The following is a 115,343-nucleotide window of genomic DNA, read 5'->3' as shown; positions in this document are numbered from 1 at the left end:
AAACAGGACTATCCAAGAACAGCACCACCCGAAACTTTCTAAGGGACTCAGAATCCGATAAGGTAGTATACCATAGTTGTGGTACTATATTATAGGTATTGAAAATTTCATATACCTTTTCAATGCTGATGTCCCCATTATCAAAATCCAAAGCGAATATGGACTGACTGACCCAATTTTCATTTTTGACCCTTCCATTAAACAGACTTCCCGTCCAAGAGTAGGTGTAGGGTTTTGCTACAAAGGTTGAGAGTTCGTTTATGGTAAGTCCCGTTACCAAGTTCATTCGATTAGTGATTCCCCCAAATTCTTTGTTTGAAGGTTTTGATCGTTGTGTTTTCGGGTCAATGGTTAGTGTGTATTTTGTTGTTGTACTCATAATAGTAAATAATAAAGAAAATAAGTGAGAAAGAGAAATCGACCCTAATAAAAAACACTATTTTTTTTGAGAAAGGTGTCAATTGACCCGTTTCTTGAAATCAACAATAAAATTTAAACCACTAAAAATCATTAATTTAAATAAAAATAAAAAATAATTTATAAAAAAATATCAAAATATTTGTAACAATGATATTTTTATTCTTACCTTTGTCCCACAAAACAGAACAATTATGAAAAATAATATTTCAAAAGGAGTTTTTACAGAATTAGTAGAGGAGTTCGGGAAAAAGAGTTCTTTTGATATGTTTATGGAATTAGATGATATTTTGAAAATTACCACCGATGGTCAAAAAATAATCAGATCAACGGGGAGTTCCGTTGAAGCCAATCATATAAATTCTTCAATTAGAAATAAAGTAAACAATAGGTTCGTAGACATTAAACAGGAATACGGTAGAATTATAAGAAGTCAGGAGTTTAGGCAGATATTAGATAAACTGGTAGCTTTGGAAACAGAAATGATTCAATCAAGATGTTTTCTAAACATTGATGTTAAGTTAGGGATTACTAAAAGAGTAATTAAGAGCGGTGAGAAGGTTGAGTATGTTATTGCAAGGGCACCATTTTATAGGCCAGGTTATGTTCGTTCAGAATTGACTGTTTATATGGGAGGAATTCAAGAATTAGGAAATGATTTGGATAAATTAAGGAATGATAAAAAATTTATGTCTAATGCGTATGAAGAGTTGAGAGACGCAATGATTAAGGAGATGAGACTTTAAGTTTATCTCGTATTAAAAATAAAATGGGGGTATAGTACCCCATTTTTTAAAAATTTAAAAAATATCAAAAAATCTGTAACAATGAAACAAAAAATAAAATGAGTATTAATTTTAAAATTTATATACAATGGAAGAAATTAAAAAACTTGTCGGAAACCTGACAAAAAAGCCAATGATTATCTCGGTAGATGATCTGGAAGAACATCCTTATCACAGGGAAATGTATGACCCAATTCAAGAAGGGTATTTTAAGGAATCAATTAAACGAACTAACGGTGAACCAATTCACGCACCTGTTGTGGTATCAGCTGAGAACCAAGGAGGTTGTTATCGACTTGTTGGAGGAGCGGGAAGATTAGATGAAATGATTCGCAATGGAGCCAAAGAGATTGAGGTAATTTACATTGAGATGGAGGATGAGAATCAGATTAGGAATTTGATCGTTGACCTTAATAAACAAAGAGTCAAAACAGGTCGAGAGTTACGAAATGAGTTTATCCATCACTGTTTGAATTATCCTCCCAAGAAAGGGATTAAAAATTACAACCGTTTGGAGTTGATTTCAGGGGAAACAGCTCACCCAGAGGAACGAGTTAAGAAATTAATTCGGTTGGAGTCAGAACTAGGAGGAACACAGTACGATTGGGTTATAACTAAAGTATTTGGGGACGAACTCTCGCTTCACCAAGGATTGAAGTTCTGTTCTGTTTTAAAGAATGAAACCACACAGTCAATAGTTCCTGAAGTAGTTAATAAACTGATTGATAACGGATGTGATTTTGATAGGGTAATTGACATAGGGAATCAAATGGACTTGACTAACAACTCTGAATTTGAGATTGCATTACCATTTCTTAAAAACGAATCGAGTGTTGAGGAAATTTCCAACACAATCAAACAACTCGATAAAACCAAAGGGGTGATTCGATTGTATGAGGATGGAAAATCACCAGTAAAGCTACTCAACAGGGAGTACATTTCTGAGAATTCGATCATTATCAATGGAGATTCAGCAACGGTTGACTTACGACTGTTAGTTCAAAAGATGTTTAGAATGATGGTTGGTTCTTGTGAGTATGGTTATGGAACCAAGAGAAAACCACGACCCGACCAAGACAACCACGATGAGTTATCCAAAATGTCAGCTCAAGAGTTTGCCCAGTATACGGCAAAGATTTATCATAGGTACTTACCTTATTTGACTAAGGATGGTTCGATTTATCTTATTGTATATGATTACAAGTCGGATGAATATTCGGGTTATTCCTGCTTTACAGAACATTTGGTACTTGAGATGAAAAAATTAGGGATGTATCTAGTTGGTAGAAAGTTGTGGGTGAAAACCAACCCACTGAGAAGACAATATTCCTATAAGGATGCGGTTGAAGGGTATGAGTTTATTTATAGATTCTCAGCCAACCCAGAGGATCTATATACCAACCCTTATATGTTGATGAGGGAAGAAGCAGAAACAGTTTTTAAACTTACCCAAGGGTGTACCAACCATTCCAATAATCCTGAGTCAAATAGAGGAGGGAAATATTTTCAGTCTAACATCAAAAAGGTGCTCAACACCTTGGATGAGAACTATTGTGAAGAGATTATTCGAGGGAATGTAGGGAATCCGGGAGATTATTTCAGAGTGGCAGAAAAGGTAAAGCACAGTTCTACCTCACCGATATATTTGACTTCAACCCTTATTTTGGAAGGTTCTGCACCTGGGGATTCTGTTTTGGATATCTGGAATGGGGTTGGAAATTCGATGATTAGTTCCCTATTACTAGGGCGCCAATACGCAGGAATCGAAATTGAGGAAAACTACTATAACCAAACCATTAAAAAGGTAATTGAGACAGAAAAAGTGGTTAAGGAGTACAGCATAATGGAACAACTATACCAACTTCAAGAGTCTAGAGAAGTAGCTTAGAAAATTATAACAAACAATTAAATAATTTCACAATGAAAACCAATTATTTTTTGGACAAAAGTGTCCAAGACCTTAGAGAAATGTTTCCGAATTTGAATTTTTTGGAAACCAAATTTGATAATTCTGTAATGGGAATCGATACAGAGAATAATCAAGTGATATACCACGAGTGGGATATGATTCACACTTTGATGAAACAAATCGATGAAGAAATCTATGAGATGGATACAGACACGGTTGAGTGGTTTGATTTCTATGACCAGTGTTCAGAAGAAGTTTATTCGATGGAAGAGTTTATAATCTTAGATAACAATGAGTCATTACCACCAGAAGTATGTAGAGACCCGGACGAACTTTGTCAGTATCCGTTTACTCGTCCAACCTAGAATTTCGATTGACATTCATTAGAAACCCAGTGGTAGGTTGACTAATAATGGCTCCCATAGTTATTCTTAATCCAAGAATAATTTAATACCCCCTTTCATTTCGTGAATTGAATTTACGCATCATTAATTTGATGGGTCAGGGATTCTTTATTTCATTTTTTAACTTAAACCTCGTGGGTGGTATTAAGGTGAACCCACACCAATATTATGGCAAAAAAATTAAGTAAATTTTCAGACCAAGAATTAATCAAAGAATTAATTTCAAGAGGGAATCATTTCCCAACGCTTCATTCTGACTGTACAATTAACTCACCATCTGTTTTTCTTGACCTCCCAATTCAAGAGATAGTAGAGTATACTTCTGGAGATTTAAGAGTCAATGATGAATTTTTTACAGAAAATTATCTGTCTGTTTTTAATTCATTAGATTGGGACTATGCACGAGATTTGGCTTTCTTTTCAGTAATTGATTACATCAACTTCACTCTGAGAAGGAAATGTGTAAATGAGAATTCACACTAATAATAAAGTTTAGTAATCAGAATGGATTTTTTATAGTAAAATCAAGATAGAGCTTGACTGTTAATTTAAACCAGTTTACATTAGCTATGACATTTTGATTTTACTATAAAATAGTTTCTCATTTCAAGAAGTTTAACAATAGGATAAGAGGAGTATGGAGGAATTTGAAAAAAGTCAAAATACATTAACCTTGGCAGAGGTTGCACATAGATTAAATTACAAGAATGAACACGTTACCAAAAGATGGTTAAAGAAGAATGGAATCCAAATCCATCGTCTTGCCAAGAATAATTTTGTTTACCAAATCGAATTGGATTTAGTATTAGAAAGACCTTATGTGATTAGTCTAAGAAATAAATACCCACAGAAGTGGAAGGATATGTACCGCGTTGTTTGCAAGGATATATCCTTATATGAATTAATGGTTATGGAAATGGGAGAATCAACCCCGTTTATCCCAATGACCAAAGTGAGTTTGAGAAGTAAATCAGATGATAAACTTTATAAATCACTATTGATATGAGTATTCTAAAACTACCAAAGAATCCATATAAAGGATTAAAACTATTCTGTAAAAAGTGTAGGGTCGACAATCCAAAATGCAACCATCACGATAGAATAATATACAGGGTTAGAGTTCACGTTCCCGGTACAATCAAAGACATTAAATCCAAAATGTTAACCGCTACCAACTATGAGGACGCAGTTGCAGAATCTATTGAATTTGAAAAAGAACTTAAATCCAATAGTTACCAAACGGTTAAACCCAAAGTAGACGAAGGTAATGACTATTCTGTATTGGGAGCCATTGTTAAATACAACCAGTACCTAAATGGAGAATCTCAGTACGCTCACTTACGAAAAGACGTTACAAAGGGACATATAGATGAAATGATACGTTTCTGTAGATTCTTTGCCAAGATATTGAAACAGAGATATGATATTGAGAGGATGAGAATCACGGATGTTTCCCAACACGATGTAGCGGATTTTTATCTTTGGGCAGAAGACCATTACGCACCTAAGTCATTCAATAAATGTTTGGCGGGGTTAAAAGGTTTCTTTGATTTTCTAATTGATGTGGAAGAAGTAGAAATGAAAAATCCTTTTAGAAAATACGTTAGAAAGTATGTTCCGCAGTCGGAAATTGATACTATAAATAAGGATGAGTTCGATTCCATTCTTAATGCGGTTGATAATTACACACCAATTAGTGTATTAGGTGGTAAAGGAGAGAGAAAGAATATGTATAGACCTTATTTGAAAGATGGGTTTAAACTATTCTTACTATCAGGAGGTAGGAGAGAGGAAGTGGTAGATTTAAGATGGAACAATATTTTTGAATCTGAAAATAAGATTAAGTTTTTTAGAATCAAGAATCTTAAGGTTACTCGTATTATGAAAAGGGAGACCGTTTACAAGTACATCCCTATAACAGATGACTTATCTGATTTCTTAAAGGAATTGGGTTACGATGAAAAACGTAATACAGACGAGTACATATTATTTCCTCAGAGGTACGAGAAATCCAAAACGATGATGGATGTACTTAGTAAATCATTTACACATTATAGAATTGGGGCAGGTGTTGAAAAAGAAATAACTCTTTCAAACCTTCGTAAAACGTATATTAGTTGGGTAAATTTTGAAATGGGGATTGATACTCCATATGTATCATCTCATTCTACAAATGGGGTGTTGGAGAAATTCTATCTTGACCCTAAGATTTTGACGGCAATTGAAACCACAGCGTTGAAGGTTCGAGTTTTTGGAAATAAAACACCTTAAGTAAGAATAATAAAACACACAAAATAGGATGACCTCAGGTGAAAACTTGAGGTTTTTTTATGGTAGTTCAAAAAAATCCTTCCTCACGCAGTTTCCTCACGCAGAGAGTATGAGGTAGAGTAATTAAGTCACAAAAATCTATTAAAAAACCCCTAACTAATTGATAGTTAAGGGTTTGTTTTGGTAGCGAAGACGGGAGTTGAACCCGTGACCTCAGGGTTATGAATCCTGCGCTCTAACCAACTGAGCTACCTCGCCATTTTTATTGGTTTTGCATCTCTCAATGCGGGTGCAAATATAGAAATAATAATAAAGTTTACAAGTAAAAATAGATAAAAAAATATTTTTGAAAACACTTTTTTTTTGAGTTTATATTCTTATATTTCACAAAAAAATAAATATATTCATGGAATCAAAAGTACGCTACGAGATAGAGTTTCCTATTAATTCTTCCCCACAATTATTGTATCAATATATCTCTACTCCATCTGGTTTATCAGAATGGTTTGCCGATAATGTAAATTCACGTGGTGAGTTCTTTACATTTATTTGGAATGATTCGCAAGAGAAAGCAAGATTAGCGTCTAAAAAATCGGGAGAAAAAGTGAAATTTAAATGGGTGGATGATAACGGTAAGGACACGGAATACTTTTTTGAACTGCATATATTAGAGGATGAAATTACAAAGGATGTTTCTTTATTAGTAATTGATTTTGCTCCCAAAGACGAATTAGATGAAGCCAAACAATTGTGGGAAAATCAAATTTCTGATTTGAAACATCTTATTGGATCAGTATAATAAATTATATTTTATAACTTATATTTGCCCTGAACAACATTCGGGGCTTTTTTTATGATCAATTTTAACGGAGATAGTAACGCACAAGAGAATATGTTAACACAAAATCGCGCCTTTTTGTATGGTGACGCTGTTTTTGAAACTCTTAAAATTGTACAAGGTAAAGTACTATTTTTAGAAGATCATTATTTTAGATTAATGGCTTCAATGCGTATTCTTCGAATGGAAATACCTATGAATTTCACTATGGAATACTTTGAAGAGCAACTACTATCTGTGGTGAAAAACAATGGTTTTTCTGATGCAGCTCGTGCACGAATTACGGTTTATCGTAATGACGGGGGCTATTATTTACCCACTACTAACGAAATTTCTTTTTTAATCCATACCAGTCCATTAGAAAATCAATTGTATGCTTTTGAGAAAAAGAAGTGCGAGGTAGATTTGTATAAAGATTTTTATATTGGTAAACAGTTGTTGTCCACTTTAAAAACCACGAATAAAATAATTCATGTTACCGCTAGTATTTATGCTAAAGAAAACGCATTGGATACCTGTATCCTATTAAATGATGCGAAGAATGTGGTAGAAGTGTTGCACGGTAATGTGTTTATGCTTTTGGGAAATACATTAGTTACTCCACCTATATCAGAAGGTTGTATTAACGGGATTATGAGAAAACAAGTTTTGTCTATAGCACGAAAGATAGAAGGACTAGAGGTAGTTGAAGAAGTGATTTCGCCTTTTGATCTTCAAAAGGCAGATGAGTTGTTTTTTACCAATGTGATTAGAGGAATTCAGCCCATTACTAAATACAGAAAGAAAGAGTTTACAACCTCAATAGCGAATCGAATATTAGAAGCTTTAAATGAATTGGTAAAAACTAATTAAGAAATGGATTTTCAGGAGCATTAGACCAAATAAGATATTCGCCTCCTAATTCAATTATTTTTTCTTTCCAAAAATGGGTTGTTGATTTTCCGATAATCTTATTTTTATAACTATTGGTGGTTACAATCCAAGAGTTGTTTTCCATTTCTGATTCTAATTGATCTTCTTCCCATCCAGTATAGCCTAGAAAAAAGCGAATATTAGTTTTGTTGATTTTTCCTTGATTAATTAATTCTTTTACCGATAGGAAGTCGCCACCCCAAAAAATTCCGTTAGATATTTCTACACTATTAGGGATTAATTCAGGAATATTGTGAATGAAATAGAGATTGTCTTGTTCTACTGGACCTCCATTGTAAACTTTAAAAGAGGCTTTGATATCAGGAACTAAATCGTTAATGGAGTATTTGAGAGGTTTATTGATAATAAATCCCACAGAGCCTTCATGGTCGTGATCTGTTAAAAGAATCACGGACCTGTTAAATGAAACATCACCAATTATATAAGGATCGGCAATAAGAAGTTGTCCTTTTTCTAATTTTGCTGAAATCATGGATTCAATTTTTATTAAAATTAACAATAAAAATCGTATTTAACTCAAATAACTCGATAAAAGGTAAAAAAAAACCTTCCAATAGGAAGGTTTTAAATTATATCAGGAAAACTTAATTAGTTTACAGCTCCTTCTAATTCAGCACCAGCTTTGAATTTTACTACATTTTTAGCAGCAATTTTGATAGTTTTTCCAGTTTGAGGGTTTCTTCCATCTCTAGCAGCTCTTTTAGAAACTGACCAAGATCCGAAACCAACTAAAGATACTCTTCCACCTTTTTTCAAAGTACCACCTACATTACCTAAAAATGATTCTAAAGCTAATTTTGCAGCTGCTTTAGTAATTCCTGCGTCAGCAGCGATAGCGTCGATTAATTCTGATTTGTTCATAATAATAAGTTATTAATTGTTGGTTAAAAAAAAATTGTTAAACAAATTTAGCAGGAAATCCTTTCTGTGCAAGGAAAAATTACAAATTACCGTTATTTTGTTAATAACTTGGTTTTTTTGTTCATAAAGACAGGCTTTTTTAACCCGAAAACGTAATAAATACTAGCTGTTAGCTATTAATAAGCTTTAGCTTCTTCGGTAAATTGAATACCATTTAATAATTCAGAAGACGTCATTTTTTTCTTGCCAGGAAATTGTAAACTTTTAATTTGAATAAATCCATTTTGTACAGCAATTTTTAGTTCTTTCTTAGTGCAAATCAATTGGCCTATATTTAAAGAATGGGATTCTTCTAGTATAGTAGCCTCATAAATCTTGACATTCCACTCTTCTCCTTTATCGCTCATGAAGCACCAAGCGGCTGGATAGGGACTTAAACCTCTAATTAGATTATGGATGGTTGAGGCAGATTTAGTCCAATCAATTTTACAATTCTCTTTATTGAGTTTGTAAGCGGTTTTAATATCGACCGTGTCTTGTTGAATCGTGGTGGTCACATTCCCTTTTTCAATTAATTTTAAAGTTTGAATTACGGTTTCGCTTCCTAGTAACATTAATCGGTCGTGTAATTCTCCTGCTGTTTCCGTTTTACTAATTGGAGTTTCAGCATTCAATATCATGGCACCAGTGTCAATTTTGTCATCAATAAAGAACGTCGTTACACCCGTTTTGTTCTCTCCATTGATGATTGCCCAGTTGATGGGCGCGGCACCTCTATAGTTAGGGAGTAGTGAAGCGTGAAGATTGAATGTGCCAAGCGACGGCATTTCCCAGACTACTTTAGGTAGCATTCTAAAAGCTACTACTATTTGTAAATTAGCGTTCAATGCCTTCAATTCAGACAAAAAACTTTCGTCTTTCAAATTGGTAGGCTGTAATAATGGGAGTTGGTGCGCTAAAGCATATTCTTTTACCGCAGAATATTTTATTTTTTGTCCGCGTCCAGCAGGTTTGTCTGCTGCTGTGATTACTCCAACTACTTCATATTGGTGTCGTAAAATAGTATCTAAAATGCCTACTGCAAATTCGGGAGTCCCCATGAATATGATACGTAATTTTTCCATTAGTGATGAATTGTATATTTGTTGTTCGCTTTAATAGCGATTTGTTCTTGTTCTAATAAATATTGAAGTACTTCAATAACGGCATTGGTATCGGTTTGGGTTTTTTCTTGAATTTCTCTTGACGTTAATTCTTCAGTTTGTAATAATGTAAGGATTGAATCAGAAAGAGATTTTGTATTAGTTGTTACTTTCTTTTTGCTAATGCAATATGAGCAAACTCCACAATCAGCATCCGATTTTTCGCCAAAATAAGCTAAAATTAATCGATTTTTACAAGTTTGGTTCTCTTTTATATAATGTATAATAGATTGAAGTTGCTCTTTTTTCAGCTGGTTTTGTTTTTCTAAATATTTTGAGATTTTATTAATGGTTCGCTCGTCTTCGCGAATTTCGTTAAAAAGTATCGAAGTATCATTGTTTTTTGAATGGAACTCAATTACATCTTTTTCTTTTAATTTGTTTAAAACTGCTTGTACTTCGGCAGGTTTATGATTCGATTTTTTAGCAATAAAGTCTAGGTTAAATGCAGTTTGCATTTCGTAAATGCCTGGATACGTTCTCAAAATAGTAAGAATAATTTCCTCGTCATTTGGATTCAAACTGATGTAGCGAATGACTTCTTTGGAAGGAATCAAAAATTGCAAACTTATTTTTTCTGAAAACTCTTGCGATAAACTAATGATACCTTGTCGATCTAAAAACTGAATGGCATTATAGGTTTTTAAAGGAGGAAAATTGTATTTCAAACAAAAGTGATTCATGTTAAAAGCAAATTGTTCATTGAAACCTTCCCCATAAGCAATTTGAAAATAGTTACACAATTTGATGTATACCGAATTCAAGAAAGACTTGTCGGGTAAATTGGACAAAAACTGATTCTCGGCTTGAAGGATGTCTGAAGGACTTGTGATTATAACAGCAAAAGCTTTCTCGCCATTGCGACCAGCACGACCTGATTCTTGGTAATAATTTTCAATATTATCAGGAAGTTGTATGTGAATTACAGTTTTTACATTGGCTTTGTCAATCCCCATTCCAAAAGCATTTGTAGCTACAATTACCTGTGCCTCTTCTTGCATCCACAACGCCATGTTTTTATCTTTTTCTTTTGGCGAAAGCCCACCATGATAATAAGTGGCTTTGAAACCTAAAGTGTTTAATTGACCCGACATGTCAATACACGAACGTCGGTTGCGAACATATACAATAGATGGTTGTGGATTTTTCTTGAGAATTTGCCCTATTGTATAGAGTTTATCTTCGGCTTCAATCGCTATATAAGCAATATTCTCTCTAGCAAATGATTTTTGAAAAACAGATGGATTTTGCAATCCTGTTTCGGTGATGATATCTTCTTTGACTCTTGGTGTTGCGGTGGCGGTTAAGGCTAAAAACGGAACTTTTTGAAAATGTTTTTTTAAGTCGGAAATTTTTAAATAAGCGGGTCTAAAATCGTGTCCCCATTGCGAAACACAATGCGCTTCGTCAATAGCAATAAGATTGATAGGAAGATTTTTAATTCGGTCCAAAATCCAATTCGATTGCAAACGTTCTGGCGATAAATAAAGAAATTTGTAATTGCCAAATTGGCAATTGTCTAACAAATCAATCATTTCTTCAGAACGGATTCCGCCAGTTAAAGCAATAGCTTTGATATTGCGTGCTTGTAAATTAGCTACTTGGTCTTTCATTAAGGCTACTAAAGGAGAAATGACTAAGCAAATACCTTCAGTCATCATTGCAGGTACTTGAAAACAGACAGATTTTCCACCACCTGTTGGTAGAATTGCCAATGTATCCTTGCCGCTTATAACAGAATCAATGATTTCGTTTTGTAGCGGTCTGAACTGATCGTATTTCCAGTATTTTTGAAGAATCGCTAGTGCTGTTTGCATAGATTTCAGTGCGCTGCGTTGGGTTTTCAATACAAAAGTGAATCACTTTTACATTATAGTTTAGTTTGAAATTTTATCTAAGATAAAAAGAATTCTTTTATCTACGGTATCTTTTGGAACTTCAATCAGTTCGTATCCGTATTTTTGATAGGTTTCTACTAAATGATTGTGGATTAATTGAGCTTGTTCAAAGTTTTCATAGCGTTCTTGATCACTCACATAAATGTCCTCCCAAGGAGGTAAAATGAAAATTTTAGAGTAAATATGTTCTTTACAAGCCGCATCAAAAAAAGCAGGATAGCTATCGCCAATATAATGCATATAGGCTAAAACATCTGGAATACCTCGATCTAAAAATATAATATTGTGTGGTTCTTGGTGGGCATCAAGAAACTGTTTTTTTCTTCCTTCTAACAAAAGTTCACTAAAAAGTAAAGGTTGTTCTAAAAACAATTGCTCAATTCCTTGTTTTTGTGCTTCGGCGGTTACTTGCCTAGAAATCTCGGGATAACAACAATATCCATTTTGGACTAATCTGTCTATGATAGTCGTTTTTCCTGTTCCAGGTCCGCCAATAATAACAACGATTTCTTTTTGCACTTTTTGTAAATAAGCCACAAATTTACCTAAAGTAATTGGGATTTTAAAAATTAATCTATTGGATAATTATCATTCGTTTCAAAAAATAACACGAAATTCAAATTTCTAAAATCAATACCTTATATTTGCGCTTATTTTAAGCGTAATAATGGATCAGGAAAAAGAAAAAAAGACAGCTGAATTTTATGAAAGATTGAAGGTTGAATTAGAAATGAGTACTACATGGCCTTCTATATATTTGTTTAAATTTATTGTCCCTTCGGTTGCTGATAATGTAGAGCAAGTAGAAAAAGCTTTTGATTGTATGGGAGCAGTAATTAAGACTACACAATCTAAAACAGGTAAATTTACAAGTATATCTGTTGATGTTCAAATGAAAAACGCTCAAGAAGTAATAGATAAATACATCGAAGTTTCAGTAATTGAAGGTATTGTTTCCTTATAAAATATGAATCCAAAATACACTAAAGAGAACGCAAATGATGTGGTACATCATTTAGAATACAATGCAGAAAGACCGCATTTAATTATTCCGGAGTACGGGCGTCATTTACAAAAATTAATAGATCAGGCTACTGTAATTGAAGATGTAGATGAGCGTAATAAGGCTGCAAAATACATCATCCAAGTAATGGGTACCTTGAATCCACATTTGCGTGATGTACCTGATTTTCAGCATAAATTATGGGATCAATTGTTTATCATGTCCGATTTTAAGCTAGACGTGGAGTCCCCGTATCCAATTCCTTCTCGTGAAGTATTACAATTAAAACCTGATGTTTTAAAATACCCACAAAATTTCCCCAAATACCGATATTATGGGAATAATATCAAATATATGATTGATGTAGCTAACAAATGGGAAGAGGGAGAAATGAAAAATGCGTTGGTGAAAGTAATTGCCAATCATATGAAAAAATCATACCTTAGTTGGAATAAAGATACTGTAAAAGATGATGTTATTTTTGAGCATCTGTATGAATTATCAGGAGGTAAGCTAAATTTATTACAAAGCACTGAGGAGTTATTAAATACAACCGATTTATTGCGAACTAATAAACGTGTTTCAAATAAGATTTCATCTCAAGGGCAATCGGTAAAACAAGCAAACAAGAATAATAAACAAGGAAAATCAAAATCGTTTCAAAAAAATAAACAAAAATAAATGGGAGTTTTCAAAATCGAAGGTGGCATTCGTCTGAAAGGAGAAATTACACCACAAGGAGCTAAAAATGAAGCATTACAAATATTATGTGCAATTCTATTAACTTCAGAAAAGGTAACAATCAATAATGTACCTGATATTATTGATATTAACAAGCTAATTACGTTGTTAGGTAATTTAGGAGTTAAAATTCAAAAAAACGGACCCAATTCATATACTTTTCAAGCGGATGAGGTAAATGTAAGTTACCTTGAGACTGAAGCTTTCAAAAAAGAGGGAGGAGCACTTCGAGGTTCTATTATGATAGTAGGACCGCTATTGGCTCGTTTTGGTAAAGGATATATCCCTAAACCGGGTGGTGACAAGATAGGTAGAAGAAGGTTAGATACTCATTTCGAAGGATTTATCAATTTAGGAGCTAAATTCAGATACAATAAAGAAGATCACTTTTATGGTGTAGAAACTCCAGAAGAAGGCTTAAAAGGGACCCATATGCTTTTAGATGAGGCTTCGGTAACGGGGACGGCAAATATTGTTATGGCTGCTGTTTTGGCAAAAGGAATTACTACTATTTATAATGCTGCTTGCGAACCGTATTTGCAACAGTTGTGTAAAATGTTGAACTCTATGGGAGCTAAAATCACGGGAGTGGGTTCCAACTTACTTACTATCGAAGGTGTAGAAAGCTTGGGTGGTTGTGAACACAGAATTCTTCCAGATATGATTGAGATAGGAAGCTGGATAGGTTTAGCAGCTATGACTCAATCAGAAATTACAATTAAAGATGTAAGCTGGGATAATCTAGGTGTTATTCCAAATGTGTTTAGAAAGTTAGGAATCACTTTGGAAAAACGAGGAGATGATATTTATATTCCATCTCACGTTGATGGATATGAAGTTAAGACGGATATTGATGGTTCTATATTAACTATTGCTGATGCTCCTTGGCCAGGATTTACTCCTGATTTATTAAGTATTGTTTTGGTTGTAGCTACTCAGGCTAAAGGTGATGTTTTAATTCACCAAAAAATGTTTGAAAGTCGTTTGTTCTTCGTAGATAAATTGATTGATATGGGAGCTAAAATTATGTTGTGTGATCCGCACCGAGCAGTAGTTATTGGGCATGATTTTAAATCACAGTTAAAAGCGACAACAATGTCTTCGCCAGATATCCGTGCAGGAATTTCATTGTTAATTGCAGCACTTTCTGCTAAAGGAACGAGTACAATTCAAAATATTGAACAAATCGACAGAGGTTATGAACGTATCGATGAGCGATTGAGAGCTATCGGTGCCAAAATTGTTAGAGCATAAATTAATATCAATCAAATAGTAAGTATCGTTTAGAGTTGTTTTGTTATATATAAATCCTCTAAACGATATTTTTATAAATATATCATGCCAAAAGTAGAAGCGGCTATTAAAGCAACTTATTTTAGTGTAATAGGTAATACTATCTTAGCTCTTATTAAGGGTTTAGCTGGTTTTTTTGGTAACTCGTATGCATTGATTGCCGATGCCATAGAATCAACTACTGATATCTTTGCTTCTTTTTTGGTTTTGTTTGGGATTAAATATTCGAATAAGCCTGCAGATGATAATCATCCCTATGGTCATGGGAGGGCAGAGCCATTAATAACGTTTATAGTAGTCGGTTTTTTGATTACTTCAGCAACTGTTATTGCGTATGAAAGTATTCTCAATATTAATACTCCACACGATTTGCCTAAATCGTGGACTTTATACGTTTTAGGAGCAATTATTCTTTGGAAAGAATATTCCTTCCAGGTGGTAATGAGAAGAAGCAAAGAAACACATAGTTCTGCTTTAAAAGCTGACGCTTGGCATCATCGAAGTGATGCTATTACTTCGGTTGCTGCTTTTATCGGGATATCGATAGCATTGTTTTTAGGAAAAGGATATGAATCAGCAGATGATTGGGCTGCGTTATTTGCTTCAGGATTCATTTTGTATAATAGTTATCTTATTTTTAGACCTGCTTTGGGCGAAATCATGGATGAACATTTGTATGATGATTTGATTGAAAACATTAGAATAGTTTCAAAAAGTGTAGACGGGATTATTGATACCGAAAAGTGTTTTATTCGTAAATCGGGTATGAAATACCATGTCGATTTACACGCTACTGTAAAAGCAACTATTTCAGTAAAGGAAGGACATGATTTGGCACACCAATTAAAAGATACTTTACGAGCCGAAATCCCAGAATTAGGACATGTGTTAATTCATGTTGAACCAGATGATTCGATATAAAAGAAAGGCGTTGCAATTTGCAACGCCTTTCTTTTAAATAATAAATTATTGTTGGTTACAAAAACGATTGTACCGCTAAATCATAACTTTTTAGGCCAAAACCTAAAATAACTCCTTTAGCATTTCCTGAAATATACGATTGATGTCGGAATTCTTCTCTACCAAAAGTATTGGATATGTGTACTTCAATAACTGGTGTGGTAATTGCTTTGATAGCATCTCCAATACCAATAGAAGTGTGAGTATATGCCCCGGCATTTAAAATAATACCATCATACAAAAAACCAACTTCTTGAATTTTTCCAATTAACTCTCCTTCAATATTGCTTTGAAAATAGTGAAATTCAATAGTAGGGAATTTTGCTTTTAAAATCTCAAAATAATCTTCAAAAGTTTGGCTTCCATATACTTCTGGTTCGCGTTTTCCTAAAAGGTTCAAGTTGGGTCCGTTGATGATACAAATTTTCATAAAATGATATTTTGGTAAAAATAAAAAAACCGTTCCAATAAAAGAACGGTTGTTATAAAATAGTTTGTTTTTCCTTTAAAAGAAGAATCCAGCAGATACTTGTAAAACAGAGTTTTTAACTTTAGCTTCAGGTGAAATTTCGTTTAAGCCAACAATATATCTACCTTGTAAAAATAATCCTTTAGTGATATGAATACTCAGACCTCCACCAGCCCCAAAATCTAGATTTTTCTGATCATTTATCGAGACATCATTTTTTTTGCTCATTAGAAACGATGCTTGTGGTCCAAAGTCCAAACTAAATGTGTTATTTAAATTAATTTTGGCCATTAATGGGATGCTTACATAGCCAACATCATTGGTAAAATCGTTTATAACTCCTACAGCATCATATTTAGCCCCTTGAGTGGAGTACAAAAGTTCAGGTTGTATTGAAAAGCGTTCTCCTAATTTCACTTCCGCTAATAGTCCGATGTGGAAATTGGTAATGGCATCCGTTTTGTAATTAGTGCTATTTACAGTAATTGTTGTGCCATTTTGGTTGGCATAATTAATTCCAGCTTTTAGTCCGATTCTGAAAATTTGAGCTGAAGATGTAAATGTTGCAAATAGAAGTATAGTAAGTAATAATAAATTTCGTTTCATAATAGGATAACTTGTAAGTGGGTTTAAATATAAAAACGCTTTTTAAGTGTATTTATTGTATTAAAATAATTTTATAGTAAGATCAAAATTACTATTTATTGCGGAATGTTGGTAGTATTTAATTAGTTTTTCTGTCTTTTATCGTGAATACTTTTCAATAGCCGATTTTTTATCCACGGATTCATTCGAATTTCTAATTTGGAGTCATAATTTTAAATGATATAATTATGAAAACAACTAGTGTAACACTACTAACTATTTTGATTTTTAGTTTTACTAACGCTCAAGATTCAAAACAAGTTAAAAATAATGGACAGACTTCTGAAGCGAAATGGTTAATTGAAGTGAATACTGCTTTTGGTACTCCTGTTGGTGCTGCTACAGGAATTAATTATGCTTCGCAAAATGGGGACTCGGTTTATAATTTTGGCGCTGAAGCAGGTTATTTTTTTATTGATAATTTGGCTTTAAAAGTAGGATTAGGTTATGGTGGGGTGAAATCAGATTTTATCGATACCACTATTTTTTCCTATAAAATAGGGGCTAAATACTATATTGTTCATCAATTTCCAATCCAACTAGATTTTTCAGGAGCTTCAATAAAAGATGCCGATGAGAATCCTTCTTATTTAGGAATGCAGGCAGGATATGCTTGGTTTTTGGGAGATAATGTTAGTGTTGAGCCAGGAGTTCGATATAATTTAAGTTTAAATCAAAACTATGCTAAAGCGGATACCTTTCAGTTGAACATAGGTTTTGCGTTACATTTTTAGAACGCGCCCCCAGTGTAATGAAAAACCACGTTGTTGAACGTGGTTTTTTTATGTCTAAAAATTACGTTTCTTTGTTTGGTGAATTGGACAACTTATATTAAAAACTATCAGTCGTATTTGAGAATCGAAAGAGGATTGTCAAAAAACACCATCGAGAATTATTCTTTTGATGTGGAGCGATTGTGTCTTTTTTTGGACCAAAATCAAATTCAAGTTTCTCCTGTTGCGATTACTGAAGAAACAATCCAGCAGTTTATTTACAGTGTTTCAAAACAGGTGAATGCTCGTTCGCAAGCCCGAATTATTTCAGGGTTAAAAAGCTTTTTTAATTATTTAGTTTTTGAAGATTATCGCACGGACAATCCGTTAGAATTAATCGAAACACCAAAGACAGGCAGGAAATTACCCGATACGCTATCGGTAGATGAAATAGATGCTTTAATCAATGCTATCGATTTGTCTTCTAATGAAGGAGAAAGAAATCGAGCGATGTTGGAAACCTTATATGGGTGTGGTCTTCGTGTTTCGGAATTGGTCAATTTGAAAATATCGGATTTATTCTTTGAAGAAGGATTTGTAAAAATTACCGGAAAAGGAAATAAACAGCGTTTTGTGCCTATTGGTAATCTGACTCAAAAATACATTCAATTGTATAAAGAGTCGATCCGAAATCACCTACCAATAAAAAAAGGATTTGAAGATACCTTGTTTTTGAATAGAAGAGGGAGTCAGCTTACTAGGGCTATGCTATTTACTATTATCAAAGATTTAGCAGCCAAAATCAATTTAAACAAAACAATTAGCCCACATACCTTACGTCACTCCTTTGCGACACACTTATTGGAAAATGGAGCCGATTTACGTTCAATTCAATTGATGTTAGGGCATGAATCAATCACTACTACTGAAATTTATGTGCATTTGGATAGAAAATACTTGACAGAGGTTATGAATACCTTTCATCCGAGAAAAGAATAAATGAAAATCCCCAATCTCATTTGAAATTGGGGATTTTTGTATTTGAAAATAGAAAGAATTACTTCGCAATATTAACCGCTCTAGTCTCTCTAATTACAGTTACTTTTACTTGACCTGGATAGGTCATTTCAGTTTGGATTTTTTGTGAAATTTCGAATGATAAGTTCGATGCTTTGTCATCTGAAACTTTTTCACTTTCTACAATTACACGTAATTCTCTACCTGCTTGAATCGCATAAGCACTCTTTACTCCGCCAAATCCGTAAGCCACATCTTCTAGGTCCTTCAAACGTTGGATATAAGAATCAAGAACTTGTCTTCTTGCTCCTGGTCTTGCACCTGAAATAGCATCACACACTTGGATGATTGGAGACAATAATGATTTCATTTCAATCTCATCGTGGTGTGCTCCAATCGCATTACAAACTTCTTCTTTTTCACCATATTTCTCAGCCCATTGCATACCTAATAAAGCGTGTGGTAAATCACTTTCTGTATCAGGTACTTTACCAATATCGTGTAATAAACCAGCTCGTTTTGCTAGTTTTACGTTTAATCCGAGTTCAGCAGCCATAATACCACAAAGCTTAGATACTTCACGAGAGTGTTGTAATAAGTTTTGTCCGTAAGACGAACGGTATTTCATTCTACCTACCACTTTAATCAATTCAGGATGTAATCCGTGGATACCCAAATCAATTACGGTACGTTTACCAACTTCAATGATTTCGTCGTCAATTTGTTTAGTAGTTTTAGCTACTACCTCTTCGATACGAGCTGGGTGAATACGTCCGTCTGTTACTAATTTATGTAAGGATAGACGAGCAATTTCTCTGCGCACAGGATCAAAACAAGAAAGAATGATTGCTTCAGGAGTGTCGTCAACAATAATTTCAACTCCAGTAGCCGCCTCCAATGCACGGATGTTACGTCCTTCACGCCCAATGATTCTACCTTTTACATCATCTGATTCTATATTGAATACAGAAACGCAATTTTCTACCGCTTCTTCCGTACCTACTCGTTGAATAGTGTTGATGATGATTTTCTTCGCTTCTTGTTGCGCAGTCAATTTAGCTTCTTCAATTGTATCTTGAATTTGAGCCATGGCCTGAGTTTTTGCTTCCGCTTTTAGACCTTCAATTAATTGTTCTTTAGCTTCATCAGCTGAAAGTCCTGAAATAACTTCAAGTTGTTGTAGTTGACTTTTATGGAGTTTTTCTACCTCAGCCTGTTTCTTTTCCAAAATTTCAATTTTTGAAGCATATTCGGCTGCTTTAGCTTCAAATTCGTCATTTACTCTTTTGGCTTTAGCCAATTCATTAGAAACTTGAGATTCTTTGTCACGTACTCTTTTTTCTACTTCGGCTACTTTTTTGTCACGAGCTAGAATTACTTGTTCGTGTTCTGATTTTAATTCGATAAATTTTTCTTTTGCTTGAAGAATTTTATCTTTTTTGATGTTTTCTGCTTCAAAATTAGCGTCTTTTAAGATAGAAGCAGCTTCTTTTTTTGCGTTTTTGATGAGATTCGAAATGTTGCTTTTTTCAATGATTTTAGCGATTGTAAAACCAGCTGCAACACCTATGATTCCAATAATAATTGTTACTATGTCCATGTTAATTAAAAAATTTATATATAAAAAAAGCCTACATTAGGTGCTTGTATAAACTCGTAAAGACAAGTTTTGAGCTAACTCACTGTTCAAGCTTCCTTACCAAAGTGAGGCGTGCTATAGTAGTGATGATTCGCTCATTCTAAATTGTTAGTGTTGAGTTTACCAAATTGAACTAATGTAGGCAGTATCTTAGTCTATGTAAAAGAACGTTTTATTTTTTGAGATATTCGTCTAATATCGAGTTGATTTTGTTTAATCTTTCGATAGTTTCCTCTCCATCTATCGCTTTGTCGATTTGTTTTTGTTCTACTTGAGAAGCAAATTGTAATGCACACATGGCTAATACATCTTGCTTGTCACGAACAGCATAATTTTCTTCAAATTGCTTAATCATCGTATCAATTTTTTTAGAAGCACTTCGGAGCCCTTCTTCTTGTGACGGATCCACCGTTAATGGATAAACTCGGTCTGCAATTGATATTTTTATTTTAAGCTTTTCGTCCATATTTTTTTAATCTGATAGCTGTGCTATGCAGTAATCAATTTCGCGAATTAATGAATTTATTTTAAGCTTAGTATCTCTTTTATTTTCTTCACTGCCAAGTAATGAGTTAGCAATTTTTAGAGCTTCATACTCTTTTTTCAAAGTATCAATCTCACGAGACTGATTGTGTATGATAGTTGTAGTATTGGTCAATTCTGTCTTTAAATCTTGATTGATTTTCTCTAAACTAGCCATCCTAGTGAAAAGGGTTTCAATCTTATTTTCAAGAGTATCAATTATTTCCGCAATTACACTCATTCTTATTCCAATTCATTACTTAATCTTACAAAGTTAGTATTCCTTTTTATTAATACAATATTTTATTTGCTTTTTTATTTAAAATTTAGTAATTTATTATCAAACAAAGGGTTATGATTTTTCAGTCTAATTCTAATTTTATTTATGAGTTTGTTTTTTTACCTTAGCCAAAATCAAATTTTATGAGATTCCTTCTTTTTTATTTGTTGTATTGTAGTACTCTCATGGCTCAAAATAGTTATCCTAAAGAGTATTTTAGTCCTCCTTTGGATATCCCAATGCAATTGTCAGGTAATTTTGGAGAATTGCGTCCGAATCATTTTCATGCGGGGTTTGATTTTAAAACACAACAAAAAGAGGGTTTAAAAGTCTATGCTGCTGCTGAAGGGTATGTCTCTCGTATTAAGATTTCTACTTTTGGAAACGGGAAAACTATTTACATTACACATCCTAACGGATATACTTCGGTGTATGCTCATTTGCAAAAAGCAGTAGGACCAATTCAAGATTTTATCACTAAAACACATTATAAAGAACAGGCTTTTGAAATTGAAATGTACTTAAAGCCAGGAGAAATTCCAATCAAAAAAGGGGAGTGGATTGCTATTTCAGGTAATACGGGTGCTTCAGAAGGGCCGCATTTGCACTTTGAAATTCGCGATTCTAAAACAGAGTATATCATCAATCCGATGCTTTTTGGATTTGATTCAGGTTTTAAAGACACTAAAAAACCTTCGATTTCAGGTTTGTATGTGTATCCTTTGACTCCAAAATCAACGGTAAATAAATCGCAACGACCTATTTTGTTGAATTATTCGTTACAAAAAGATGGGACTTTTTTGGCCGATAAAGTGGTGGCGAATGGTGAAATTGGCTTCGGAATTATTGCAGATGATTACGATGATGTGTCGTTTAATAAAAATGGAGTGTATAGTGTTCATTCGTTTTTGAATGGCCAACCTCGTTTTGAATATCAGTTTGATACGTATTCGTTTGATGATATGCGTTATGTGAATGCCTTAATTGATTACGCGAAATATAAAAAAACACAACAAAGAGTTCAAAAATTATTTATGAAAAATAAATACGGTTTGGCTTTTATTAAGACAGATGAGTCAAAAGGACAAATAACTCCAATCCCTAATTTGGACGAAGTATATCGTATTGAAGTTGCTGATTTTTTTGGTAACAAAACAGCAATTACAGTGCCTATTCAGTTTGATGCTAGTGCAGCGGTAATTTCAGCAGAACCTAAAGTCTCGAACTATTTCATTAAGGCGAATAAGGATAATATTTTTGAAAAAGACAATGCTTCGGTGTTTTTCCCAGCAGGAACATTTTATGATGATTTCCCTTTAAATTTTGAGGTGAAAAATAAGGTGTTGTATTTACATGACGATACCGTTCCAGCTCATACTAATTTTACTATTACAATGACAGATAGTAAAATGTCAAAAGAACAACAAGAAAAAACATTCATTGCTAGGATAGAGGGCGAAAAAATTAGCTATAACTCTACTTTTCGAAAAGATAGTGTATTTACAACCAAAGTGAAGACTTTAGGAAAGTACAAATTAGTTACAGATACTCTAGCGCCTACTGTTAGTATCACCAAACCTATTGAAGGGAGATGGGTAAGCCAAGATACAATACAATTGCAAATTTCGGATTCGGGTTCTGGAATTAAGACGTATAATGGGTATTTGAACGGCAAATGGGTTTTGTTTGAATACGACAATAAAACCAATACCATCACGCATTATTTTAATGATGATTTGGTTCTAAATGGTGCTAATGAGTTGAAAGTAATTGTAACAGATGCTATGGGAAATTCTGCTACCTTTGAAACTCGATTTTTTCGAAGTCTAAAAAAATAAAAATCACTTGAAAAGTATCCAAAAAGTTATTGTTCAGCTTCTTTTTTTCGGAATAGGATTTTCGTCTTTGGCTCAGAATGCCAAGTTGAGAGGAATTATTTTAGACGAAAACAAGCAAGCAGTGGCTCATGTTTCGGTTGCTTGTGGTTCGGTAGGAACTCAATCCAATTTGAATGGTTTTTACGAACTATCTATTCCTTCTAATAAAAAAGTGACAGTTGTTTTTTCACATGTCGCTTTAAAAACGTCTTCAATTGTGTTGTTTTTGAAATCCAATGAAAATTTTGAATTCAATCCGGTGATGAATACCCGCCAAGAACAAATGGGCGAAGTAGTTGTGACGGCTAAGAATAACAAGCGAATTCAAGGAATTACCTCAATTACACCCGAAGTATTACGTAAAATTCCGGGGGCTAATGCAGGAGTTGAAAATATCTTAAAAACCTTAGCAGGAGTCAATTCCAATAGTGAATTGAGCACACAATACGCTGTTCGCGGTGGAAATTACGATGAGAATTTGGTTTATGTTAACGAAATTGAAGTCTATCGCCCTTTCTTAATTCGATCAGGACAGCAAGAAGGATTGAGTTTTACGAATACTGATTTGGTTCAAAATGTTGATTTTTCTGCTGGTGGATTCCAAGCCAAATACGGAGATAAATTGTCTTCGGTTTTGGATATTACCTACCGAAAACCAACTGATTTTGGAGCCAACTTTGAAGGAAGTTTTCTGGGTGGCAGTATGGCTTTTGATGCTGTTTCTAAAGATAAAAAATGGTCTGCCGTTACAGGGGTGCGTTACCGAAACAATAGTCTTTTGGTGAAAAGTCAAGAAACCCAAACAAATTATACGCCCACCTTTGCCGATATTCAAACCAATATTAATTATCAGGCTTCCGCCAAATGGCAATGGAGTTTTTTAGGTAATATTTCGAAAAACAACTATCAATACCAACCCTTGACCCGCCAAACTAATTTTGGAACGTTAGACCAACCCATGGCACTTTTGGTGTATTATGAAGGACAAGAAAAAGATCAGTATGCTACTTATTTTGGAGCAGTAAAAACCACCTTTAAACCTAACGAAAGCTTTAATTTGAAATTTATTAGCTCACTGTATCATACAACTGAACAAGAGAATTTTGATATTTTGGCGCAATACCGTTTGGGTGAAGTGGATGCCAATGTTGCCTCTGAAACTTACGGAAAAGTATCCTATACCCAAGGTATCGGTTCGCAGTTGAACCACGCCCGAAATAATCTGGATGCTTTAATTGCCAATATCGAATTAAAAGGGTTTCACGATTGGAAGAAAAGCCAATTGGATTGGGGTGTTAAATACACTCGAGAATCTATTCGAGATCGAGTAGTGGAGTGGGAGGTAATCGATTCGGCGGGTTTTTCTATTCCGCCACCTATTGTCTTACCTCAAAAAAACGAGCCGTATTCGGTTTATACTGGCCCACTTGTTCCGTATCAAAATGTGCGTGCGACTAATTTTACTACCATTAATAGATTTTCGGGTTTTGTTCAATGGAATTCAAAAAGTACCATAGGAGCTACTAAGGTGTGGTACAATGCAGGATTGCGTTTTCACAATTGGGAAGTATTAGGAACTGACGAATTAGGTAAATCGCAGTTTGTTTGGAGTCCGCGTGCTCAAATCTCTATCCAACCCAATTGGGAAAAAGATATGGTGTTCCGACTTTCAAGTGGACTGTACTTCCAGCCTCCTTTTTATAGAGAATTGCGTGGTACCGATAGCACAGTACAACCGAATGTAAAAGCACAGCAATCGGTTCATTTGGTTTTGGCAAATGATTACAATTTTAAGATGTGGAATCGTCCCTTTAAATTGCTTTCTGAACTCTATTATAAATCCATGTCGGATGTGAATACGTATACGATTGATAATGTCCGAATTCGGTATGCAGCGAATAATTTGGCGAAAGCCTATGCTCAGGGATTCGATATTCGTTTGAATGGAGAATTTGTGTCTGGGACAGAATCATGGTTTAGTTTTGGCTATTTGAAAACAGAAGAGAACAGCGAAAATAAAGGCTATATCGCTCGGCCAACGGATCAACTATTGAAATTCGGATTGTTATTTCAAGATTATATGCCCACTATTCCCAGCATGAAAGTGTATTTGAATTTAGTCTATAATACGGGATTGCCAGGCGGTTCTCCTTCCTATGCCGACCCGTATTTGTATCAAAATAGATTACGAGATTATCGTCGTGCCGATGTTGGATTTTCTAAAATTTTGATTGACAATAAAAATAATTCAATTAAAAATAATTGGTTGGGAAATTTCAAAGAATTGGCTGTGGGTGTAGAGCTATTTAATCTTTTTAATAATCAAAATGCCATAACCAATACTTGGGTTCGCGATGTGTATTCCAAAAATCAATACGCTATTCCCAATTATATGACTACGCGAGTATTTAATATTAAATTGACGGGAAAATTATAATTTCGTCCCTACGGGACACAGAAATACTTCATTAAATTCTATACACTTGTCTCGTTAGAGACACAATGTTGGTAATTTTATATAGCTATGATTACAAAAGTCCCGTAGGGACGAAATATTGGCAAAATCTATATTAAGATATCGCTCTCTAAATCCGATTTTTCTATTTCAATATCAAAACCTAATTTAGAAACCAATTGGATCACTAAGTTTTTATACCAGTTTTCTGATTTAGGGTGAATGTAGATTTTATCAATCAGTTGGCTAATATCCACATTGATTTTAATGCCATCATTGATGTTGATTTTAGTATCAGAAGTGTCAGAGATGATACGGACTTCACGTTCGTATTGAAAACTTTTTCGTTTGAATAAAAAGGGGAAAAACATATCGTCAAACGGAATGTATTCTTTTTTGTAATCAATATAATTGACTTGCCCGATGTATTGCTTTAAGTTTTTTTCGGGTTCTAATGCTTTTTGCAAACGTCCAATAGTAGATTGGATAGCCAAACCTTCACTGTTTTGAGTAAATATTTGCCACATAGCAAACGATTCGTATTCGTTGATGTGCCAGCTACTAATGGCTACTTTTTCGCGATGTGTTTTGTAATAATTGAGAAAATCAGGATTGTTAATGGCTAATTTTTTAATCTCTTCATACGTAGGTTCACTAAAAGTGCCTTCGTATTGGTCTTCAAATTTATCGGAACGCGACATGAATAATTTTTGCGACAGCAGCAAATCCAAGAATTTAGACAAATCCAAGTACTTCCAAACAATAGTATCTGGATCTTCTGGAAGTTTAATATTTGGATTGTTAATGTACATGTTTATTCTAGAGATTGCATACTAACGAGCTTATTATAAGTTCCGTTTAGGGCAATTAATTCTTCGTGTGTGCCTTGTTCTACAATGCTGCCTTTTTGCATTACTACAATTTTGTTGGCTTTTTGTATGGTAGAAAGACGGTGAGCAATTACAATAGAAGTTCGGTTTTGCATCATGTTTTCTAAGGCTACTTGAACTAATTTTTCACTTTCAGTATCCAATGCCGAAGTGGCTTCGTCCAAAATCATAATCGGTGGGTTTTTCAAAACTGCTCGTGCAATCGAAAGGCGTTGTTTTTGTCCACCAGATAATTTATTTCCGCTATCGCCAATATTGGTGTGAATGCCGTTGGGTAAGTCTTTTACAAATTCGTAAGCATTGGCAATCTTAAGTGCTTCGACAATTTCTTCCTCGGTAGCATCTTCTTTGCCTAAAGTAATGTTTGATTTAATAGTGTCGTTGAACAGAATACTGTCTTGGGTCACTAATCCTATTAATCCTCGAAGTGATTCTAAATTTAATTTTTTGATATCTATTCCATCAATTTGAATGCTACCTTCGTTTACATCGTAAAAACGGGTTAATAAATTAGCAATCGTACTTTTTCCACTACCGGATTGACCTACTAACGCTACGGTTTGTCCTTTAGCTACTTTAAGTGAGAAATCCTTTAGTACATTTTCATCCTCATACTTGAAATTGATATTAGAGATTTCAATTTCAGAATTAAATGTGTCTTTTATGATAGCTTCATTGTGATTTGTAATGGTGTTTTCTATTTCCAATACTTCAAAAACACGTTCAGCAGCAGCTAATCCATTTTTTACCGCATAAGAGGCTTTGGAAATGTTTTTTGCAGGAGTCAAAATATTGTAAGAAAGTAACATATATACTAAAAATAAAGAACCTTCTAATGTTTTGTCAACCAAAACTAAGTTGCCGCCATACCATAATAAGGTGGCGATGGTTACAATTCCCATGAACTCGCTCATAGGTGAAGCTAAGTTGTTTTTGTTACCAATGCTGTTGGAAAGTTTTAGCAACTTAGTAATGGATTCGTCAAAACGTTTTTTGAATTGATTCTCGGCATTGTAGCTTTTAACGACTTTCAGTCCGCCTAAACTTTCTTCGACCAATGAAATAAAATAACCACTTTCTTGTTGCGCGCGAGTGGATTTTGATTTCAAACTTTTTCCGATTTTTGAAATAATGAATCCCGAAACTGGAATAAAAACAAAAACAAATAGCGTTAGATTTACGCTAATATTGAGCATGGCAATTATGGTAAATACGATTGTTAACGGCTCTTTTACAATGAGTTCTAAAATAGAGAAAAAAGAGTTTTGCACCTCATTTACATCCCCAAGCATTCGCGCCATAATATCACCTTTTCTTTTTTCAGAATAATAAGAAATAGGCAAGTCGATGATTTTATAGTACATCTTTTGTCTCAAATCACGTAATACTCCATTTTTTAAGTGGGTAATATGATAGGAAGCAAGATAATTGAAAAGATTTTTAAGTAAAAAGGATACTATAACTAAGACAACAGCCAGTAATAAGGCAAACTGAGGTCCTTGTTTTTGACTTAAATCGGATATGGTAAAAAACAACCAATCTTTACCAAATTGCCCTATGTCTTGAATTCCTGTATAAGTAGGTTCCTTGATGACGGTGGCGCTTTTTTTGAATAATACTTCTAATAACGGAAACATCGTTATCATAGAGAGCGTACTAAATAAAGCATACAAAATGTTATAAATCACATTCCAAATGATATGTGATTTATAGGGTTTAGTATAAGGGATTAATTTATTTATATTTTGATCCATTTAGTTCAAATGCATTGCTGCGATTATATTTTTAATTTTTTGATCTAGTTCAGCTTCTACTGCTTTGAAATTTTCGACTTTATCCAAAGTGGTATTGACACTAAAATAGAATTTAATTTTAGGTTCGGTTCCACTTGGACGCGCACAAATTTTAGAGCCGTCTTCTAAATAGTAGATTAATACATTTGATTTTGGGATGTGTATAGGTTCCACTTCGTTTGTGATTCTGTTCGTAGAAGTTGAATTTTCATAATCATCGATACATACTACACGTTGTCCATCAATTTCATCTACTGGGTTTTCGCGTAAATCAATCATCATTTGGTTGATTTCGGCTAAACCATCAATTCCTTTTTTGGTTAATGAAATCAAATGCTCTTTGTAGCAACCAAAGTCAACATACAAATTCAATAACTCTTGGTATAATGAACTTCCGGAAGCTTTTGCTAATGCAGCAATTTCGCAAACCAAAAGTGAAGCGCCTACTGCATCTTTATCACGAACTGCATCGCCTACCATAAACCCGAAACTTTCTTCTCCGCCACCAATGAATTTTTGGTTAGGGAAATCTTTAATCATTTTGGCAATCCATTTAAAACCAGTCAAACCTACTTTGCACTCAATTCCATAAGCGGATGCTAATTCGAGCATCATAGGAGTAGAAACTATAGTCGAACCCACGAATTCAGTTCCAGTAATTTTGTCGGCACGTTTCCATTGTTCTAATAAAAATGCTGTCATGATAATCATCGTTTGGTTACCATTCAATAATATCATTTTGCCTTCAGTATTTCTAACAGCTACCCCTAAACGGTCTGAATCAGGGTCGGTACCAATTACAATATCAGCTTGAGTAGCTTCTGCTAATTCCATTGCCATTGTCAACGCCTCAGGTTCTTCTGGATTGGGTGATTTAACGGTTGGGAAATCGCCGTTTGGTTCGGCTTGTTCTTTTACAATGTGTACTTGTGTGTATCCGGCTTGTGCTAAAACGGTCGGAATCGATTTGATCGAAGTACCGTGAAGTGATGTGTACACGATTTTTAGATTTTCTTTGGCAACCGCAGGTGTAGTTTTGAAACTAGCATTTTCAATAGTCGATTGATGAAATGCAGCATCAACTTCTTCGCCTATATATTGAATCAAGTTATCGTTAGCTTCAAATTTAATTTCGTCATAATTCAACGCTTCAATTAACTCAATAATTTCGCCGTCTTGTGGTGGTACTAATTGTCCGCCATCTTGCCAATATACTTTGTATCCGTTGTATTCCGGTGGATTGTGAGAAGCAGTTAACACAATTCCTGCGTGACAATTCAAGTGTTTTACTGTGAATGACAACTCGGGAGTTGTACGCAATTCTGAAAATAAGAAAACCTGAATTCCATTGGCAGAAAATACATCAGCAACTACTTTAGCCAAAGTATCGCTGTTGTGACGGCAATCGTAAGCAATCGCCACGCGTAGGGCTTCGCCCGGAAATACTTTTTTCAAATAATTAGACAAACCTTGAGTGTTCTTTCCTAAAGTGTATTTATTAATACGGTTCGTTCCAACTCCCATAACACCACGCATTCCGCCTGTTCCAAATTCTAAATTCTTATAAAAACTTTCTTCCAATTCTTTTGGATTCGAACGCATCATTTCTCGAATTGCAGTTTGAGTTACTGAGTCAAAATTTGGCGAAAGCCATTCGTTTACTTTGTCTAAAATAGTTTGTTTGATTTCCATTTTGTCTATTATTTGGTATAACCAATCTTTTTTCGTTCTTTTTGCATTTGATTTTGTTGCTTGGAATCCATCAAATGATTTAATGCTTTATAAATATCTGGACCCGAGCCTTAAGGCGAACAGGCGTAGCAAATTGTTGTTCAATTTCCGTTACTCTTTTTGTTAATTCTTCATACGTTAGTACGAATTTTCTAAGTGAAACAAAACTTCGCATAATGGCAATGTTAATCTCAATAGCTTTTTCATTATTCAATACGCTTGAAAGCATAGCGACACCTTACTCTGTAAAAACGAAGGGTAAATATTTTGAATGTTGGCCTCTTCCGACTTTTAAGATCACAATTTGTGACCTTAAAGAAATCCATTCTTCTTCGGTCAATTCAAACATAAAATCTTCAGGAAATCTATTGATATTCCTTCGTACCGCTTGTTTTAAAACTTTAGTACTCGTTTCATACAATTCAGCTAAATCAAAATCAAATAGTACTTTGTGACCTCTAATTTCGATAATTTTTTGGGTAATAATTTGGGATTTGGGCATGGTTTACTCTTATAAAAAATTCAGTTCACTTGCGACTTTATAACGTCCTTCATTGCTTTTGGTTCGTAAAATAATTTCGCCTAAAAAGCCAGCAAGGAATAATTGTGTACCAATTATCATGGTAGTCAACGCGATAAAAAACAGTGGATTTTCAGTTACCAACATAGGATGAAAACCAGCATACAAACGGTATAATTTGATACCAATGATTAATCCAGTAGATACAAACCCGATGATAAACATCAATACACCTGCTGCTCCAAAGAAGTGCATGGGGCGTTTTCCGTAACGAGATAAAAACCAAATTGTGATTAAATCCAAAAAACCATTGATGAATCGGTTCATGCCAAATTTAGACTCACCGTATTTTCTAGCTTGGTGTTGTACTACTTTTTCGCCAATTTTATTGAAACCTGCATTTTTAGCTAAAACAGGTATGTAGCGATGCATTTCGCCCGAAACTTCCACGTTTTTCACCACTACGTTTTTGTAGGCTTTTAGACCGCAATTAAAATCATTCAAATACACGCCTGAAGTTTTACGAGCGGCCCAGTTGAATAATTTGGAAGGTAAATTTTTAGCAACAACCGAATCGTAGCGCTTCTTTTTCCAACCTGAAACCAAATCAAAATTGCCATTGGAAATCATATCATACAATCCAGGAATCTCCTCTGGGCTGTCTTGTAAATCAGCATCCATAGTAATAATGACATCGCCTTGTGCTTTGGCAAAACCAGCATGTAACGCTTGCGATTTGCCGAAGTTTTTCATAAAACGAATGCCTTTTACGTGTGGATTTTCGTGAGCAAATTGTTCAATACACTGCCAAGAATTATCAGTACTTCCATCGTCTAGAAAGATAATTTCGTAGGTGTAATGGTGCGTTTGCATCACTTTGATAATCCAAGTGTACAATTCGTTCAGTGATTCCTCTTCGTTCAGAAGTGGGATAAGTATGGATAGATTCATTTAAAATTATTCTTGAGATTTGCTTTTGAAAAATGCGGCCATTATTAAACCAATAATCGAACTAAAAACAAGACTTGAAAGAGAGCCTTTAATTAAACCTATTGTTGAATAAGGGTTGTTTTCTTTCATGTTTGCAATAGCTTCATTGATTGCTGCGGCAGGAGTGTTAAATTTTTGCATTGTTTCTACTGCACTTTTAATTGTTAGTTCTTTTACAGTGTCTTGAGCTGATGGGTCGATTACATTGAACAACAAAATGTTAAATGTAGTTCCAATCAATATTCCAATCAAACTACAGATGAAATAGGTAGTAAATGCTTCTTTAAAGCTAAAATGACCATTTAATTCCTTCTTTGTTTTTGAAAGTAAAACAATAGATATGATTAAATAAAAAGCGATACTCGATAATCCTAACCAGAGCGACGTAAATAGATTTATGTTGACAGCATAAATGGTGGCTGTAAATACTGCTGAAAAAACACCGGTTAGTATTCCATAAGTTACTCCATTTCTTTTAATAATTTCGTTTATCATGATGCGGAAGATTTAAAATTAATCTACAAATATAGCAATTCCCAATTTATTTGCTGCTAAAAATCGCGATTTAGCGATGGATAAAAAAAGTAGAGTAAAGATTTGTTTATTGAAAAATAAGTGTAAATTTGCACACTCAAAATAATAATGTAAAAACAAAAAGTTATAATTGGTTTATACCTTTTCTGTTCGAGGAAAAGCTTCAAAGCGCAATTATAATTGAAACTAATAAAAAAGAATTACGATGAAAAAAGGTGTACACCCAGAAAATTACAGATTAGTTGCTTTTAAAGACATGTCAAATGACGACGTTTTTATTACTAAATCTACTGCAGAAACTAAAGAAACTATCACTGTTGATGGTGTAGAATATCCAGTTGTTAAAATGGAGATTTCTAGAACATCTCACCCTTTTTATACAGGTAAATCTAAATTAATTGATACTGCAGGACGTATCGATAAATTCAAAACTAAATACGCAAAACACATTAAATAATTTTAATTCGTTTCTTAGTATACAAAGCCTCGCAATAAGCGGGGCTTTTTTATTTAAAAACTTTGTAACTTTGAAGCTTTATAACTTTGTAATTTCTCAAAATGAATTATATCCTTTTTGACGGTCCTGCACGAAATGCCCTTTTGCCATTTACTTTCACACGCCCAGTGGCTGATATTTTAATTGGAATTTTGACTATTCGTCAAAAATGGGAAGCCTATTTGGGTTCTACAACAACGACTGTGACAGAAGAATACCTTTCGAAAAAATATCCTATGGTCGAAATGGAGCAAAACGTGATGATTAACGCTTCGTTTTTGCCTAATCCAACTTTGGTTGGAATGATTCAGAATTTAGAATCCAATCAAGCTATTTTTAAAGGAGAAGAAGTGATTGCTTTCTTTACCCATGAGGAACAAGATGAGGTTAATTTTGACACCTATGAAATACTAGAATATATCGATGAGTGTTTAAAGGTTGAACATACTTGGGATATTTTTTCTAAAAATGATGTTGCTCTTCGTGCTGATTTTGAGTTGTTGACTCAAGATAGAAAATCACAACCCATTCCAAAATCAGTGAACGTGATTGCTCCTGAAAATATTTTTATTGAAGAAGGTGCAACATTAGAGTTTGTGACTTTGAATGCTGCTACAGGACCTATTTATATTGGTAAAAATACTGAGATCATGGAAGGTTCTGTGATCCGTGGGCCTTTTGCTTTGTGCGAAGGGGCAGGGGTAAAACTCGCTACTAAAGTCTATGGAGCTACTACTGTTGGTCCGTATTCTAAAATTGGGGGAGAAGTGAATAATTCGGTTTTATTTGGTTATTCTAACAAAGGGCATGACGGATTTTTAGGGAATTCCGTTTTAGGAGAGTGGTGTAATATTGGTGCAGATAGTAACAATTCCAACCTTAAAAATAATTATGAAGAAGTGAGATTGTGGAGTTACGAAACCGAAGGTTTTGCAAAAACCGGCTTGCAATTTTGTGGTTTAATGATGGGTGATCATAGCAAGTGTGGTATTAATACTATGTTCAATACAGGAACAGTAGTAGGGGTGAGTGCCAATATTTTTGGTAGTGGTTTCCCTCGTAATTTTGTACCGAGTTTTTCTTGGGGTGGTGCCGCTGGATTTACAACTTATACAACAAGTAAAGCTTTTGCTACGGCTAGGTTAGTCATGAGTCGTAGGAATGTTGATTTTGACGAAAAAGAACAAGCTATTTTAGAACATGTTTTTGAGGAAACCAAAAAGTGGCGAAAGGAATAACTTCATCTTATACTAAAAAAACTCGCATTAATTGATGCGAGTTTTTTATTTATTTCACCCTAATAAAATTATCTTTTAGTTTGATTTCTTTCATTCGTTTGTCGTTGGGACTTCTTCGATAAACGAGAATATCTTTCTCTGTACTTTCTGTTATAAAAAGTAGTTTAGCCATGAGACTAGCCAAAGCGACTTCTCTTCGTTTTACCACGGTAGTAAAATTATCCATTTGAACTTCATTTTCATACAAATGATTCAATTCATTAAGCGGAATAAAACGTTGTCTGTTTTGAACCAAATAGTCTAGGATGCGCAACTCTGCCTCTTCAAATGTATCTAGTAGTTTCCCTTTGTAATAATAATTGGATTCATCTGTTTTAAAAGTAATACCATTAAAGGGTTTGAAATTAGGTTTTCTTTTACCGAAATAGAATACCAAACTTACTATTCCTAAAATACTCAAGATAGTTGTTAAAATAGTAGTTACCTCCAAGTTTTGATACCAAGGCAATAAGAATACTTGTTGGTCGACCTGTTTGCCTAAAAATTCTTGTAATGGAGTGCGTAATAAACTTTTAACTCCATCACCATCTTTATAAATATAAACTACTTCATTAGTCTTGTAGTCGTAAAAGGATTGTTCAACGCTTTTTGCTTTTCCCTTAAATGTTGTAATTGTATTCTTTTTCAAATCAACTTCATAAACATAAGAATATTCCATTAATGGAATGATATATAATTTTTCATTAATGATGAAACTTGAAGCGATCCCGTCTTTTGTGTTACTATTTATTGTACTGTTGAACTTTCCAATTTTTGACCATGTCATAGAGGGTAAATGTAGTTTCCATACAATTGGCTCAACCCCTTTATTTTGCAAAAAATTGTCTTCGTCTTTTTCGTAACCACCAAAAACATAAAAATCATCTTTTACAATTACACTTAAGGCAAATCTTCTAGGGCTAGGAGGAACTCCAAAAGTTTCTTCTTCTTCCCATTCTTTTGATTGTATATTATATTTGGTTAGGATGTTTTTATAAGTAAACAAGCCGTAACCCCCGAAGAAGTATATCTTATTTTTATAAGTAAAAGTGCTTGCAAAATATTGATTTCGGTGCAAGAAAGAGTTGTCTACTCTAACGATAGAATCATTTCTCCATTCTAATACGGCACCACAACCACGATAAACAAGGTAGGTTTTATTGTATATTGAAAAAGGCAAGTAATCTTTTAAAACGCTTGGATAGGGCGTGTGTGAAAATTGATGTTGTTGTATAGGATTTCCTTTATACAGTAGGGAATCTTTTAGTATTAAAATGGCTTGACCAGATTTTGCTTCTTTAAAAAGGAGATGTTCCGTGCTTCGACCTAGTATAGGTTGGGCTTGGCAGGTTGTTAAAGCAATTAAGAAAATAAATACGAATCGTTTCATAGACGGTATTGTTTCGAAAATTTTCTCTAAATTATTGTTTTTTTATAAATTACAAAATAATTTCACTTCTTGAATGTAATTGATTTCGCACATAGTTAATCACCGTGATGAATTCGTATTTCAATTTTTTAGGAATGCGTTTCTCAATGACGGTATTATTTTTTAAAATAATTTGTAGTCGGTAGGTTTTAAAATCGAGGGTATTCATTACTACAAAGTTAATACAGAAAATTAAAACAGATAAAATTGACAATTCTAAGTTAAGGTATTGCAAACAAAACAGCGTAAAAATAAAGTAACCAATCAAAAAGCTTTTGAATACAAACAGCCGTTGCTGGATATTAATATGAATTTTAGTAATATCAGCAAATGGAATTTGTTCTTTGTTACTTGATTTGGGATTCAAAATGATACCGTTTGATGCAATTGTTATTATTGCATTGGTTTGTTTTGAAATCATAATGTGTGGGGTTAATAAGGTTAATCGATGTTGCCATTGATTTACAAATGTAAATTTCAGAATTACGGTTTGTTTATTTTGAAAAAATACACGAAACAATATTTTCTACTATTTTTAATAATATAAATTATTGGTAATCAGTATTTTTAAAAATATAGGTTTTAGAAGATTTAGTTGGTTTTAATCTGTGTTACTTCTTTTTCAGTAACGCATTAAATGTGTTTTTGATGATTATTAATGCAATTTGATTTGATTTTTCACCACATACCTGCCTGCCACAGGCAAGGAAGTATCGATTAGTTAGGAAAAAGAGTTTAAGTAATCTCTTTAATTTCATCCCTATGGGACTTCTGTTCTAATACAGACTACCTAATTACCAGGCTTTTGTCCCTACGGGACAGTGTGTGAAAAATAAAAAAGATATAAAAACTCTAATTTATCCTAAAAAAATCCCGTTAGGGATTCTATTTTGGTATTGGACGAACTTGTCTAACTTAATGTCCCGTAGGGACAATATCTATTTGTTGTATAAACCCTTGGGTGAAATTACCATAAACGTCTCCCGACGCTTTGGGATTTAGTGAAAGAAAATCTGCAAATCTGCGGCCCGATTGCTTCGTGGTTTTTCTTCGTTATTAAAAATCTTCACACAATACATTCAAACAACGAGGGATTTGAATTATATTTGCGCCTTCAAAAACGGGAGGTTGAATGATCGATTTTCCAATATACAATTCCACTACGCAATGATTACAGTTAACGATATTTCGGTGCAATTTGGCGGAACAACACTCTTTAGTGATGTTTCTTTTGCCATTAATGAAAATGATAAAATTGCCCTTATGGGTAAAAATGGAGCGGGAAAATCGACGCTTTTAAAAATTATTGCTGGTCACAGTAAACCTTCGACAGGTTCTATTTCGGCTCCCAAAGAGGCGGTAGTAGCTTATTTGCCACAGCATTTATTGACTACGGACGGAGCGACTGTAATGGAAGAAACGTCTAAGGCGTTTGGTGAAGTTTTTAAAATGAAAGATGAAATTGACGCTATTAATGAACAATTGACCATTCGTACAGATTATGAAAGTGATGAGTACATGAAGTTGATTGAGCGTGTTTCGGATTTGAGTGAGAAATACTACGCTATTGAGGAAGTGAATTATGAAGCCGAGGTAGAGAAAATCTTGCTAGGTTTAGGGTTTGTTCGCGAAGATTTTACACGTCAAACTTCGGAGTTTTCTGGAGGTTGGAGAATGCGTATCGAATTGGCTAAAATTTTATTGAAAAAACCCGATTTGATTTTGCTCGATGAGCCAACGAACCACATGGATATTGAAAGTATTCAGTGGTTAGAAGATTTCTTGGTCAATCAAGCCAAAGCAGTAGTGGTGATTTCGCACGATAGAGCTTTTGTAGATAACATTACCAATCGTACTATAGAAGTAACTATGGGACGTATTTATGATTATAAAGCCAAGTATTCTCATTATTTAGAATTGCGAAAAGACCGTCGTATGCACCAGCAAAAAGCCTACGATGAGCAACAAAAAATGATTGCCGATAATAGAGCTTTTATTGAACGTTTTAAAGGGACTTTTTCTAAAACAGATGCGGTACAATCGCGTGTGAAGATGCTAGAAAAACTAGAAATCGTTCAGGTGGATGAAGTTGATACATCCGCTTTGAAATTGAAATTCCCACCAGCAGCTCGTTCTGGGCAATATCCAGTGATTGTGAAGGAATTGTCTAAATCGTACGGTGATCATGTGGTGTTTAAAGATGCTAATTTAGTTATTGAACGCGGACAAAAAGTCGCTTTTGTTGGAAAAAATGGAGAAGGTAAATCAACTATGATTAAAGCTATCATGAAGGAAATAGGGATTGATAGTGGTAGTGTGGAAATAGGTCACAATGCCCAAATAGGTTATTTTGCTCAAAATCAAGCGGCATTATTGGATGAAAATCTTACTATTTTTGAAACTATTGATAGTATTGCAGTAGGAGAAATTCGTACGCAAATCAAAAATATTTTAGGCGCTTTTATGTTTCAAGGTGATGATATTACTAAGAAAGTGAAAGTGCTTTCTGGAGGAGAAAAAACGCGTTTGGCGATGATTAAATTGTTGTTAGAACCTGTTAACTTGTTGATTCTCGATGAACCTTCGAATCACTTGGATATGAAAACCAAAGACATTATCAAAGATGCGTTAAAAGATTTTGATGGCACTTTGATTTTAGTATCGCACGACCGTGACTTCTTGGACGGTTTAGCCACCAAAGTTTTTGAATTTACTAACAAAAGGGTGGTAGAACACTTTGAGGATGTAGCTGGTTTCTTGGCGCACAAGAAAATGGAAAACCTGAGAGAAATAGAGAAGTAGGTTTATTGTGACATTTAGCATTTGTTCTTTTCGAGTCAATACCTAACCCGTTGGGTGTAATTATTAAAAACGTCAATTCGAGTGTTTTTTGTGCAATGAAATGGAACAAAAAATGTATCGAGAAACCTTTAGGTTCAACGTAGTTAATCGTTTTTAATAACATTTCACTTGTTTTCGATACGATTTTCTGACGAAAATCACTCGAACTGCCGTGAAATTTTCATCAAAAACTAATTTTACCCAACGGGTTCAACACTTAATAAAAATATCCTTATTTTTACATTGAAGTAATGGTTTTTTGAAAATGAATAACAAAAAGATTTCGGTTTATTTCATGCCTGGATTGGCGGCTAGTTCGTTGATTTTTGAGCGTATTGTTTTGCCGGACTCGCTTTTTGAAGTACATTTTTTAGATTGGGAATTACCTATAGCAAATGAATCTTTAAAGGATTATGCCAAACGAATAGCTGAAAAAATCACAGCGTCAAATCCTGTTTTGATTGGTGTTTCTTTCGGAGGAATTTTGGTGCAAGAAATGGCAGATTTTTTGAATCCACTGAAGGTCATTATTATTTCGAGTGTGAAATCAAATATAGAATTCCCTCGCCGAATGAAAATTGCCAAAACTACGAAAGCGTACAAATTAATTCCAACATCGATTTTTTCGAATATGGAAAAGTTGAGTGCTTTTTCTTTTGGGAAATCCATAGCACATCGATTGAAATTATATGAAAGGTATCTTTCGGTTCGCGATGTACATTATTTGGATTGGGCTATAGAACGCATTGTATTGTGGGATATAACCCAAGTTGATCCGAATGTAATTCACATTCACGGCGATGCCGATGAGGTGTTTCCAATTCAATACATTAAAGATTGTATTGTAGTAAAAGGCGGAACACACATCATGATTTTAAGTAAATACAAATGGTTGAATGAAAATTTACCTGCAATAATTTTAGGTGAGTTTTCTAAATAAAAATAGAATAAATGAAAAAACAAACAACAACGATTCGTAAATCGTTTCTTTTAATTGGAATAGTGCTAATCAGCGGTCTATTTATATTTGCTTCTAAATTAGAATTTCCCGGTAATTGGATAGCTCGTTTTAATCCGAATTATTTTCCAGCCCAAATTGATTTTGCAGGAGAAAGAGTGCCGTTGCAAATTGCAGATGTGCAAGAACGTTTGGATAGAGAATTATTGGTGAACAAGCATTTGAACGCTTCGACTTTATTAATTTTAAAAAGAGCGCACCGTGCTTTTGCAATCATCGAACCTATTTTAAAGAAAAATGGAATTCCAGATGATTTTAAGTATGTTGCCGTGATTGAAAGTGGTTTGGTCAATGTAGTTTCTCCAGCTGGCGCTAAAGGAATTTGGCAGTTTATGCCTGATACGGCTAAAGAAATTGGTTTAGAAGTGAATGAGAATATTGACGAACGCTATCACTTGGAAAAAGCGACGGAAGCGGCTTGTGCTTATTTTTTGAAAGCCAAAGAAAAATTTGGCAATTGGACTTTAGTGGCAGCGTCTTACAATGCGGGTGGAACCGGAATCAAAAAGCAATTGGATATTCAAAAAGTTTCTAATTACTATGATTTATTGCTAAATGACGAAACTTCTCGTTATGTGTTCCGAATTTTAGCCTTGAAACAAATTATGGAACATCCAGAACAATACAGTTTTCCAATTACAGAGGAGGAGCAATACAAAATAGTAGCTACTAAGAAAATTACAATTGATAGTTCGGTAACCGATTTGGCTAGTTTAGCACTTCAACAAGGGATTAATTATAAAATATTGAAGATTCATAATCCGTGGCTGCGCACCACTAAGATGGTGAATCCTACGAATAAAAAATACCAATTGGAAATTCCATTGGAAGGATATTAAAAAAAAAGAGGCGATATACATCGCCTCTTTTTGTATTATATTTTTTTCATTTGTTCTTTCATCATGCTGATTTGTTCTTTCAGCATGTTTTGCTTGTCCAGTTTCTTGGCCTCATTCAACAGCGATGTAGCTTCTAATTTTCTTCTTCTAGACATTGCAATGCCAGCAAGGTTTAATTTGGCTACAGCCAAATCCATATCCATAGACAATCCCAACTCAATTGCTTTTTTGAAAAATTTCTCTGCTTGATTGATATTGGTTTGCGAAAGCATAATACCGTGAAGGTAATTGAAATAGCCTTGTTGTTTTTGAACCAAAGCACCTTCGGGGTTTTTGATTTTGTCTAGCCATTTTTTAGCACCTTCAAAATCTTGTTTTCTTAACTTTAAGAATGCCAATAAAATAAATTCGTTTTTGAAATATAAAAAAACGGGTATGATGGATAGTAGTAAAAGGAATATTCCATTTCCAATGTTACTTTCAGTAAATTGCCAAATACCTGTTGCAATAATCAGCACGGCAAGAATAAGTTTGATATTTTTATGAAACATAATAGGTTTGATTTTGTGATTGCAAAGATAGTAAAAGGAATTAAAAATATTTTTATAAAACTACTTGCTAGAAAAAAAAGTCTTTGTATATTTGCACTCGGTTTTAGAATAACGGTTATTCAAAAACTAGAAGACATATAAATAAAGATTTTAAAGATACAAACCAATGAGCAAAAGAACGTTTCAACCATCGAAAAGAAAAAGAAGAAATAAACACGGATTTATGGACAGAATGGCTTCTGCTAATGGAAGAAAAGTTCTTGCAAGAAGAAGAGCTAAAGGAAGACATAAATTGACTGTTTCTAGCGAACCTAGACACAAAAAATAATGGTTATTCTATAATCAATATTAAGCCGTTACTATTTTTTAGTAACGGCTTTTTTTTGAAAATTTAAGCGAATACGTTTTAGTTCAGTTGTGCTTATCTTAGTTGTAACTTAAATCGAATTACAAAACCTCAAAAACAAACACACAAATTATACTACAATGCCAAAAGACACATCCATTAAATCCGTTTTGATAATAGGTTCAGGTCCTATTGTAATTGGTCAAGCTTGCGAATTTGATTATGCTGGTTCACAATCGGCACGTTCTATTCGAGAGGAGGGAATCGAAGTGATATTAATCAACTCGAATCCAGCGACGATTATGACTGACCCATCTATGGCTGATCATGTTTACTTGAAGCCTTTGACAACCAAGTCAATTATCGAAATTTTAAAAGCGCACCCACAAATTGATGCGGTATTGCCAACAATGGGTGGACAAACAGCATTGAACTTGTGTTTAGAAGCAGAAGAAAAAGGAATTTGGGAAGATTTTGGGGTAAAATTAATTGGGGTTGATGTGAACGCCATCAATATTACCGAAGACAGAGAGCAATTCAAACAATTATTAAATAAAATAGGAGTGCCTTATGCGCCTGCCAAAACAGCTACATCTTTTTTGCAAGGAAAAGAAATAGCGCAGGAGTTTGGTTTTCCGTTAGTTATTCGTCCATCGTTTACTTTAGGGGGTACAGGAGCGGCTTTTGTACATAAAAAGGAAGACTTTGACGAGTTATTAACTAGAGGTTTGGAGGCGTCTCCAATTCACGAAGTATTGATTGACAAAGCGTTGTTGGGTTGGAAAGAATATGAATTGGAATTGTTGAGAGATAAAAATGACAATGTAGTTATCATTTGTTCTATCGAAAATATGGACCCAATGGGAATCCATACTGGAGATTCTATTACCGTAGCACCAGCGATGACATTATCAGATACTACTTTCCAGAAATTACGTGATATGGCCATTTTGATGATGCGTAGCATCGGAAATTTTGCGGGAGGTTGTAATGTACAATTTGCGGTTTCGCCAGACGAAAAAGAAGATATTGTAGCGATTGAAATTAACCCTCGTGTGTCTCGTTCTTCAGCATTGGCATCTAAAGCAACGGGATATCCAATTGCTAAAATCGCTTCAAAATTAGCTTTAGGATACAACTTAGATGAATTGCAAAACCAAATTACAAAATCTACTTCGGCTTTATTTGAGCCAACATTGGATTATGTAATTGTAAAAATACCACGTTGGAACTTTGACAAATTTGAAGGTGCTGATAAAACATTAGGACTTCAAATGAAATCAGTAGGTGAGGTAATGGGAATTGGACGTTCGTTCCAAGAAGCCTTACACAAAGCCACTCAATCACTGGAAATCAAAAGAAATGGTTTAGGTGCTGACGGGAAAGGATATACTAATTACGAACAAATTATCGAAAAACTGATGCATGCAAGTTGGGATCGTGTTTTTGTGATTTATGATGCCATTGCAATGGGAATTCCGTTGAGCCGCATTCATGAAATCACTAAAATAGATATGTGGTTCTTGAAACAATACGAGCAATTATTTACTTTAGAAAAAGAAATCGCTACCTATAAAGTTGAATCTCTACCTAAAGAATTGTTGCTTGAAGCTAAACAAAAAGGATTCTCAGACAGACAAATTGCACACATGATGGGCTGTTTGGAAAGTCAGGTACATACCTTGCGTATGGATATGAATATTAATCGTGTATTCAAATTAGTAGATACCTGTGCGGCTGAGTTTAAAGCGCAAACCCCATACTATTATTCTACTTTCGAGGCTGAAATTGAAAAGCCAAACGGAGAACGTTATGTTCACAATGAAAGTATTGTTACGGATAAAAAGAAAATCATCGTTTTAGGGTCAGGCCCAAATAGAATTGGACAAGGAATTGAGTTTGATTACTCTTGTGTTCACGGGGTACTTGCTGCCAAAGAATGTGGGTATGAAACGATTATGATTAACTGTAATCCTGAAACGGTTTCAACCGATTTTGATACGGCTGATAAATTGTATTTTGAACCTGTTTTCTGGGAGCATATTTATGACATTATCCAACATGAAAAACCAGAAGGTGTTATTGTGCAGTTAGGTGGTCAAACCGCTTTGAAATTAGCAGAAAAATTATCTAAATATGGAGTAAAAATCTTAGGAACTAGTTTCGATGCTTTGGATTTAGCCGAAGACAGAGGGCGTTTCTCTGATTTATTGACCGACTTGAATATTCCTTTCCCTAAATTCGGAATTGCAGAAACTGCTGATGAAGCGTCTGCTTTAGCAGATAAATTGGATTTCCCACTATTGATACGTCCTTCGTATGTATTGGGAGGTCAAGGAATGAAAATTGTCATCAACAAACAAGAATTAGAAGAACATGTAATTAGTTTGTTGAAGTCGATTCCAGGGAATAAACTGTTGTTAGATCACTATTTAGATGGTGCTATTGAAGCCGAAGCCGATGCTATTTGTGATGCTGATGGAAACGTATACATCATTGGAATTATGGAGCATATCGAACCTTGTGGAGTACACTCGGGAGATAGTAATGCGACTTTACCACCGTTCAATTTGGGCGAATTTGTTATGCAACAAATTAAAGACCATACGCATAAAATAGCTGTTGCTTTGAAAACAGTTGGATTGATCAATATCCAATTTGCTATCAAAAATGATATTGTTTACATTATTGAGGCCAATCCAAGAGCCTCTAGAACGGTTCCTTTTATTGCTAAAGCTTATGGCGAACCCTACGTGAATTATGCCACTAAAGTAATGCTAGGAGCGAATAAAGTAACTGACTTTACATACAATCCACAGTTGAAAGGATTTGCTATCAAGCAACCTGTTTTTTCGTTCAGTAAATTTCATAATGTAAATAAAGCTTTAGGTCCCGAGATGAAATCTACGGGAGAAAGTATTTTGTTTATTGATGACTTAAAAGACGATCAATTCTATGAATTGTATTCTCGTAGAAAAATGTATTTGAGTAAATAAAACTTAAATATAGATTTATAATAAGCCTCTGAAAAGAGGCTTTTTTTATGACATATTGCTTAATTAGGAGATTAGATCATAAAAATAGCGTATAGTTTGGTTTTTAAATTAGCTTCGTATTGTTTTTTAGTTTACATTTGTTTAACAAAAATTAAAAAACAATGAACAACGTCAAGAACGTATTCAGTATCAAGGATCTCGAAAATTTATCTGGGATAAAAGCACATACGATTCGTATTTGGGAAAAAAGATATAATATCTTACAGCCAATGCGAACGGATACGAATATTCGTTTGTATGATTTAGCAAGTTTACAAAAGTTACTTAATATTACTTTGTTGCACAATTATGGGTATAAAATCTCTAAAATAGCTACATATAAGCCTGAAGATATTCCTAATCTTGTTCGTGAAATTGTAACCAACAAAACAGCCAAAAGTCATGCATTAAGTGAGTTTAAAATGGCAATGATGCATTTTGACCAAGAATTATTTTTCAAAACATACAATTGGTTGATGGCTGAAAAATCGTTTAGGGAAATTTTTTATGAAGTTTTGGTTCCATTGATGCAAGAATTAGGGGTGTTGTGGCAAACAGATACTATTTCGCCTGCTCATGAACATTTTATTACTTTTTTAATTAAACAAAAGTTATTAATTCAAACAGAACAGTTGCAGGTATTGAAACCTACTAAAACGGATAAAATTTTTGTTTTGTCTTTGCCTATGAATGAAATACATGAATTAGGATTAATGTATTTGAATTACGAGATTCTTGCTAAGGGATATAAAACTATTTATTTAGGAGAAAGTATGCCTATTTCGAATTTAAAAGACTTAAAAAGACATTTTGATTCGATTGTATTTGTTTCTTATTTGACGGTTCAACCTGATCGAGAAACAGTTAATGACTATGTTCTAGAAATGAAAAAGGAATTAGAAGATGAAACTACACAAATTTGGTATATCGGAAGAATGGCGGCGTATATCGATACTAGAAATTTATCAGAAAACATGTCTGTATTTAGTTCCATAGAATCGTTGGTAAAGTCTGTCTAAATTTGTTTAAATAGGAAAAATAATGATTGTATCTAAAACAATAGCAATTATAGGGTCAGGGTTTTCATCTTTGGCAGCCGCATGTTATTTAGCACAAAGTGGTCATAAAGTAACGGTTTATGAAAAAAATACATCGATAGGTGGTCGTGCTCGTCAGTTAAAAAGAGATGGATTTACTTTTGATATGGGACCAAGCTGGTATTGGATGCCCGATGTTTTTGATCGTTTTTTTGCTGATTTTGGGAAGAAAACAACTGATTATTATGAGTTGATTAAATTGTCTCCAGCGTATCGAGTATATTTTGGAATCAATCAATTCATTTCTATTGCAGATAATTTACCTGAAATTGTAGCTACTTTTGAATCTATTGAAAAGGGAAGCGGAGCTGTTTTGGAACAATTTATGGCTGAAGCTCGTTCCAACTATGAGATTGCCATTAAAGACTTAGTGTACCGTCCAGGAGTTTCTCCTTTAGAACTCATTACTTTAGAAACGGCTAAAAAAGTAGGTCAATTTTTTAGTAATATTAGCCGAGATGTTCGCAAGAAATTCAAGAATGAAAAATTGATTCAAATTTTAGAATTTCCCGTTTTATTCTTAGGAGCAAAGCCTTCAGATACGCCTTCTTTTTATAGTTTTATGAACTATGCCGACTTTGGTTTGGGAACTTGGCATCCGAAAACCGGTATGTTTGATGTAGTTCGAGGTATGGAAAGTTTAGCTACCGAATTGGGGGTTCAATTTGTAACGAATGCAGCCATTGAAAAAATTAGTGTTGAAAATAAAATTGCCAAAGGAATTGTAGTCAATGGTAAAACTATCTATTCAGATGTGGTTTTAAGTGGTGCCGATTACCATCATACAGAAACCTTATTGGAAAAGCAATACCGTGTTTACTCAGAAAAATATTGGGATAGCCGTGTATTTGCACCGTCTTCTTTGTTGTTTTATGTTGGGTTCAATAAAAAAATAGAAAACATTTCGCACCACGCATTATTTTTTGATACCGATTTTAACCAACACGCCAAAGATATTTACGATACATCAAAATGGCCTGTAGAGCCTTTGTTTTATGCTAATTTTCCTTCAGTGACTGATCCTACTGCTGCACCTGAAGGTATGGAATCTGCATTCTTCTTAATTCCACTTGCACCTGGTATAGAAGATACAGAAGCCTTACGTGAGGAATATTTCCATAAAATTATGGATCGTTTTGAGTTGTTGACACAACAAGAGGTTCGAAAAAACATTATCTTTAAACAATCGTTTTGTAAAAATGATTTTGTACAAGATTATAATTCGTATAAAGGGAATGCCTATGGTATGGCTAATACCTTATTACAAACCGCATTTTTAAGACCTAAGTTAAAGAGTAAAAAGGTAAATAATCTCTTTTTTACAGGACAATTGACTGTGCCTGGTCCCGGAGTTCCACCCGCTTTAATTTCGGGGAAATTAGTTTCAGAATTAATTAATAAACAATTTTCAAAAGCCTAACTATGAAACAGTTATTTGACACCGTATCCTTTAAATGCAGTAAACTGGTAACTAAAAATTACAGTACTTCATTTTCTTTGGCCGTTTATATGCTTTCGCCAAGTATAAGAGAGGCAATTTATAGCATATATGGTTTTGTTCGTTTTGCAGATGAAATTGTAGATTCTTTTCATGGATATGAAAAAGAAACTTTGATTACTGATTTTGAAACAGAATATTACAAAGCATATCATTCCGGAATTAGTTTAAATCCTATTTTGAATTCGTTTCAGCTTACAGTAAAGAAGTATTCTATTTCGGATGATTTAATTCAGGCTTTCCTAAGAAGTATGAAGCTGGATTTAGTCAAAACCGAATACCACAGCAAAGAAGAATACGAGGAATACATATATGGATCTGCCGATGTGGTAGGTTTAATGTGTTTACAAGTTTTTGTGAATGGAGATGCTGTAAAATATAATGCATTGAAAGAGGAAGCGATGCGACTAGGTTCGGCATTCCAAAAGGTAAATTTCTTACGGGATTTAAAAGACGATAACTTGGTACTGAACCGAACGTATTTCCCAGGAGTCGATTTGAATTCTTTTGATGAAAAAGCAAAAAAGGCTATTATTAGTGAGATTCAGGAAGATTTTAGAGTAGCTTTTCAAGGGATTACTAAATTGCCTATGGAAGCTAAATTTGGTGTTTATACCGCTTATGTGTATTATAAAAAGTTGTTAAATAAATTAGAAAAAACACCAAGCCATAAAATTGGAACAGCTCGAATCCGAGTTTCTAATTATACCAAAGCAGGTTTACTGGCCCAGTCTTTTGTGACTTATAAATTAAAATTAGTTTAAAATTTAATTCTAAATACAATGAATGAAATACAGTTTTTTCTGATTTTCTTGATTACTTTTTTATTGATGGAATGTGTTACTTGGTGTACTCATAAATATGTGATGCATGGCTTTATGTGGTATTTTCACGAGGACCATCATCAGCCTAAATATGCTGCTATTTTTGAACGCAATGATGTTTTCTTTGTCATTTTTGCTATCCCAAGTATTTTGCTTTTCTATTTTGGCCTAGAGGACGGATTGAATTATAAATTCTTCATTGGCCTCGGAATTATGTTCTATGGTCTTTGTTATTTTTTGATTCACGATGTTTTGATTCATCAACGCTTTAAGTGGTTTAAAAATACAAATAACAAGTATTTGATTGGTTTGCGAAAAGCGCACAAAGTACATCATAAACATTTGGGAAAAGAAGATGGGGAGTGTTTTGGGATGCTATTTGTTCCTTTTAAATATTACAAAATTTAAGATGAAAGTATACACTAAAAAAACAGAGCAATTCGTAAATGCCAGTTTAGAAGAATGTTGGTCTTTCTTTTCTAGCCCGCGCAATTTACAAAAAATCACACCAGAATCAATGGGATTTCAGATTACTGATTTTGATGAGAAAAATATGTATGCGGGCCAAATTATTCAGTATAAAGTGTCGCCTCTTTTCGGAATTAAACTGAGATGGGTAACTGAAATTACTTTTGTGAAAGACAATAGTTATTTTATAGACGAACAACGCTTTGGGCCTTATACTTTATGGCATCACAAACACTTTTTTGAGCCTACTGAGAATGGTGTTTTAATGACCGATTTAGTACATTATGCGTTGCCTTTAGGGTTTATTGGCAGGATTATGAATGCTTTGGTAGTTAAAAATAAATTGAAAGCTATTTTTGATTATCGAAAAGTGAAGGTAGACGAAATATTCAATACAAAATAATGGCTAAACAAGAAGTTTCTTTTTTTTGGTTTCGGCGCGATTTACGATTGGATGATAATGTTGGTTTATTCCAAGCCTTACAATCTAAATACCCTGTTATTCCTGTATTTATTTTTGATGAAACTATTTTGGAGCGTTTGCCTAATAATGACGCTAGAGTTGGTTTTATTCATGAATCCTTGGCTAATATCAATCAAAAGTTAAGTGAATTCGGTAGTTCACTTTTGGTAAAAAAGGGAAAACCATTAGAAGTTTGGACTCACTTAATTAATGAATATTCCATTCAAGGAGTATTTTGGAATAAAGATTATGAACCGAGTGCTATTCAACGCGATTTGTCTGTTGACAAATTATTGACTTCCAATGGAATACAATCGTCGGCATTTAAAGACCAAGTTATTTTTGAAGAAGCCGAGATTGTGAAAGTAGATGGTTTGCCTTATACCGTATATACTCCGTTTAAAAACAAATGGTTAGAAAAATATAAATCCATCGCACCAGTGCCAGAATTTGATGCGGTACCGTATTTTTCTAATTTTTTCAAAAGCGATTTTGACTTTCCTAGTTTGGAGCAAATAGGTTTTACAACTAGTCCGATTAAGGTAAAACCTCATAACTTAAAATGGGTAGCTAACTATAACGAAACACGTGATTTCCCAGCCTTAGATAGTACCTCGTATTTGTCTCCTCATTTGCGTTTTGGCACTGTTAGCATTCGAAAACTTGTGAATTGGGCTGCAAAAAAAAATGCTGTTTTCCTAAGTGAGTTGATTTGGAGAGAGTTTTTCATGCAAATTCTCTATCATTTTCCTAAAGTGCAAAATAAAAATTTTAAGTCGGCTTATGATGGTATTGAATGGCGCAATGACGTAGATGAATTCAAACGTTGGTGCGAAGGAAAAACGGGTTACCCAATGGTCGATGCTGGAATGCGTCAACTGAATGAAACCGGCTATATGCACAACCGAGTGCGTATGGTGGTTGCAAGTTTTCTTTGCAAGCATTTGCTAATTGAATGGCAGTGGGGCGAAGCCTATTTTGCCGAAAAATTATTGGATTACGAAATGGCTGCTAATGTAGGAAATTGGCAATGGGCAGCTGGAACAGGTTGTGATGCGGCTCCTTATTTTAGAGTGTTTAATCCTGATATTCAACAGAAAAAATTTGACGAAAAAGGAGTTTACATTCGGCAATGGATTAAAGAATTTGATTTGGGGTATGGCCAACCTATCGTAGATCACGTTATGGCAAGAGATCGTGCTATTGCTACTTACAAAGCAGGGATTTTGAAATAAAAAACTCCCGATACCTTTAAAAGTAATTCGGGAGTTCCAACCTAACCATAACTAACAATTTTAAATCTTTAGCTTAATTTGTTCGAAATTAAACTGATAAATTCTTTGCGTGTTTTGTCTTTTTCAAAAGCTCCAGTAAACGAGGAAGTAGTTGTTACTGAATTTTGTTTTTGAATGCCACGCATTTGCATGCACATGTGTTGTGCTTCTATAACAACTGCCACTCCAAGAGGTTCTAATGCAGCTTGAATACAATCTTTAATTTGGTCTGTCAATCGTTCTTGAACCTGCATTCTACGTGCAAACGCATCCACAATACGAGGTATTTTACTCAATCCAACTATTTTTCCATTGGGAATATAAGCCACGTGTGCTTTTCCAAAAAACGGCAACATATGGTGTTCACACATCGAATAGACTTCTATGTCTTTGACTACAATCATTTGTTTGTGGTCTTCGGTAAATAAAGCTGATTTTAATATTTCTAAAGGATCTAAACCGTAACCGTGGGTTAAATATTGCATCGCTTTAGCCACTCTTTCAGGTGTTTTTTCAAGCCCTTCACGAGTGACATCTTCGCCTAAATTTTCAATTATAGTTTTGTAATTATCGGATAAAATTTCAGTAACTTGGGTATTGTATTCTTCTTTTTTTTCGTAGTTTTTCATTTAGTATTTTTGAGGTGTTTATTAAATTTTAAAGCTGACAATACCATAATCCATTTCGAATATTTGTCCTGAAATAGATTTTGCTTTTTCAGAAATCAAAAAGTCAGCCATATTGGCTACTTCTTCGGGTTGTAAATAGCCTTTCATAGGATGGCGTTCTACCATGTTTTCTTTCATTCGGTCATTTCTCAAAATTCCCGAAGCCAAAGTCGTATCTGTAATAGTAGGTGCAATGGCATTAATGCGAATACTTGACGCCAATTCAGCACCTAATGATTTTACCAATCCTTCCACGCCCGCTTTTGCGGTAGCGATACTCGCGTGAAAAGGCATGCCTAATTTGGCTGCTACAGTACTAAACAATAGGATAGAAGGGTGGTTGCCTTTTTTTAAAGCAGGCAAGTATTTCTGAATTACTTTTACCGCTCCAATTACATTGATTTCAAAATCATTTCTAAAATCGTCAATGCTCAAACTTCCAATAGGTTTTAACGTAATAGAACCTGGGCTATAAATTAGGCTATCCAAACATTCAATTTCAGGAAGCGTATCTTGTAAAACATCTAACGAAAAATGTTTCAAGTTCGGATGCGTTATTCCTGGGGCGTTTCTACTTATGGTATATACCGTATTGCTTTCTAATTGTTGGAGTAAAATAGCATTGCCTATTCCTTTACTTCCGCCAATGATTAGTATTTTTTTCATTTTGTGATGGTTTAGCGTTTCGCTATTTTATTGTTATTTATTTGTCGTTGACGGCTGCATTTGAAACGTCCTTCTCTAAAATCACGTAATTTTTCGTGTTTGGTTTTTCGACCTTGTACTCTGGCTCGCCACATTCTAAAACTGGACGGTTTCATTTCAGCACGCATGAGGTCAATCACTTCTTGTTCTTTTAACCCAAATTGTAGTTGAATGGCATCAAATGTGGTTCTATCTTCCCAAGCCATTTCAATGACGCGGTCTTTTTCTATATCAGTTAATTCTTTTTTCATCAATTGTATTTTTGATAATTATGCACTATAATTTCAGCTTTCAAATCAAACAATAAATTGTATAAACCAAAGAAAGTTCGGTTCATATAAATGAAATGCTTAGAACCTCGATTGCCATTCATTTTTCTTAGATTAGTATCGTTTGCAAAGCGTTCTCCTAATTGCGCAATATTTTGAAAAAATACCTCGTCTGAAAAATCAAAAGTTTCCGATTGAAAAGGTTGTGTAAACAATGTCAATAAATCATAAAACATTGAAGTAAAATAAGCCACTTCTTCGGGCGTATCATCGGTGCGCAAGATTTCAAGTTCGAATAGTTTTTCGCTGAAAAGCGTTTTATTATCAATGATTTCTTTTTTAACCAATTCAAAATAGGGAATATAAAAATCGTTCGGAATGGCTTTCATACATCCAAAATCCAAAGCTACTAATTCCTGATTTTCGTTAACTAAGAAATTCCCCGGATGCGGGTCAGCATGTACTTTGCGCAACACATGAATTTGGTACATATAAAAATCCCAAAGCGCTTGACCCAGTTGATTGCCAACTTTAGCATTGGTATTTTCTTTGGTAAACTCAGACAGATGTAATCCCGTCATCCAATCCATGGTGATGATTCGTTCCGAAGAATATTCAGGATAGTAATTCGGGAAAACTAAATGGTCTATTTTTGAACAAGCGGCTACTACTTCCTGACTTTGTTTCAGCTCTAACAAATAGTTGGTTTCTTCAATTAACTTATCTTCTACTTCTTTAAAATATTTGTCTGAATCTTTGCCTTGCAAATTGAACATTCGAATGGCAATCGGTTTCACCAAAGCCAAGTCAGACGAAATGCTATTTGCTACACCAGGATACTGAATTTTTACAGCTAATTTTTTATTGTCTTTTACTGCCAAATGTACTTGTCCAATACTCGCTGCGTTCACCGAATTAGGATTGAATTCGTCAAAGATTTCATAAGGTGTTTTGCCTAAGTTCGATTTGAATGTTTTTAATACCAAGGGTGCTGAAAGTGGTGGAACCGAAAATTGTGACAATGAAAATTTTTCTACATAGGCTTGAGGCAAGAAGCTTTTGTCCATACTCAACATTTGCGCTACTTTCAAGGCACTTCCTTTTAGACTTTTTAGTCCGTCATAAATATCTTCGGCATTGTCTTCGTTCAGCTTATCGCGATTTAAAGTTGGGTTGACTACTTTTTCGCCATAGTATTTCAAATAATTGACTCCTACTTTGGCACCAGTTTGTACTAATTTGCTGGCGCGTTCTATTTTAGAAGTAGGAATATAATCGATAGTTTTCATTTAGTTGTGTTGTAATTTTTCTTTGAAGAGGAATTTTCCAAAATCAATTAGGCTTTCTAACGGAGTGGTATTCATTAATTCAAAAGAAGCTTTTACCGATTTTTCGATAAAAAGATCTGTCTTTTCAAAAGAGGCAGAGCTATCGTCTAACCAGAATTTCAAGGTCATCAATAGCTGGAACCAAGCCGATTCTTGTAAGGCTTTTTCTTGAATTTGTTGAAATTTCTCTTGTTTCAATCGGTATTCGTCTGAGATAATTCCACTTACAAAATCTTTAAAACCATTTCTTAAGCCAGATAATTGCATTAATCCTTTTAATGGATTTTTGTTTTCTTTCAAACTTAACACGACATAACTGCGGTTAGCGGTTAGTAATTCAAAAAAAGTAAAATAAAAACTTAGCATTTTACTTTTCATATCATAGTATTCATAGTCTTTGTCTTTTTCTAATAATGTCAAAGTTTTTTCTAAAAAGAGAATAAAAATTTCTTTTTCTATCCCTTCGATGCTACCAAAGAAGTTGTAAAACTCTGCTTCAGTCAATCCATTTGCTTTGGCAAAATGATAAACTGATTTAGGTTTTTCGTTATTTTCAAGGGTGTCTTGCATGAACATTGAAACTATTTTGTCTTTTGTCAAGGTTGATTTTTTAGTAGCCATTTTCAATTTGATTTCAAATTAGAGTATAAAGATATAAAATGTTTAACAAAATAATAAAAAAGTTAAACAAAATATTTATTTATATTTGTAATGAATTCAAAATGAAAAAAGATTCGGTTATGAAAAAAAATGTTGTATTGACTGGAGGGACTGGGTTTATTGGCAAAAAAATGACACAACTCCTTTTAGAAAATGGATTTTCAGTATCGATTTTGAGTCGTTCTGTTAATACGAATTCGGATGGTATTTCGTACTTTCAATGGGATGTTGATGCGGGAACAATTGATGAACAAGCCATTTTGAATGCTGATTATGTAATTCATTTAGCAGGGGAAAATATTGGCGCTAAGCGATGGACAACGGCTCGTAAGAAAGCGATTTTGGACAGCCGAGAAAAATCGACTCAGCTATTATACACTTGTTTGCAAAAAAATAATAAACAACTCGATGCCTTCATTTCGGCCTCTGGTGTTGGAATTTATGGGGTTATCAATGATGAATTAGTTTGTACAGAAACCACTCCAGCAGCTTCTGATTTTTTAGGATCGGTTTGCCAAAAATGGGAATCGGCAACTGCGCCTATTCACAATTTAGGCATTCGAACAGTGCAAATTAGAACAGGGTTGGTTTTAGGCAAAGGAGAAGGCGTTCTGAAGCAATTGGTTCCCTTATTTAAATATAAACTAGGCAGTGTAATAGGTTCTGGAAAACAATACATGCCCTGGATTCATATCGATGATTTGTGTCGAATTTATCTAGCCGCAATCACGAATTCTCAAATACAAGGACCCTACAATGCTGCTGTAAATGATGGAACTACCAATGCTATTTTTTCTGCCACTTTAGCGAAAGTATTTGGATATAGAATATGGTTGCCAAAGGTTCCGGCTTTTGTACTGCAATTGGTTCTAGGCGAAATGTCACAATTGGTTTTACAAGGTAGGAGAGTAGCCACTGACAAAATAGAGGAAACCGGATTTCAATTTCAATTTACTGATTTAGAAAAAGCGTTACGCCATTGTTTATCACACTAATTTTATTGTAGTGTGCAGTTCAAATGGATATGAACCGTTTTTGATATTTTTGGCAAAATCATAGTTGGGATTTTGATTTTAAAATCATCCGTATTCAAATCAAAATCAGAAGTAAGTTGTAGGCTGTTCGCGATTTTCTTAATTACCGTTTTTACAGTAATACTTTGGGTTACTCCATGAATTTTTATTTTACCGTTGATTGGTAAACCAATTCCTTCTGAAGAAATTTTAGTAAGATCTAAATTCAGTATAGTTCCTTTAAAAATAGCTCTTGGATATCGATCACTTTCCATATAAATTTCATTAAAATGGGTTTCCATCAACTCTCGTTTAAAATGAAAATCTTTTATTTTTACTACACAAGTAATGGTTTTGTCTTCTGAGTTTAAGACACATTTCACCGAATTATTTATTGCCTTTACTTCTTCAAAAAGCGGAACAGAAGCTTCAAAATTAATCGTGCCTGATTGTGTTGTCCATTTTTCCTGGGCCAACGAAAAGCAACTAATAAACAATAGTAGTATTGAAGTAATTTTTTTCATAAACCAAAGGAGTTAGTACCTAAAGTTACGAATTTTAATTGTGAACAGGATGAATTTTCTAATTTAATTCAATTGAAACATTGTATTTTTTAAGGCTTTCAATAGTTTCAATAGAACTGTAATCAAAAATTTCTTCGTGTAAGTCTCTTTCTTTTTTCAAGGCAATTTGTTTCAGACAATTGCAAAAACGCCGAACTTCCTTTAGATTCGAAATAATCAATCCAGGAACGGGTACACTATTGCCTTGCTTGTCTTTGGCAACCATGGTAAAATAAGAAGAATTACAATGTTTAACTATTCCGGTTTGTATATTTTCAGCTTCCACTCGTATTCCAATAATCATTGAACTTTTGCCTACATAATTGACACTAGCTTTCATAGTAACTAGTTCGCCTACTTCAATAGGCTTTAGAAAATTGACTGTATCTACCGAGGCGGTAACACAATAATTTCCTGAAAATTTTGAGGCACAAGCAAAAGCAATTTGATCCAATAACGACAAAATATACCCTCCGTGAATTTTTCCGCTAAAATTGGTGTGAGAAGGAAGCATCAGTTCAGAAATGCTGATGTATGAAGAGGCTACGGTTTTAAAGGTATTGTTCATGGTTTATGATTCTAATTGATTTTCGTCTTTGTCGGCTCGATTTAAAATAGTGTCAGGAAGTGCTTTCTTGGCTTTAGCACCCATTTTTTTCAAACGTTCAACACTGCTAATTAAGTTTCCTTTGCCCTCGACTAATTTATTCATTGCTCCTGCATATTCTACTTTACTTTCGTCGATTTTCTTTCCAATTTTAATTAAATCGGCTACGAAACCTTCAAATTTATCATACAAAGCTCCTGCTTGACGCGCAATTTCTAGGGCATTTTCTTGTTGTTTTTGATTGGTCCACATACTATCTATAGTACGCAAAGTAGCTAATAAAGTAGCTGGAGTTACTATGACAATATTTTTTTCAAAAGCCTTGTTGTACAACGAAGTGTCTTCGTTTAATGCCATAGCAAAAGCAGGTTCGATAGGAATAAATAGTAACACAAAATCAGGACTTTCAATTTGGTACAAGTCTTGATAATTTTTATTACCTAATTGTTCTACATGGCGTTTGATGGAAGTAACGTGTTCTTTGAGGTAGTTAGATTTTAGTTCCTCGTCTTCTTCATTGATGTATTTTTCGTAAGCGGTTAACGATACTTTTGAATCGACAATCATTTTTTTGCCATCAGGCAAATTAATGACTACGTCAGGAAACACTCGATTGCCATCGGCTGTTGTAAACGCTTGTTGAACTTCGTATTCTCGCCCTTTTTCTAAACCTGATTTTTCTAAAACGCGCTCCAATACCAATTCGCCCCAATTTCCTTGCATTTTGCTGTCGCCTTTCAGGGCTTTAGTCAAGTTGATGGTTTCTTTACTCATTTGAAGATTCATTTCGCGTAAGCCAAGAATTTGTTGGCGAAGAGCGGCGTGGTAATCAATACTTTCTTTGTGAGTGTCTTCGACTTTCTTTTCGAATAATTGGATTTTATCTTGCAATGGCGTCAAGATATTTTGCATGTTCTCTTTATTCTGCTCCGTAAATTTATTTGATTTTTCGTCTAATATTTTGTTGGCTAAATTTTCGAATTCTTTGGTGAATTTTTCTTGAAGCTGTTCTACTTCTTGTTTTTGTTCTTTGTTGCGTTCCCAAAGATTCTCAAAATCAACTTCTTTTTTGGATAATTGAATCGCCAAACTGTCTTTCTCATTTCGAATGACTTCTTTTTCGTTTCTTTCTTTTTCTAGGATTTCTTTGAAATTTTGAATTTGGGCTTGACCCGCTAAAACCTTTTCTTCTAAACTGATTTTTTCGGCGTGCATTTTGGCAGAGAAAATGAGTTTGCCAATGTAAATACCAATGGCTAATGCGATTATAAAAGCGAATAAAATAAGAAGAGTAGTTAGCATTTTTATTTTTTTATGGTGAGTAAAAGTAAGAAATTCTGAGTTGATTTAGAAAATCAATCCACACATTCCATAAGTAATAAGTCGCCCTCGTTATGTTCAATACTTACAATACCATCTTGGGCAACATAATTGCTACTTCCAGTTCGAAGGCCTAAGGTAAGACTGTCGCCTTGCAAAGGATAGAATAGGTTAGTAGATTGAATACCAGTAACATGACCTATTGGAATTAAAGAAATAGGTGTATTGGCAGGATACCATTTTTCAAATTTTTTAGGTAGTAAAAATATTTTAGAATGATCGTCCAAGATTACAATTTTCAAAGTATCTCGATACCGGATGATGTTAGTAATATTGGTTATGGTATGGTCTGCTCTTTTACCTGTTGCCCAAACTACATTTACAGCAGTAATGTTGCGCGAAATTAAATAATCAAATGCTTTCTCTAGGTCTGTTTTATCTTGATCTGGGGTATGGATAATTTCAATTGGGAATTGTTTGGTTTTGTATAGTTCTGGATTAAAATTTCGATCGAAATCTCCTAAAAGGATATCAACTTTGATATCTAATTCCATCACGCGTTCTATGGCAGAGTCAAGCACAACAACTAATGGAGACCATTCTAATAATTGTCCCAATAATTCAGATTGACATGCAGCTCCATTAGCTATAATTAAAGCTGGTTCTTGGTCATCTCTAACAATGTGATGTGAAGACATTTTGATTTTTTTTAGTAATGTAAAGGTATTAAATTAATTGTGGGTATAAAGTTGGATAAAATGGATGTTTCATTTATTGGACAGTATAATTTACGGTATCATATTCACTTAAAGAAAAATACCCTAACGGAAAATTTTCGGGATGAGTACTATTAATAATATTTCCCCTTACAGTAGCTGGAGGAGATTGGAAAGGGCTACCTCCACTATTACCTGCTATTGAAACAATAATATTCATGTAATTATAGTAGGTTTTTGAAATACCATAATGATTAATTTCTACCTTGTCACCAGGTTTTAAATTATCATTTTGTGAAATACTAAAAAATTCATTTCCACTAAAAAAACTATCGTCATCAGCATAAAAGTTTGAAGTTGCTTGATTAGAATAAGTATAGCGATATAGATAATAATTAGGGGTGTTTACAGGGTCATTATAAAATGCTTTTAATTCAATGTTTTTACCACTAAATCCACCTTGGTTATTTTGTTCTACTTTGGTTATTGGAGCAACTGGGAGTAAAGTTTCAGTGGCTATATAAGTACTCCCATCAGCAATTATTGTTAGGGTGTAATTTTCACCAAGTACAGGAACAAAATTCAAGCATTTGTATTCTCCGGTAGCGGGTACCTCTATAAAGTTGAAAATTGTGTTACTGCTATTTTTTATAAAAACGGTAGCGCCTGAGACCTTATTTGGAATGTTGTTGTAAAAGCTAGTAGTTGTACTCAATTTGATTTTTTGAGTAGCTCCACTACTACCTTTTTTCCAAACGATAGCCGCTTCAATAACTAATTTTGGGGGAGCTGTTTCTAAATGTAAAGGAATTACTTCTTCACAACTAAGAAATAAAAAACTCAAAATCCAAACCCAAATGAAGTATATTCTGTTCATGTTATTAAAATTTAAAGTTATAACTCACAGCGGGAACCATTCCAAAGATCGAAGTTTTAACAGCTTCGTTAGCTCGAGTTTCGCTATTTTGTCTAAAATTAATTGCTGCAGCATTTTTTCTATTGTACAGATTGTAGATACTAAAAACCCATTCGTTTTTCCAATTTCGATTGTTGTTTTTTCTTGGGGTTAAAGTTGCAGAGATGTCTAGATGATGGTATGCAGGGAGTCGATTTTTATTGCGTAGTCCATAGCTTGGGATTGTAATTCCGAGATATTGATATTGGCCATTTGGGTAGGTCACAGGTTGTCCTGTTTGTAGGGAAAAATTAGTTCCAAAAGTCCATTTATCATTGTAAAGGAAGCTACTAGTTATGGCTAAATTATGTGTTTTGTCATAAGCTGAATTGTACCATTGTCCGTTATTGATCCCTGATTCAAGAGCTGTTCTTCCTGGAGTTTGTTGTTGTGATTTAGATAAAGTATAAGAAACCCAGCCATTCAAACGACCTTCGTTTTTCTTTAGCATAACTTCTAATCCGAACGATCGCATTCGACCATTCAAAATAACTTGTTCCAAAGCATTATTGGCAATCAAATCAGCTCCATCGATATAGTCAATTCGGTTTTGTACTTTTTTGTAGAAAGTTTCCACCTCTAAGGAATAATTCTCATTTGCAAAATTGTTGAAATAGCCCAAAGCTACTTGATCGGCAATTTGAGGCTTGATAAAACTATCACTTGGTGTCCAAACATCCAAAGGAGTAGGAGAAGAGGTGTTGGAAATCAATTGAAGGTATTGCACCATTCGATTGTAACTGGCTTTTATCGATTGTTTTTCATTGAATTGGTATGCCAAAGAAAAACGAGGTTCCCAATAGTTGTAGCTTTTTAATACCTCATTTTTTTGAAAAGTTTGTGTACCAATAGGCGTTGCTTTTTCATAAATCTGCATATTGGTATTGAAAGTTACCGGATTGTTATTAGCATATACATTCAAATTGGATTGCCCTAAACGGTAAAACAAACTGTATCGTAATCCATAAGAAACCGAAAATTTTGCAGTTAGTTCTTGGTCGGCATTAATATACAAAGCGGGTTCAAATGCGTATTTTTTATCCAGTTGCGAATAATTAATTCCCGATGTAGTACTTGAAGGTTTTATGGTACCTGGATTAAAATCATAATAGATAGCGTTAAGTCCGTAATTCAATTTGAATCGGTCCGAAATATAGTTTTTGAAATCGTATTTGATGTTGTAATTTTTGATTCCAGAATCCCATTGAAATCCTACAAAATCCAAATCTAAACCATAATAGTAATCCGAATAGATTAACGACAAATTGGAGAATAGTTTGTCAGAAAATAAATGATTCCAACGCAAGTTAAGTGTAGAATTTCCGTAAATATTCGTGAAACTATTGGCTAAACTAAACACATCGCGGCCAAAATAACCAGATAAATATAAGTTGTTGTTTGGGTTAAGTTTGTAGCTTATTTTAGTATTCAAATCATAAAAATAAGCGGCGTTATTTTTTTGGTCTTTTGATAATTTCATGAATAGATGCGCATAGGAACTTCGGCCTCCAATTAGGAAAGAACCTCGGTCTTTTACCAAAGGACCTTCTATTAAAAGGCGACTTGAGATTAAACCGATACCTCCGTTAGCATGAAACTCTTTACTACTTCCGTCTTTTTGATAAATATCTAAAACAGAAGATGCTCTTCCGCCAAAACGGGCTGGTATACCGCCTTTGTACAATTTTAAATCTTTGATAGCATCTGGATTAAAAACAGAGAAAAATCCAAATACGTGAGATGAATTAAATATAGTCGCCTCATCTAGCAGAATTAGGTTTTGGTCGGCTCCACCGCCGCGAACATTGAATCCAGAGGCTCCTTCGCCAGCATTGGTTACACCAGGAAGTAACAAAATGGATTTTAAAACATCAACTTCTCCTAAAACTACGGGCATTCGTTTAATAGCTGAAATCGAAAGTTTATTGACGCTCATTTCTGGTTTCCGAATATCCGTTTTTGTTTTAGTATCGGTTATTATAACTTCTTTCAAAGTATTTTCATTAGTCAACAATTTGAAATTAGTTTTCGTATTTTGACTTAATTGTATCAATTCTTCAAGGGTTTGATACCCCATATAGCTGATTCGGATGTTGTAATTTCCTTTAGGGATAGTTATGGAATAAAAACCATATTCGTTAGTCGTTACTCCCGTTTTTAGTTCAGGGATAAACAGATTGACTCCAATCAAGGTTTCGTTGCTTTTGCTGTCGCTAATAGTGCCACTTAGTGTGAATTTTTCTTGGGCAGTTGCAAATAAACAACTTAACAACAGGCACAATAGACTAATTTTTTTTGAAATCATAATTTGATAATTATATTGAAAAGCAATGCAAATTTCAGTAAAAGTTGTGAGAAATTTTTCAAACAAACGTTAAAATAAAAAAGGCAACTTTACATAGTTGCCTTTTTAAATTATTAGTAATGAGATTGTATTAAGCGATTTTTGCTAAGATAGCGTTGAATGTTTCGCTTGGTCTCATTGCTTTACTAGTTAATTCAGGATTTGGTTGGTAATAACCACCAATAGTTTGTGGTTTCCCTTGTGCGCCAATTAATTCTGAATTGATTGTAGCTTCGTTTTCGATGAAAGCAGCTGCAATAGGAGTAAAAGTAGCTTTCAAAGAAGCGTCTTTATCTTGTGCCGCTAAAGCTTCTGCCCAGTACATAGTAAGGTAGAAATGAGAACCACGGTTATCAATTTGTCCTACTTTACGCGCTGGTGATTTATCATTAGCCAAGAATTTTTCAGTAGCTACGTCCAAAGTTTCAGCTAATACTAATGCTTTTGGATTGTTTAAGGTTTGACTTAAGTGCTCCAAAGAAGCCCCTAAAGCCAAAAATTCACCTAAAGAGTCCCAACGTAAGTAGCCTTCTTCTACGAATTGTTCAACGTGTTTTGGAGCTGATCCACCTGCACCTGTTTCAAACAAACCTCCACCATTCATCAAAGGAACGATAGATAACATTTTAGCTGAAGTTCCCACTTCTAAAATTGGAAATAAATCGGTTAAATAATCACGCAATACGTTTCCTGTAACTGAGATCGTGTCTAACCCTTTTACAATTCGCTCCAAAGTAGCTTTAGTAGCAGCTACAGGAGATAAAATTTGGATATCTAAACCAGTTGTATCGTGGTCTTTTAGGTATTTTTGAACTTTTAAGATTAATTCTCTATCGTGTGCTCTGTTTTCGTCTAACCAAAAAATAGCAGGTGTGTTGGACAAACGCGCTCTGTTTACGGCTAGTTTAACCCAGTCTTGAATTGGAGCGTCTTTAGCTTGACACATTCTGAAAATGTCTTTTGCTTCAACAGCTTGCTCCATTAATACGTTTCCGTTTGTATCTACCACACGCACCACTCCGTCTGCTTGGATTTGGAATGTTTTATCATGAGAACCATATTCTTCTGCTTTTTGAGCCATTAACCCTACGTTAGGAACACTTCCCATTGTAGTTGGGTCAAAAGCACCATTTTGTTTACAAAAATTGATAGTTGCAGTATAAACACCCGCATAACAACGGTCTGGAATAATAGCTACAGTATCTTGTTGTTTACCGTCTTTGTTCCACATTTGTCCTGAAGTACGAATCATAGCTGGCATAGAAGCATCTACAATTACATCAGAAGGAACATGAAGGTTGGTAATTCCTTTTTCAGAGTTTACCATAGCCAAAGCTGGACCATTTTCAATAGCTTGATTGATGGCAGCTTCTACTTCGGCTTGTTGTGCATGTCCTACAATTTTTGCATACACATCGCCTAAACCATTTCGAGTATCAATGTTTAATTCAGCAAATAAAGCAGCATATTTTTCAAAAACATCTTTGAAATATACTTCAACGATAGCACCAAAAATAATTGGGTCAGACACTTTCATCATAGTAGCTTTCAAGTGAACAGAAAGTAAAATCCCTTGTTCTTTAGCGTCTTTGATTGTTTTAGCTACAAAAGATTTTAAAGCGTTCAAGTTCATTACTGAACTGTCAATAATTTCTCCTGCTTTTAATGGCGTACTTGCTTTTAAAACAGTAATACTTCCGTCTTTTCCAACAAATTCTATTTTTACATCTGTAGCATCGGCAACAGTTACAGACTTTTCACTTCCGTAAAAATCGCCTGATTCCATTGAGGCTACATGTGTTTTTGATGTTGACGACCAAGCTCCCATGGAATGTGGATTTGCTTTGGCGTAATTTTTCACTGCTTTTGGAGCTCTACGATCTGAGTTTCCTTCACGTAGCACTGGATTTACAGCAGAACCTAATATTTTAGCATATTTTGCTTTTACATTTTTTTCTTCTTCATTTTGAGGCTCTTCAGGGTAATTAGGTAAAGCATATCCGTGGGATTGTAATTCAGCAATGGCTGCTTTCAATTGAGGAACTGAAGCAGAAACGTTTGGTAATTTAATAATATTCGCTTCAGGGGTTGTAGCCAATTGACCTAATTCAGCTAAAGCATCTCCTGTTTTTTGGTTTTCTGCCAAATACTCTGGAAAATTAGCTAAAATTCGTCCTGCTAAGGAAATGTCTCTTGTTTCAATTTCAATATCAGATGTCGCAGTAAAAGCTTGAACGATAGGTAAAAAAGAATAAGTTGCTAACAAAGGGGCTTCGTCTGTAAGCGTGTAAAAAATTTTGGATTTCTGTGCCATTGTTTTATTTTTAAAATCGAATCTATTTATGGTTTTGCTACTAAAACGTTTTAGTTCGTTTTTTGAGCGGGGCAAATATATGAAAATCAGATGTAAAAACGATTCGTAGGGTTCGATAAAAACGAATAATTTCAGGGATTACACACCTTATTTGTAAATTGTGATTTTTATGGGGGTAAAATTCCTAATTTGAGAATTTTTAGTTCTATAATTAGCAAAAAAAAAGTCCCAACATTGTTGAGACTTTTATAATAAATCGATAAAATACTATCTTCTTTTATCTTTGATTTTTGCTTTTTTACCAGTAAGTTCTCTGAAGTAGAAAATTCTAGCTCTACGTACAGCGCCTTTCTTATTGATTTCAATTTTTTGTAAAGCTGGTAAGTTTACTGGAAAGATACGCTCTACTCCAATAGCTCCAGACATTTTACGAATGGTGAAAGTTTCTGTAGTTCCAGAACCTCTTCTTTGAATAACCACTCCTTTAAAGAACTGAGTTCTTGTTTTTTCACCCTCTTTAATTTCGTAGTAAACTGTGATAGTGTCTCCAGCTCCGAAATCTGGGAAATCTTTTCTTGTTACAAATTCGTCTTTTACGAATTTCATTAAATCTGCCATGATAATATTAATTATGGTTTAAAATAGAGCAACATTCACGGTTCTCGCCAGAGGTTGGTCTAATGCGGGTGCGAAATTAAATATAAATTATGAATTATCAATTATAAATGTATAAAAAAATAAGAATTATTCTTCTAATAAGTCGGGACGGCGATTTTTGGTGTGTTCGTACGCCCTTTCTTCTCGCCATTTGTCAATTTTGGCAAAATTACCGCTGGTTAATACTTCGGGGACTTTCCATCCTTTGTAATCTGCTGGACGAGTGTATATAGGGCCTGATAATAAACCATCTTGAAAACTGTCAGTTAGGGCCGAGGTCTCATCACTCAAAACACCAGGAATTAATCGGATTAAAGCATCAGATAGTACTAAAGCGCCTAATTCGCCACCGCTCAAGACATAATCGCCTATAGAAATTTCTTTGGTGATAAAATGGTCACGCACACGTTGATCAACACCTTTGTAATGCCCACATAAAATGATTATATTTTCGTACATCGACATGGTATTCGCCATTTTTTGATTTAGTGTTTCGCCATCTGGCGACATATAGATAATTTCATCATATTCTCGTTGACTTTTCAAATGCGTTATACAAGCATCAATGGGTTGTATCGTCATGACCATTCCAGCGCCACCGCCAAAAGGGTAATCATCAACACTTTTTTGTTTGTTAGTCGTATAATCCCGTAAATTATGAATGTGAACTTCTACCAGGCCTTTATCGATGGCACGTTTCATAATTGAAGCTTCAAAAGGACTTCTTAATAATTCAGGAAGAACGGTAATAATGTCTATGCGCATTTTAATGAAAACAAAGTTGGAAAGTGGCAAAGGTACAAAGTTTAGTGTGTTTTTTAATTACATCAAACGGCTTGTTTCTTTTATTTTTTTACCACATACCTGCATGCCGCAGACAAGGAAGCATAGGTTTGATAGTTTTATAAAGATGGGGATAGACATTTTACTATTCACATAGTTATGTAAAAAAATACGAATTGTAGTTTGCGTATTTATTATTGATTATGTCATTTTAAAAACGAATTTGCGTGAGGGATGGTAGCGACATCCTTTTTAGGTAGTCGAGGCTCTCGAGACTACCAAAAAAGATAAAGCGTACAGCCCGACCGGAGCTCTTGCGGAGGTCACGCCCATAAAATAAATTCAGTTTTGCCTTTTCTATATTATTATTGTAATTTTGCGCTTCAATAAAAATCAACAAAAATGGAAAACGGAATATACGCTAAATTCAACACCACTAAAGGGTCGGTTTTAGTAAAATTAACACACGATTTAACGCCAGGAACGGTGGGAAACTTTGTGGCTTTGGCTGAAGGTAACTTGGAAAACAAAGTGAAACCACAAGGGACAAAATATTATGACGGATTAACATTTCACCGTGTAATTCCTGATTTTATGATTCAAGGAGGTTGTCCTCAGGGGACTGGAACAGGAGATCCTGGATATAAATTTGATGATGAATTTCACCCGAGTTTGAAACACGATCGTCCGGGAGTTTTAGCTATGGCTAATGCAGGTCCTGGCACTAATGGTTCTCAATTTTACATCACTCATGTTCCAACATCTTGGTTAGACGGTAAGCATACTGTTTTTGGTCATGTAGTAGAAGGACAGGAAGTAGTAGATGCTGTGACACAAGGGGATGTTTTGGAGACTTTGGAAATAATTAGAGTGGGTGCAGAGGCTGAGCAATGGAATGCAGTAGAAGCTTTTAGAACTTTTGAAGGTGCTCGTGCAAAACGTATTGAGGCAGAACGTGCTGCTGTTGAGGCTGAAATGGAAAAATTAGCGGCTGGTTTTGAGAAAACTGAAACCGGATTGCGTTACCAATTTATTCAAAGAGGTTCTGGTAAAAAAGCAGAAAATGGAAAAACAGTTTCTGTTCACTATTCTGGACAATTAGCAGACGGAAAAGTATTTGATAGTTCGTATGCGCGTAAAAAACCAATAGAATTCCCATTAGGTAGAGGTAATGTTATTGAAGGTTGGGATGAAGGAATTGCCTTGTTGCAAGTGGGTGATAAAGCACGTTTTGTAATACCATCTCATTTAGGATATGGTTCTCGTGGAGCTGGAGGTGTAATTCCACCGAATGCTACTTTAATATTCGATGTCGAGTTGATGGATGTAAAATAATTCATCGTTAATATTTAGTATTAAAATCTCAAAGCTTTGCTTTGGGATTTTTTTATACCTGTATTTAACTTGTTTGAATAGAATGATTTATTCCCGTTTTATTTTACATTTGTTTATCTAATCGAAATATATTTAACTGTTTAATACTATTACTATGAAAAAAATGTTGTTGTCTTTTGTGATTACAAGTTCTTTCTTTTGGAGTAATGCACAAAATCAACCTAAAAAAGCGGAAGTTCCTACTACTACTTTACCTGAAAAAGTTGAGAATTTAGTTTCTAATATTAAATTCAATCCAGATGAAAAAGTAGTTACACAGCACATTTCTATTATCAAAGGTAAAAATGTACCGTATCAAGCTACAACGGGAACAATACCCGTTTGGGATGAAGATGGTAAAACGATTGCGGGTTTATTTTATACTTACTATGAGCGTTCAGATGTAAAAGATCGTGCGAGTCGTCCTTTGGTGATTTCTTTTAATGGCGGGCCCGGTTCGGCCTCTGTTTGGATGCAAATTGCCTATACAGGACCTACTTTGCTAAATATTGATGATGAAGGGTATCCAATTCAGCCTTATGGGGTAAAAGAAAATCCGTATTCTATTTTAGATGTAGCTGATATTGTATTTGTAAATCCAGTAAACACAGCCTATTCTAGAATAACGAATAAAGAAACTCCAAAATCTACTTTTTTTGGTGTGAATGCAGATGTCAAGTATCTTGCAGAATGGATTAAAACGTTTGTTAGTCGAAATAATCGTTGGGCTTCGCCAAAATATCTTATAGGTGAAAGTTATGGAACCACAAGAGTTTCTGGATTAGCGTTAGAATTACAAAATAGTCAATGGATGTACTTGAACGGAGTTGTTCTGGTTTCACCAACTACTTTAGGTATAGAAAGAGGAGTAGTCTCAAAAGCAGCTTTACGGTTACCGTATTATGCCGCTACAGCTTGGTATCATAAAAGGCTTGCTTCAAAATTGCAATCTAAAGATTTAACTGAAATGTTGCCTGAAGTAGAAAATTTCACGATTAATGAACTGATACCTGCATTGAGTAAAGGAGGATTTTTAGAAGAATCTAAGCGAAAAGAAATTGCTTCTAAAATGGCTTATTATTCAGGGCTTGATGAAAAAGTAATTTTACAAAATAATTTGGATGTTCCATTGGATTATTTTTGGAAAGAATTATTAAGAGATAAAGGATTTACAGTAGGTAGATTAGACTCACGTTACAAAGGGATTGATCGAAAAGATGCAGGAGATAATCCAGATTATAACTCAGAATTAACTTCTTGGCTACATTCTTTTACTCCTGCTATCAATATTTATATGCGTAATAATTTGGGCTATAAAACGGATTTAAAATATAATATGTTTGGACCAGTACATCCATGGGATAATTCAGGAGATCAAACAGCTGAGAATTTGCGCCAAGCAATGGCTCAAAATCCATATTTACATGTTTTAGTACAATCAGGATATTATGATGGAGCATGTGATTATTTTAATGCAAAATATAATCTTTGGCAAATGGACCCTAGTGGGAAGTTAAAAGACAGAATGTCTTGGAAAGGATATCGTAGTGGTCATATGATGTATCTTAGAAAAGAAGATTTAATTAAAGGAACTGATGATCTAAGAGAATTTATTCAAAAATCGTTACCCAAGCCAGGTGTTTCAGCTAAATATTAGATAAATAAAAGCCCAAAATCAAAAAATTTTGGGCTTTTATTTCATGTTAATCTGATTAAATATCGTCAAAGTCGATGTCTGTGAAATTAGTTACTTTAGGAGTAATTGCATCATCAGTATCTTCTGCAGAAATAGGTTCTTTTTTGAAATCTTTTTGATGTCTTTCTGAAATTACTTCTTCTCCTTTGTTATTTAAAACATACGAAGTCATCTCGCCAAGAATTTCAGTAAAAGCTGCAAAATCTTCTTTGTACAAATAAATTTTATGCTTTTTGAAGTGGAAAGAACCATCCTCTTCTGTGAACTTTTTACTTTCGGTGATTGTGATGTAATAATCATCCGCTTTAGTAGCTCTTACATCAAAGAAATAAGTTCTTCTGCCAGCTCTTAAAACTTTTGAAAATATTTCTTCTTTTTCTAATAGGTCATTTTCTCTCATAATCCGTTCTTCATTTTAGGGTTTATATGGTATTCAAAAATGAAAAAATAATTTGATAAATCAAAAAAATTATAGCAATTCTTTTTCTGAAAGTTGTTTCAAATACAATTCGGCATAATATCCTTCTTGATTTATTAGTTGATTATGAGAACCTTGTTGGATAATTTTACCTTCGTCAATAACAATAATTTGATCAGCATTTTTAGCAGAAGAAACTCTGTGGCTAACTATAATTGTTGTTTTGTTCTTACAAATTTCGTTTAAGTTATTCAAAATAGCTTCTTCGGTTTCGGTGTCAACAGCAGACAAGCAATCGTCAAAAAGTAGAATAGGAGGATTTTTAATAATAGCTCTTGCAATCGATACGCGTTGTTTTTGACCACCAGAAAGTGTTATTCCTCTTTCGCCTAAAATAGTGTCGTATTGGTTGTTGAAACCTATTATGTTAGCATGGACTACCGCACTTTTTGCAGCCGATTCAATTTCTGAATCAGAGGCATCTTCTTTACCAAATTTGATGTTGTTTTTGATACTGTCCGAAAATAGGAATGCATCCTGAGGAACAATCCCGATACTGTTTCTTAAATCGTATAAATTAAGTGCTTGTATTGGACTTCCATCAATAGTAATTTCTCCCTCGGTTACATCATGAAGTCTTGAAATTAATGAAAGAATAGTCGATTTCCCAGCGCCTGTTTTGCCTAAAATAGCTAACGTTTGTCCTTTTTTTACAGAAAACGAAATGTTTTGAATGGCTTTAATATTAGTATCCTCGTAGGTGTAACTTACGTTGTTGAAAGTAATACTTCCTTCGATAGTCGAATGATTTGGGTTAGCGTTTTTGATTTCAGGTTCAATTTTCAGGAACTCGTTCAAACGTTTTTGCGAAGCTTCGGCTTCTTGTACCATAGACGAGACCCATCCTAAAGAGGCTACCGGCCAAGTTAACATATTGACATACAGGATAAATTCGGCAATGGTACCAATACTTTTGATAGTACCTTCCATGTACATCAGTCCTCCAAAATAGATTACCACTAAGTTGCTAATTCCAATCAAAGCCATCATTAATGGACCAAATAGGGATTGTACTCGAGCTAAATCCAAACTTTTGTTTTTACTTTCGTTAGCCAAATCAATCATATTGTTTTGGTGTTGATTTTCTAAAGAATAGGCTTTAATTACTCGAATTCCGGAGAAAATTTCTTGAGTAAAACTAGACACTTTCGATAAATATTGCTGAAAAGTAGTACTCCTTTTATTGATTTCCGAACTGAGTTTGAAAATGGTATATGATAAAATTGGCAAAGGTAAAAGGGTGTATAATGTCAATCGAGGGGATACATTATACATGTACGCAATTACAATGGCAAAGCGAATAAAAGTATTGATGGTGTACATAACAGCAGGTCCAACATACATTCTCACTTTGGAAACATCCTCACTAATTCGGTTCATTAAATCTCCTGTTCTGTTTTGTTTGTAGAACTGTTGCGAGAGATTTTCGTATTGTCTGAAGACTTCGTTTTTAAGATCAAATTCAATATGACGTGACATTACAATTAATGTTTGACGCATTAAAAAAGTCAAAAAACCCGCAATAATAGTGGTGCCAATAATTAATAGAATATTTGTAACTAACTCACTTTTAAAATGAGATAATAGTGTTGCTGAAGCTTTTTTGGAATCTGAAAGTGTATCAAATTCTTCAATAGCTGCAAGAGATTTACTAATAAGTTTAGGAGTGTATAACGAAAAGAATTGTGCAATAATAGTAATTGCAATACCTAGTAAAAAACTAAATTTATATTTGATGAAATACTTATTTAAATAACCTAATTCTTTCATTGTATCGCTGCTCTTTTTGCTCAGCAAATATACAGGAATAAAAAGAATAATCGGATGTTAAAATATGAGTTATCTATTAAATAGGTGATTTACAACGGACTTTTTTTAGGTTTAAAAAAAGAATTTAAATTTTATTTTAAGGGATGAAATGCCTACTTTTGCAGTCTAATTTATTAAAAGTTCTTACAAAGTGGTAAATAGAAGACACATTCGCGTTAAGGTTATGCAATCCATTTATGCGATGCACCAAAACGGTTCGGATAATATAGAAGGTCAAGAAAAATTTCTATTTTACAGCATCGATGCTATTCAAGATTTATACCTGATTATGCTTTCTTCTTTAATTGAAATGGCAAAAAAAGAAAAGGTCTTTTTACACTTATCTAGTCAAAAACATTTGGCTACTCCAGAAGAACGAAATCCCAACAACAAATTCATTAATAATACTATTTTTCAATTATTGGAAGACAATAATTCGTTGAGTATTGCTTTGGAAAACAGAAAAATTACCAATTGGAATATTCATGATGATTATATTAATTTACTTTTAACTTCGTTGAAAGAAAGTAAATTGTATGCGAAATACATGAGTAATACGGTCAATACTTTTGAAGAAGACAAACAATTTGTGATTGATGTTTTCTCTGAAATTATTGTTCCAAACGAAAAGTTATACGAGTATTTAGAGGATGATAAGTTAACTTGGATTGACGATATTCCGGTTGTAAATACGCATATTGTTAAACAATTGAAAGCGATACAATCAGCAGATGACGATAGTTTTAGAGTGCCAAAATTGTTTAAAGACGCTGAAGACAAAGATTTTGCTAAAGACTTGTTTAGGAAAACGGTTTTGAACGAAAAAGAATTAGCTAAAGAATTTGATTCTAAAACACCTAATTGGGATATGGATCGTATTGCTGAAATTGATACAATTATTCTTAAAATGGCGATTTGCGAATTGTTGAAATTTCCATCAATTCCGGTAAAAGTAACCTTGAACGAATATTTAGAACTGGCTAAAGAATATTCTACTCCAAAGAGTAGTATTTTTATCAACGGAATTTTAGATAATTTAGTAAAAGAATTTCAAACGAATAAAAAAATGATCAAAGCTGGAAGAGGCTTGATGTAATACGTGTAACAAAAAATAAAATAAAATAAAATTATGGGACAATTAAGTCAATTTGCGCCGTTCTTATTAATGTTTGTAGTAATCTATTTTTTCATGATTCGACCACAACAAAAAAGAGCAAAAGCGGAGAAAGAATTTGAAAGTAGCTTGAAAATAGGGGATAAAATCATTACTAAAAGTGGTCTTCACGGTAAAATTGCGGAATTAGCAGAAACTACTGTGGTAGTAGAAACGATGTCAGGGAAATTGAAAATGGAGCGATCAGCTATTTCAATGGAAATGAGTGCTGCTTTGAATAAAAAATAGTTTTAGAATTTATACTAAAAAAGAGAGTGTCTTAAATATAGGCACTCTCTTTTTTTGTTGAATTATTGTTGAGCAGTTAGTTCAGCAATTTTAACAATGACATTGATTGCTTTTTGAATGCTTTCAACAGGAACATATTCATACTTTCCATGAAAGTTATGTCCGCCAGCAAAAATATTAGGGCATGGCAATCCTTTGTAGGACAGTTGAGAACCATCAGTTCCGCCACGGATGGGTTTGATAAGGGGTTTAATTCCTAATTCTTTCATTGCTTTCTCAGCAATATCTACAATGTGTTTTACGGGTAACACTTTTTCTTTCATATTGTAGTATTGGTCATTTACTTCAGCAACGGCGATGTCTTCTCCAAATTGTTTGGCAAACTTTTTATTGATTTTGTGTGTGATTTTTGTAATTAAAGCTTTGCGTTTTTCAAACTTCTTTTTATTATGATCACGAATAATTAATTCTACCACGGTTTCTTCAATACTTCCGTTGAGATGATGTACATGGAAAAAACCTTCATAACCTCTGGTTTCTTCGGGAGTTTCACCTTTAGGTAATGCATTGATAAATTCATTAGCAATCAGCATCGAGTTAATCATTTTTCCTTTGGCGTAGCCTGGATGCACACTTTTTCCTTTGAACGTAATTTTGGCTCCAGCCGCATTAAAATTTTCATATTCTAATTCTCCCACTTGACTTCCGTCCATAGTGTAGGCCCAATCAGCGCCAAATTTTTCTACATCAAAATGATGCGCTCCACGTCCAATTTCTTCATCTGGGGTGAAACCAATTCGTATTTTACCGTGTTTGATTTCAGGATGTTGAATAAGGTATTCCATAGCCGTAATAATTTCAGTAATTCCAGCTTTGTCATCGGCACCTAAAAGAGTAGTTCCGTCTGTAGTGATTAAGGTTTGTCCTTTGTATTGTACTAAATCTTTGAAATATTTTGGAGACAAAACAATGTTTTTATCTGCATTTAATACTATATCTCCACCATCATAATTTTTTATGACTTGTGGTTTTACATTGGCACCCGAAAAATCAGGAGAAGTATCAAAATGGGAAATAAATCCAATAGTAGGTACTTCATGTTCTACATTACTAGGAAGTGTTGCCATGATATAGGCTTTGTCATCAATACTTACATCTTGAAGTCCAATTTTTTTTAGTTCTTCGACTAGTTTATTGGCCAAATCCCATTGTTTTTGGGTACTTGGTGTAGTTGTTGAATTAGGGTCAGATTCGGTGTCAATAGTGACATAACTGATGAATCGATCTATGATATGTTGCATGAAATTGTAATTTTAAACAAAGATAAGTTTTTACGCTTTTTCTTTTTCAAAGCGATTGATTACTTCTTGATAATAGTTGAAAGTTGTTTTAGCAATAGATTCCCAGCTGAATTTTTCTAAAACTCTTTTGCGACCTGCTTTTCCCATTTGGATAGCCAAAGTCTCATTTTCAAGTATAATATTAATTTTTGCCGCAAATTGTTTTTGGAATTCTTCAGGTCGAGCCGGATTAAAATCGGTTCTCGAAACACTTTCTAGCGGAATTAAATGACCTGTTTCACCTTCCACGATGATTTCAGGAATACCTCCAACAGCACTCCCAACAACGGGAGTTTCGCAAGACATTGCTTCTAAATTGATGATACCAAAAGGTTCGTATAAAGAAGGGCAGGCAAACACTCGAGCATGACTATAAAGTACTTTTATTTTTTCGCGAGGTAGCATTTCTGAAATTAAGATAACACCTTCTCGTTGCGATTGTAATTCACTGATTAAAGCTTCTGTTTCAGCTGCAATTTCGGGGGTGTCTGGCGCTCCAGCACAAAGTACAACTTGGCAATTTGGAGTGAAATACTTTGCAGCATTGATGAGTTGCGAAATGCCTTTTTGACGGGTGATTCGTCCCACAAATAAAACAAAAGGAATGTTAGGATTGATGCCGTATTCTAACAAAAGGCTCTGGTCAAATGTAGGTTGGTAAAATTCAGGATCAATACCGTTGTGAATCACCGTTACTTTTTCGGGAGCTACATTATAGGCTTCGATAACATCCTGTTTCATTTGTTCGCTTACCGCTATGACACCGTCGGCAGTTTTGTAAGCGGTATCTTCAATCCAACGGGACAGAAAATAACCGTTGCCTAATTGCTCCACTTTCCAAGGACGATGTGTTTCTAAACTGTGTGTAGTTAAAATCAATGGAACTTGTAATAATTCGCGAGTGAAAACGCCTGCCAAATGCGTGTACCAAGTGTGGCAATGAATAATGTCTGCTTGAGGAGTAGCTTGCGACATTTCCACATTTCGACTCAAATTATGAAACATTTTGATATGCGAATTGGAAGGTTCTTCCATTTTGTTCAAACAAGCGCTAATGCCTTGTATATGCATATTCGCATTATTCTCCGATTGCTCTCCAAAACAACGGACTTCTATTTCGCCTAATTTGGCCAATTCTTGACTTAAAAAATCAATGTGTACACCGGCTCCACCATAAATATGAGGTGGAAATTCGTTTGAAAAAAGAGCTATTTTCATGACTGTATTTTGGAGTTAATTGGCACTAATTGGTATAAAAATAGGAATAAATTTGATACTATATTATTCTTTTTTATAAATATGAAGTGATTGTCCTACTAGTTTCCATTGCCCTTTGATTTTTTCTAATAGTCGAATTTCATAAGACCAAGTTCGTTTACCTTCTGCATCGGTGGATAGTTCTTCATGACTTACCCAAGCATTATTTTTGTTGATGCTCATTTTGTAATTGGAGTTTACTGCAAATCCACCATTTCCCATACTTTCTGGTTTTTCATTTTGCATGGCCGTAGGAGGAACGTCTATGGTTTGTCCATTAGGCAATGAGACTAAGATTCTACTATAAGGTTGAATGTGCCAACACTTTTTATGACCTTCAACATCTTTTGCGCGCCATGTAGCGGATTCTTTTTCTAATAATTTTTTGATTGCGGATTCTTCATCTATTTTTTGAGAATAAGCAAAAGAGGTAATGCAAATGATTAAACTCAATGCAGCTTTCCATTTCATAGTTTGGTAGGTTAGTGGTTAATTCATATCTACGAAAGATACGGAATTTTTATAATGTTTTACGAATCATTTAATAGAGCTGAATTTGTAATATAAAAAATCCGACTGTTTTTTAACAATCGGATTTATGTTATATAGAATAGTTAGATTTATTCAAATAATCCTTCAATACTCAAGTAACGCTCTCCCGTGTCATAGCAAAAAGTAAGTACAGTTGCATCTGCTGGAATCGCACTTATTTTTTTGGCTACAGCTGCTAAAGAGGCTCCCGATGAAATACCTAATAAAATTCCTTCTTCTTTAGCGGCTCTTTGGGCATAGTTAAAAGCCTCGTCTTTGCTTACTTGAATGGTTTCGTTCAATACTTCAGTATGTAAATTAGTTGGGATAAATCCAGCGCCAATACCTTGAATAGGGTGGGGAGCTGGTGAGCCGCCACTAATTACAGGTGAGGCTTCAGGTTCTACAGCAAATACTTGTAAGTTAGGAAAATGTGCTTTTAAAATTTCAGCACAACCTGTTATGTGTCCGCCTGTTCCAACGCCTGTAATCAAATAGTCTAGACCGTTAGGAAAAGCCTTGATGATTTCTTGCGCGGTAGTTTTTTTATGTACCTCAATATTAGCAGGATTTTCAAATTGAAGTGGAGACCAAGCGTGAGGAATTTCAGCAGTCAATTCTTGTGCTTTTTCAATTGCGCCTTTCATTCCTTTTTCACGAGGTGTAAGCACAAATTCAGCACCGTAAATACTCATTAAACGTCTTCGTTCTACCGACATTGATTCAGGCATTACCAAAATCAATCGATACCCTTTTACGGCTGCTACCATGGCTAAACCAATTCCAGTATTGCCAGAAGTGGCTTCAATAATGGTGCTGTCTTTTTGCAATAATCCTTTTGCTTCAGCATCTTCAATCATGGCTAATGCGATTCTGTCTTTGATACTTGCACCGGGATTAGCACGTTCGAGTTTAATCCAAATGTTTTTGTTCTCACCAAAAAGGCGATTCACTTTGATATGAGGCGTGTTGCCAATAGTTTCTAAAATGTTGTTGTATTGCATAATGTTATTTTTTATTTGTGTTGAATAAAGGTAATTAAAAAAAATAACCCCGAAGAAATTATTCCAACGGGGTTTATAATAAACAAAAAGTGTTGATTACAAGTGAATCACTTCCCCGTATGCATCTGCTACAGCTTCCATTACCGCTTCACTCATAGTAGGGTGTGGGTGAATTGCTTTTAAGATTTCGTGTCCTGTTGTTTCCAATTTACGAGCTACAACCGCTTCTGCAATCATATCTGTAACTCCAGCACCGATCATATGACATCCTAACCATTCTCCGTATTTGGCATCGAAAATTACTTTTACAAAACCATCTGCCGCTCCTGCCGCTTTTGCTTTTCCTGAAGCTGAGAAAGGGAACTTACCAATTTTTAATTCGTATCCTTTTTCTTTTGCTGCTTTTTCAGTTAAACCAACAGAAGCAATTTCTGGAGTAGCATAGGTACAACCTGGAATGTTTCCGTAATCAATAGGTTCAACATGTAATCCTGCGATTTTTTCCACACAATTAATACCTTCAGCAGAAGCTACGTGAGCTAAAGCTTGCCCAGGAGTAATATCTCCAATGGCATAATAACCAGGAATATTCGTTTGATTGTAAGCGTTAACTAAGATTTTATCTCTATCAGTAGCAATACCTACTTCTTCTAAACCGATGTTTTCAATATTAGTTTTAATACCAACAGCAGAAAGTAAAATATCAGCTTCTAAAACTTCTTCTCCTTTAGCTGTTTTAACAAATGCTTTTACGCCTTTTCCAGAAGTATCAACTTTTTCTACAGAAGAATTGGTCATAATATGTACACCCGCTTTCTTCATAGAACGTTCCATCTGTTTTGAAATGTCTTCGTCTTCAACAGGAACAATGTTGGGCATGAATTCCACAATAGTCACTTCTGTTCCCATTGAGTTGTAAAAATGTGCAAATTCAATTCCAATAGCTCCAGAACCTACGATAATCATAGATTTTGGTTGTTTTGGCAAAGTCATTGCTTGACGGTATCCAATTACTTTTACACCATCTTGAGGTAAGTTTGGTAATTCGCGAGAACGTGCTCCAGTAGCCAAAATGATATGGTCTGCGCTGTATTCTGTTACTTTACCGTCTTTATCAGTTACATCTACTTTTTTGCCTGGTTTGATTTTACCAAAACCATCAATAACGTCGATTTTATTCTTTTTCATCAAGAATTGCACTCCTTTGCTCATTCCTTCAGCCACTCCTCTTGAACGGTTTACTACCGCAGAGAAATCTTTATCAAAAGATGAAACAGTCAATCCGTAATCAGAAGCGTGTTTTAAATAATCAAAAACCTGAGCTGATTTAAGTAACGCTTTCGTTGGGATACATCCCCAGTTCAAGCAAACTCCACCTAGATTTTCTTTTTCGATTACAGCTACTTTAAAGCCTAATTGAGAGGCTCTGATGGCAGTAACATATCCTCCAGGTCCACTTCCTAAAACTATAATATCGTATTTCATGTGTATAAGTTTATCTATATTAATTGATGCTGCGAATTTAAGGATTTATTCTGTTTTGTGAAATTTTCAAACCCAGAAAGTCAAAAACTAACAAAATTTAAAAAAAAGCAACAGAATGTAAACCCTATTTGCTCTTAATTAGCTACTGAAAATTGGGAATCGTACAAATTTTTGTAGTAACCAGTTTCTCTATTAATTAGCTCTTGATGCGTACCTTCTTCCACAATTAACCCTTTATCCATTACCACAATTTTATCGGCATTGACAATGGTGGCTAATCGGTGGGCAATAACAATAGAAGTTCGGCCTTCGGTAATCGTTTCGGTAGCGCGCTGAATCAATTCTTCTGAATAGGTGTCGATAGAAGAGGTGGCTTCGTCCAAAATTAAAATACTTGGATTGCTTACGAAAGCACGTAAAAAAGCAATCAGTTGACGTTGTCCAGAAGACAGCATTACACCTCGCTCTTTCACATCAAAATCATAATTGTCAGGTAAACTCATGATGAAATCGTGTACGCCAATTTTTTTGGCTGCAGCCAAAACTTCTTCGCGAGAAATCGTCGGATTATTGAGCGTAATGTTATTGTATATGGTATCTGCAAACAAGAAAACGTCTTGTAAAACTACTGCAATTTGCTTGCGCAGGGAATCCAAAGTATAATTTTCGATGTTATGGTGGTCTATGCAAATTGTTCCACTGTTGATTTCGTAAAAACGATTCAATAAATTGATAATAGTTGATTTTCCAGCTCCTGTAGAGCCTACAATGGCGATAGTTTGACCTGCTTTGACTTCTAAATCAATTCCCTTAATGACTTCTTCGTTTGGAATGTAGCCAAAATGCACATCTTGAAATTCAATATCCCCTTTGAAAATAGGTGCTTCAATCGTTCCTGTATCTTGAATTTGATCTTGGGTGTCCAAAATGTCAAAAACACGATTGGCAGCAATCATTCCCAATTGCATTTCGTTGAATTTATCTGCAATTTGACGCAACGGATTGAACAACATTCCGATGAACATGGTATACGAAAATAAATCACCAAAAGTGGTAAAAGCATCTCCGTTTAAAATTTTGAAACCGCCATATAAGACAATGAATCCTAAGGTTAAAGACGAAATAATATCGGCAATAGGGAAGAAGATCGAGTTGTACAGAATTGTTTTAATCCACGCTTTTCTGTGTTTATCGTTGATGTTTTTGAACTTGTCAAATTCAATATCTTCTCGGTTGAATAATTGTACAATTTTCATTCCTGTAACACGTTCTTGCACAAAGGAATTCATGTTGGCAATTTCGGTTCGTACTTCCTCAAAAGCCACCTGCATTTTGCGTTGGAATATTCGGGTAAAGAAAACCAAAATAGGCATTGCCACAATTACAATCCAAGTCAATTTCCAGTTCATATAAAACATGAAAACCAATACTACCACCATTTTCATCAAATCAGAAATAATCATGAAAAGGCCTTGACTAAAGATGCGCGCAATCGCTTCGATATCAGATACAGAACGAGTTACTAATTGTCCCACAGGCACATGGTCAAAATACTTCATTCTAAAACTTAAAAGATGCTTGAATAATTTGGTTCGAATATCTTTTACGATATCTTGCCCTAACCAATTGGCCCAATACACAAAATAGTATTGTGAAAAAACCTCTGCCAAAAGTACAATTCCCATCATCGAGATGTATAGTAGTAATCCTTGATGATCGTGGGGTTTTATGTATTCATCTACCGTCTGTTTTAACAAATACGGACGTAAAGCTGCAAAAACAGAGAGAGAAATAGCAAATACAATAACTCCTCTAAACCGCAATTGATAGGGTTTAGTGTATTTTAAAATTCGTTTGAATAATCGAGTATCGAATGCTTTTGCTTTCATATTTGTTTAAGCTATTGACTAATGTAATCGTATTCTATTTTAGTTAAATACAGTCCGTGTGCCGGAACCGAGAATCCTGCTTTTTCCCTGCTTTTACTTTCTATAATTTTTGTAAAATCGTCTAATGTGATTTTGTGTAAACCAACATTGACTAGCGTTCCCACGATAGAACGTACCATGTTTCTCAAGAAACGATTGGCTGAAATCGTAAATACAAGTTGGTTGCTTTCTTGATTGGCTACACCTCGAGTCCAATGTGCTTCAAAAATAGTACAATCAAACGTATTTACATCGGTATTGACTTTAGAAAAACACTCAAAATCAGTATAGTTAAATAATAATTGTGCTGCTTGGTTCATTAAATCAACATCCAAAGGCTGGTGGAAATACCAACTTAATTCCTCTAGAAATGGATTTTTTACTTGATGAATGTGGTATTCGTAGGTTCTTTTGGAGGCATCAAATCGAGTATGTGCTTCATCGTGAACGGGAATAATATCGTAAATCACGATGTCTTTTGGCAAAAAAGAATTGAGTTTATGGACTAAGTTCGGAATATCAAAAGAAGGTTCGAAATCAAAATGAGCATACATTTCTTTGGCATGGACCCCCGTGTCGGTGCGTCCTGCTCCCATTAAATTGATTTCAGACTGTAACAAGACGGAAAATGCTTTGTTCAAGGTTTCTTGAACAGAGGCTGCATTAGGCTGTATTTGCCAGCCATGATAGGGTGTCCCGTTATACGCTAAATGTATAAAATATCTCAAGTTGAATCGTTACAAAGTTGAAGTCCCAAAGGTACAAAGTTTTTAGGTTGGGCAAAGCCTCAAAAGGGAAGTTCTTCAAGGCTTTTTTTATCGCCCTATAAATAGTAACTTTGGCCGAATTAGTTGGGTTACATGAAAAAAATTCTCTTACTTTCTGATACACACAGCCATATTGACGGCACTATTCTAAAATATGTCGCTCAAGCGGATGAGGTTTGGCATGCAGGAGATATTGGTGATTTAGCAGTAACCGATGCTATTAAAAAGATCAAACCGCTACGAGCAGTCTATGGTAATATCGATGATGCTCATGCTCGGTTAGAGTTTCCGTTACACAACCGGTTTTTGTGTGAAGGAGTTTCGGTTTGGATTACTCATATTGGCGGTTATCCAGGAAAATACAACCCGGCTATTCGCTCCGAATTGGTACAAAATCCTCCTAAATTATTGATCTGTGGACACTCCCACATTTTAAAAGTGCAATTTGATAAAAAACACAATTTGTTACACATGAATCCAGGTGCAGCTGGTAAAAGTGGTTTTCATCAGGTACGAACCATGTTACGATTTGTAATTGAAGGAGATGCTATCAAAGATTTAGAAATTATTGAAATAGAAAAAAGAGTATAATTATTCTATGGGGACTTGTATTGTGATGATAGTACCCATACCTAATTTAGAGTCAATGATTAATTTTCCTTTCATAGCATTTACTCTTGCTTTAATTTGGTTAATACCAAATCCTTCAAGAAAATGTTTAGGATCTGTTTTGAATCCCACTCCGTTGTCAATAATTTGGATTTTTAATATAGAATCATCATTTTGTTCCAGAAAAATTTTCCCGATAGTCGCTCCGCTGTGTTTGTTTATATTGTTGATAAGTTCAGTAATAATAAAATAAATTTTGAGTTCAAATTCTTCAGAATATCGAGTTGTTTTGGTAATACAACATTCATATTCAAAAGATATGCTTGAATTAGAATTTTTTTCGCATAAATCTTCTAGAGCATAGAAAAGTCCAAAACGAACTAAAAGGGAAGGAATTAATTCATGAGACAAATCTCGGACCTTATCATGTGCTTCTTTAAGTAAAAGTATTGTTTTACTGATTTCTTCATCTGTGTCAACATGTTTTTTGCTTAAAACAGCAAGATGTAATCCTGCTGAGGAGAGAAGAGCACTAATGTTGTCATGTAAAAAAGAAGCTATTTTTTTTCTTTCTGTTTCTTGCCCAGATAAATTTGCATTAATAATATTTTGCTGGATTTTATTCCGTAACGAGTTGAATCTATTTCTCTGAATGAGTCTTGAATTTTGGACATAAAAATAAAAAAGTATTCCTCCAATAAATATAATGACTATAAGAATGCTTAGTTTTTTTTTAGCAATAGATTGTTCTGCAATTAAAAGTTTTTGTTTTGCGTTGTATTCTGATTCAATTCGTTCAATTTCACGTTTGTATTCTTCGATTTCTAGGTTGAAACCTTCTTGTTTTACTTTGTGAAGTTTTTCTTGGTTATCGATTTGTTCTGTAATACTATTGTATAAAACTAAATGTTCATAGGCTTCTTTATACCGTCCGATTTTTGTTAAGAATTTAGCGTATTCTTGATGAGTTAAAGCTAAATCAAATTTTTCATTTCCAGCATTTCCTAATGCAATTGCTTTTTTATAATAGGTTATTGCTTTTGATTTTTGATTTTTGTCGCTAAAGTAAATCGCATTGAGCATGGCTAAAGCAACTTCAGTTAATTCACTTCCATGTTTTTGATGGTATTGGTTTACAAAATTTAAGTAGGGATAACCTTGATCAAATTCATTAATATCAAAATAAGCCCACGCAATATTGAGATTAGTAAGGACTAATTCAAAGGTATCTCTTGCCTTATTGCTGTATTCTAGTGATTTTTTATAATGGTAAATTCCTTTTATGTATTCTTTTTTATCAAAACAATAAATATTTCCAAGATTGTTGTGAAACAGATTTTTTAGCTTGAAATTAGTTGTTTTCTCAGCATAAATTAATCCTTTGTTATAGTAATAAAAAGATTTTTCCGGATCCGAAAATAAATCAAAATTACCACCAATAGTATTGTAGGTCGATGCAATTAAATCATTGTCGTGTAGGGGGATGGCCTTTTTTAAAATGTTACGACATTTAATCAAAGACTTGTCGTAATTGCCATTTCTCATTAGCCGAATGGCTATCTTTAATTCTTTTGATAATTGTTCCTTGGCTGTTAAGTTTCCTTGACCAATGCTATAATCACTATTTAAGAGTATAGTTGTAATTAAAAAATAGAAAAACCAGTTTTTTGGGAACATAAATAGTAAGTCTAGGATATTAAGTGTTGATTATATTGTTTTTGATGGCGTATTTAACTAATCCAATAGTATTTTTGACGCCAATCTTTTTCATAATATTTTTTCGATGTGTTTCTACCGTATTGGTACTAATAAACAATTTGTCACTAATTTCTTTGCCACTTAATTCTAATGCAATGAGTGTAATAATTTCTAATTCTCTTTCGGTTAAGATGAAATTTTTGAGCGATATTTCTTTATTAATTTTAATATTGTCTTTGGTTACAGAATAAAATATCTTTTCACGAACAGAGTTACTGAAATAGTCTTCGCCCTTATAAACGGAATAAATAGCTTCTATAATATTTTCTCCAGCACAACTTTTTGTGAGATAGCCATTAGCCCCTAATTTCATGACCTCTCTGATTAGTTTTAAATCATCATAACTAGATAGAACAATTATTTTGCAGGAGCATTTTTTTTCGTTGAATTCTTTAATAATTTCAATTCCGTCTTTATCAGGCATATTGAGATCTAAAATTAAAATATCTGCTTGTGTTAAGCTTATTTTGTTGTATAGGTCTTTTCCGTTTAATGAAAATCCAACGATTTCAAAGTCTGGAATCATTTTTAGGAGAAATTGAATTCCATCGAGAAGTACTTGGTGATCATCTGCCAAGTATATTTTTATTGTGTTGTTCATAAGGATTGGGCTCTTATTATTTTTCAAATGTAAGAAAAATGATTAAAAATAAGACTTAATTTTAGATACAAATAAAAATGAAAAACCCGAATGGTTACCATTCGGGTTTTCGTCGCACTAATAAACTAAGTTTATAGGTTTATCTCAATCGATCCACAGATTTTACAAGATCTTCATCCTTCTTGATGGCCTTATTAGCAAAACCTAATAATACGATAGCCAAGATAGGTAGAAACATCCCAATACCCTTCTCAGAAACTACAGGAGTTTCTCCGGATAAGTTTAGTGAATGATAAACAAATAATCCTAATAAAATTAAATTTAATATGATATTCAATCTGCCAATTACAAATTGATTTTGTCTCTTTTTATATGAAATGATACTTAAAAGAGTAAGCGTAGTACTCAATCCAAAAAGAATTACATACAATTGATTTTGTATGAATAGAAATTGTTTGCCATCAGCCGTTGTCCACAAAGGGAAGACAAATGGTAACACTCCTGTAATTACAAAAACAAGAAGTAAATATAATGTTTGAATTCGTTGTATCATTGTTTTTAATTCTTCTACAAAAATATAGTTTCTTTTTTAAAAATACTATTGTGCGATTAAAAAATATTCGTATTATTGCATCACAAATCCGTAAGCACTTCATTTGCGGTCAACTCTAAAAAATACCTTTTGTTTTTCACACTTCCATTTCCAAAAACTAAATTAATCTAATAGAATATTTCATGTTTGATATTTCTACATTAAAAGAAATGAAGCTTTCTGAGCTTCAAGAAATAGCTAAATTGGCTAAAACAATAAAAATTAACGGTGTTAAAAAAGATGATTTGATTGCTCAAATTTTAGAGCATCAAACCAAAACTACAGTTGCTGAAAATTCTCCAAAAGTAGAGAATACTGAAAAACCCAAAAGAGCACGAATAACTTTAGCAAAAAAAGAAACAGCTTCAGTAACTTCTTCAGAAAGTGATGCAGATACAGCGGTTATTTTGAATTCAAAATCAGAAGAAAACTCATCTGAAATTTTGAATAATAAAGGTCCTAAAGCTGTTAAGTTTAACAAGTTGGCTTATGAACAAAAGCTAGCTAGAAAAGACAAAGTAAAATCTAAACAAAATGAAGGTGAGCTTGAATTGCCTTTGGAAACAAACTCAGCAAGTGAAGTGGTAGAAACTACTCCCGTTATTAAAAAAGAAAATCCGAATCAGTTAAATAAACAAAATCAAAACCCAAATCAAAACCCAAATCAAAACGGCAATCAAAATCAGAATCCCAACCAAAAGAATAAGAAAAATAATTTTGGTCACTCTGATTATGAATTTGACGGAATTATTGAAAGTGAAGGAGTGTTAGAAATGATGCCAGATGGTTATGGTTTCTTACGTTCTTCTGATTATAATTATTTGGCTTCGCCAGATGATATTTATTTATCGACTTCTCAAATTCGATTGTTTGGTTTAAAAACAGGAGATACTGTAAAAGGTGTGGTTCGCCCTCCAAAAGAAGGAGAAAAATTCTTTCCATTGGTTCGCGTATTAAAAATTAATGGACATGACCCGCAAGTTGTTCGCGACCGAGTTTCATTTGAGCATTTAACACCTGTTTTTCCAAAAGAAAAATTCAAATTGGCTGAAAAACAAAGTACCATCTCTACCCGAATTATTGATTTGTTTTCTCCAATAGGAAAAGGACAACGCGGTATGATTGTGGCACAACCTAAAACAGGTAAAACAATGTTGTTAAAAGATATTGCCAATGCGATTGCAGCCAATCATCCTGAAGTTTATTTGATTGTTCTTTTGATTGACGAGCGTCCAGAAGAGGTGACCGATATGCAACGTAGTGTTCGTGGAGAAGTGATTGCTTCTACTTTTGATAGAGAACCACAAGAACACGTTAAAATTGCAAATATTGTTTTAGAAAAATCAAAACGATTAGTAGAATGTGGGCATGACGTGGTTATTCTTTTGGATTCGATTACTCGTCTAGCTCGTGCATACAATACCGTGCAACCTGCTTCTGGAAAAGTGTTGAGTGGAGGGGTTGATGCCAACGCATTGCAAAAACCGAAACGCTTTTTTGGAGCGGCTCGTAATGTAGAAAATGGGGGTTCGTTAAGTATCATCGCTACGGCTTTGACCGAAACAGGCTCTAAAATGGATGAGGTAATTTTTGAAGAATTCAAAGGAACTGGTAATATGGAATTGCAATTGGATAGAAAAATTGCAAACAAACGTATCTTCCCTGCAATTGATTTAACTTCTTCAAGTACACGTAGAGACGATTTATTATTAGATGCACAAACCTTACAACGTATGTGGATTATGCGTAAATATCTTTCCGATATGAATCCTGTGGAAGCAATGGATTTCATTAATGACCGATTCAAAAAGACTAGAAATAACGAAGAGTTTTTGATTTCAATGAATGATTAATTCTGAAATCTAATTGTATAAAAAAAAGTCCCAATTTGGGACTTTTTTTATGTTTAATATTTTTATGGTTATACCTTTTTACGTTCCAATAAAGCCATATAAAAACCATCAAAACCTGATTCTGAAGCCAATATTTTTCGGTCTTCAATAAACTGAAATTGTTTTCCAATTTCGGTGGTTAGGAAACGTTGTACTTGTTCTTGGTTTTCCGAAGGCAAAATAGAGCAAGTAGCATATACTAATTTACCGCCTGGTTTTACAATTTTAGAATAGTTTTCTAATACTTCGGCTTGAACTTTACGGATATTGTCAATAAATTCAGGTTGTAATTTCCATTTAGCGTCAGGATTTCTTTTTAGAACTCCTAAACCGCTACAAGGTGCGTCAATCAAAACTCGATCGGCTTTCTCATGCAATTTTTTAATCACTTTAGTCGAGTCAATAATGCGGTATTCAATGTTGAAAGCACTATTTCTTTTAGCTCTCAATTTCAATTGCTTTAATTTACTTTCATATAGATCCATCGCAATCAATTGTCCTTTGTTTTCCATTAAAGAAGCAATATGCAAGGTTTTACCTCCTGCACCAGCACAAGTATCTACCACCCGCATTCCAGGTTTTACATCCAAGAAAGCAGCGACTAATTGTGAATTAGCATCTTGTACTTCAAATAAACCTTTTTTAAAAGCATCAGTTAAAAAAACATTAGCTCTTTCTTTTAAAACCAAAGCATCAGGCTGGTCTTTCAAATATTCGGTTTCGATATTCAAATCCATCAAGATGGCTTTGAGTTTTTCTTTAGTTGTTTTTAGCGTATTGACACGAAGAATTACTTTAGCAGGTTGGTTTTGAGCTGCAATTTCTTTTGACCAAACTTTCTCACCTAACTCTTTTACTCCTAATTCGTCCATCCAATCAGGAATAGATTCTTTGAAGGTTCTTATTTTAGACAATTCGTCAAAACGACCTTTGATTTTTCTTTCTGGAGTCCCGTCTAATTGACGCCAATCTGGAATTGGATACCCTCTCAAAACTGCCCAAACGGCAAAGATTCTCCATAAGTTTTCTCTATCAAAAGGTTCTTTAACTTCGGCAATTTCAGAGTATAATCGTTTCCAACGTACTATTTCATAGATGGTTTCGGCAACAAATTTTCTATCAGAACTTCCCCAACGTTTGTCTTTTTTTAAGGAACGTGCTACTACCTTGTCTGCATATTCTCCTTCGTTGAAAATAGCGTTTAAAGCGTCAATGGTTGTATAAACTAAATTTCGGTGTAATCTCATTGTAAAAAATTGAAGTACAAAGGTACTATTTATTGATTGGAAAGCTAAATTTTAATGTTATAAATAAAAAGACACTGTTAGAGAAACAGTGTCTTTAGTATTCGAGATATGAGTATTTTATTTTACCCTTGTTAATCCTATGTTTTCTGGAGCATGTAGTACCATTGGAAATTTTTCAATCTTCACAGAACTACTATCCAATCCAAAGGCTCTTTCTTCAGACAAACTTAGTTTTTTAATGAAAAAATACGAATTCATAACTAATTTTTCATGCCACAATAAATCGCTATCGTTAGACAAGAATTTTTCAGATAAAACAAATTTGAAATCTCCAAGAATGTTGTTTTTGTTTAAGGATTCATAACGACTTGTAATATCAACCTCACCTTTTTTTACCATATCTTTCAATACTTCGCGGAACATCAAGTTGATTTTAGTGGGCTCTCTAAATCCTAAATTGAAATCTATGCGATACAAATCGTCTTTTAAGATTTCGGTTACTTTGTATTCTGTTTTATAAGGTTCTGTTAAGATGTTTACGTGAACAAACCAATAAATATCGGCTCTTTTAGGTCTTTTTTGAAGAATAGAATACATTACCTTTTCTTCTATTTCGTCTACTCTTCCCGCATTGGTCATATAGACTAAATGGGTTGCATATTTCGGAATAGACAAATCGGCACTTAATTCACTAAGTACTTTTTTATAGTCTTCAATCCGAACAATTTTAGTGTATGCTTTGTTAATTTTTTTGGCTAAATACCATATCGTCATTATAAAAATTAAAAAGATCGCAATGAAAAGTGTTACATAACCACCCTCTGCAAATTTAGTTACATTGGCAGCTAAAAAGCTAAATTCAATCATTAGATAAATCCCGATTATTGGTACAAACAAGTACCATTTTACTCTTTTCATTATGAGGTAATAGTTCAATAAAAGAGTGGTCATAATCATGCAAAGTATAATAGCTAAACCATAAGCATGCTCCATATTGCTTGATTCTTCGAAATGTAATACAATAGCAACACAACCTAGAAGTAATAACCAGTTAATAGACGGAATATACAATTGACCTTTTAGTTCTGTAGGATATTTGATTTTTACTTTTGGCCAAAAATTCAAACGCATTGCTTCATTAATTAAAGTAAAAGAACCACTAATTAAGGCTTGGGATGCAATTACAGCGGCTAAAGTTGCGACAACAATTCCGATTGGTTGAAACCAATCGGCCATAATTAAATAGAATGGGTTTCCGTTTTTTCCACCAAGACTAGATAACGTTTGACCTTCATGGTGAATTAAATAAGCACCCTGTCCAAAGTAATTTAAGACTAAAGCTGTTTTTACAAAAATCCAACTGATGCGAATATTTTTTCGTCCGCAATGCCCCATATCGGAGTACAATGCTTCGGCCCCTGTAGTACATAAGAATACAAAACCAAGAACAAAGAAGCCATCAGGATGAACAGAAAGTAAACGATAAGCATAATATGGGTTTAAAGCTTGAAGTACTTCAATATGGTGAAATATTTGGATACCTCCTAATATGGCTAACATACTAAACCAAATTAACATCATTGGAGCAAAGAATTTACCAACTAGTTTAGTTCCAAATTGTTGTATGGTAAATAAGATGAATAAAATTCCAATAACGATGGGTATCGTATTAATTTCGGGATAAAAGGTTCTAACTCCTTCAACAGCAGAGGATACAGAGATAGGAGGAGTAATGATTCCGTCGGCTAATAAAGCACTTCCTCCAATAATGGCGGGTACAATCAGCCACCGTATTTTTGTTTTTTTTACTAAAGCGTAAAGGGCAAAAATTCCACCTTCGCCATGATTATCAGCACTTAACGTGATGAGTACGTATTTGATAGTGGTTTGTAGAGTAAGTGTCCAAAAAACACATGATATTCCTCCTAAAACAATATCGGCATTTATTGTATGGTCACCAAGGATTGCTTTCATTACATACAAAGGAGAAGTTCCAATGTCACCATAAATAATTCCTAAAGAAACTAATAGACCACCTAGTGTTAATTTACTATGAAGGTCTTTGTGCGCTACGCTCATGATATTTAATTAAAAAGTGGGCAAATTTACTCTTTTTAAATATATTAGGATAAAAAATAACAAAAAAAACACAGCGTTTAGGCTGTGTTTGTATTAATTCTATTTTAAGACTAATTTCTTCGAAAGTTTCCTCTTGAGTTTCTATTGTTTTCTTGTATTGAAGGAGTAGAAACATATTGTGTATTATTTCGATTAATTTCTACTTCTTTAATTTCTAAAGGTCTATTTTGAGTATTTTCTCTGGTATAATTATTTCGTTGTGGTTCGTTATCTATTTTATTTGAATAGCTATTGTCATTTCTTCTCTCATTGTAGAATTCGTCGTCACGTCGGTATGCTCTATTTTGGTTGAATTCGCGACGGTTTGATTCGTATCGTTCTCGGTTTGAGTAAATGTAATTTGGATACTGATTTCCGTATGTTTTTGTAATTGGATAGTATCGATTAGAATTTATATTACCGTAAAATCTGTTGTGGTTCAAATAGTAATTTATGTTTTTACGGTAGCTATGGGTTGGATAGGGATGCCAAGAATAATAGTGTTTTGGGTAATAATTCCATCTCCAATTAGAATAATACGGGCGGTAATTTGAATTCCAAAAAACACTCAATAGTGTAGGGGTTGTATAGAAAGTTGGTTGGTAAATACAGTGATTGCCGTATACCACTCTGTTTCCAATGATTTGCACTGTAATAGCATTATAGTTGTCTTTTGTAACATTAATAGTCGCAACGTCTTGGTATATATCACGGTTGATAATAGCTTGAATTAAAATAAGATGGGTTCTGTTTTCGATGGATTCAACTACTCGTAAATAATCGACTTCATTGTCGTTATTTAAATCCAAATTTGATAATTGGAGGTTGGGATCATTTAAACGCATTTCAAAGTCTTCTAAATTTTGAGATTTGCCAAACTGTGATGCAATAGCTCTTAAATCTAAGTTAGCATTACTATCTGAGTTAGTGGCGTTGATTTGGATGGTGTTTTGTGCCTGTGCTTGTATCACAATTAAAGTTCCAATTAATGTCCAAAAGAATACATTCGGTTTCATAAAAAAAATGATTTAAGATTACTATTTATGACTTTCCAATTACTGTGCCAATAAAAAAATAATGTTGATGATAGATTTTAATTAATTGTAATTTAGCCATCTAATTTTTTTGTTTTATGAAAAAAATATTTTTTGTTTTTAGTGTTGCTTTTCTTTTTTATTCATGTGGTTTAAGAAAGCTATTTCAAAATAATCATTTTACTTCAGTAGTAATTGATACTTTATTACAAGATAAAATTAGCATTCGTGCTTTAGTTTTGGATCAAGAAAAAATCTGGTATGCGGGTGATAAATCTAGATTTGGATGTATCGATTTGAATTCAAATCAAAAGAAAGAAATCCAAATTTCCACAGAAAAAAACAGTGAATTTAGGAGTATCGCCCAAACTAAAAAATATCTATTTGTTCTAAGTGTAGCTAATCCAGCTTTATTATACCGAATTTCAAAGGAAGATTTGAGCTATGAATTGGTATACCAAGAAAATCACGAAAAAGTATTTTATGATAGTATGCAATTTTGGAATGATTTACAAGGGATAGCCATTGGAGACCCAATAGAAGGATGCTTTTCTATAATAACAACTCGTGATGGTGGTACTACTTGGCAAAAAAGACTTTCGAATCAATCACCTCAATTAGCAGAAGGAGAGGCTGCTTTTGCGGCTAGCAATACTAATATTGTTATCAAAGAGAATAATACTTGGCTTGTGTCTGGCGGAAAAAAGGCACGGGTATTTTTCTCTGATGATAAGGGAGAAAGTTGGTCTATAAATGAAACACCAATGGTGCAAGGAAAACAGATGACCGGAATTTTTACAGCTGATTTTTATGATTCAAAAACAGGATTTATCTCAGGAGGAAATTATGAGGTTTTGTCTCAGAATTTTGATAATAAAGCAGTTACTCATGATGGAGGGAAAACATGGCAATTGGTTGCTCAAAACCAAGGCTTTGGGTACGCTTCTTGTGTGCAATATGTTCCGGAAAGTAATGGTAAAGAAATAGTTAGTTTGGGTGCTTCAGGTTTATATTATTCTAATGATGGGGGGAATAATTGGAAACAATTTAGCACAGATGGGAGCTTGTATACTATTCGTTTTTTGAACACTTCAACTGCAATTGCTGCAGGTAAAAATAAATTGATTCGGATTCGATTTAAAAAGTAAGGCTATTCTATTTAGAATAGCCTTTTTATTATTTTTTATAAAATTACTCTTTTCGTGGTCCTTTGTTTCGGTATTGAAGAAGTAATTTTCTATTAAAATCTTCTTCTGATTTTTTTAGTCTAATAATTTTTAAAGCAGGTAAAACTCCTTTTAAATTTAAAAAGAATTTTTTGCGAAGAACAAAAATATCTTCCTCATTATTTTCAATTTGGCTTAACAATGAATTGGCTTCTTTTTCGGTCATTTTATCTTTTCCTTCTCTAAATCTTTTAATGAAAGAACGCATTTTTAGATGTTTTAATTCAAATTCTTTTTCTTCAAATGCATTGTAAATAGGCCAAAATTTTTCAGCTTCGGCACTTGTTAAGTCTAATTCGGTGGTTATAAAAGCCACTTTCAAAGTTTTGATCTGTTCTCTTTTCTCTTTCATTTTTTCCCCTTGTGCATAAAAACTTATACTGGAAAATAATGTTACTATGGCTAAAATTCTATAGAGTCTCATCGTATTTTATTGTTTTTATTTATTCTATAATTAATTTTTCTAAATCTGAATTCGTAGTTAAAATATCTTCTATGGTTTCGTCTTTTAGTTCTGTTGTAGTGCCAATTTTATTAAGGTCTTCGTCTTCTAATTCACTAATTAATTCATAAGTAGTTATATCGTTTTGGTATGTTAAATGGTTTTCTATAGTAGTTGTATCTAACTCTTCTGAATTGGATAGAAATTGATTGAAAATGGGAAGAAATAAGGCAATAACTAGCATGGCAGCAATCGAGAATAAAAGAGTTTTATTTCTTTTTAAAAGAGGGATTGTACTGATTTCTTTATCGGGTAATTGTGAAAGAATCTGTTTTGAAAAATCATCAAAATAGGTATCAGGAATTAGAAACCCAGATTTAATTTTTGATTTTTCGTTTATTTTAAATGCTTTCATAATAGTTTTAGACTGAATAGGGTTTAAAAAGTTTAATTTGAGTTTATATAAGCTTCTATTTTTTTTGTAGCGTGATGGTAAGAAGCTTTTAAAGCACCTATTGAAGTGTTTAGAATTTCGGCAATTTCTTCGTATTTTAATTCTTCGAAATATCTCATCTTAAATACTAATTGTTGTTTTTGAGGTAAAATTGCTATAGCTTTTTGTAATTTTATTTCGATTTCATCTCCATCAAAATAAACATCAGCGTTTAAATTATGGATAGTTTTGTTTTGTAATTCTATGGTTGAAATTTTCTGTTTTTGTGCTTTTTGATTAATAAAAGTTAATGCTTCATTTGTTGCTATTCGGTACATCCAAGAAAACAGTTTACTGTCTCCTTTAAAGTTTTTTAGATTTTGAAATACTTTAATAAATGTGTTTTGTAAAACATCATCAGTATCATCATGATTCAACACAATATTTCGTATTTGATGATATAATGGTTTTTGATAATCCAGTAAGAGTTTCTGAAACGCTTCATGTTGCGTTTTAGGATCTAACAATTTTTGAATAAATTCTTGTTCTTCTTGCAAAGCTACTGTTTAACTAATTAGATTAGTTTTGATACAAAAGGTTTAATAGTAGATGAAATTAAATTCCTAATGCATTATTTTCTGATTTTGCATTCACACTTTCCTCTACTTTGGGTGTGGTTTTTGAGTTTGAGTTTTTATGTTTTACAGGAAAATAGATTTCTGTTTTCCATTTTGAAGGTTGGTTACTATCTGATTTATTTATGGTAAATACCTCTAAATGCTTGAATCTTGAATCTGGAGGTATCACGTTTCTGTTGATGTAACTAATAGATTTTTTTACAGCTTCTTTAGTATGTGAGTAATCACCGTAAAGGGACGTTTTTATTGCTAAAAACGGTTCTAGTTCATCGGCTAAAATATCGCTTCCATCGCTTGTTATAATTGCTTCTTTGATTGGTATGCAAAGCGATATTTGTGCTAATCCATTTTTTTCATCATAAGTATGATAAATTATAAATGGTTTTCCGTTGAGTTCAATAGCATTCGCTTTACAAAATGCAATCATTTTTGGGAAAACGATGTGGGTATTTTTTACAATGGAACTAATTTTACTTGTAAAACTTTGTTTTAAATATGGGGTTCCTTTTTTTTGAACTAATCCATTTACTTTAATCTTATAAGTATTAATTTCATATACTAATTGTTTGTGTAGCTTAGCTAAGCTATTTTCAAAGATATTTCCGATTATTTTAGAAGCACCACCATGAAGTGCGGTGTAAATTTTATAAGAAAAACTCATTTCCCCTTTTGACTTTATCGTAATTTTTGTTCCGCCAAGTGTATCTTTTAAGGTCCAAGTAAGCTCATACTCAGTACCGTCTATGTTCATTTTTTGATAGATACTGTTATTTTCTTTGGTTGATAAAGTTTGGATAGTACCATTTCCTTGATTACTTTCCCATGTACATTTCGCGCCTTTTCCGACGTTATTTTTAGAGTAATGAATTTTAATTTTGTCCCCAATCATCATAAAATCCCCCCAATTTTGATAATCATTTACATAGCTGTATAGATTGTTTTTTGAAATTGGAATTACTTTACTTTTTTGGATGTTAAACACCCCTTTTTGGGTTGCAATAAAAACAGAGAAAGAGACAAAACTAAGTAATAGTAATAAGGAGATGTATTTTAAGATTTTCATTTGGAGTATCAATAAAAGTTTCTTACGTAGTAAAGTTAGCTAATTTATGTATACGTAAATAGGCGTCAAGAAAAATAAATTACCTAACGCTTTAAGAAAATCTTGATTACAAACAATAAACAAACAAATACCAGAAAACCTAAAAGAATTTTATAATTTCCTTTATAAAAAAGTCGATGTAGTTGAGCATCCTTTCTATAAGCAATAATCATAGTAACTACAAAGCCTATAAAAAAAAGAATTCCAAAAGTTATTTGACCACTGCTAAACATGTGTTGAAAATTTTAATGCAAATTTAGTTATTTGTTGTAGAATACTTACTACATTTCCAAATCATTTAATCGATTTAATTATGCAAAAACAAATTAAGGCGGTAAAGGAATTTCATACCGCATTTCAAATAGGACATAGTGAGACTCCAATTGCCGATTTAGGGGAAACAAAAAAGCATCTTCGTTATAATTTAATGAAAGAAGAAAATGAGGAATATTTAGAGGCGGTTTTAAATAATGATTTAGTTGAAATAGCAGATGCTTTAGGCGATATGTTGTATATTCTTTGCGGTACAATTATAGAGCATGGTTTGCAACATAAAATTGAAGAAGTGTTTGATGAAATTCAGCGTTCCAATATGAGCAAACTTGGAGAAGATGGCAAACCAATTTATCGCGAAGACGGGAAAGTTATGAAAGGTCCCAATTATTTTAAACCTGATTTTTCAAAAATTTTAGGAAAATAATACGGTAAACTTAAAAAAAGCGATTTTCACATTGAAAATCGCTTTTTTTATTTTGGTTACATTAGTTATACTTTTACAGTCCAACCAAAAGTATCTTCGGCTAATTTATTTTGAATATTAGTCAATTTCAATTTTAAATCAGCAGCCATAGAATTTTCTAATTTTGGTAATTCGTAATAATGGTCTTTATATGAAAACCCAACAATTGGACTAATAACAGCAGCAGTTCCTGCACCAAAAATTTCTTTCAGGCTTCCATTGTTTGCAGCTTCTACTAATTCATCAACTAAGACCGAACGAACTTCTACGTTTATTTTCTCTTTTTTTGCTAATTCAATAAGTGATTTTCTAGTAACTCCATCAAGAATCCTTTCGCTAGTTGGCGCTGTAAATAAGGTGTCATTAATTCTAAAAAACACATTCATAGTACCCGCTTCTTCTAATTTAGTATGGGTTGCATCGTCAGTCCAAATTACTTGTTGGAAACCTTCTTTGTTTGCTAAATTAGTAGGATAGAATTGACCTGCATAATTTCCAGCCGCTTTTGCAGCTCCAATTCCGCCATTTGCCGCTCTACTATAATGTTCAGCAACAATAACTTTTACTTCGCCTGCATAGTATGACTTAACAGGAGATAAAATAATCATGAATTTATAGTTATCAGAAGGATTGGCAATTACTCCTGTACCAGTTCCAATCATGAAAGGTCTAATGTACATTGAGTTTCCGTTTCCTTTTTTAACCCAAGCTTGGTCAATTTTAAGTAATTCTTTCAATCCATTCATGAAGATATCTTCTGGAACTTCAGGCATAGCCATTCTGACAGCTGATTTATTGAAACGGTTATAGTTTTCATCAGGTCTGAATAACCAAATAGCATCTTGATCATCTTTGTAGGCTTTCATTCCTTCAAAAATAGCTTGTCCATAGTGGAATACTCGTGTTGATGGATCTACTAAAAAAGGAGCGTAAGGCTTAATTGTTGGTGTTTGCCATTCTCCATTTTTAAAATCACACTCAAATAAATGGTCTGTAAAAACAGCTCCAAAACTTAAGTTTTCAAAATCTACTTCATTAATTTTAGAAGTAGCTGATTTTATAATTTCAATTTTTTTGTTTTGAGTTGTACTCATAATACAGAATTATTTTATGGTATGAATAATAAGCATAAGCTTATCATATAAGATTAGGAAATCTAATTTTAATGATTACAAAATTAAACAAAAATCGCTAAAAAACTTATGAAAAAAGTATTAATTATGGCAATTAACTGCGATTTATATATATTTAAAAATAATCATACAATTAGGGTTGATTTATGGGAATTATATAAAAAATATCAATTTTTTTCGAACGAAACGTTTTTGTTTTAACTAATTTTGGGCATAAAATAAAACGACTTAGGCGGTATTCACTTTAAAAAATATTCATTGGAAAGAGAAATTATTCAAACTCTTGATGGTTCAACGACAATTCATCTCAAAGAATGGGATGAGTGTTATCATTCAAAACACGGGGCAATTCAAGAAGCCCAACATGTTTTTATTCAGAATGGACTTTCGCTATTTCCCAATCAATCTGTTTCCATTTTAGAAATCGGGTTTGGAACAGGTTTGAACGCTTTTATTACTTTTTTAGAATCTCAAAAATTAAATCAATCGATTAATTATGTCGGAGTTGAAGCGTATCCTGTAAACGCTTCCGAAGTTCTTGCGATGAATTATGTAGCTAAATTGAACGCCATAGCACAAAAGGAGGTGTTTGAACAAATGCATGAAAGTAAATGGAACGAGAAAGTGATATTAAATACTGATTTTGAATTAACTAAACGCAAGCAGTTTTTTGATGAAATTGCAGATTCGGAACAATTTGATTTGATTTATTTTGATGCTTTTGGCTACAGAGTACAGCCTGAATTATGGAGTACTACCATTTTTCAAAAAATGTATACCGCACTTCGACCTGGAGGTAAATTAGTGACTTATGCTGCGCGTGGTGTGGTAAAAAGAAGTATGATAGAAGTAGGATTTACAGTTGAGAAATTGCCTGGTCCACCAGGTAAAAGAGAAATGTTTAGGGCAAGTAAAGCAGAATTAACGTTTTAATTTGCAATAAAATAAATTACTTAAAACTTCGTTAAATAAGAGTAGTGCCATATATTATTAATGTAATTTTATGCTACTTTAAAATTGAAGTTTAACCCAAAAATTGAATTCATTATGACAAAAGTAATGCTTGACTACACCAAATCTATTCTAGAAAGAGTAAGTTTTGATCCTACTCTTTTTTACAAAGAATTGCAAAAAGCTATTAAAACTTTGCTGCCCTACGAGATGGAACAATTAAAGGAATGGTTGTTTAGATTTACACGTGAAAGGCCAGAATTAAAATCTTGTTTACAAGTAATCAATGTATAAATAAAAAGGAACCTTTTCAGGTTCCTTTTTTATTTTTTTTGGATAGGGCTTATAATTTCAACATTTTGAAAAACAATAGCGCCTTTTATGACTCCAGCAATTGTACTTCGTAAAGCATCAATGATATGAATTTTCAATTCGCTTTTAGGAAAAATTAAACTCACTTCGCGCGCCGGCTTTGGTTCTTTGAAATGACGTAGTTTGGTTTTGTCAGCTTCTTTTAAATCCAATGTGTGTAAATAAGGAAGTAGTGTAGTACCTAAACCTTCATCGGCTAATTTGATTAACGTTTCAAAACTGCCGCTTTCAATTTGAAAATGATTGATTTCGTTACGGTTATTATTTTTGCATAAATTTAAAATTCCATCTCTAAAACAGTGTCCGTCTTGTAATAACAGGATTTCATCCAAATTTAAATCACTCACTTCTATTTCTTGTTTTTCAAAATGGTGATGTCCTTCAGGGATATAGGCTACAAAAGGTTCAAAATACAATACAATTTCTTTAATTTTTTCTTCTTCTAACGGAGTAGCGGCAATTGCAGCATCTAAATGACCATTATTTAATTTTGTAATAATCTCCTCTGTATTTAGCTCTTCAATGATAAGTTTTACTTTTGGGTATTTTTTTATAAAATTATTTAAAAACATGGGGAGCAAAGTAGGCATAATCGTTGGGATGATACCTAGTCGAAATTCGCCACCCACAAATCCTTTTTGTTGTTCTACAATATCTTGAATTCTGTCTGCTTCATTAACGATATTTTTAGCTTGGCTTACTATTTTTTGACCAATGTCAGTCAGTTGAATAGGCTTTTTTGTACGGTCAAATATCTGAACATTTAATTCTTCTTCAATTTTTTGAATTTGCATACTCAAGGTAGGCTGTGTGACAAAACATTTATCTGCGGCTAATGTAAAGTTTTTATGTTCAGCAACGGCTAAAACGTATTTAAGTTGAGTGATTGTCATTGTATAATGAATTTTGATACAAAAGTACAAAAACAATCAATTTATCTTATACTTAATGAATTTATTTTTGATTAAATAGTTCTTTAGGCTTTTGAAATATAAAATAAATGATGGAAATGGTTTTTTTGTGAACAAAAGAATCTAATTTTAGACTACATTTGATTACAGCAAAAACTATATATCCATGAGTGACGATTTTTACAAGAAAATACTAGATAATAATAAAAAATGGGTTGAAAACTCTTTACAATTAGACCCTAATTATTTCCAAAATTTAGCTGAGAGACAAACACCTCCGTTACTTTGGATAGGATGTTCAGATAGTAGGGTTCCTGCTAATGAGATTGTAGGTGCTAAGCCAGGGGAAGTGTTTGTACATCGAAATATTGCCAATATGGTCATTCATTCTGATATGAATATGTTAAGTGTGCTAGATTATGCAGTCAATGTTTTGAAAGTAAAGCATATTATTGTTTGTGGACATTACGGTTGTGGTGGGGTTCAGGCAGCTATGAATAACCAATCGATAGGAATAATTGATAACTGGATTAGACATATAAAAGACATTTATCGTTTGCATAAAACGTATTTAGACGGTATAGAAGATGAACAAGAACGTTTCAACGCTTTTGTTGAGGTTAATGTAAAAGAACAAGTTTTTGATTTGGCCAAAACGTCAATTGTACAGTCAGCTTGGAAAGCGGGGCAGGAATTAACCCTTCACGGTTGGGCGTACGGATTGAATTCAGGATTTGTAACTGACTTGGATGTTAACTTTAGTTCGGATGTTGATTTAGATGAAGTATATCAATTAAAATTTTAATTGATATTGGATTTGTCTTACATGGTATAATGAATAATGGAGAGGTAAATAGGCATTCCTATGGTAATATTTACTGGGAAAGTTACAGCTAATGCCATTGGAAGATATAAACCTGGATTTGCTTTAGGAACCGTTATTTTCATTGTAGCAGGTACTGCAATATAAGACGCACTAGCTGCAAGAATTGCAAAGATGAATCGGTTTGCAATTTCTGAAGTTACTAATGAACTTATCATAGCGAAAAGACATCCGTTGACTATTGGGATGACAAAGGCAAAAACAAATGGAAACCAGCCACAATTAAAAAACGATTTTAATTTTCTCCCACTTGAAATTCCCATGTCTAGTAAAAAGATAGCTAAAAAACCTTTGAATAAATCATTTGTAAATGGTTTGATACCTTCGGCTTGTTTTGCATCGGCTAGGTATCCAATAATCAAGCTCCCTAGGATAAGTAATACACTACCATTGGTTAAAGAATGCTTTACAATTGATTTTTGATTTATCTTTTTGTTTTCTGTATTTTGAAAAATAGAAATAAGAAGCAATCCTATAATTATTGCAGGTGATTCCATTAGTGCCATAATAGCTACCATATGACCATGAAGTTTAAGTTGATGTGCCTCTAAATAAGATACAGCTGTTACAAAAGTAACAGCACTTACAGAACCATATGCTGCAGCTATCGCACCAGCATCAAACACATTTAGTTTTCTTTTTAGTATAAAGAAAGTATATAAAGGAATTAATACTGAAATGGCTATTCCTAAAAGCATGGACCAGATAATTTCGCTTGTAAATTCTTCATGAGAAAGTTCCTGTCCTCCTTTGAATCCAATAGCAAAAAGTAGGTATAATGAGATAAATTTTGAAGAGTTTTCAGGAATTGCTAAATCACTTTTAAGATAAACAGCAATTATTCCTAGTACAAAGAATAAAAGTGCTGGATTTGTTAAATTTTCAATTAGTAGATTAGTATTCATGTTTTATTTTAAGAGTTTTTGTTGATTTTGGAAAAATGTCATTCTATTTATGTTTTGAATATGTAATAGTCCAATTTTGATTTACAAACGTTGCATTTAGAATTATTAGTTTTATATTTCTGTCACGGCTCTAATAAGTCTGTCGTTTATTGACTTTCCTAAATTAAAGTCGGGTAATTTTTCAATTAAAATTAGATCAAGATTTAGTTTATCTAATTGATGTAAATAATCATATAGGTTTTTTGCCGCCTCATTATAATCTCCTTTTGGAGATAATACAAATTGAATATTTTTGTTGTGTGTACTAATAGCATTATTGAAACTTAGAATGCCTATTTTTTTTTCATTCACTGATTTTAGATGTTCAGTTACGTTATCAACAAGATAAGCTTTTGTTTTTGGGGCATAATGTCTTGAAAACATACCAGGTGCATCAGGAGTATGATTATCATTTGTTATGATTTTGACGGGGCCAACAATCTTTTCAATATTGTTTATTGAAAGAGCCCCATGACGAAATAATATGGGAGTTTCGTTTTCGAATCCTATGATAGTTGACTCAATTCCTTTTGTACAATTTCCTCCATCTAGAATTAGTTTTATTTTATCATTAAAATAGTCTAATACATGTTTTGAGCAGGTAGGGCTAATTGATCCGAAAGGATTGGCGCTAGGAGCTGCAATTGGATAATCAATATAGTTTAATAGTTCTTGTGTAATTGGGTGATCAGGAACTCGAACTGCAACAGTATTTTTTCCCGCTGTAATTAGATTTGATATTTTACTTTGTTTTTTTAATATGAGTGTGAGTGGTCCAGGCCAAAAATGATTGGCAAGTTTTAACGCAGATTCAGGAATGTTAGTTGCAATGTCAGTGAGTTGATTGATTGATTTGATATGAACTATTAACGGATTATTATTAGGTCTTTCTTTAATTTTGAAAATGGCTTCTATCGCATTTTCATTGTAAATACTAGCCGCTAATCCATAGACTGTTTCTGTGGGTATTGCTATAACATGTCCTCTGTTAAGTTCATTTCCTGCTTTTTGAATATTTTTGGTTACAATAGTCATTTGATTACGGATTACAATAGTCACAATACATAGGGTCTTCTGTTTTCTTTTTGTTAGGAAATTTTTCTTCTGTCATGAAGTTGCATTTCGTACATATATAATTCACACTTAATGTTGAACGAGTTGCAGAACCACACAAACTGCAGGGTAAGCCAGGATTAACGTTTTGAATATCAAAACCCGGAGTTTGGCAACTCGGACATTTTGATTGTATTTTTTGGACTAATTTGATACTTGCCTTTTGGATAACACTCATTCGAGTTGGATTAAGATGTGCTCTCATATCTGTTTCCACGTATACTCTTCCGAAAGAGTCTATCATTTTGTTAAAAAGCCATAATAATTTAGAATGGTTGTTTATTCCTTTATAAATTACACTCCAATTTGTTTGATCTGATTTAAGAATTAGAGCATGTGATGGAAATTTTACTTGTTTACAAAATTCTTTTAATTCGAATTTGTTATTTACATATTGACCACTAAAGTTAGTTTCAGTACTTAATTCTCTTGCAACTATTTCAATATTATTTTTTAGGTCTAGAAATAGTAATGATTCTTCATTTCCCGGTATAAAAAACAACGATGGATGTTGGCCAAAAGAACCTTCACTTGCAATCGCCAGATCAACATTGTGCATTGTCATAGCGTTTATACATTTGCTTCGCAAAGTAGTTATCACATCATTTTTTCTTTCGACTTCTCCAGAAAATGTTCCTAAAGTGTCAGTATTAAAAAGTGTGTTTTTAATACAATTTACTCCTATAGCATCTTCAATTAAAGGTGCAATTATTTTTTCTTTTTGATGTTGAGTTGCAATTATTAATTTACGTCCTTGAAACATTTATTTTATTTTGATTTCAAATTCACATTTCAGCTCAACTACTTGTTCATTTGATTGTATTTCATTTAAAAGTTGGTTTATGGTTGATTTCATATCATTCAGTTCTTCAATCCTTTTTTTTGAATGTGATGGATTTAAGCTAAATCGAATATTGTTACTAAAGCCTTCCAAATCATGATACTGTATTTTATTGATAATCATTGAATTAAGTATTTTTTTTGCGTCATCGGGAGTAAACACCCCATTGATTAATTGAAATTTGGAATTTTTTTTCATCTTTCTAAAGTTTAATATTTAATGTTTTAAGCAAATAAGTAGACACAAATAAAGATGATGCTAACAGTGCTGTAGACCATACAGAAAAATTGGATAGTATGTTTAAAAGTATCCCTACAGATAATACAATAATAATTGATAGTAGTATTGTATTTGTTTTTTTGCTTTTGAGGTTATTTTTATTTGATACCATTATATGTGAATTTTTTTTGCAAATTACAGAGTAATAATTCATAAATTTTTATTTATATTTGTTATGTTTTTAATAAAAATATTTTATGAATTATACCTTACATCAACTGAAAGTTTTTTTGAAAGTTTCAAAAACGAAGAGTATAACTAAAGCTTCAGAAGAGCTCTATTTATCACAACCTGCCGTTTCTATTCAGTTGAAAAATTTTCAAGATCAGTTTGATATTCCATTAACAGAAGTTATTGGGAGAAAATTATACATTACTGATTTTGGAAAAGAAATTGCTTTTGCTGCAGAACAAATTATTAACGAAGTTGATAAAATCAACTACAAAACACTTTCTTACAAAGGAATTTTATCTGGAATTTTAAAATTATCTGTAGTATCTACCGGTAAGTATGTTATGCCTTATTTTTTGACAGAGTTTATGAATACAAATAAAGGTGTTGAATTGGAAATGGATGTCACTAATAAATTAAAAGTAATTCAATCTCTAAAAAATAATGAAATCGATTTTGCTTTAGTTTCTAGTGTTCCAGAAGACATTAATATAGATTTTGAATCTCTATTATTGAATAAATTATTCCTTTTTGGAAATAAAGATTTGGTCATAGATAAAACTCTAACTATTGAAAAATCGCTAGTCGATATTCCGCTTATTTATAGAGAAGAAGGGTCGGCAACTCGATATTATATGGAAGAATATCTTAAAAATAAAGGTTTTTTTGTTAAAAGCAAACTACAATTAACCTCTAATGAAGCCGTAAAACAGGCAGTGATATCAGGGTTAGGGGTATCTATAATGCCTTTAATTGGTTTAAAAAATGAACTAGAAAATGAAGATGTTAAAATAATCGAGGCAGATGGTTTACCATTAATTTCTAATTGGAAATTAATTTGGTTGAAAGATAAAAAAATGAGCCCTGTGGCATCAGCCTATCTTCATTATATTCGAGAAAATAAGGAACGATTAAATGAAAAACAATTTTCTTGGATTAATAATTACTAATCGTCTAAATTTTCATTAAAGGCAGAAGGAAGGAGTGTTGGTATAAATTTAATTAGAATTGGTAATAGTAAACTACCTCCAGGTAATAAAAAAATAGTTAACGAGGGTATTGTTTTACAGATATCCAATAGTTGTTTTTTGATCTTCTTTTTCTCTTTATCATTCAAATCTCTTCTGGTAGAATAGGCTAATAAGACCATTAACTCTTTACTCTGGATAATTTCTTTAACTAAACGAGTCTTATTTCTAGTCATGAGAGTTACAACACTTTGTGTTGTTTGATCATAAAAATGTTTAACAGGATTGGAATAATTGAAATATGGAATTTCGTTTTTGTAATGTTGTATAAAATTATTGGTATCAATAATGCTTTGTTTTACAAAATCATCTGAAATTGAAAGAGCTTCTGCTAATTCATATAAAAAATGAGATTCGTTGTTTTCTAATACACCATCGTTCCATAATGCCATTCCTGCAATGTCAATTAAATAACTCTTTTCTAATTCATTGGTAAAATAATCCAATTGCAACGTTTCTACACTTAAATTCAAGTTTTTAGAAAATTTACTATAACGAATAGAGGCTTCAAAAAGTTTGATCAATAAATCATCATATTGGGATTTATTTGTTTTTATTTTTAGAGCTAGAGTAACTATATTAACGATGGTTTCTTCAACTTTTTTTAGGTATTTCTCAGGAATTGTTCCATGAATTACATATTGACCAAAAGCCAAAACATCAATGAACAAAAGCGCATTAGTTACTAAGTGAGAAAAGTTTTTACTGATAATGTTTTCATTAGTTTGAACGCGTTCATCAATAAACTTTTCTAGAGTAAGTGAAGGAGTATTTCTTGGTAGTAGCTTTTTAAATAAATTAAATTCTTCGGGATGCATTTCATTATAAAACGATACTGCCTCCGAAATAAAATGATCCCATTTCAACTCTTTTTTTGCGGTAATGTAAACTCCCAATAAACTATTGAAAAGTGCAACTTTTGATATTTCTTCTTTAAACCAACTTTCAATTGGAATCTTTGATTGTGTATCTAAAGAAATAATATGTCCATAAATGAAACCAGTAGCTCTTAAGTTCGAGTAAAACGAACTACTTTCAGTAACGAATTTCTTTTTCGAAATTTTTTGCTCACTGAAAAATTTATCTATCCAACCTGGTATTGAAGGGTTTATCATTACCTTGATTTAAAAATGCAAAGCTAGTTTTTTTTCTTATTCCAAAGATGAAATTAAAATTAAAAAACCGTTTTGTAAAATGAAGCAAAACGGTTTTAAATAAGAATTAAATAGTTGTTATTTTATGATAGCAGAACAAGCTACTCTGGCTCCTGAATTTCCTGTTGGTTGTGTTACAAAATCATCCGCACCTTGGTGTACAATCAATCCTTTTCCTAAGACATCTTTAGTTGGGTCTCCGCAACCCATGCACCATTCATTTGTAGTTAAGGTGATGGTACCATTTCCATTTTCATCAGCAGTAAAGTTGCCAATATCTCCCTTGTGATATTCGCCTTCTCCCCATTTTCCGTGTTTTTTAAAGGTTGGGTTCCAATGTCCGCCTGCCGAACTTCCATCTGCAGCCGAACAATCTGATTTTTCGTGAATGTGAATAGCATGAATACCTGGTTTTAGTCCAGAGATTTTAGCCTCAAAGGTAACTTTGCCATTTTTTTCTACAAAAGTCGCTGTTCCTGATACTGTACTATTGCTTTTAGGCTCAAAATTGAGAATAAGTTTTTTTGAATCGTTTGAGTTGGCGGTTTTGCAACCGATAATTACAGCGATGATAACTATAATTGAGAAGACTATTTTTTTCATTTTTTTATATTTTAATTCGTATAAAGTTACACATATTAGCTGAAGCAAAGATTAAAGTTTTCTTAAAATATAAAAACCGCTCTGAATTAAATCAGAAACGGTTTTTAACACAAATTAAATTCAAACTAAAAACTATTGTTTTGCTTAAAAGCAATATTTATTTTCGGCAACCAATTTTGCTGTAATAGTTTCTCTAAGTGCTACTACATTAGGCATATTTGTATATTTGGTAAAACGGCGTAATCCCATTAACATCATGCGCTGCTCATCGCCTTCAGCAAAAGAAACAATACCTTCTTTTCCTTTTTGAGTTACAATATCAACGGCTTGATATAAATACAATTTAGCCATCGCAATTTGTTCTTGAACATTTGATTCACCTTGTTTTTTGGCTAATTTTTCTGTTCGTAGAACCGTACTTTCCGCCATATAAATTTCAATTAGCATATCGGCAGCAGCCATTAATAATTGTTGGTGTGCTTCTAAATCAGCTCCAAATTTTTGAACTGCACCACCCGCTACCATTAAAAAGGCTTTTTTTAATTTACCAATCATTTCTTTTTCTTCGGCAAACAATTCAGAATAGTCAGGGGTTTCAAAAGAAGGTATTCCCATTAATTCTTCTTGTACTTTCATAGCAGGGCCTAATAAATCTACTTGACCTTTCATGGCTTTTTTGATTAACATTCCAACAGAAAGCATTCGATTAATTTCGTTAGTTCCTTCATAAATGCGAGCAATACGAGCGTCTCTCCATGCTGATTCCATTGGAGTATCTTCAGAGAATCCCATACCGCCGTAAATTTGGATTCCTTCGTCTGAACAATGTTGAACATCTTCAGAAACAGCTACTTTTAGAATAGAGCACTCAATAGCAAATTCTTCTACACCTTTAAGTTCTGCTTCTTGGTGCGAAGTTCCTTCAGCTTCTCTAATTTTTATTCTAGTTTCTATATCTTTAGCTGCACGATAGGTAGCACTTTCTCCTGCATAGGTAGAAGTTGCCATTTCGGCTAATTTGGCACGAATAGCTCCAAAACTTGCAATTGATGTGTTGAATTGTATTCGGTCATTCGCATAATGAATGGCATTAGATGTAACCCGACGTTGTGCGTCTAAACAAGCGGCTGCTAATTTAATACGCCCCACATTCAAAGCATTCATCGCTATTTTGAATCCATTTCCTCTTTCAGACAACATGTTTTCAACTGGCACTTTAGTTTCGTTAAAAAACACTTGACGAGTAGAGGAGGCACGAATTCCTAATTTGTGTTCTTCTTCTCCAAAAGAGATTCCGTTGTCTTTTGTGTTTTCCAAAATGAATCCAGTAATGTTTTTATCGTCTTCAATTCTAGCAAAAACGATGAATAGCGAACAAAACCCTGCATTGGAAATCCACATTTTCTGTCCCGTAATTTTGTAATGCGTTCCATCTTCTGATAAAACTGCTTTTGTTTTCCCCGAGTTGGCGTCACTTCCCGCACCTGGTTCGGTTAAGCAATACGCTCCAAACCATTCTCCAGAAGCTAATTTAGGAACGTATTTTTGTTTTTGTTCTTCGGTTCCGTACAAGGTGATTGGCATAGTGCCAATTCCTGTGTGTGCGCCAAAAGCCGTTGAAAATGAACCTGTAGCTCCCGAGATATAATCGCAAACCAAACAGGTATCCACAAATCCCATTCCCATTCCGCCGTAAGCTTCAGGAACAGCAATGCTCAAGAACCCCATTTCACCTGCTTTACGCATAGTTTCTTCAGTCAAGGCATAGTCTTTCTTTTCAAAGCGGTCTTTGTTTGGCCAAATTTCTTTGTCAACGAATTCTTTTACCGAATCACGCATCATCAATTGTTCTTCAGAAAAATCTTCGGGTGTGAATATGTTTTCACATTTCGTTTCTTTTACAAGGAATTGTCCTCCTCTTGTGATATCTTCCATTTCTAAATAGTTTAAAATTTTTATTTTGGGACACCGATTAAAGAAATTAGAGAAATTTTTATAATTCTTCCGATTTCTTAAATTGGTGTACTTTAATTATTTTTTACATCAATTCATAAATACCTGCAGAACCTTGACCTGTTCCTACACACATACTCACGATTCCGTATTTACTGCCGCGACGCTTCATTTCGTCAAACAATTGTACTGACAATTTAGCTCCTGTACAACCCAGTGGGTGCCCTAAGGCAATAGCACCACCATTTACGTTTACGATTTCTGGATTTAATCCCAATTCTCGAACTACAGCTAAGGATTGTGAAGCAAAGGCTTCGTTTAGTTCAATTAAATCAATATCGTTTAAAGTTAATCCCGCTTGTTTTAGGGCTTTTGGAATGGCTTTTACTGGTCCAATTCCCATAATTCTTGGCTCTACACCAGCAGAGGCATAGTTGACTAATCGAGCAATTGGTGTAACTCCTAATTCTTTTACCATTTCTTCACTCATGATCAAAACAAAAGCGGCTCCATCACTCATTTGAGAGGAGTTTCCAGCAGTAACGCTTCCATCAGCTGAAAACACAGGTTTTAAATTGCTCAAAGCAGCTAAATTGGTATCTGCTCTTGGACCTTCGTCTTTTGTTACTGTGTACGTTTTGGTTTCTTTCTTTCCGTTTTCATTAATAAAAGTTTGCTCTATAGTTATCGGTACAATTTGCTTGTCGAATTTTCCTTCAGCTTGTGCTTTTAGCGCTTTTTGGTGTGAGTTGAAAGCAAATTCATCTTGGTCTTCACGAGAAATCGTGTATTGTTTGGCAACGGCTTCAGCAGTCAATCCCATGCCCCAATAGTAGTCTTCATTTCCTGCAGCTGCCACGGCATAATCAGGAGTTGGTTTGTAACCTCCCATCGGAATAAATGACATACTTTCGGCACCACCTGCAATAATACAATCGGCCATACCACTTTGAATTTTGGCTGTAGCCATTCCAATAGTTTCCAATCCTGAGGCACAATATCTATTGACAGTTACACCAGGAACATCGGTTACTTTTAATCCCATTAACGAAATTAATCGGCCTACGTTCAATCCTTGTTCGGCTTCTGGCATGGCGTTTCCAACCATCACATCATCGATTCGTGTTTTATCAAAATCAGGCAACTCATTCATCATAAATTGAATGGTTTCTGCCGCTAATTCATCAGGTCTTTTGAATCGGAACACGCCTTTTGGTGCTTTGCCAACGGCAGTTCTGTATGCTTTTACTATATATGCTGTTTTCATATTTTATATTTTTTGGAACACAGATTTAAAGAATAAGAGAAATTTTAATAATTTTTAGATTTCTTAAATTTGTGTTGCTTAATTACGTAATGGTTTTCCTTTAGTTAACATGAACTGTATTCTTTCCAAGGTTTTTCGTTCTGTACATAAACTTAAGAAAGCCTCACGCTCAATATCTAATAGGTATTGTTCGCTTACCAAAGTAGGTTCAGATAAATCACCACCCGCCATTACATACGCTAATTTGTTGGCAATTTTTTGATCGTGTTCTGAGATGTATTTTCCAGCTTGCATTTGGTCTGTTCCCACTAAGAACATTCCTAACGCTTGTTTTCCAAGAACTTTAACGTCTTTTCGTTGCATTGGTTGCGTATAACCTTGTTCTGCCATTTGTAAGGCAATTTGTTTTGCTGTTGCGATTTGGCGGTCTTTATTTACAACAACGATATCTTTACCTTTTTGTAAAATACCTAAATCAAACGCTTCGTAGGCTGATGTAGCCACTTTTGCCATTCCAATGGTTAGAAAATATTCTTGTAAAACATTCAATTCAACATCATTTTTGTGGAATAAGTCAGAAGCGCGCAATGCCATTTCTTTAGAACCTCCACCACCTGGAATGACACCAACTCCAAATTCCACTAACCCAATATAGGTTTCTGCAGCTGCCACTACTCGGTCAGCATGCATAGTCATTTCGCAACCACCTCCCAAAGTCATTCCGTGAGGAGCCACAATTACAGGAGTTGCTGAATAACGCACGCGCATCATGGTGTCTTGGAATAGTTTAATCGCCATGTTCAACTCATCGTATTCTTGCTCTACTGCCATCATAAAAATCATTCCGATATTAGCACCCACAGAGAAATTTGCGCCTTGATTTCCAATAACCAAACCGTTATATTCTTTTTCAGATAAGTCAATCGCTTTATTAATAGCTTGTAAAACATCTCCACCAATCGTATTCATTTTAGATTGGAATTCAAGATTCAAAATTCCGTCTCCCAAATGCTGAATCACGGCACCGCTATTGCTCCATACTTTTTTGCTTTCGCGAATGTTATTCAGAATGATAAAGGCATCTTGTCCAGGAACCTTGGTTTGTGATTTTGATGGGATATTGTAATAATAAGTAGCTCCTTCTTTTACAGAATAAAAACTAGTACTTCCCGAAGCAATCATTTCGGTTACCCAAGCTGCTGGTTCATAACCTTCAGTTTTCATTAATTCGATTCCGTTAGCTACACCAATAGCATCCCAAATTTCGAACGGCCCATTTTCCCATCCAAAACCTGCTTTCATAGCGTCGTCAATTTTGTAAAAATCATCAGAGATTTCAGGAATTCGGTTGGAGCAATAGGCGAACATGGCAGCGAAGTTTTTTCTGTAAAATTCACCTGCTTTGTCTTTTCCTTTGACTAAAACTTTAAAACGGTCAATCGGTTTGTCGATAGTTTTTGTTAATTCCAAAGTGGCAAAAGATGCTTTTTTAGCCGCTCTGTATTCAAGAGTGTTTAAGTCTAAAGATAGAATATCTTTTCCTTCTTTTTTGTAAAAACCTTGTCCCGTTTTACTTCCTAACCAATTATTTTCCATCATTTTGGAAATAAAATCAGGAAGTTGAAACAATTCGTGTGCTTCGTCGTTAGGGCAATTTTCATACAATCCGTTGGCAACATGTACTAAAGTATCTAATCCTACCACATCTACCGTTCTAAATGTAGCCGATTTTGGTCGACCAATAACGGGTCCCGTTAATTTATCTACTTCCTCAACGGTTAATCCCATTTCTTTCACCAAATGGAACAAACTTTGGATACCAAAAATTCCAATTCGGTTCCCAATGAACGCTGGCGTATCTTTGGCAACAACCGAAGTTTTACCTAGAAATTTCGAGCCATATTCGGTTAAAAAATCCAACACTTCTGGATTAGTTTTAGGTCCAGGAATGATTTCGAATAATTTTAGATAACGCGCTGGGTTAAAAAAGTGGGTGCCACAAAAATGCGCTTGAAAATCCTCTGAACGTCCTTCACTCATAAAATGAATAGGAATTCCAGAAGTATTAGAAGTTACTAATGTGCCTGGTTTTCTGAACTTGTCAATTTGCTCAAAAACTAATTTTTTGATGTCCAAACGTTCTACAACCACTTCAATAATCCAATCGCAAGAGGCAATTTTGGATAGGTCATCAGTGGTATTTCCCGTTGTAATTCGGTTAGCAAATTTAGGGTGATAAATAGGAGAGGGCTTTGATTTCAAAGCATTCGCTAAATGATTGTTCACTATTCGGTTGCGAACTTCTTTACTTTCCAAAGATAATCCCTTTTTTTCTTCCGCTTCGTTCAAGGTGTTGGGAACAATATCTAGAAGCAGGACTTCCAATCCAATGTTAGCCAAATGGCATGCAATTCCAGAACCCATAATTCCAGAACCCACCACCGCTACTTTTTTAATGATTCGTTTCATTGTTTATAGTATCCGTTTGATTAAATATATTTTTATTTTGAATTAATTCATTAATGGTATCTGCCACTTCCATAAAGTGTTCTAGTTTCTCTTCAGTGACATATTGTTTTACAGTGTTATTAAATTTTAACACGGTACTTTTTGAAAGTTCTCTTTTTTCTTTTCCTAATTCGGTTAGATAAATTAAAACTCCTCTACCATCAAAAGGATTTTTTTTACGTATAATCAATCCTTTTTCTTCCATTGATTTTAATGTTCGGGTAAGGCTAGTGGCTTCCATTCCCATTTTAGGCCCTAAAGTAGTTGAAGGAGTACCTTTTTCTTTGTCAATGCTTAGTAATACAAAACCTGTTGCCATTGTGGCTCCGTATTTGGCAGCTTCCTCATTGTACATTCTAGATACCGCTTGCCAAGTGGCTCTTAGAATGTAATCTATGGTCTTATCTTTCATATGCTAATTAGGAATAATGATTTCAAATATATGAAAAAAATACTATGCACGCATAATAAAAATGCATATTTTTTAAAATTTTGAAAAAAAAAATAACTCCTCTGAAAAAATGGAGAGGAGTTAGTATAGTGTTTATTGTAGTATATTTTGAGTCTAGTTGTATATTTTATGGAATAAATCCAAATATTTTTCCATTACAACTTTACGTTTTAGTTTTAGAGTAGGAGTAAGATGTCCTGCTTCTATAGACCAAATATCAGGAGTGAGTTCAAATCGTTTGATTTTTTCCCAATTTCCAAATTTCTCATTTAATTTATCTACTTCTTCTTGAATACGCTCAATTACTTTTGTATTAGAAACAATTTCTTCATTCGTTTTTCCTATTTCTATTGTATGAATTTTTGCCCATTCTTTTATAAAATCAAAACTAGGTTGAATAAAAGCGGCAGGCATTTTTTGTCCATCACCAATGACCATAATTTGCTCAATAAAACGAGATTGTTTCATTGTGTTTTCAATTAATTGGGGCGCAATATATTTTCCACCTGAAGTTTTAAACATTTCTTTTTTACGATCTGTAATTCGTAAAAAACCATCAGAGTCAAATTCACCAATATCTCCTGTATGGAAATAATCAGCGATGAGTACTTCTGAAGTTAGTTTTTCATCTTTATAATACCCCATCATTACATTAGGGCCTTTACATAAAATTTCGCCATCGTCGGCAATTTTTACGGTTACACCATCGATTACTTTACCTACGGTTCCTACTCTAAATCCGTGATTTCTCATGTCGTTTACCGATATAACAGGAGAGGTTTCAGTTAATCCATAGCCTTCCATAACTGGAATTCCTGCAGCTGCAAAAACTCGAGTTAAACGTGTTTGTAAAGCGGCACTTCCAGAGACCATTAAATCTAGATTGCCACCCAAACCTTCTTTCCATTTGCTGAAAATTAATTTACGTGCTATTTTGAGTTGTAGTTCGTACCAAGCACCATTGGCTCCATAGGGTTCGTAACGCAATCCTAAATCAATGGCCCAAAAGAAAAGTTTTTTCTTGAGTCCTGTTAATTGAGTTCCCTTTGCATAGATACTGTCGTATACTTTTTCAAGTAATCTTGGGACTGCCGACATTACATTAGGTTTTACTTCTTTGATATTGTCGCTGATTTTATCAATGGATTCGCCAAAGTAAATAGAAACACCATAATACTGGTACAAATACAAAATCATTCGTTCAAAAATATGACAAACCGGAAGGAAGCTTAAGGCACGACTTTTTCCTTTTTCAAAAGGGATTCGTGGGGCACTATTGATTACATTGGAAACAATATTTCTATGCGAAAGCATTACGCCTTTTGGTTTTCCTGTAGTTCCTGAAGTATAAATAATTGTAGCTAAATCTTCAGAGGAAACTTGATTTTTTCTGTCTTCAACTTCATTTTGATTGCTTTCGTCCTGACCTAATTCCAATAATTCACTCCAATGCTTGCAACCTTCAATTGTATTAAAAGAATAAACTTGTTTTAGTTTTGGAACATTTGTTTTGATAGCACGTACCTTGCGTAACACTTCTTCGTCAGAAGCAAAGCAATATATGGATTCAGAGTGATTTAGTATGTATTCGTAATCTTCTTCTGAAATGGTTGGATAGATAGGAATGGTTTGTGCACCGGTTTGTAAAATGCCAATGTCAACAATATTCCATTCGGTTCTATTATTGGATGAAATGATGGCAATTTTATCGTTTTTTTGAACTCCCATTCGCAACAAAGCTCTTGAAATAGCATTTGCTTTTAGGAGGTATTCTTGAGTAGATGTTTTTACCCATTTTCCATCTTGTTTAGTAACTAAAGCATCTGCAATATTGAAGTTTTCCTGTTGATAGTAAGGAAAATCAAAAAGTCTTGTGATTGAAACCATTTCATCTAAATTTTACGCAAATTAATTAATTTATGTGGATACGCAATATTTATTTAAAATTTAAAATTGTTACTTTCAAATGGCTACTTTTGTTCCGAAATTTAAATATAGTTCGAGTATGAATCGATTTCCGAGATTTAACGAGTATAAAGTATTGTTTTACAGAATTCTACTTGCTTATGTGTTTTATTTTATTGCTCGGATATTATTTTTTGTGTATAACCAAAATTTAATTCCAATTGATGGTGCTTCTGATATAGTGATGATGTGTTATCATGGTTTAGCATTTGATACTGCTTCTATATTGTATTTGAATTTGTTATTTATCATTTTTTCAATTATCCCTATCCGAATTAATCATAATAATTCCTATCAGAAGTTCTTATTTTATTTGTATTTTATTCCTAATTTAATTGGGTATGCTACTAATTTTGTTGATTTTATTTATTATCGATTTAATTTTGGTAGATCTACCATTGCAGCGCTTGATTCTTTGAAGCACGAAAGTAATAAATCGTTATTATTAATGAATTTCTTGATTCATTATTGGCACGTTTTTGTTTTATTTTTTCTTATTTCTTTTTTGTGGATTTATGGATATAAAAAAATTACTATTCAACAGCTAAATCACCAGCATCCTAAAGTGGCTTACTTTGGGACTTCTTTTATTAGCTTTTTGGTTATTGTTACTTTGATTATTGGTGGTATTCGTGGCGATTTCAAGAAAAGTACACGTCCTATCAATTTGATTGATGCCAGTCGTGATGTTAAAAATGTGTCCCAAGCCGATGTGGTTTTAAATACACCTTTTGCATTGATTCGAACACTGTTTAGTAATAATTTTAAGAAGATGCATTTTGTGGATCAATCTACAATTGATTCTTTAGTACAACCTATAAAACACTATCAAAACAATCCAAAATCAAAACCCAACGTGGTAATCTTTATTCTAGAAAGTAATGCTAAAGAATATTTTGGATCGTTTAATAAAAACAGTAGAATTCCGAATTATAAAGGATATACGCCCTTTGTGGATTCTTTAGCGCAACACAGTTTGATTTTTACCAATGCCTATGCGAATGGTTATAAATCCATTCATGCCATGTCATCAGTTATAGCAGGAATCCCTTCATTTAAAGATGCCTTTACATCTTCACCTTATCCGAAACAGAAAACGGAATCCTTAGTTTCAACTTTGAAGAATGAGGGATATTCAACATCTTTTTTTCATGGTGCACCAAACGGTTCGATGGGATTTTTAGGGTATGCTAATATTTTAGGATTTGATCATTATTACGGAAAAAACGAATATAATAATGATGCCGATTTTGATGGTGTTTGGGGAATTTGGGACGAACCTTTTTTTCAATATTTTAATACTACAATAAGTAAAGAAAAACAGCCATTTATGGCTACATTGTTTTCAGTGACTTCTCATGAACCCTATCAGGTTCCAGACCAATACAAAGGGAAATTTCCCAAAGGGGATGTTAATATTCATCAATGCATTGGCTATACTGATTATGCCTTAAAACAATTTTTCAAATCGGCGCAAAAAGAACCTTGGTTTAAGAACACCATTTTTGTTTTTGTAGGCGATCATGGAAATACTATTTATTATGATGAATATAAGAAAGAGATGAATAAAAATGTGGTGGCGATGCTAATTTATAAACCTAATTCTAATTTGGTTGGAGAACATAAAGAGTATGCGCAACAAATCGATTTATACCCCACTATTTTGGATTTGATAGGCTATAATAAACCATTTAGAAGTTGGGGTAGAAGTCTTATTGGTGATAAAGTAGTTCAGCCATTTGTGATACGTTATTCGGCTAATTTGTACCAATTCATGAGTGGTAATTACATCTGTACTTTTGATGGAAATAAAGTGGTTGGCTTTTATGATAAAAACGATAAAGATTTAAAACGTAATTTGATTTCAAATAAAAATACAGAAATGAAATTAATAGAGTTAAAGTGTAAAGCCTATCTACAAGATTATATGGGAAGAGTGATGGATAGAAAGTTAGGAGAGCATTTCGATAGGCATTAAATGAAAAAAGCGACCATTTGGTCGCTTTTTTTATCTATTCTCAATCCATTTTCTCGCATTCACAAACGCTTCTGCCCAAGGAGAAACTTCGTCGTTTCTGTCTTTTGGATAATTAGCCCAATTCCATTGGAAAATTGAACGCTCAATATGTGGCATCATTACCAAGTGGCGACCTGTTGCATCACATAGCATAGCTGTATTGTAATCAGAACCGTTTGGGTTGGCTGGGTAGCCTTCGTAACCATATTTAGCTACGATATTGTATTTTTCTTCGCCCATTGGTAAATTGAATTTTCCTTCACCATGAGATACCCAAACACCTAAAGTACTGCCTGCTAAACTAGACAACATCACCGAATTATTCTCTTGTACTTTTACTGAAGTAAAGATACTTTCGTGTTTGTGGCTGTTGTTGTGGTGCATTTTTCCATGTACTTCGTGTTCTGGATTGATTAATTCCAATTCCATCAACAACTGACATCCGTTACAAATCCCGACAGACAAAGTATCTTCTCTTTTGTAGAAATTAGTCAATGCCGTTTTTGCTTTTTCATTGTATAAAAAGGCACCGGCCCAACCTTTAGCTGATCCTAATACATCTGAATTAGAAAAACCACCTACAGCTCCAATAAATTGAATGTCTTCCAAATTCTCACGACCCGAAATCAAATCAGTCATGTGAACGTCTTTTACATCAAATCCAGCCAAGTACATCGCATTGGCCATTTCTCGTTCCGAATTACTTCCTTTTTCACGAATAATCGCTGCTTTTGGACGTGGTTTACTCGCATCAATAACTGGTTTTTTTCCTGTAAAATGAGTTGGAAAACTAAATTGTAGCGCTTGATTTTTATAATTGTCGAAACGCTCTTTTGCTGTTCCGTTTTTTGCTTGTTTTTGGTCTAATAAAAACGAAGTTTTGAACCAAACATCGCGGTATTCAGCAATGTCTAATTTCCAATCCGCGATTTCTAAAGTAGGGTTATTCGTTACGTTTCCTATTTTAAAGAACTCAATTTGATTCGAATTTAATTTCGCTTCAACTTCAGCATCTGATTTCGCTTGAAACACTAATCCAATATTTTCAGCAAAAAGAATTTTAACTAGGTCTTTTTCTGCGAAAGCACTAAAATCCAATTGCGCTCCTAAATTTGTATCGGCAAAACACATTTCTAATAGCGTAGTGATTAATCCACCACTTCCAATATCATGTCCGGCAACAATTTGGTTGTCACCAATTAATTCTTGAACAGTATTGAATGCTTTTTTGAAAAAAGCCGCATTTTGAATTGTTGAAGTTTCAGAACCAATTGTATTTAATATTTGTGCAAAAGAAGAGCCTCCTAATTGGAATTCGTCTTGTGACAAATTGATATAATAAATAGATC

110 protein-coding genes and 1 tRNA gene (2 of these 111 cut by a window edge) are annotated in these 115,343 nt (G+C 33.7%); 43 read left to right on the top strand and 68 right to left on the bottom strand.

The window, feature by feature from the left end; genetic code table 11:
- On the bottom strand, positions 1-379 hold the 5' portion of the coding sequence (locus MG292_RS10760) for a hypothetical protein (RefSeq protein WP_264532728.1). 2,069 nt of this gene lie to the left of the window's left edge; 379 of the gene's 2,448 nt are visible here — the first part of the coding sequence; the start codon lies at positions 377-379; its stop codon lies beyond the left edge, outside the window.
- 232 nt (positions 380-611) lie between these two features.
- Between MG292_RS10760 and MG292_RS10755 the strand changes: the two genes are divergently transcribed.
- The 6 genes from MG292_RS10755 (at position 612) to MG292_RS10730 (ending at position 5,786) form a co-directional block, all read left to right on the top strand.
- Positions 612-1,163, top strand: coding sequence for a hypothetical protein (locus tag MG292_RS10755; protein ID WP_264532729.1), 552 nt, complete (start codon positions 612-614; stop codon positions 1,161-1,163).
- 127 nt (positions 1,164-1,290) lie between these two features.
- Positions 1,291-3,090, top strand: coding sequence for a DNA methyltransferase (locus MG292_RS10750; RefSeq protein WP_264532730.1), 1,800 nt, complete (start codon positions 1,291-1,293; stop codon positions 3,088-3,090).
- A 32-nt stretch (positions 3,091-3,122) separates the two neighbouring features.
- On the top strand, positions 3,123-3,476 hold the full coding sequence (locus MG292_RS10745) for a hypothetical protein (protein WP_264532731.1): 354 nt from the start codon (positions 3,123-3,125) through the stop codon (positions 3,474-3,476).
- A 207-nt stretch (positions 3,477-3,683) separates the two neighbouring features.
- A complete protein-coding gene (locus MG292_RS10740; protein WP_264532732.1) occupies positions 3,684-3,998 on the top strand; it encodes a hypothetical protein in 315 nt (104 codons plus the stop codon).
- Between the two features lie 190 nt (positions 3,999-4,188).
- Entirely contained in the window at positions 4,189-4,521 is a 333-nt protein-coding gene (locus MG292_RS10735; protein ID WP_280157860.1) for a hypothetical protein, read from the top strand.
- 152 nt (positions 4,522-4,673) lie between these two features.
- On the top strand, positions 4,674-5,786 hold the full coding sequence (locus tag MG292_RS10730) for a tyrosine-type recombinase/integrase (protein WP_264532734.1): 1,113 nt from the start codon (positions 4,674-4,676) through the stop codon (positions 5,784-5,786).
- Between the two features lie 181 nt (positions 5,787-5,967).
- Here the strand turns inward: MG292_RS10730 and MG292_RS10725 are convergent.
- Positions 5,968-6,044 (bottom strand) — tRNA-Met (locus tag MG292_RS10725).
- A gap of 148 nt (positions 6,045-6,192) precedes the next feature.
- Between MG292_RS10725 and MG292_RS10720 the strand changes: the two genes are divergently transcribed.
- Both MG292_RS10720 and MG292_RS10715 read left to right on the top strand, forming a co-directional pair.
- Positions 6,193-6,585 (top strand): START-like domain-containing protein, encoded by a 393-nt coding sequence (locus MG292_RS10720; RefSeq protein WP_264532735.1) that lies wholly within the window; start codon positions 6,193-6,195, stop codon positions 6,583-6,585.
- Between the two features lie 54 nt (positions 6,586-6,639).
- A complete protein-coding gene (locus MG292_RS10715; protein ID WP_264532736.1) occupies positions 6,640-7,476 on the top strand; it encodes an aminotransferase class IV in 837 nt (278 codons plus the stop codon).
- Here the strand turns inward: MG292_RS10715 and MG292_RS10710 are convergent.
- The 5 genes from MG292_RS10710 to MG292_RS10690 all read right to left on the bottom strand — a co-directional run bounded on the left by MG292_RS10710 (position 7,469) and on the right by MG292_RS10690 (position 12,037).
- The gene (locus MG292_RS10710; protein ID WP_264532737.1) at positions 7,469-8,029 is read right to left on the bottom strand and encodes a YqgE/AlgH family protein; all 561 of its coding nucleotides are present in this window, start codon (positions 8,027-8,029) and stop codon (positions 7,469-7,471) included. The two genes, MG292_RS10715 and MG292_RS10710, sit on opposite strands and share 8 nt — an antisense overlap.
- A gap of 116 nt (positions 8,030-8,145) precedes the next feature.
- On the bottom strand, positions 8,146-8,418 hold the full coding sequence (locus MG292_RS10705) for an HU family DNA-binding protein (protein ID WP_264532738.1): 273 nt from the start codon (positions 8,416-8,418) through the stop codon (positions 8,146-8,148).
- Positions 8,419-8,594: 176 nt separating this feature from the next.
- Complete coding sequence (fmt, locus tag MG292_RS10700; RefSeq protein WP_264532739.1) at positions 8,595-9,542, bottom strand: methionyl-tRNA formyltransferase; 948 nt, start codon at positions 9,540-9,542, stop codon at positions 8,595-8,597.
- Positions 9,542-11,437, bottom strand: a complete 1,896-nt coding sequence (locus tag MG292_RS10695; protein ID WP_264532740.1) for a RecQ family ATP-dependent DNA helicase — start codon at positions 11,435-11,437, stop codon at positions 9,542-9,544. Before MG292_RS10695 ends, fmt begins: the two co-directional genes overlap by 1 nt.
- Before the next feature lie 60 nt (positions 11,438-11,497).
- Positions 11,498-12,037: an AAA family ATPase gene (locus MG292_RS10690; RefSeq protein ID WP_264532741.1), complete on the bottom strand. Its 540-nt coding sequence runs from the start codon at positions 12,035-12,037 to the stop codon at positions 11,498-11,500.
- A 148-nt stretch (positions 12,038-12,185) separates the two neighbouring features.
- Here MG292_RS10690 and MG292_RS10685 point away from each other — a divergent pair, with 148 nt between their 5' ends.
- The 4 genes from MG292_RS10685 to MG292_RS10670 all read left to right on the top strand — a co-directional run bounded on the left by MG292_RS10685 (position 12,186) and on the right by MG292_RS10670 (position 15,476).
- Positions 12,186-12,482 carry a DUF493 family protein gene (locus tag MG292_RS10685; protein WP_264532742.1) on the top strand — a complete coding sequence of 99 codons (297 nt, stop codon included), beginning with the start codon at positions 12,186-12,188 and terminating at the stop codon, positions 12,480-12,482.
- A gap of 3 nt (positions 12,483-12,485) precedes the next feature.
- Positions 12,486-13,202, top strand: coding sequence for a DUF4290 domain-containing protein (locus tag MG292_RS10680; protein WP_264532743.1), 717 nt, complete (start codon positions 12,486-12,488; stop codon positions 13,200-13,202).
- On the top strand, positions 13,203-14,516 hold the full coding sequence (gene murA, locus MG292_RS10675) for a UDP-N-acetylglucosamine 1-carboxyvinyltransferase (RefSeq protein ID WP_264532744.1): 1,314 nt from the start codon (positions 13,203-13,205) through the stop codon (positions 14,514-14,516).
- An 84-nt stretch (positions 14,517-14,600) separates the two neighbouring features.
- The gene (locus MG292_RS10670; RefSeq protein WP_264532745.1) at positions 14,601-15,476 is read left to right on the top strand and encodes a cation diffusion facilitator family transporter; all 876 of its coding nucleotides are present in this window, start codon (positions 14,601-14,603) and stop codon (positions 15,474-15,476) included.
- A gap of 55 nt (positions 15,477-15,531) precedes the next feature.
- Here the strand turns inward: MG292_RS10670 and aroQ are convergent, their stop codons facing one another.
- Positions 15,532-15,945 carry a type II 3-dehydroquinate dehydratase gene (gene aroQ / locus MG292_RS10665; RefSeq protein WP_264532746.1) on the bottom strand — a complete coding sequence of 138 codons (414 nt, stop codon included), beginning with the start codon at positions 15,943-15,945 and terminating at the stop codon, positions 15,532-15,534.
- A 75-nt stretch (positions 15,946-16,020) separates the two neighbouring features.
- Complete coding sequence (locus tag MG292_RS10660; RefSeq protein WP_264532747.1) at positions 16,021-16,590, bottom strand: porin family protein; 570 nt, start codon at positions 16,588-16,590, stop codon at positions 16,021-16,023.
- Between the two features lie 227 nt (positions 16,591-16,817).
- On the opposite strand from MG292_RS10660, the gene MG292_RS10655 reads away from it, so the two are divergent.
- A complete protein-coding gene (locus tag MG292_RS10655) occupies positions 16,818-17,363 on the top strand; it encodes a hypothetical protein (RefSeq protein ID WP_264532748.1) in 546 nt (181 codons plus the stop codon).
- A 78-nt stretch (positions 17,364-17,441) separates the two neighbouring features.
- Positions 17,442-18,341, top strand: coding sequence for a site-specific tyrosine recombinase XerD (xerD, locus tag MG292_RS10650; protein WP_264534585.1), 900 nt, complete (start codon positions 17,442-17,444; stop codon positions 18,339-18,341).
- A gap of 58 nt (positions 18,342-18,399) precedes the next feature.
- Here the strand turns inward: xerD and rny are convergent, their stop codons facing one another.
- From rny to MG292_RS10635, 3 genes are all read right to left on the bottom strand, one after another.
- Positions 18,400-19,959 (bottom strand): ribonuclease Y, encoded by a 1,560-nt coding sequence (gene rny / locus MG292_RS10645; RefSeq protein ID WP_264532749.1) that lies wholly within the window; start codon positions 19,957-19,959, stop codon positions 18,400-18,402.
- Positions 19,960-20,170: 211 nt separating this feature from the next.
- On the bottom strand, positions 20,171-20,464 hold the full coding sequence (locus tag MG292_RS10640; RefSeq protein WP_264532750.1) for a cell division protein ZapA: 294 nt from the start codon (positions 20,462-20,464) through the stop codon (positions 20,171-20,173).
- Positions 20,465-20,470: 6 nt separating this feature from the next.
- Entirely contained in the window at positions 20,471-20,761 is a 291-nt protein-coding gene (locus tag MG292_RS10635; RefSeq protein ID WP_264532751.1) for a hypothetical protein, read from the bottom strand.
- Between the two features lie 182 nt (positions 20,762-20,943).
- On the opposite strand from MG292_RS10635, the gene MG292_RS10630 reads away from it, so the two are divergent.
- A complete protein-coding gene (locus tag MG292_RS10630) occupies positions 20,944-22,638 on the top strand; it encodes a M23 family metallopeptidase (RefSeq protein ID WP_264532752.1) in 1,695 nt (564 codons plus the stop codon).
- Between the two features lie 7 nt (positions 22,639-22,645).
- Positions 22,646-25,114, top strand: coding sequence for a TonB-dependent receptor (locus MG292_RS10625; RefSeq protein ID WP_264532753.1), 2,469 nt, complete (start codon positions 22,646-22,648; stop codon positions 25,112-25,114).
- Between the two features lie 128 nt (positions 25,115-25,242).
- On the opposite strand, the gene MG292_RS10620 is transcribed toward MG292_RS10625, so the two are convergent.
- The 6 genes from MG292_RS10620 to MG292_RS10595 all read right to left on the bottom strand — a co-directional run bounded on the left by MG292_RS10620 (position 25,243) and on the right by MG292_RS10595 (position 31,551).
- Positions 25,243-25,944, bottom strand: a complete 702-nt coding sequence (locus MG292_RS10620) for a hypothetical protein (protein ID WP_264532754.1) — start codon at positions 25,942-25,944, stop codon at positions 25,243-25,245.
- 2 nt (positions 25,945-25,946) lie between these two features.
- Positions 25,947-27,776: an ABC transporter ATP-binding protein gene (locus tag MG292_RS10615; protein WP_264532755.1), complete on the bottom strand. Its 1,830-nt coding sequence runs from the start codon at positions 27,774-27,776 to the stop codon at positions 25,947-25,949.
- Entirely contained in the window at positions 27,777-29,507 is a 1,731-nt protein-coding gene (locus MG292_RS10610; protein WP_264532756.1) for a phospho-sugar mutase, read from the bottom strand. It lies immediately after the preceding gene.
- A gap of 277 nt (positions 29,508-29,784) precedes the next feature.
- The gene (locus MG292_RS10605; protein WP_264532757.1) at positions 29,785-30,048 is read right to left on the bottom strand and encodes an ORF6N domain-containing protein; all 264 of its coding nucleotides are present in this window, start codon (positions 30,046-30,048) and stop codon (positions 29,785-29,787) included.
- Between the two features lie 9 nt (positions 30,049-30,057).
- Positions 30,058-31,017: a glycosyltransferase family 2 protein gene (locus tag MG292_RS10600; protein WP_264532758.1), complete on the bottom strand. Its 960-nt coding sequence runs from the start codon at positions 31,015-31,017 to the stop codon at positions 30,058-30,060.
- 6 nt (positions 31,018-31,023) lie between these two features.
- Positions 31,024-31,551, bottom strand: a complete 528-nt coding sequence (locus tag MG292_RS10595) for a DUF4199 domain-containing protein (RefSeq protein ID WP_264532759.1) — start codon at positions 31,549-31,551, stop codon at positions 31,024-31,026.
- Between the two features lie 244 nt (positions 31,552-31,795).
- Between MG292_RS10595 and MG292_RS10590 the strand changes: the two genes are divergently transcribed.
- Together MG292_RS10590 and MG292_RS10585 are read left to right on the top strand one after the other, a co-directional pair.
- Positions 31,796-32,047 (top strand): type B 50S ribosomal protein L31, encoded by a 252-nt coding sequence (locus tag MG292_RS10590; RefSeq protein ID WP_264532760.1) that lies wholly within the window; start codon positions 31,796-31,798, stop codon positions 32,045-32,047.
- 101 nt (positions 32,048-32,148) lie between these two features.
- Positions 32,149-33,324: a GlmU family protein gene (locus MG292_RS10585; protein WP_264532761.1), complete on the top strand. Its 1,176-nt coding sequence runs from the start codon at positions 32,149-32,151 to the stop codon at positions 33,322-33,324.
- 49 nt (positions 33,325-33,373) lie between these two features.
- Here the strand turns inward: MG292_RS10585 and MG292_RS10580 are convergent, their stop codons facing one another.
- Both MG292_RS10580 and MG292_RS10575 read right to left on the bottom strand, forming a co-directional pair.
- On the bottom strand, positions 33,374-34,753 hold the full coding sequence (locus MG292_RS10580; RefSeq protein ID WP_264532762.1) for a Kelch repeat-containing protein: 1,380 nt from the start codon (positions 34,751-34,753) through the stop codon (positions 33,374-33,376).
- A gap of 49 nt (positions 34,754-34,802) precedes the next feature.
- On the bottom strand, positions 34,803-35,213 hold the full coding sequence (locus MG292_RS10575; protein ID WP_264532763.1) for a hypothetical protein: 411 nt from the start codon (positions 35,211-35,213) through the stop codon (positions 34,803-34,805).
- A gap of 746 nt (positions 35,214-35,959) precedes the next feature.
- On the opposite strand from MG292_RS10575, the gene MG292_RS10570 reads away from it, so the two are divergent.
- The 3 genes from MG292_RS10570 to MG292_RS10560 all read left to right on the top strand — a co-directional run bounded on the left by MG292_RS10570 (position 35,960) and on the right by MG292_RS10560 (position 39,490).
- Positions 35,960-37,594: an ABC-F family ATP-binding cassette domain-containing protein gene (locus MG292_RS10570; protein ID WP_264532764.1), complete on the top strand. Its 1,635-nt coding sequence runs from the start codon at positions 35,960-35,962 to the stop codon at positions 37,592-37,594.
- A gap of 304 nt (positions 37,595-37,898) precedes the next feature.
- Positions 37,899-38,573 (top strand): alpha/beta fold hydrolase, encoded by a 675-nt coding sequence (locus MG292_RS10565; RefSeq protein WP_264532765.1) that lies wholly within the window; start codon positions 37,899-37,901, stop codon positions 38,571-38,573.
- 11 nt (positions 38,574-38,584) lie between these two features.
- Entirely contained in the window at positions 38,585-39,490 is a 906-nt protein-coding gene (locus MG292_RS10560; protein WP_264532766.1) for a lytic transglycosylase domain-containing protein, read from the top strand.
- 35 nt (positions 39,491-39,525) lie between these two features.
- On the opposite strand, the gene MG292_RS10555 is transcribed toward MG292_RS10560, so the two are convergent.
- Entirely contained in the window at positions 39,526-40,041 is a 516-nt protein-coding gene (locus tag MG292_RS10555; RefSeq protein WP_264532767.1) for a DUF2892 domain-containing protein, read from the bottom strand.
- Positions 40,042-40,207: 166 nt separating this feature from the next.
- Between MG292_RS10555 and rpmH the strand changes: the two genes are divergently transcribed.
- The 8 genes from rpmH to MG292_RS10515 all read left to right on the top strand — a co-directional run bounded on the left by rpmH (position 40,208) and on the right by MG292_RS10515 (position 49,007).
- Positions 40,208-40,369 carry a 50S ribosomal protein L34 gene (gene rpmH / locus MG292_RS10550; protein ID WP_008464848.1) on the top strand — a complete coding sequence of 54 codons (162 nt, stop codon included), beginning with the start codon at positions 40,208-40,210 and terminating at the stop codon, positions 40,367-40,369.
- A gap of 158 nt (positions 40,370-40,527) precedes the next feature.
- The gene (gene carB / locus MG292_RS10545; RefSeq protein ID WP_264532768.1) at positions 40,528-43,383 is read left to right on the top strand and encodes a carbamoyl-phosphate synthase large subunit; all 2,856 of its coding nucleotides are present in this window, start codon (positions 40,528-40,530) and stop codon (positions 43,381-43,383) included.
- A gap of 161 nt (positions 43,384-43,544) precedes the next feature.
- The gene (locus MG292_RS10540; RefSeq protein WP_264532769.1) at positions 43,545-44,441 is read left to right on the top strand and encodes a MerR family transcriptional regulator; all 897 of its coding nucleotides are present in this window, start codon (positions 43,545-43,547) and stop codon (positions 44,439-44,441) included.
- 22 nt (positions 44,442-44,463) lie between these two features.
- Positions 44,464-45,939, top strand: coding sequence for a phytoene desaturase family protein (locus tag MG292_RS10535; RefSeq protein ID WP_264532770.1), 1,476 nt, complete (start codon positions 44,464-44,466; stop codon positions 45,937-45,939).
- Positions 45,940-45,941: 2 nt separating this feature from the next.
- Positions 45,942-46,781 carry a phytoene/squalene synthase family protein gene (locus MG292_RS10530; protein WP_264532771.1) on the top strand — a complete coding sequence of 280 codons (840 nt, stop codon included), beginning with the start codon at positions 45,942-45,944 and terminating at the stop codon, positions 46,779-46,781.
- Between the two features lie 18 nt (positions 46,782-46,799).
- The gene (locus MG292_RS10525; protein ID WP_264532772.1) at positions 46,800-47,249 is read left to right on the top strand and encodes a sterol desaturase family protein; all 450 of its coding nucleotides are present in this window, start codon (positions 46,800-46,802) and stop codon (positions 47,247-47,249) included.
- A gap of 1 nt (position 47,250) precedes the next feature.
- Positions 47,251-47,712, top strand: a complete 462-nt coding sequence (locus MG292_RS10520; protein WP_264532773.1) for an SRPBCC family protein — start codon at positions 47,251-47,253, stop codon at positions 47,710-47,712.
- Positions 47,712-49,007: a cryptochrome/photolyase family protein gene (locus tag MG292_RS10515; protein ID WP_264532774.1), complete on the top strand. Its 1,296-nt coding sequence runs from the start codon at positions 47,712-47,714 to the stop codon at positions 49,005-49,007. Before MG292_RS10520 ends, MG292_RS10515 begins: the two co-directional genes overlap by 1 nt.
- 68 nt (positions 49,008-49,075) lie before the next feature.
- Here the strand turns inward: MG292_RS10515 and folE are convergent, their stop codons facing one another.
- From folE to MG292_RS10490, 5 genes are read right to left on the bottom strand one after another with little or no spacing between them, the layout of a single operon-like run.
- Positions 49,076-49,675: a GTP cyclohydrolase I FolE gene (gene folE, locus MG292_RS10510; RefSeq protein WP_264532775.1), complete on the bottom strand. Its 600-nt coding sequence runs from the start codon at positions 49,673-49,675 to the stop codon at positions 49,076-49,078.
- A gap of 21 nt (positions 49,676-49,696) precedes the next feature.
- Positions 49,697-50,380 (bottom strand): SDR family NAD(P)-dependent oxidoreductase, encoded by a 684-nt coding sequence (locus MG292_RS10505; RefSeq protein WP_264532776.1) that lies wholly within the window; start codon positions 50,378-50,380, stop codon positions 49,697-49,699.
- 11 nt (positions 50,381-50,391) lie between these two features.
- On the bottom strand, positions 50,392-50,670 hold the full coding sequence (locus tag MG292_RS10500; RefSeq protein WP_264532777.1) for a TIGR03643 family protein: 279 nt from the start codon (positions 50,668-50,670) through the stop codon (positions 50,392-50,394).
- Positions 50,670-51,977: an ABC1 kinase family protein gene (locus MG292_RS10495; RefSeq protein ID WP_264532778.1), complete on the bottom strand. Its 1,308-nt coding sequence runs from the start codon at positions 51,975-51,977 to the stop codon at positions 50,670-50,672. The genes MG292_RS10500 and MG292_RS10495 overlap by 1 nt, the downstream gene beginning before the upstream one ends.
- Positions 51,978-52,637, bottom strand: a complete 660-nt coding sequence (locus MG292_RS10490) for a TetR family transcriptional regulator C-terminal domain-containing protein (protein WP_264532779.1) — start codon at positions 52,635-52,637, stop codon at positions 51,978-51,980.
- Between the two features lie 119 nt (positions 52,638-52,756).
- Between MG292_RS10490 and MG292_RS10485 the strand changes: the two genes are divergently transcribed.
- Complete coding sequence (locus tag MG292_RS10485; RefSeq protein ID WP_264532780.1) at positions 52,757-53,671, top strand: TIGR01777 family oxidoreductase; 915 nt, start codon at positions 52,757-52,759, stop codon at positions 53,669-53,671.
- Positions 53,672-53,673: 2 nt separating this feature from the next.
- Here the strand turns inward: MG292_RS10485 and MG292_RS10480 are convergent, their stop codons facing one another.
- The 9 genes from MG292_RS10480 to trmD form a co-directional block, all read right to left on the bottom strand.
- Positions 53,674-54,213 (bottom strand): YceI family protein, encoded by a 540-nt coding sequence (locus MG292_RS10480; RefSeq protein WP_264532781.1) that lies wholly within the window; start codon positions 54,211-54,213, stop codon positions 53,674-53,676.
- 58 nt (positions 54,214-54,271) lie between these two features.
- Positions 54,272-54,820 carry an acyl-CoA thioesterase gene (locus MG292_RS10475; protein WP_264532782.1) on the bottom strand — a complete coding sequence of 183 codons (549 nt, stop codon included), beginning with the start codon at positions 54,818-54,820 and terminating at the stop codon, positions 54,272-54,274.
- Positions 54,821-54,823: 3 nt separating this feature from the next.
- The gene (locus tag MG292_RS10470; RefSeq protein ID WP_264532783.1) at positions 54,824-56,161 is read right to left on the bottom strand and encodes a DNA recombination protein RmuC; all 1,338 of its coding nucleotides are present in this window, start codon (positions 56,159-56,161) and stop codon (positions 54,824-54,826) included.
- 53 nt (positions 56,162-56,214) lie between these two features.
- Positions 56,215-56,877 carry a thiamine diphosphokinase gene (locus tag MG292_RS10465; RefSeq protein ID WP_264532784.1) on the bottom strand — a complete coding sequence of 221 codons (663 nt, stop codon included), beginning with the start codon at positions 56,875-56,877 and terminating at the stop codon, positions 56,215-56,217.
- Between the two features lie 73 nt (positions 56,878-56,950).
- A complete protein-coding gene (locus MG292_RS10460) occupies positions 56,951-57,772 on the bottom strand; it encodes a DUF4249 domain-containing protein (RefSeq protein ID WP_264532785.1) in 822 nt (273 codons plus the stop codon).
- A gap of 4 nt (positions 57,773-57,776) precedes the next feature.
- On the bottom strand, positions 57,777-60,155 hold the full coding sequence (locus tag MG292_RS10455) for a TonB-dependent receptor (RefSeq protein WP_264532786.1): 2,379 nt from the start codon (positions 60,153-60,155) through the stop codon (positions 57,777-57,779).
- 130 nt (positions 60,156-60,285) lie between these two features.
- Positions 60,286-62,508, bottom strand: coding sequence for an NADP-dependent isocitrate dehydrogenase (locus tag MG292_RS10450; protein ID WP_264532787.1), 2,223 nt, complete (start codon positions 62,506-62,508; stop codon positions 60,286-60,288).
- 267 nt (positions 62,509-62,775) lie between these two features.
- Positions 62,776-63,126 carry a 50S ribosomal protein L19 gene (gene rplS / locus MG292_RS10445; protein ID WP_264532788.1) on the bottom strand — a complete coding sequence of 117 codons (351 nt, stop codon included), beginning with the start codon at positions 63,124-63,126 and terminating at the stop codon, positions 62,776-62,778.
- A 126-nt stretch (positions 63,127-63,252) separates the two neighbouring features.
- The gene (trmD, locus tag MG292_RS10440) at positions 63,253-63,930 is read right to left on the bottom strand and encodes a tRNA (guanosine(37)-N1)-methyltransferase TrmD (protein WP_264532789.1); all 678 of its coding nucleotides are present in this window, start codon (positions 63,928-63,930) and stop codon (positions 63,253-63,255) included.
- 420 nt (positions 63,931-64,350) lie between these two features.
- On the opposite strand from trmD, the gene MG292_RS10435 reads away from it, so the two are divergent.
- Entirely contained in the window at positions 64,351-65,283 is a 933-nt protein-coding gene (locus MG292_RS10435) for a peptidylprolyl isomerase (protein WP_264532790.1), read from the top strand.
- A gap of 154 nt (positions 65,284-65,437) precedes the next feature.
- The gene (locus tag MG292_RS10430) at positions 65,438-66,979 is read left to right on the top strand and encodes a S10 family peptidase (RefSeq protein WP_264532791.1); all 1,542 of its coding nucleotides are present in this window, start codon (positions 65,438-65,440) and stop codon (positions 66,977-66,979) included.
- Positions 66,980-67,034: 55 nt separating this feature from the next.
- Here MG292_RS10430 and MG292_RS10425 read toward each other — a convergent pair whose 3' ends face one another.
- Positions 67,035-67,418, bottom strand: coding sequence for a PUR family DNA/RNA-binding protein (locus MG292_RS10425; protein WP_264532792.1), 384 nt, complete (start codon positions 67,416-67,418; stop codon positions 67,035-67,037).
- 69 nt (positions 67,419-67,487) lie between these two features.
- Positions 67,488-69,266 carry an ABC transporter ATP-binding protein gene (locus MG292_RS10420; protein ID WP_264532793.1) on the bottom strand — a complete coding sequence of 593 codons (1,779 nt, stop codon included), beginning with the start codon at positions 69,264-69,266 and terminating at the stop codon, positions 67,488-67,490.
- Positions 69,267-69,489: 223 nt separating this feature from the next.
- Between MG292_RS10420 and nusB the strand changes: the two genes are divergently transcribed.
- Positions 69,490-70,401 (top strand): transcription antitermination factor NusB, encoded by a 912-nt coding sequence (gene nusB / locus MG292_RS10415; RefSeq protein ID WP_264534586.1) that lies wholly within the window; start codon positions 69,490-69,492, stop codon positions 70,399-70,401.
- A gap of 33 nt (positions 70,402-70,434) precedes the next feature.
- A complete protein-coding gene (gene yajC, locus MG292_RS10410; protein ID WP_264532794.1) occupies positions 70,435-70,707 on the top strand; it encodes a preprotein translocase subunit YajC in 273 nt (90 codons plus the stop codon).
- A gap of 62 nt (positions 70,708-70,769) precedes the next feature.
- Here yajC and pepT read toward each other — a convergent pair whose 3' ends face one another.
- The 7 genes from pepT to truA all read right to left on the bottom strand — a co-directional run bounded on the left by pepT (position 70,770) and on the right by truA (position 78,980).
- A complete protein-coding gene (pepT, locus tag MG292_RS10405) occupies positions 70,770-72,008 on the bottom strand; it encodes a peptidase T (RefSeq protein ID WP_264532795.1) in 1,239 nt (412 codons plus the stop codon).
- Between the two features lie 30 nt (positions 72,009-72,038).
- Positions 72,039-73,265: a glycogen synthase gene (gene glgA, locus MG292_RS10400; RefSeq protein ID WP_264532796.1), complete on the bottom strand. Its 1,227-nt coding sequence runs from the start codon at positions 73,263-73,265 to the stop codon at positions 72,039-72,041.
- A 63-nt stretch (positions 73,266-73,328) separates the two neighbouring features.
- On the bottom strand, positions 73,329-73,775 hold the full coding sequence (locus tag MG292_RS10395) for an endo-arabinase (protein WP_264532797.1): 447 nt from the start codon (positions 73,773-73,775) through the stop codon (positions 73,329-73,331).
- A 149-nt stretch (positions 73,776-73,924) separates the two neighbouring features.
- On the bottom strand, positions 73,925-74,839 hold the full coding sequence (gene cysK / locus MG292_RS10390; protein WP_264532798.1) for a cysteine synthase A: 915 nt from the start codon (positions 74,837-74,839) through the stop codon (positions 73,925-73,927).
- Between the two features lie 96 nt (positions 74,840-74,935).
- Positions 74,936-76,324 (bottom strand): dihydrolipoyl dehydrogenase, encoded by a 1,389-nt coding sequence (gene lpdA / locus MG292_RS10385; RefSeq protein ID WP_264532799.1) that lies wholly within the window; start codon positions 76,322-76,324, stop codon positions 74,936-74,938.
- A gap of 134 nt (positions 76,325-76,458) precedes the next feature.
- Entirely contained in the window at positions 76,459-78,213 is a 1,755-nt protein-coding gene (locus MG292_RS10380; RefSeq protein WP_264532800.1) for an ABC transporter ATP-binding protein, read from the bottom strand.
- An 11-nt stretch (positions 78,214-78,224) separates the two neighbouring features.
- The gene (gene truA, locus MG292_RS10375) at positions 78,225-78,980 is read right to left on the bottom strand and encodes a tRNA pseudouridine(38-40) synthase TruA (RefSeq protein ID WP_264532801.1); all 756 of its coding nucleotides are present in this window, start codon (positions 78,978-78,980) and stop codon (positions 78,225-78,227) included.
- Positions 78,981-79,112: 132 nt separating this feature from the next.
- Between truA and MG292_RS10370 the strand changes: the two genes are divergently transcribed.
- A complete protein-coding gene (locus tag MG292_RS10370; protein ID WP_264532802.1) occupies positions 79,113-79,610 on the top strand; it encodes a metallophosphoesterase family protein in 498 nt (165 codons plus the stop codon).
- Here the strand turns inward: MG292_RS10370 and MG292_RS10365 are convergent, their stop codons facing one another.
- The 3 genes from MG292_RS10365 to MG292_RS10355 form a co-directional block, all read right to left on the bottom strand.
- On the bottom strand, positions 79,611-81,305 hold the full coding sequence (locus tag MG292_RS10365; protein ID WP_264532803.1) for a tetratricopeptide repeat-containing sensor histidine kinase: 1,695 nt from the start codon (positions 81,303-81,305) through the stop codon (positions 79,611-79,613).
- A 19-nt stretch (positions 81,306-81,324) separates the two neighbouring features.
- Positions 81,325-81,987 carry a response regulator gene (locus tag MG292_RS10360; protein WP_264532804.1) on the bottom strand — a complete coding sequence of 221 codons (663 nt, stop codon included), beginning with the start codon at positions 81,985-81,987 and terminating at the stop codon, positions 81,325-81,327.
- A gap of 139 nt (positions 81,988-82,126) precedes the next feature.
- A complete protein-coding gene (locus MG292_RS10355; protein WP_264532805.1) occupies positions 82,127-82,540 on the bottom strand; it encodes a DUF4293 domain-containing protein in 414 nt (137 codons plus the stop codon).
- 182 nt (positions 82,541-82,722) lie between these two features.
- Between MG292_RS10355 and rho the strand changes: the two genes are divergently transcribed.
- Positions 82,723-84,432 (top strand): transcription termination factor Rho, encoded by a 1,710-nt coding sequence (gene rho / locus MG292_RS10350; protein ID WP_264532806.1) that lies wholly within the window; start codon positions 82,723-82,725, stop codon positions 84,430-84,432.
- Positions 84,433-84,500: 68 nt separating this feature from the next.
- On the opposite strand, the gene MG292_RS10345 is transcribed toward rho, so the two are convergent.
- The 3 genes from MG292_RS10345 to MG292_RS10335 form a co-directional block, all read right to left on the bottom strand.
- A complete protein-coding gene (locus MG292_RS10345; protein WP_264532807.1) occupies positions 84,501-85,718 on the bottom strand; it encodes an RsmB/NOP family class I SAM-dependent RNA methyltransferase in 1,218 nt (405 codons plus the stop codon).
- A gap of 117 nt (positions 85,719-85,835) precedes the next feature.
- The gene (locus MG292_RS10340) at positions 85,836-87,797 is read right to left on the bottom strand and encodes a KUP/HAK/KT family potassium transporter (RefSeq protein WP_264532808.1); all 1,962 of its coding nucleotides are present in this window, start codon (positions 87,795-87,797) and stop codon (positions 85,836-85,838) included.
- A 110-nt stretch (positions 87,798-87,907) separates the two neighbouring features.
- Positions 87,908-88,852 carry a hypothetical protein gene (locus MG292_RS10335; RefSeq protein WP_264532809.1) on the bottom strand — a complete coding sequence of 315 codons (945 nt, stop codon included), beginning with the start codon at positions 88,850-88,852 and terminating at the stop codon, positions 87,908-87,910.
- Positions 88,853-88,968: 116 nt separating this feature from the next.
- Here MG292_RS10335 and MG292_RS10330 point away from each other — a divergent pair, with 116 nt between their 5' ends.
- Complete coding sequence (locus MG292_RS10330; RefSeq protein ID WP_264532810.1) at positions 88,969-90,018, top strand: sialidase family protein; 1,050 nt, start codon at positions 88,969-88,971, stop codon at positions 90,016-90,018.
- Positions 90,019-90,061: 43 nt separating this feature from the next.
- Here MG292_RS10330 and MG292_RS10325 read toward each other — a convergent pair whose 3' ends face one another.
- The 4 genes from MG292_RS10325 to MG292_RS10310 form a co-directional block, all read right to left on the bottom strand.
- Entirely contained in the window at positions 90,062-90,448 is a 387-nt protein-coding gene (locus MG292_RS10325; RefSeq protein ID WP_264532811.1) for a sensor of ECF-type sigma factor, read from the bottom strand.
- Between the two features lie 91 nt (positions 90,449-90,539).
- Positions 90,540-90,953 (bottom strand): hypothetical protein, encoded by a 414-nt coding sequence (locus MG292_RS10320; RefSeq protein ID WP_264532812.1) that lies wholly within the window; start codon positions 90,951-90,953, stop codon positions 90,540-90,542.
- Positions 90,954-90,985: 32 nt separating this feature from the next.
- On the bottom strand, positions 90,986-91,528 hold the full coding sequence (locus MG292_RS10315; RefSeq protein ID WP_264532813.1) for an RNA polymerase sigma factor: 543 nt from the start codon (positions 91,526-91,528) through the stop codon (positions 90,986-90,988).
- 58 nt (positions 91,529-91,586) lie between these two features.
- Positions 91,587-92,672, bottom strand: a complete 1,086-nt coding sequence (locus tag MG292_RS10310; protein ID WP_264532814.1) for a transcriptional regulator — start codon at positions 92,670-92,672, stop codon at positions 91,587-91,589.
- Positions 92,673-93,024: 352 nt separating this feature from the next.
- Here MG292_RS10310 and MG292_RS10300 point away from each other — a divergent pair, with 352 nt between their 5' ends.
- The gene (locus MG292_RS10300; protein WP_264532816.1) at positions 93,025-93,411 is read left to right on the top strand and encodes a nucleoside triphosphate pyrophosphohydrolase family protein; all 387 of its coding nucleotides are present in this window, start codon (positions 93,025-93,027) and stop codon (positions 93,409-93,411) included.
- A gap of 65 nt (positions 93,412-93,476) precedes the next feature.
- Here the strand turns inward: MG292_RS10300 and MG292_RS10295 are convergent, their stop codons facing one another.
- Positions 93,477-94,544, bottom strand: a complete 1,068-nt coding sequence (locus MG292_RS10295) for a branched-chain amino acid aminotransferase (protein WP_264532817.1) — start codon at positions 94,542-94,544, stop codon at positions 93,477-93,479.
- A gap of 297 nt (positions 94,545-94,841) precedes the next feature.
- Here MG292_RS10295 and mnmC2 point away from each other — a divergent pair, with 297 nt between their 5' ends.
- Together mnmC2 and MG292_RS10285 are read left to right on the top strand one after the other, a co-directional pair.
- Positions 94,842-95,516, top strand: a complete 675-nt coding sequence (gene mnmC2, locus MG292_RS10290) for a tRNA (5-methylaminomethyl-2-thiouridine)(34)-methyltransferase MnmC2 (protein ID WP_264532818.1) — start codon at positions 94,842-94,844, stop codon at positions 95,514-95,516.
- A 114-nt stretch (positions 95,517-95,630) separates the two neighbouring features.
- Complete coding sequence (locus MG292_RS10285) at positions 95,631-95,828, top strand: hypothetical protein (RefSeq protein WP_264532819.1); 198 nt, start codon at positions 95,631-95,633, stop codon at positions 95,826-95,828.
- Positions 95,829-95,857: 29 nt separating this feature from the next.
- Here the strand turns inward: MG292_RS10285 and MG292_RS10280 are convergent, their stop codons facing one another.
- The gene (locus tag MG292_RS10280) at positions 95,858-96,799 is read right to left on the bottom strand and encodes a LysR substrate-binding domain-containing protein (protein ID WP_264532820.1); all 942 of its coding nucleotides are present in this window, start codon (positions 96,797-96,799) and stop codon (positions 95,858-95,860) included.
- A 184-nt stretch (positions 96,800-96,983) separates the two neighbouring features.
- Here MG292_RS10280 and can point away from each other — a divergent pair, with 184 nt between their 5' ends.
- Positions 96,984-97,622, top strand: a complete 639-nt coding sequence (can, locus tag MG292_RS10275; RefSeq protein WP_264532821.1) for a carbonate dehydratase — start codon at positions 96,984-96,986, stop codon at positions 97,620-97,622.
- A 17-nt stretch (positions 97,623-97,639) separates the two neighbouring features.
- Here can and MG292_RS10270 read toward each other — a convergent pair whose 3' ends face one another.
- The 4 genes from MG292_RS10270 to MG292_RS10255 all read right to left on the bottom strand — a co-directional run bounded on the left by MG292_RS10270 (position 97,640) and on the right by MG292_RS10255 (position 100,796).
- Positions 97,640-98,605, bottom strand: coding sequence for a sodium-dependent bicarbonate transport family permease (locus MG292_RS10270; RefSeq protein WP_264532822.1), 966 nt, complete (start codon positions 98,603-98,605; stop codon positions 97,640-97,642).
- Between the two features lie 111 nt (positions 98,606-98,716).
- A complete protein-coding gene (locus MG292_RS10265) occupies positions 98,717-99,679 on the bottom strand; it encodes an L-threonylcarbamoyladenylate synthase (RefSeq protein ID WP_264532823.1) in 963 nt (320 codons plus the stop codon).
- Positions 99,680-99,683: 4 nt separating this feature from the next.
- Entirely contained in the window at positions 99,684-100,520 is an 837-nt protein-coding gene (locus MG292_RS10260; RefSeq protein WP_264532824.1) for a DUF6671 family protein, read from the bottom strand.
- On the bottom strand, positions 100,521-100,796 hold the full coding sequence (locus tag MG292_RS10255; protein ID WP_264532825.1) for a hypothetical protein: 276 nt from the start codon (positions 100,794-100,796) through the stop codon (positions 100,521-100,523). It lies immediately after the preceding gene.
- 278 nt (positions 100,797-101,074) lie between these two features.
- On the opposite strand from MG292_RS10255, the gene MG292_RS10250 reads away from it, so the two are divergent.
- A complete protein-coding gene (locus tag MG292_RS10250) occupies positions 101,075-101,998 on the top strand; it encodes a LysR family transcriptional regulator (protein WP_264532826.1) in 924 nt (307 codons plus the stop codon).
- On the opposite strand, the gene MG292_RS10245 is transcribed toward MG292_RS10250, so the two are convergent.
- The 7 genes from MG292_RS10245 to MG292_RS10215 form a co-directional block, all read right to left on the bottom strand.
- Positions 101,995-103,191: an LETM1-related biofilm-associated protein gene (locus MG292_RS10245; protein ID WP_264532827.1), complete on the bottom strand. Its 1,197-nt coding sequence runs from the start codon at positions 103,189-103,191 to the stop codon at positions 101,995-101,997. The genes MG292_RS10250 and MG292_RS10245 overlap by 4 nt on opposite strands.
- A gap of 117 nt (positions 103,192-103,308) precedes the next feature.
- Positions 103,309-103,833: a superoxide dismutase family protein gene (locus MG292_RS10240; protein ID WP_264532828.1), complete on the bottom strand. Its 525-nt coding sequence runs from the start codon at positions 103,831-103,833 to the stop codon at positions 103,309-103,311.
- 144 nt (positions 103,834-103,977) lie between these two features.
- Positions 103,978-105,768, bottom strand: coding sequence for an acyl-CoA dehydrogenase family protein (locus MG292_RS10235; RefSeq protein WP_264532829.1), 1,791 nt, complete (start codon positions 105,766-105,768; stop codon positions 103,978-103,980).
- Positions 105,769-105,871: 103 nt separating this feature from the next.
- Complete coding sequence (locus tag MG292_RS10230) at positions 105,872-107,053, bottom strand: acetyl-CoA C-acyltransferase (protein WP_264532830.1); 1,182 nt, start codon at positions 107,051-107,053, stop codon at positions 105,872-105,874.
- A 78-nt stretch (positions 107,054-107,131) separates the two neighbouring features.
- On the bottom strand, positions 107,132-109,522 hold the full coding sequence (locus MG292_RS10225) for a 3-hydroxyacyl-CoA dehydrogenase/enoyl-CoA hydratase family protein (protein WP_264532831.1): 2,391 nt from the start codon (positions 109,520-109,522) through the stop codon (positions 107,132-107,134).
- Positions 109,506-109,973 carry a MarR family winged helix-turn-helix transcriptional regulator gene (locus tag MG292_RS10220; protein WP_264532832.1) on the bottom strand — a complete coding sequence of 156 codons (468 nt, stop codon included), beginning with the start codon at positions 109,971-109,973 and terminating at the stop codon, positions 109,506-109,508. Before MG292_RS10220 ends, MG292_RS10225 begins: the two co-directional genes overlap by 17 nt.
- A gap of 153 nt (positions 109,974-110,126) precedes the next feature.
- On the bottom strand, positions 110,127-111,899 hold the full coding sequence (locus MG292_RS10215; RefSeq protein WP_264532833.1) for an AMP-dependent synthetase/ligase: 1,773 nt from the start codon (positions 111,897-111,899) through the stop codon (positions 110,127-110,129).
- A gap of 118 nt (positions 111,900-112,017) precedes the next feature.
- Here MG292_RS10215 and MG292_RS10210 point away from each other — a divergent pair, with 118 nt between their 5' ends.
- Positions 112,018-113,955, top strand: coding sequence for an LTA synthase family protein (locus tag MG292_RS10210; RefSeq protein ID WP_264532834.1), 1,938 nt, complete (start codon positions 112,018-112,020; stop codon positions 113,953-113,955).
- Positions 113,956-113,985: 30 nt separating this feature from the next.
- Here MG292_RS10210 and purL read toward each other — a convergent pair whose 3' ends face one another.
- Positions 113,986-115,343 carry the final stretch of a phosphoribosylformylglycinamidine synthase gene (purL, locus tag MG292_RS10205; RefSeq protein WP_264532835.1) on the bottom strand. It continues 2,332 nt past the right edge of the window, so 1,358 of the gene's 3,690 nt are visible here — the last part of the coding sequence; its start codon lies off the right edge, out of view; the stop codon is at positions 113,986-113,988.

It is taken from the genome of Flavobacterium keumense (genome assembly GCF_029866485.1).
In the GTDB taxonomy this organism is placed as follows: domain Bacteria; phylum Bacteroidota; class Bacteroidia; order Flavobacteriales; family Flavobacteriaceae; genus Flavobacterium; species Flavobacterium keumense.
Note: the sequence above shows the minus strand (reverse complement) of the source record. Positions and strands in the feature narration are given on the sequence as shown.

What these genes read in the sequence shown, in the direction of transcription:
- nusB (WP_264534586.1), top strand. Translation starts at nt 69,490, where the DNA reads ATGCAATCCATTTATGCGATGCACCAAAACGGTTCGGATAATATAGAA.
- MG292_RS10745 (WP_264532731.1), top strand. Translation starts at nt 3,123, where the DNA reads ATGAAAACCAATTATTTTTTGGACAAAAGTGTCCAAGACCTTAGAGAA.
- MG292_RS10280 (WP_264532820.1), bottom strand. Translation starts at nt 96,799, where the DNA reads ATGACAATCACTCAACTTAAATACGTTTTAGCCGTTGCTGAACATAAA.
- MG292_RS10490 (WP_264532779.1), bottom strand. Translation starts at nt 52,637, where the DNA reads ATGGCTACTAAAAAATCAACCTTGACAAAAGACAAAATAGTTTCAATG.
- MG292_RS10525 (WP_264532772.1), top strand. Translation starts at nt 46,800, where the DNA reads ATGAATGAAATACAGTTTTTTCTGATTTTCTTGATTACTTTTTTATTG.
- MG292_RS10235 (WP_264532829.1), bottom strand. Translation starts at nt 105,768, where the DNA reads ATGGAAGATATCACAAGAGGAGGACAATTCCTTGTAAAAGAAACGAAA.
- MG292_RS10230 (WP_264532830.1), bottom strand. Translation starts at nt 107,053, where the DNA reads ATGAAAACAGCATATATAGTAAAAGCATACAGAACTGCCGTTGGCAAA.
- MG292_RS10255 (WP_264532825.1), bottom strand. Translation starts at nt 100,796, where the DNA reads ATGAAAAAAAATTCCAAATTTCAATTAATCAATGGGGTGTTTACTCCC.
- MG292_RS10590 (WP_264532760.1), top strand. Translation starts at nt 31,796, where the DNA reads ATGAAAAAAGGTGTACACCCAGAAAATTACAGATTAGTTGCTTTTAAA.
- MG292_RS10630 (WP_264532752.1), top strand. Translation starts at nt 20,944, where the DNA reads ATGAGATTCCTTCTTTTTTATTTGTTGTATTGTAGTACTCTCATGGCT.
- MG292_RS10670 (WP_264532745.1), top strand. Translation starts at nt 14,601, where the DNA reads ATGCCAAAAGTAGAAGCGGCTATTAAAGCAACTTATTTTAGTGTAATA.
- MG292_RS10210 (WP_264532834.1), top strand. Translation starts at nt 112,018, where the DNA reads ATGAATCGATTTCCGAGATTTAACGAGTATAAAGTATTGTTTTACAGA.
- MG292_RS10465 (WP_264532784.1), bottom strand. Translation starts at nt 56,877, where the DNA reads ATGTCTTCACATCACATTGTTAGAGATGACCAAGAACCAGCTTTAATT.
- MG292_RS10660 (WP_264532747.1), bottom strand. Translation starts at nt 16,590, where the DNA reads ATGAAACGAAATTTATTATTACTTACTATACTTCTATTTGCAACATTT.
- MG292_RS10565 (WP_264532765.1), top strand. Translation starts at nt 37,899, where the DNA reads ATGAATAACAAAAAGATTTCGGTTTATTTCATGCCTGGATTGGCGGCT.
- MG292_RS10600 (WP_264532758.1), bottom strand. Translation starts at nt 31,017, where the DNA reads ATGAATCTATCCATACTTATCCCACTTCTGAACGAAGAGGAATCACTG.
- MG292_RS10450 (WP_264532787.1), bottom strand. Translation starts at nt 62,508, where the DNA reads ATGGCACAGAAATCCAAAATTTTTTACACGCTTACAGACGAAGCCCCT.
- MG292_RS10555 (WP_264532767.1), bottom strand. Translation starts at nt 40,041, where the DNA reads ATGTTTCATAAAAATATCAAACTTATTCTTGCCGTGCTGATTATTGCA.
- MG292_RS10330 (WP_264532810.1), top strand. Translation starts at nt 88,969, where the DNA reads ATGAAAAAAATATTTTTTGTTTTTAGTGTTGCTTTTCTTTTTTATTCA.
- MG292_RS10710 (WP_264532737.1), bottom strand. Translation starts at nt 8,029, where the DNA reads ATGATTTCAGCAAAATTAGAAAAAGGACAACTTCTTATTGCCGATCCT.
- MG292_RS10595 (WP_264532759.1), bottom strand. Translation starts at nt 31,551, where the DNA reads ATGATAAACGAAATTATTAAAAGAAATGGAGTAACTTATGGAATACTA.
- MG292_RS10300 (WP_264532816.1), top strand. Translation starts at nt 93,025, where the DNA reads ATGCAAAAACAAATTAAGGCGGTAAAGGAATTTCATACCGCATTTCAA.
- murA (WP_264532744.1), top strand. Translation starts at nt 13,203, where the DNA reads ATGGGAGTTTTCAAAATCGAAGGTGGCATTCGTCTGAAAGGAGAAATT.
- MG292_RS10715 (WP_264532736.1), top strand. Translation starts at nt 6,640, where the DNA reads ATGATCAATTTTAACGGAGATAGTAACGCACAAGAGAATATGTTAACA.
- MG292_RS10310 (WP_264532814.1), bottom strand. Translation starts at nt 92,672, where the DNA reads ATGAAAATCTTAAAATACATCTCCTTATTACTATTACTTAGTTTTGTC.
- rpmH (WP_008464848.1), top strand. Translation starts at nt 40,208, where the DNA reads ATGAGCAAAAGAACGTTTCAACCATCGAAAAGAAAAAGAAGAAATAAA.
- MG292_RS10605 (WP_264532757.1), bottom strand. Translation starts at nt 30,048, where the DNA reads ATGCCCAAATCCCAAATTATTACCCAAAAAATTATCGAAATTAGAGGT.
- MG292_RS10740 (WP_264532732.1), top strand. Translation starts at nt 3,684, where the DNA reads ATGGCAAAAAAATTAAGTAAATTTTCAGACCAAGAATTAATCAAAGAA.
- MG292_RS10355 (WP_264532805.1), bottom strand. Translation starts at nt 82,540, where the DNA reads ATGATACAACGAATTCAAACATTATATTTACTTCTTGTTTTTGTAATT.
- cysK (WP_264532798.1), bottom strand. Translation starts at nt 74,839, where the DNA reads ATGCAATACAACAACATTTTAGAAACTATTGGCAACACGCCTCATATC.
- MG292_RS10480 (WP_264532781.1), bottom strand. Translation starts at nt 54,213, where the DNA reads ATGAAAAAAATTACTTCAATACTACTATTGTTTATTAGTTGCTTTTCG.
- MG292_RS10380 (WP_264532800.1), bottom strand. Translation starts at nt 78,213, where the DNA reads ATGAAAGCAAAAGCATTCGATACTCGATTATTCAAACGAATTTTAAAA.
- MG292_RS10215 (WP_264532833.1), bottom strand. Translation starts at nt 111,899, where the DNA reads ATGGTTTCAATCACAAGACTTTTTGATTTTCCTTACTATCAACAGGAA.
- MG292_RS10365 (WP_264532803.1), bottom strand. Translation starts at nt 81,305, where the DNA reads ATGTTCCCAAAAAACTGGTTTTTCTATTTTTTAATTACAACTATACTC.
- MG292_RS10395 (WP_264532797.1), bottom strand. Translation starts at nt 73,775, where the DNA reads ATGAAATGGAAAGCTGCATTGAGTTTAATCATTTGCATTACCTCTTTT.
- MG292_RS10720 (WP_264532735.1), top strand. Translation starts at nt 6,193, where the DNA reads ATGGAATCAAAAGTACGCTACGAGATAGAGTTTCCTATTAATTCTTCC.
- MG292_RS10535 (WP_264532770.1), top strand. Translation starts at nt 44,464, where the DNA reads ATGATTGTATCTAAAACAATAGCAATTATAGGGTCAGGGTTTTCATCT.
- MG292_RS10635 (WP_264532751.1), bottom strand. Translation starts at nt 20,761, where the DNA reads ATGAGTGTAATTGCGGAAATAATTGATACTCTTGAAAATAAGATTGAA.
- MG292_RS10220 (WP_264532832.1), bottom strand. Translation starts at nt 109,973, where the DNA reads ATGAAAGATAAGACCATAGATTACATTCTAAGAGCCACTTGGCAAGCG.
- pepT (WP_264532795.1), bottom strand. Translation starts at nt 72,008, where the DNA reads ATGCAACATATCATAGATCGATTCATCAGTTATGTCACTATTGACACC.
- rho (WP_264532806.1), top strand. Translation starts at nt 82,723, where the DNA reads ATGTTTGATATTTCTACATTAAAAGAAATGAAGCTTTCTGAGCTTCAA.
- MG292_RS10610 (WP_264532756.1), bottom strand. Translation starts at nt 29,507, where the DNA reads ATGGAAATCAAACAAACTATTTTAGACAAAGTAAACGAATGGCTTTCG.
- MG292_RS10250 (WP_264532826.1), top strand. Translation starts at nt 101,075, where the DNA reads ATGAATTATACCTTACATCAACTGAAAGTTTTTTTGAAAGTTTCAAAA.
- MG292_RS10370 (WP_264532802.1), top strand. Translation starts at nt 79,113, where the DNA reads ATGAAAAAAATTCTCTTACTTTCTGATACACACAGCCATATTGACGGC.
- MG292_RS10425 (WP_264532792.1), bottom strand. Translation starts at nt 67,418, where the DNA reads ATGAGAGAAAATGACCTATTAGAAAAAGAAGAAATATTTTCAAAAGTT.
- MG292_RS10585 (WP_264532761.1), top strand. Translation starts at nt 32,149, where the DNA reads ATGAATTATATCCTTTTTGACGGTCCTGCACGAAATGCCCTTTTGCCA.
- MG292_RS10285 (WP_264532819.1), top strand. Translation starts at nt 95,631, where the DNA reads ATGACAAAAGTAATGCTTGACTACACCAAATCTATTCTAGAAAGAGTA.
- MG292_RS10325 (WP_264532811.1), bottom strand. Translation starts at nt 90,448, where the DNA reads ATGAAAGAGAAAAGAGAACAGATCAAAACTTTGAAAGTGGCTTTTATA.
- MG292_RS10345 (WP_264532807.1), bottom strand. Translation starts at nt 85,718, where the DNA reads ATGAGATTACACCGAAATTTAGTTTATACAACCATTGACGCTTTAAAC.
- fmt (WP_264532739.1), bottom strand. Translation starts at nt 9,542, where the DNA reads ATGGAAAAATTACGTATCATATTCATGGGGACTCCCGAATTTGCAGTA.
- glgA (WP_264532796.1), bottom strand. Translation starts at nt 73,265, where the DNA reads ATGAAAATAGCTCTTTTTTCAAACGAATTTCCACCTCATATTTATGGT.
- can (WP_264532821.1), top strand. Translation starts at nt 96,984, where the DNA reads ATGAGTGACGATTTTTACAAGAAAATACTAGATAATAATAAAAAATGG.
- aroQ (WP_264532746.1), bottom strand. Translation starts at nt 15,945, where the DNA reads ATGAAAATTTGTATCATCAACGGACCCAACTTGAACCTTTTAGGAAAA.
- MG292_RS10680 (WP_264532743.1), top strand. Translation starts at nt 12,486, where the DNA reads ATGAATCCAAAATACACTAAAGAGAACGCAAATGATGTGGTACATCAT.
- yajC (WP_264532794.1), top strand. Translation starts at nt 70,435, where the DNA reads ATGGGACAATTAAGTCAATTTGCGCCGTTCTTATTAATGTTTGTAGTA.
- trmD (WP_264532789.1), bottom strand. Translation starts at nt 63,930, where the DNA reads ATGCGCATAGACATTATTACCGTTCTTCCTGAATTATTAAGAAGTCCT.
- rplS (WP_264532788.1), bottom strand. Translation starts at nt 63,126, where the DNA reads ATGGCAGATTTAATGAAATTCGTAAAAGACGAATTTGTAACAAGAAAA.
- MG292_RS10455 (WP_264532786.1), bottom strand. Translation starts at nt 60,155, where the DNA reads ATGATTTCAAAAAAAATTAGTCTATTGTGCCTGTTGTTAAGTTGTTTA.
- MG292_RS10500 (WP_264532777.1), bottom strand. Translation starts at nt 50,670, where the DNA reads ATGAAAAAAGAATTAACTGATATAGAAAAAGACCGCGTCATTGAAATG.
- MG292_RS10560 (WP_264532766.1), top strand. Translation starts at nt 38,585, where the DNA reads ATGAAAAAACAAACAACAACGATTCGTAAATCGTTTCTTTTAATTGGA.
- MG292_RS10755 (WP_264532729.1), top strand. Translation starts at nt 612, where the DNA reads ATGAAAAATAATATTTCAAAAGGAGTTTTTACAGAATTAGTAGAGGAG.
- MG292_RS10580 (WP_264532762.1), bottom strand. Translation starts at nt 34,753, where the DNA reads ATGAAACGATTCGTATTTATTTTCTTAATTGCTTTAACAACCTGCCAA.
- lpdA (WP_264532799.1), bottom strand. Translation starts at nt 76,324, where the DNA reads ATGAAATACGATATTATAGTTTTAGGAAGTGGACCTGGAGGATATGTT.
- MG292_RS10460 (WP_264532785.1), bottom strand. Translation starts at nt 57,772, where the DNA reads ATGAACAGAATATACTTCATTTGGGTTTGGATTTTGAGTTTTTTATTT.
- MG292_RS10270 (WP_264532822.1), bottom strand. Translation starts at nt 98,605, where the DNA reads ATGAATACTAATCTACTAATTGAAAATTTAACAAATCCAGCACTTTTA.
- MG292_RS10540 (WP_264532769.1), top strand. Translation starts at nt 43,545, where the DNA reads ATGAACAACGTCAAGAACGTATTCAGTATCAAGGATCTCGAAAATTTA.
- MG292_RS10750 (WP_264532730.1), top strand. Translation starts at nt 1,291, where the DNA reads ATGGAAGAAATTAAAAAACTTGTCGGAAACCTGACAAAAAAGCCAATG.
- MG292_RS10640 (WP_264532750.1), bottom strand. Translation starts at nt 20,464, where the DNA reads ATGGACGAAAAGCTTAAAATAAAAATATCAATTGCAGACCGAGTTTAT.
- MG292_RS10495 (WP_264532778.1), bottom strand. Translation starts at nt 51,977, where the DNA reads ATGAAAACTATCGATTATATTCCTACTTCTAAAATAGAACGCGCCAGC.
- MG292_RS10335 (WP_264532809.1), bottom strand. Translation starts at nt 88,852, where the DNA reads ATGAAACCGAATGTATTCTTTTGGACATTAATTGGAACTTTAATTGTG.
- MG292_RS10360 (WP_264532804.1), bottom strand. Translation starts at nt 81,987, where the DNA reads ATGAACAACACAATAAAAATATACTTGGCAGATGATCACCAAGTACTT.
- carB (WP_264532768.1), top strand. Translation starts at nt 40,528, where the DNA reads ATGCCAAAAGACACATCCATTAAATCCGTTTTGATAATAGGTTCAGGT.
- MG292_RS10430 (WP_264532791.1), top strand. Translation starts at nt 65,438, where the DNA reads ATGAAAAAAATGTTGTTGTCTTTTGTGATTACAAGTTCTTTCTTTTGG.
- MG292_RS10520 (WP_264532773.1), top strand. Translation starts at nt 47,251, where the DNA reads ATGAAAGTATACACTAAAAAAACAGAGCAATTCGTAAATGCCAGTTTA.
- MG292_RS10620 (WP_264532754.1), bottom strand. Translation starts at nt 25,944, where the DNA reads ATGTACATTAACAATCCAAATATTAAACTTCCAGAAGATCCAGATACT.
- MG292_RS10470 (WP_264532783.1), bottom strand. Translation starts at nt 56,161, where the DNA reads ATGCTAACTACTCTTCTTATTTTATTCGCTTTTATAATCGCATTAGCC.
- MG292_RS10730 (WP_264532734.1), top strand. Translation starts at nt 4,674, where the DNA reads ATGTTAACCGCTACCAACTATGAGGACGCAGTTGCAGAATCTATTGAA.
- MG292_RS10260 (WP_264532824.1), bottom strand. Translation starts at nt 100,520, where the DNA reads ATGTTTCAAGGACGTAAATTAATAATTGCAACTCAACATCAAAAAGAA.
- MG292_RS10295 (WP_264532817.1), bottom strand. Translation starts at nt 94,544, where the DNA reads ATGAGTACAACTCAAAACAAAAAAATTGAAATTATAAAATCAGCTACT.
- MG292_RS10240 (WP_264532828.1), bottom strand. Translation starts at nt 103,833, where the DNA reads ATGAAAAAAATAGTCTTCTCAATTATAGTTATCATCGCTGTAATTATC.
- MG292_RS10575 (WP_264532763.1), bottom strand. Translation starts at nt 35,213, where the DNA reads ATGATTTCAAAACAAACCAATGCAATAATAACAATTGCATCAAACGGT.
- MG292_RS10435 (WP_264532790.1), top strand. Translation starts at nt 64,351, where the DNA reads ATGGAAAACGGAATATACGCTAAATTCAACACCACTAAAGGGTCGGTT.
- folE (WP_264532775.1), bottom strand. Translation starts at nt 49,675, where the DNA reads ATGAAAAACTACGAAAAAAAAGAAGAATACAATACCCAAGTTACTGAA.
- MG292_RS10705 (WP_264532738.1), bottom strand. Translation starts at nt 8,418, where the DNA reads ATGAACAAATCAGAATTAATCGACGCTATCGCTGCTGACGCAGGAATT.
- MG292_RS10320 (WP_264532812.1), bottom strand. Translation starts at nt 90,953, where the DNA reads ATGAAAGCATTTAAAATAAACGAAAAATCAAAAATTAAATCTGGGTTT.
- MG292_RS10505 (WP_264532776.1), bottom strand. Translation starts at nt 50,380, where the DNA reads ATGAAAAAAATACTAATCATTGGCGGAAGTAAAGGAATAGGCAATGCT.
- MG292_RS10570 (WP_264532764.1), top strand. Translation starts at nt 35,960, where the DNA reads ATGATTACAGTTAACGATATTTCGGTGCAATTTGGCGGAACAACACTC.
- MG292_RS10475 (WP_264532782.1), bottom strand. Translation starts at nt 54,820, where the DNA reads ATGAACAATACCTTTAAAACCGTAGCCTCTTCATACATCAGCATTTCT.
- MG292_RS10225 (WP_264532831.1), bottom strand. Translation starts at nt 109,522, where the DNA reads ATGAAACGAATCATTAAAAAAGTAGCGGTGGTGGGTTCTGGAATTATG.
- MG292_RS10530 (WP_264532771.1), top strand. Translation starts at nt 45,942, where the DNA reads ATGAAACAGTTATTTGACACCGTATCCTTTAAATGCAGTAAACTGGTA.
- rny (WP_264532749.1), bottom strand. Translation starts at nt 19,959, where the DNA reads ATGGACATAGTAACAATTATTATTGGAATCATAGGTGTTGCAGCTGGT.
- MG292_RS10265 (WP_264532823.1), bottom strand. Translation starts at nt 99,679, where the DNA reads ATGACTATTGTAACCAAAAATATTCAAAAAGCAGGAAATGAACTTAAC.
- MG292_RS10340 (WP_264532808.1), bottom strand. Translation starts at nt 87,797, where the DNA reads ATGAGCGTAGCGCACAAAGACCTTCATAGTAAATTAACACTAGGTGGT.
- MG292_RS10655 (WP_264532748.1), top strand. Translation starts at nt 16,818, where the DNA reads ATGAAAACAACTAGTGTAACACTACTAACTATTTTGATTTTTAGTTTT.
- MG292_RS10515 (WP_264532774.1), top strand. Translation starts at nt 47,712, where the DNA reads ATGGCTAAACAAGAAGTTTCTTTTTTTTGGTTTCGGCGCGATTTACGA.
- MG292_RS10685 (WP_264532742.1), top strand. Translation starts at nt 12,186, where the DNA reads ATGGATCAGGAAAAAGAAAAAAAGACAGCTGAATTTTATGAAAGATTG.
- MG292_RS10695 (WP_264532740.1), bottom strand. Translation starts at nt 11,437, where the DNA reads ATGCAAACAGCACTAGCGATTCTTCAAAAATACTGGAAATACGATCAG.
- MG292_RS10245 (WP_264532827.1), bottom strand. Translation starts at nt 103,191, where the DNA reads ATGATAAACCCTTCAATACCAGGTTGGATAGATAAATTTTTCAGTGAG.
- MG292_RS10615 (WP_264532755.1), bottom strand. Translation starts at nt 27,776, where the DNA reads ATGGATCAAAATATAAATAAATTAATCCCTTATACTAAACCCTATAAA.
- MG292_RS10485 (WP_264532780.1), top strand. Translation starts at nt 52,757, where the DNA reads ATGAAAAAAAATGTTGTATTGACTGGAGGGACTGGGTTTATTGGCAAA.
- MG292_RS10420 (WP_264532793.1), bottom strand. Translation starts at nt 69,266, where the DNA reads ATGAAAGAATTAGGTTATTTAAATAAGTATTTCATCAAATATAAATTT.